General features: G+C 64.9%; 101 protein-coding genes and 3 pseudogenes. 57 read left to right on the plus strand and 47 right to left on the minus strand.

The annotated features are described in order from the left end of the window. Positions 1-187, minus strand: a 187-nt coding sequence (locus tag ABEA39_RS14595) for a hypothetical protein (protein WP_345376665.1), incomplete at its 3' end; no start/stop codon positions are given. Between the two features lie 283 nt (positions 188-470). On the opposite strand from ABEA39_RS14595, the gene ABEA39_RS14600 reads away from it, so the two are divergent. The 4 genes and pseudogenes from ABEA39_RS14600 to ABEA39_RS14615 all read left to right on the plus strand — a co-directional run. Next, positions 471-1049: a sigma-70 family RNA polymerase sigma factor gene (locus tag ABEA39_RS14600; protein WP_345376666.1), complete on the plus strand. Its 579-nt coding sequence runs from the start codon at positions 471-473 to the stop codon at positions 1047-1049. A gap of 763 nt (positions 1050-1812) precedes the next feature. Further along, on the plus strand, positions 1813-2190 hold the full coding sequence (locus tag ABEA39_RS14605) for a VOC family protein (protein ID WP_345376667.1): 378 nt from the start codon (positions 1813-1815) through the stop codon (positions 2188-2190). Between the two features lie 240 nt (positions 2191-2430). Continuing rightward, positions 2431-3719, plus strand: a protein-coding gene (locus ABEA39_RS14610) for an IS3 family transposase (protein ID WP_345376668.1) whose coding sequence is annotated in 2 segments (ribosomal slippage) — positions 2431-2701 and positions 2701-3719 — 1290 coding nt in all. Because the reading frame shifts where the segments join, the coding sequence is not laid out codon by codon here. A 25-nt stretch (positions 3720-3744) separates the two neighbouring features. Further along, positions 3745-4407: pseudogene (locus tag ABEA39_RS14615) on the plus strand (MFS transporter); the annotation flags it as partial. Positions 4408-4444: 37 nt separating this feature from the next. Here the strand turns inward: ABEA39_RS14615 and ABEA39_RS14620 are convergent. Beyond that, positions 4445-5473 carry a LacI family DNA-binding transcriptional regulator gene (locus ABEA39_RS14620; RefSeq protein ID WP_345376669.1) on the minus strand — a complete coding sequence of 343 codons (1029 nt, stop codon included), beginning with the start codon at positions 5471-5473 and terminating at the stop codon, positions 4445-4447. A 153-nt stretch (positions 5474-5626) separates the two neighbouring features. On the opposite strand from ABEA39_RS14620, the gene ABEA39_RS14625 reads away from it, so the two are divergent. The 6 genes from ABEA39_RS14625 to ABEA39_RS14650 all read left to right on the plus strand — a co-directional run bounded on the left by ABEA39_RS14625 (position 5627) and on the right by ABEA39_RS14650 (position 11185). Further along, complete coding sequence (locus tag ABEA39_RS14625) at positions 5627-6697, plus strand: Gfo/Idh/MocA family oxidoreductase (protein WP_345376671.1); 1071 nt, start codon at positions 5627-5629, stop codon at positions 6695-6697. Between the two features lie 47 nt (positions 6698-6744). After that, entirely contained in the window at positions 6745-7509 is a 765-nt protein-coding gene (locus ABEA39_RS14630; RefSeq protein ID WP_345376672.1) for a TIM barrel protein, read from the plus strand. A gap of 15 nt (positions 7510-7524) precedes the next feature. Further along, the gene (locus tag ABEA39_RS14635) at positions 7525-8136 is read left to right on the plus strand and encodes a GntR family transcriptional regulator (RefSeq protein WP_345376673.1); all 612 of its coding nucleotides are present in this window, start codon (positions 7525-7527) and stop codon (positions 8134-8136) included. 138 nt (positions 8137-8274) lie between these two features. After that, positions 8275-9264 (plus strand): substrate-binding domain-containing protein, encoded by a 990-nt coding sequence (locus ABEA39_RS14640; RefSeq protein ID WP_425556983.1) that lies wholly within the window; start codon positions 8275-8277, stop codon positions 9262-9264. After that, positions 9264-10304 (plus strand): ABC transporter permease, encoded by a 1041-nt coding sequence (locus tag ABEA39_RS14645; protein ID WP_345376674.1) that lies wholly within the window; start codon positions 9264-9266, stop codon positions 10302-10304. The genes ABEA39_RS14640 and ABEA39_RS14645 overlap by 1 nt, the downstream gene beginning before the upstream one ends. Next, complete coding sequence (locus ABEA39_RS14650; RefSeq protein WP_345376675.1) at positions 10301-11185, plus strand: ATP-binding cassette domain-containing protein; 885 nt, start codon at positions 10301-10303, stop codon at positions 11183-11185. Before ABEA39_RS14645 ends, ABEA39_RS14650 begins: the two co-directional genes overlap by 4 nt. 216 nt (positions 11186-11401) lie before the next feature. Here ABEA39_RS14650 and ABEA39_RS14655 read toward each other — a convergent pair whose 3' ends face one another. The 5 genes from ABEA39_RS14655 to ABEA39_RS14675 form a co-directional block, all read right to left on the minus strand. Then, the gene (locus ABEA39_RS14655; protein WP_345376676.1) at positions 11402-12682 is read right to left on the minus strand and encodes an alpha/beta hydrolase; all 1281 of its coding nucleotides are present in this window, start codon (positions 12680-12682) and stop codon (positions 11402-11404) included. Between the two features lie 479 nt (positions 12683-13161). After that, complete coding sequence (locus ABEA39_RS14660) at positions 13162-14247, minus strand: hypothetical protein (RefSeq protein WP_345376677.1); 1086 nt, start codon at positions 14245-14247, stop codon at positions 13162-13164. A gap of 11 nt (positions 14248-14258) precedes the next feature. Beyond that, positions 14259-15563 carry a tyrosine-type recombinase/integrase gene (locus ABEA39_RS14665; protein ID WP_345376678.1) on the minus strand — a complete coding sequence of 435 codons (1305 nt, stop codon included), beginning with the start codon at positions 15561-15563 and terminating at the stop codon, positions 14259-14261. Positions 15564-15582: 19 nt separating this feature from the next. Further along, complete coding sequence (locus tag ABEA39_RS14670) at positions 15583-16389, minus strand: TIGR02391 family protein (RefSeq protein ID WP_345376679.1); 807 nt, start codon at positions 16387-16389, stop codon at positions 15583-15585. Positions 16390-18175: 1786 nt separating this feature from the next. Then, positions 18176-19189 (minus strand): replication protein RepA, encoded by a 1014-nt coding sequence (locus tag ABEA39_RS14675; RefSeq protein ID WP_345376681.1) that lies wholly within the window; start codon positions 19187-19189, stop codon positions 18176-18178. An 80-nt stretch (positions 19190-19269) separates the two neighbouring features. On the opposite strand from ABEA39_RS14675, the gene ABEA39_RS14680 reads away from it, so the two are divergent. Beyond that, complete coding sequence (locus ABEA39_RS14680; protein WP_345376682.1) at positions 19270-19551, plus strand: hypothetical protein; 282 nt, start codon at positions 19270-19272, stop codon at positions 19549-19551. A gap of 292 nt (positions 19552-19843) precedes the next feature. Here the strand turns inward: ABEA39_RS14680 and ABEA39_RS14685 are convergent, their stop codons facing one another. Next, on the minus strand, positions 19844-20797 hold the full coding sequence (locus tag ABEA39_RS14685) for a ParA family protein (protein WP_345376683.1): 954 nt from the start codon (positions 20795-20797) through the stop codon (positions 19844-19846). A 495-nt stretch (positions 20798-21292) separates the two neighbouring features. Between ABEA39_RS14685 and ABEA39_RS14690 the strand changes: the two genes are divergently transcribed. Next, complete coding sequence (locus ABEA39_RS14690; RefSeq protein WP_345376684.1) at positions 21293-21448, plus strand: hypothetical protein; 156 nt, start codon at positions 21293-21295, stop codon at positions 21446-21448. A gap of 1181 nt (positions 21449-22629) precedes the next feature. On the opposite strand, the gene ABEA39_RS14695 is transcribed toward ABEA39_RS14690, so the two are convergent. Both ABEA39_RS14695 and ABEA39_RS14700 read right to left on the minus strand, forming a co-directional pair. Next, positions 22630-23850 carry a hypothetical protein gene (locus ABEA39_RS14695; RefSeq protein WP_345376685.1) on the minus strand — a complete coding sequence of 407 codons (1221 nt, stop codon included), beginning with the start codon at positions 23848-23850 and terminating at the stop codon, positions 22630-22632. Between the two features lie 914 nt (positions 23851-24764). Further along, positions 24765-25004: a hypothetical protein gene (locus ABEA39_RS14700; RefSeq protein ID WP_148061261.1), complete on the minus strand. Its 240-nt coding sequence runs from the start codon at positions 25002-25004 to the stop codon at positions 24765-24767. 218 nt (positions 25005-25222) lie between these two features. Between ABEA39_RS14700 and ABEA39_RS14705 the strand changes: the two genes are divergently transcribed. From ABEA39_RS14705 to ABEA39_RS14770, 14 genes are all read left to right on the plus strand, one after another. Further along, complete coding sequence (locus tag ABEA39_RS14705) at positions 25223-25888, plus strand: XRE family transcriptional regulator (protein ID WP_345376776.1); 666 nt, start codon at positions 25223-25225, stop codon at positions 25886-25888. Positions 25889-25923: 35 nt separating this feature from the next. Further along, the gene (locus ABEA39_RS14710; RefSeq protein WP_345376686.1) at positions 25924-26436 is read left to right on the plus strand and encodes a hypothetical protein; all 513 of its coding nucleotides are present in this window, start codon (positions 25924-25926) and stop codon (positions 26434-26436) included. After that, positions 26433-27350: a hypothetical protein gene (locus ABEA39_RS14715; RefSeq protein WP_345376687.1), complete on the plus strand. Its 918-nt coding sequence runs from the start codon at positions 26433-26435 to the stop codon at positions 27348-27350. The genes ABEA39_RS14710 and ABEA39_RS14715 overlap by 4 nt, the downstream gene beginning before the upstream one ends. Further along, entirely contained in the window at positions 27347-28471 is a 1125-nt protein-coding gene (locus ABEA39_RS14720; RefSeq protein WP_345376688.1) for an alpha/beta hydrolase, read from the plus strand. Before ABEA39_RS14715 ends, ABEA39_RS14720 begins: the two co-directional genes overlap by 4 nt. Positions 28472-29126: 655 nt before the next feature. Further along, positions 29127-30038, plus strand: a complete 912-nt coding sequence (locus ABEA39_RS14725; RefSeq protein WP_345376689.1) for a hypothetical protein — start codon at positions 29127-29129, stop codon at positions 30036-30038. 13 nt (positions 30039-30051) lie between these two features. Then, positions 30052-30393 (plus strand): hypothetical protein, encoded by a 342-nt coding sequence (locus ABEA39_RS14730; protein ID WP_345376690.1) that lies wholly within the window; start codon positions 30052-30054, stop codon positions 30391-30393. A gap of 42 nt (positions 30394-30435) precedes the next feature. Next, on the plus strand, positions 30436-31155 hold the full coding sequence (locus ABEA39_RS14735; RefSeq protein WP_345376691.1) for a hypothetical protein: 720 nt from the start codon (positions 30436-30438) through the stop codon (positions 31153-31155). Further along, positions 31077-32594 (plus strand): hypothetical protein, encoded by a 1518-nt coding sequence (locus tag ABEA39_RS14740; protein WP_345376692.1) that lies wholly within the window; start codon positions 31077-31079, stop codon positions 32592-32594. The genes ABEA39_RS14735 and ABEA39_RS14740 overlap by 79 nt, the downstream gene beginning before the upstream one ends. After that, positions 32587-34332 carry a hypothetical protein gene (locus ABEA39_RS14745; protein ID WP_345376693.1) on the plus strand — a complete coding sequence of 582 codons (1746 nt, stop codon included), beginning with the start codon at positions 32587-32589 and terminating at the stop codon, positions 34330-34332. The genes ABEA39_RS14740 and ABEA39_RS14745 overlap by 8 nt, the downstream gene beginning before the upstream one ends. Beyond that, the gene (locus tag ABEA39_RS14750) at positions 34329-35900 is read left to right on the plus strand and encodes an ATP/GTP-binding protein (protein ID WP_345376694.1); all 1572 of its coding nucleotides are present in this window, start codon (positions 34329-34331) and stop codon (positions 35898-35900) included. The genes ABEA39_RS14745 and ABEA39_RS14750 overlap by 4 nt, the downstream gene beginning before the upstream one ends. A gap of 39 nt (positions 35901-35939) precedes the next feature. Then, positions 35940-37043, plus strand: a complete 1104-nt coding sequence (locus ABEA39_RS14755) for a hypothetical protein (RefSeq protein ID WP_345376695.1) — start codon at positions 35940-35942, stop codon at positions 37041-37043. After that, positions 37040-37510: a hypothetical protein gene (locus ABEA39_RS14760; RefSeq protein WP_345376696.1), complete on the plus strand. Its 471-nt coding sequence runs from the start codon at positions 37040-37042 to the stop codon at positions 37508-37510. Before ABEA39_RS14755 ends, ABEA39_RS14760 begins: the two co-directional genes overlap by 4 nt. Further along, entirely contained in the window at positions 37507-39207 is a 1701-nt protein-coding gene (locus ABEA39_RS14765; RefSeq protein ID WP_345376697.1) for a type IV secretory system conjugative DNA transfer family protein, read from the plus strand. Before ABEA39_RS14760 ends, ABEA39_RS14765 begins: the two co-directional genes overlap by 4 nt. Next, positions 39204-39722 (plus strand): DUF4913 domain-containing protein, encoded by a 519-nt coding sequence (locus ABEA39_RS14770; protein WP_345376698.1) that lies wholly within the window; start codon positions 39204-39206, stop codon positions 39720-39722. Before ABEA39_RS14765 ends, ABEA39_RS14770 begins: the two co-directional genes overlap by 4 nt. A gap of 613 nt (positions 39723-40335) precedes the next feature. Here ABEA39_RS14770 and ABEA39_RS14775 read toward each other — a convergent pair. After that, the gene (locus ABEA39_RS14775) at positions 40336-41133 is read right to left on the minus strand and encodes an NAD-dependent epimerase/dehydratase family protein (protein ID WP_345376699.1); all 798 of its coding nucleotides are present in this window, start codon (positions 41131-41133) and stop codon (positions 40336-40338) included. Between the two features lie 80 nt (positions 41134-41213). Here ABEA39_RS14775 and ABEA39_RS14780 point away from each other — a divergent pair, with 80 nt between their 5' ends. After that, the gene (locus tag ABEA39_RS14780) at positions 41214-42281 is read left to right on the plus strand and encodes a hypothetical protein (RefSeq protein ID WP_345376700.1); all 1068 of its coding nucleotides are present in this window, start codon (positions 41214-41216) and stop codon (positions 42279-42281) included. 44 nt (positions 42282-42325) lie between these two features. Here the strand turns inward: ABEA39_RS14780 and ABEA39_RS14785 are convergent, their stop codons facing one another. Further along, entirely contained in the window at positions 42326-43267 is a 942-nt protein-coding gene (locus tag ABEA39_RS14785) for a carbohydrate ABC transporter permease (protein ID WP_345376701.1), read from the minus strand. Beyond that, complete coding sequence (locus tag ABEA39_RS14790; RefSeq protein WP_345376702.1) at positions 43257-44207, minus strand: carbohydrate ABC transporter permease; 951 nt, start codon at positions 44205-44207, stop codon at positions 43257-43259. Before ABEA39_RS14790 ends, ABEA39_RS14785 begins: the two co-directional genes overlap by 11 nt. Positions 44208-44490: 283 nt before the next feature. Here ABEA39_RS14790 and ABEA39_RS14795 point away from each other — a divergent pair, with 283 nt between their 5' ends. Both ABEA39_RS14795 and ABEA39_RS14800 read left to right on the plus strand, forming a co-directional pair. Beyond that, complete coding sequence (locus ABEA39_RS14795) at positions 44491-45795, plus strand: ABC transporter substrate-binding protein (RefSeq protein ID WP_345376703.1); 1305 nt, start codon at positions 44491-44493, stop codon at positions 45793-45795. 29 nt (positions 45796-45824) lie between these two features. Further along, positions 45825-47060, plus strand: coding sequence for a Gfo/Idh/MocA family protein (locus ABEA39_RS14800; protein WP_345376704.1), 1236 nt, complete (start codon positions 45825-45827; stop codon positions 47058-47060). Between the two features lie 110 nt (positions 47061-47170). Here the strand turns inward: ABEA39_RS14800 and ABEA39_RS14805 are convergent, their stop codons facing one another. Both ABEA39_RS14805 and ABEA39_RS14810 read right to left on the minus strand, forming a co-directional pair. Then, entirely contained in the window at positions 47171-48496 is a 1326-nt protein-coding gene (locus ABEA39_RS14805) for an enolase C-terminal domain-like protein (RefSeq protein WP_345376705.1), read from the minus strand. A 1-nt stretch (position 48497) separates the two neighbouring features. Next, the gene (locus tag ABEA39_RS14810) at positions 48498-49562 is read right to left on the minus strand and encodes a M24 family metallopeptidase (RefSeq protein WP_345376706.1); all 1065 of its coding nucleotides are present in this window, start codon (positions 49560-49562) and stop codon (positions 48498-48500) included. A gap of 138 nt (positions 49563-49700) precedes the next feature. Here ABEA39_RS14810 and ABEA39_RS14815 point away from each other — a divergent pair, with 138 nt between their 5' ends. After that, positions 49701-51215 carry a glycoside hydrolase family 43 protein gene (locus ABEA39_RS14815; protein WP_345376707.1) on the plus strand — a complete coding sequence of 505 codons (1515 nt, stop codon included), beginning with the start codon at positions 49701-49703 and terminating at the stop codon, positions 51213-51215. Positions 51216-51237: 22 nt separating this feature from the next. Here ABEA39_RS14815 and ABEA39_RS14820 read toward each other — a convergent pair whose 3' ends face one another. Then, positions 51238-52251, minus strand: coding sequence for a LacI family DNA-binding transcriptional regulator (locus ABEA39_RS14820; RefSeq protein ID WP_345376708.1), 1014 nt, complete (start codon positions 52249-52251; stop codon positions 51238-51240). A 199-nt stretch (positions 52252-52450) separates the two neighbouring features. Between ABEA39_RS14820 and ABEA39_RS14825 the strand changes: the two genes are divergently transcribed. The 7 genes from ABEA39_RS14825 (at position 52451) to ABEA39_RS14855 (ending at position 60699) form a co-directional block, all read left to right on the plus strand. After that, positions 52451-53797, plus strand: a complete 1347-nt coding sequence (locus ABEA39_RS14825) for a Gfo/Idh/MocA family oxidoreductase (RefSeq protein WP_345376709.1) — start codon at positions 52451-52453, stop codon at positions 53795-53797. Then, positions 53794-54729, plus strand: coding sequence for an NAD-dependent epimerase/dehydratase family protein (locus tag ABEA39_RS14830; RefSeq protein WP_345376711.1), 936 nt, complete (start codon positions 53794-53796; stop codon positions 54727-54729). The genes ABEA39_RS14825 and ABEA39_RS14830 overlap by 4 nt, the downstream gene beginning before the upstream one ends. A 2-nt stretch (positions 54730-54731) precedes the next feature. Then, positions 54732-55682 carry a 5-dehydro-4-deoxyglucarate dehydratase gene (locus ABEA39_RS14835; RefSeq protein ID WP_345376777.1) on the plus strand — a complete coding sequence of 317 codons (951 nt, stop codon included), beginning with the start codon at positions 54732-54734 and terminating at the stop codon, positions 55680-55682. Then, on the plus strand, positions 55679-56818 hold the full coding sequence (locus ABEA39_RS14840) for a mandelate racemase/muconate lactonizing enzyme family protein (RefSeq protein WP_345376712.1): 1140 nt from the start codon (positions 55679-55681) through the stop codon (positions 56816-56818). The genes ABEA39_RS14835 and ABEA39_RS14840 overlap by 4 nt, the downstream gene beginning before the upstream one ends. Continuing rightward, complete coding sequence (locus ABEA39_RS14845; RefSeq protein WP_345376713.1) at positions 56815-58278, plus strand: aldehyde dehydrogenase (NADP(+)); 1464 nt, start codon at positions 56815-56817, stop codon at positions 58276-58278. The genes ABEA39_RS14840 and ABEA39_RS14845 overlap by 4 nt, the downstream gene beginning before the upstream one ends. Further along, entirely contained in the window at positions 58278-60410 is a 2133-nt protein-coding gene (locus ABEA39_RS14850; protein ID WP_345376714.1) for a glycoside hydrolase family 36 protein, read from the plus strand. The genes ABEA39_RS14845 and ABEA39_RS14850 overlap by 1 nt, the downstream gene beginning before the upstream one ends. A gap of 70 nt (positions 60411-60480) precedes the next feature. Next, positions 60481-60699 (plus strand): LacI family DNA-binding transcriptional regulator, encoded by a 219-nt coding sequence (locus ABEA39_RS14855; protein WP_345376778.1) that lies wholly within the window; start codon positions 60481-60483, stop codon positions 60697-60699. A gap of 297 nt (positions 60700-60996) precedes the next feature. Here the strand turns inward: ABEA39_RS14855 and mobF are convergent, their stop codons facing one another. Continuing rightward, a complete protein-coding gene (gene mobF, locus ABEA39_RS14860) occupies positions 60997-64998 on the minus strand; it encodes a MobF family relaxase (protein ID WP_345376779.1) in 4002 nt (1333 codons plus the stop codon). Positions 64999-65306: 308 nt separating this feature from the next. Between mobF and ABEA39_RS14865 the strand changes: the two genes are divergently transcribed. The 3 genes from ABEA39_RS14865 to ABEA39_RS14875 all read left to right on the plus strand — a co-directional run bounded on the left by ABEA39_RS14865 (position 65307) and on the right by ABEA39_RS14875 (position 67031). Then, positions 65307-65732 carry a hypothetical protein gene (locus tag ABEA39_RS14865; protein WP_345376715.1) on the plus strand — a complete coding sequence of 142 codons (426 nt, stop codon included), beginning with the start codon at positions 65307-65309 and terminating at the stop codon, positions 65730-65732. A gap of 276 nt (positions 65733-66008) precedes the next feature. After that, the gene (locus ABEA39_RS14870) at positions 66009-66461 is read left to right on the plus strand and encodes a hypothetical protein (RefSeq protein ID WP_345376716.1); all 453 of its coding nucleotides are present in this window, start codon (positions 66009-66011) and stop codon (positions 66459-66461) included. 18 nt (positions 66462-66479) lie between these two features. Beyond that, the gene (locus ABEA39_RS14875) at positions 66480-67031 is read left to right on the plus strand and encodes a hypothetical protein (RefSeq protein ID WP_345376717.1); all 552 of its coding nucleotides are present in this window, start codon (positions 66480-66482) and stop codon (positions 67029-67031) included. A gap of 476 nt (positions 67032-67507) precedes the next feature. On the opposite strand, the gene ABEA39_RS14880 is transcribed toward ABEA39_RS14875, so the two are convergent. Both ABEA39_RS14880 and ABEA39_RS14885 read right to left on the minus strand, forming a co-directional pair. Beyond that, positions 67508-68005: a hypothetical protein gene (locus tag ABEA39_RS14880; protein WP_345376718.1), complete on the minus strand. Its 498-nt coding sequence runs from the start codon at positions 68003-68005 to the stop codon at positions 67508-67510. Next, positions 68006-68731: an RES family NAD+ phosphorylase gene (locus ABEA39_RS14885; RefSeq protein WP_345376719.1), complete on the minus strand. Its 726-nt coding sequence runs from the start codon at positions 68729-68731 to the stop codon at positions 68006-68008. Between the two features lie 2021 nt (positions 68732-70752). On the opposite strand from ABEA39_RS14885, the gene ABEA39_RS14890 reads away from it, so the two are divergent. Continuing rightward, positions 70753-70968 (plus strand): hypothetical protein, encoded by a 216-nt coding sequence (locus ABEA39_RS14890; protein ID WP_345376721.1) that lies wholly within the window; start codon positions 70753-70755, stop codon positions 70966-70968. A 221-nt stretch (positions 70969-71189) separates the two neighbouring features. Here ABEA39_RS14890 and ABEA39_RS14895 read toward each other — a convergent pair whose 3' ends face one another. Further along, the gene (locus ABEA39_RS14895; RefSeq protein WP_345376722.1) at positions 71190-72266 is read right to left on the minus strand and encodes a DUF4232 domain-containing protein; all 1077 of its coding nucleotides are present in this window, start codon (positions 72264-72266) and stop codon (positions 71190-71192) included. Positions 72267-72882: 616 nt separating this feature from the next. Beyond that, entirely contained in the window at positions 72883-73626 is a 744-nt protein-coding gene (locus ABEA39_RS14900; RefSeq protein ID WP_345376723.1) for a LysM peptidoglycan-binding domain-containing protein, read from the minus strand. A 735-nt stretch (positions 73627-74361) separates the two neighbouring features. Here ABEA39_RS14900 and ABEA39_RS14905 point away from each other — a divergent pair. Continuing rightward, the gene (locus ABEA39_RS14905; protein WP_345376724.1) at positions 74362-74676 is read left to right on the plus strand and encodes a hypothetical protein; all 315 of its coding nucleotides are present in this window, start codon (positions 74362-74364) and stop codon (positions 74674-74676) included. Positions 74677-74894: 218 nt separating this feature from the next. Continuing rightward, complete coding sequence (locus tag ABEA39_RS14910; protein WP_345376725.1) at positions 74895-75314, plus strand: hypothetical protein; 420 nt, start codon at positions 74895-74897, stop codon at positions 75312-75314. 457 nt (positions 75315-75771) lie between these two features. Here ABEA39_RS14910 and ABEA39_RS14915 read toward each other — a convergent pair whose 3' ends face one another. Beyond that, entirely contained in the window at positions 75772-76488 is a 717-nt protein-coding gene (locus ABEA39_RS14915; protein WP_345376726.1) for a GAF and ANTAR domain-containing protein, read from the minus strand. Beyond that, positions 76485-77216: a GAF and ANTAR domain-containing protein gene (locus tag ABEA39_RS14920; protein ID WP_345376727.1), complete on the minus strand. Its 732-nt coding sequence runs from the start codon at positions 77214-77216 to the stop codon at positions 76485-76487. Before ABEA39_RS14920 ends, ABEA39_RS14915 begins: the two co-directional genes overlap by 4 nt. A 383-nt stretch (positions 77217-77599) precedes the next feature. Here ABEA39_RS14920 and ABEA39_RS14925 point away from each other — a divergent pair, with 383 nt between their 5' ends. Then, positions 77600-77854, plus strand: a complete 255-nt coding sequence (locus ABEA39_RS14925; protein WP_345376729.1) for a hypothetical protein — start codon at positions 77600-77602, stop codon at positions 77852-77854. A gap of 958 nt (positions 77855-78812) precedes the next feature. On the opposite strand, the gene ABEA39_RS14930 is transcribed toward ABEA39_RS14925, so the two are convergent. The 5 genes from ABEA39_RS14930 to ABEA39_RS14950 form a co-directional block, all read right to left on the minus strand. Then, positions 78813-79085 (minus strand): hypothetical protein, encoded by a 273-nt coding sequence (locus ABEA39_RS14930; RefSeq protein ID WP_345376730.1) that lies wholly within the window; start codon positions 79083-79085, stop codon positions 78813-78815. Positions 79086-79460: 375 nt separating this feature from the next. Then, on the minus strand, positions 79461-79976 hold the full coding sequence (locus tag ABEA39_RS14935) for a GNAT family N-acetyltransferase (protein WP_345376731.1): 516 nt from the start codon (positions 79974-79976) through the stop codon (positions 79461-79463). Positions 79977-79998: 22 nt separating this feature from the next. Beyond that, the gene (locus ABEA39_RS14940; protein ID WP_345376732.1) at positions 79999-80277 is read right to left on the minus strand and encodes a type II toxin-antitoxin system TacA family antitoxin; all 279 of its coding nucleotides are present in this window, start codon (positions 80275-80277) and stop codon (positions 79999-80001) included. A gap of 370 nt (positions 80278-80647) precedes the next feature. Further along, positions 80648-80857 (minus strand): antitoxin VbhA family protein, encoded by a 210-nt coding sequence (locus ABEA39_RS14945; RefSeq protein ID WP_345376733.1) that lies wholly within the window; start codon positions 80855-80857, stop codon positions 80648-80650. 193 nt (positions 80858-81050) lie between these two features. Further along, positions 81051-82148 carry an ADP-ribosylglycohydrolase family protein gene (locus ABEA39_RS14950; RefSeq protein ID WP_345376734.1) on the minus strand — a complete coding sequence of 366 codons (1098 nt, stop codon included), beginning with the start codon at positions 82146-82148 and terminating at the stop codon, positions 81051-81053. 899 nt (positions 82149-83047) lie between these two features. On the opposite strand from ABEA39_RS14950, the gene ABEA39_RS14955 reads away from it, so the two are divergent. Together ABEA39_RS14955 and ABEA39_RS14960 are read left to right on the plus strand one after the other, a co-directional pair. Further along, a complete protein-coding gene (locus ABEA39_RS14955; RefSeq protein ID WP_345376736.1) occupies positions 83048-83590 on the plus strand; it encodes a helix-turn-helix domain-containing protein in 543 nt (180 codons plus the stop codon). Positions 83591-83673: 83 nt separating this feature from the next. Then, entirely contained in the window at positions 83674-84183 is a 510-nt protein-coding gene (locus tag ABEA39_RS14960) for an MFS transporter (RefSeq protein WP_345376780.1), read from the plus strand. 197 nt (positions 84184-84380) lie between these two features. Here the strand turns inward: ABEA39_RS14960 and ABEA39_RS14965 are convergent, their stop codons facing one another. Then, complete coding sequence (locus ABEA39_RS14965) at positions 84381-85175, minus strand: SDR family NAD(P)-dependent oxidoreductase (RefSeq protein ID WP_345376737.1); 795 nt, start codon at positions 85173-85175, stop codon at positions 84381-84383. Between the two features lie 25 nt (positions 85176-85200). Between ABEA39_RS14965 and ABEA39_RS14970 the strand changes: the two genes are divergently transcribed. Both ABEA39_RS14970 and ABEA39_RS14975 read left to right on the plus strand, forming a co-directional pair. Beyond that, positions 85201-85641 (plus strand): MarR family winged helix-turn-helix transcriptional regulator, encoded by a 441-nt coding sequence (locus ABEA39_RS14970; protein ID WP_345376738.1) that lies wholly within the window; start codon positions 85201-85203, stop codon positions 85639-85641. Between the two features lie 173 nt (positions 85642-85814). Then, a pseudogene (locus tag ABEA39_RS14975) lies at positions 85815-86402 on the plus strand (recombinase family protein). Between the two features lie 116 nt (positions 86403-86518). On the opposite strand, the gene ABEA39_RS14980 reads toward ABEA39_RS14975, so the two are convergent. After that, the gene (locus ABEA39_RS14980; protein ID WP_345376739.1) at positions 86519-86929 is read right to left on the minus strand and encodes a MerR family transcriptional regulator; all 411 of its coding nucleotides are present in this window, start codon (positions 86927-86929) and stop codon (positions 86519-86521) included. A gap of 89 nt (positions 86930-87018) precedes the next feature. Here ABEA39_RS14980 and ABEA39_RS14985 point away from each other — a divergent pair, with 89 nt between their 5' ends. Then, positions 87019-88002, plus strand: a complete 984-nt coding sequence (locus ABEA39_RS14985; protein ID WP_345376740.1) for an aldo/keto reductase — start codon at positions 87019-87021, stop codon at positions 88000-88002. Positions 88003-88401: 399 nt separating this feature from the next. Here the strand turns inward: ABEA39_RS14985 and ABEA39_RS14990 are convergent, their stop codons facing one another. Together ABEA39_RS14990 and ABEA39_RS14995 are read right to left on the minus strand one after the other, a co-directional pair. Further along, positions 88402-89139 (minus strand): SDR family oxidoreductase, encoded by a 738-nt coding sequence (locus tag ABEA39_RS14990; protein WP_345376741.1) that lies wholly within the window; start codon positions 89137-89139, stop codon positions 88402-88404. Between the two features lie 10 nt (positions 89140-89149). Then, complete coding sequence (locus tag ABEA39_RS14995; RefSeq protein ID WP_345376742.1) at positions 89150-89923, minus strand: SDR family oxidoreductase; 774 nt, start codon at positions 89921-89923, stop codon at positions 89150-89152. Positions 89924-90011: 88 nt separating this feature from the next. On the opposite strand from ABEA39_RS14995, the gene ABEA39_RS15000 reads away from it, so the two are divergent. Then, positions 90012-90641: a TetR/AcrR family transcriptional regulator gene (locus ABEA39_RS15000; RefSeq protein ID WP_345376743.1), complete on the plus strand. Its 630-nt coding sequence runs from the start codon at positions 90012-90014 to the stop codon at positions 90639-90641. A 33-nt stretch (positions 90642-90674) separates the two neighbouring features. Here ABEA39_RS15000 and ABEA39_RS15005 read toward each other — a convergent pair whose 3' ends face one another. Further along, positions 90675-91217 (minus strand): TetR/AcrR family transcriptional regulator, encoded by a 543-nt coding sequence (locus ABEA39_RS15005; protein WP_345376744.1) that lies wholly within the window; start codon positions 91215-91217, stop codon positions 90675-90677. A gap of 101 nt (positions 91218-91318) precedes the next feature. On the opposite strand from ABEA39_RS15005, the gene ABEA39_RS15010 reads away from it, so the two are divergent. Further along, positions 91319-91822 carry an SRPBCC family protein gene (locus ABEA39_RS15010; protein WP_345376745.1) on the plus strand — a complete coding sequence of 168 codons (504 nt, stop codon included), beginning with the start codon at positions 91319-91321 and terminating at the stop codon, positions 91820-91822. 49 nt (positions 91823-91871) lie between these two features. Here the strand turns inward: ABEA39_RS15010 and ABEA39_RS15015 are convergent, their stop codons facing one another. The 4 genes from ABEA39_RS15015 to ABEA39_RS15030 form a co-directional block, all read right to left on the minus strand. Beyond that, positions 91872-92423 carry a GNAT family N-acetyltransferase gene (locus ABEA39_RS15015; RefSeq protein WP_345376746.1) on the minus strand — a complete coding sequence of 184 codons (552 nt, stop codon included), beginning with the start codon at positions 92421-92423 and terminating at the stop codon, positions 91872-91874. 236 nt (positions 92424-92659) lie between these two features. Further along, a complete protein-coding gene (locus tag ABEA39_RS15020; protein ID WP_345376747.1) occupies positions 92660-93424 on the minus strand; it encodes a glucose 1-dehydrogenase in 765 nt (254 codons plus the stop codon). Positions 93425-93466: 42 nt separating this feature from the next. Then, complete coding sequence (locus ABEA39_RS15025; RefSeq protein ID WP_345376748.1) at positions 93467-94117, minus strand: alpha/beta hydrolase; 651 nt, start codon at positions 94115-94117, stop codon at positions 93467-93469. Positions 94118-94120: 3 nt separating this feature from the next. Next, positions 94121-95098 (minus strand): ring-cleaving dioxygenase, encoded by a 978-nt coding sequence (locus ABEA39_RS15030; protein WP_345376749.1) that lies wholly within the window; start codon positions 95096-95098, stop codon positions 94121-94123. A gap of 287 nt (positions 95099-95385) precedes the next feature. Between ABEA39_RS15030 and ABEA39_RS15035 the strand changes: the two genes are divergently transcribed. Next, complete coding sequence (locus tag ABEA39_RS15035) at positions 95386-95952, plus strand: NAD(P)H-dependent oxidoreductase (RefSeq protein WP_345376750.1); 567 nt, start codon at positions 95386-95388, stop codon at positions 95950-95952. 66 nt (positions 95953-96018) lie between these two features. Here ABEA39_RS15035 and ABEA39_RS15040 read toward each other — a convergent pair whose 3' ends face one another. Next, positions 96019-96918, minus strand: a complete 900-nt coding sequence (locus tag ABEA39_RS15040; protein WP_345376751.1) for a LysR family transcriptional regulator — start codon at positions 96916-96918, stop codon at positions 96019-96021. A gap of 68 nt (positions 96919-96986) precedes the next feature. Between ABEA39_RS15040 and ABEA39_RS15045 the strand changes: the two genes are divergently transcribed. Beyond that, entirely contained in the window at positions 96987-97184 is a 198-nt protein-coding gene (locus ABEA39_RS15045) for a DUF1427 family protein (protein WP_345376752.1), read from the plus strand. Further along, positions 97181-97387, plus strand: coding sequence for a DUF1427 family protein (locus ABEA39_RS15050; RefSeq protein WP_345376754.1), 207 nt, complete (start codon positions 97181-97183; stop codon positions 97385-97387). The genes ABEA39_RS15045 and ABEA39_RS15050 overlap by 4 nt, the downstream gene beginning before the upstream one ends. A gap of 1776 nt (positions 97388-99163) precedes the next feature. On the opposite strand, the gene ABEA39_RS15055 is transcribed toward ABEA39_RS15050, so the two are convergent. Next, a complete protein-coding gene (locus ABEA39_RS15055) occupies positions 99164-99646 on the minus strand; it encodes a hypothetical protein (RefSeq protein ID WP_345376755.1) in 483 nt (160 codons plus the stop codon). A 467-nt stretch (positions 99647-100113) separates the two neighbouring features. Here ABEA39_RS15055 and ABEA39_RS15060 point away from each other — a divergent pair, with 467 nt between their 5' ends. After that, a complete protein-coding gene (locus ABEA39_RS15060) occupies positions 100114-100779 on the plus strand; it encodes an SGNH/GDSL hydrolase family protein (RefSeq protein WP_345376756.1) in 666 nt (221 codons plus the stop codon). A 162-nt stretch (positions 100780-100941) separates the two neighbouring features. Here ABEA39_RS15060 and ABEA39_RS15065 read toward each other — a convergent pair whose 3' ends face one another. The 3 genes from ABEA39_RS15065 to ABEA39_RS15075 all read right to left on the minus strand — a co-directional run bounded on the left by ABEA39_RS15065 (position 100942) and on the right by ABEA39_RS15075 (position 103732). Next, positions 100942-102399, minus strand: coding sequence for a ParB/RepB/Spo0J family partition protein (locus ABEA39_RS15065; protein WP_345376757.1), 1458 nt, complete (start codon positions 102397-102399; stop codon positions 100942-100944). A 90-nt stretch (positions 102400-102489) separates the two neighbouring features. After that, positions 102490-102882 (minus strand): DUF3846 domain-containing protein, encoded by a 393-nt coding sequence (locus ABEA39_RS15070; RefSeq protein WP_345376758.1) that lies wholly within the window; start codon positions 102880-102882, stop codon positions 102490-102492. Positions 102883-103396: 514 nt separating this feature from the next. Continuing rightward, a complete protein-coding gene (locus ABEA39_RS15075; protein ID WP_345376759.1) occupies positions 103397-103732 on the minus strand; it encodes a hypothetical protein in 336 nt (111 codons plus the stop codon). Between the two features lie 117 nt (positions 103733-103849). On the opposite strand from ABEA39_RS15075, the gene ABEA39_RS15080 reads away from it, so the two are divergent. Then, the gene (locus tag ABEA39_RS15080; RefSeq protein WP_345376760.1) at positions 103850-104407 is read left to right on the plus strand and encodes a hypothetical protein; all 558 of its coding nucleotides are present in this window, start codon (positions 103850-103852) and stop codon (positions 104405-104407) included. Between the two features lie 511 nt (positions 104408-104918). On the opposite strand, the gene ABEA39_RS15085 is transcribed toward ABEA39_RS15080, so the two are convergent. The 4 genes and pseudogenes from ABEA39_RS15085 to ABEA39_RS15100 all read right to left on the minus strand — a co-directional run bounded on the left by ABEA39_RS15085 (position 104919) and on the right by ABEA39_RS15100 (position 108404). Beyond that, positions 104919-106049, minus strand: a complete 1131-nt coding sequence (locus ABEA39_RS15085) for an EcsC family protein (protein WP_345376781.1) — start codon at positions 106047-106049, stop codon at positions 104919-104921. Positions 106050-106103: 54 nt separating this feature from the next. Continuing rightward, positions 106104-106233, minus strand: a pseudogene (locus ABEA39_RS15090) (IS3-like element IS987 family transposase); the annotation flags it as partial. A gap of 82 nt (positions 106234-106315) precedes the next feature. After that, entirely contained in the window at positions 106316-107461 is a 1146-nt protein-coding gene (locus tag ABEA39_RS15095; protein ID WP_345376761.1) for a serine/threonine-protein kinase, read from the minus strand. Positions 107462-107495: 34 nt separating this feature from the next. Then, entirely contained in the window at positions 107496-108404 is a 909-nt protein-coding gene (locus ABEA39_RS15100) for a hypothetical protein (protein WP_345376762.1), read from the minus strand. A gap of 709 nt (positions 108405-109113) precedes the next feature. On the opposite strand from ABEA39_RS15100, the gene ABEA39_RS15105 reads away from it, so the two are divergent. Continuing rightward, positions 109114-113184: an AAA domain-containing protein gene (locus tag ABEA39_RS15105; protein WP_345376763.1), complete on the plus strand. Its 4071-nt coding sequence runs from the start codon at positions 109114-109116 to the stop codon at positions 113182-113184. 242 nt (positions 113185-113426) lie between these two features. Here the strand turns inward: ABEA39_RS15105 and ABEA39_RS15110 are convergent, their stop codons facing one another. Then, entirely contained in the window at positions 113427-114740 is a 1314-nt protein-coding gene (locus tag ABEA39_RS15110; protein WP_345376764.1) for a glycosyltransferase family 2 protein, read from the minus strand. Positions 114741-114865: the final 125 nt, after the last annotated feature.

Below are 114865 nucleotides of genomic sequence, written 5' to 3' on the forward strand. Positions count from 1 at the left end.
CGAGGGCGACGGAGGTGTTGCCGCCGAAGAGGGCGGGGACGGCTGCCACGGGGGCGGGGATCTTCGACGAGGCGGCGAGGTGCACGTTCGGGGTGGCGTTGGCGGCGGTGACGCCGACTCCGGCGACTCCGGCGATGAGGAGACCGGCTGCGGCGAAGGAGACTCCGGCTTTGGACATCTTGAACATTTGGTGATCCTTTGGTGGAAGGTTTGTGGGCGTCTGCCCGATGACAGGTGTTCGACGCCCTGCCCCCAGGGGTTGGGTCCGATCCGGCCTTTTTCGCCGTCGTTACTGACTCGTGACCAATAGACGCACTCTCATTCCCCGGGCGGCATGCGGGCAGGAGGTACCCCGAAATACCGACTGCGGTGCCCCCGCTCAAACACGATAATTGGTGTGTCGCGGACGTACGTCGGCGATCCCCCTTCAAGCGGCCCAGTGCTTGCCGCCTCCCCCACCGGGAACAACGATGACTGAGGTTGACCCTCCAGACCACGCCGGCAACACTGACAAGAACACTCTCTTGACACGGATCGCGCGAGGCGATGCTGCCGCCTTTGATGCGCTGTACCGGCGGACGCACCAGGCCACGTTTCACGTCATCCGTCGCGTTCTCATCGACGCATCCCAAGCGGAGGAAGTAACCCAGGAGGTCTACCTCGACATCTGGCAAAGCGCCGCCCGATTCGACCCGGCCCTAGGCCACGCCCGCAGCTGGATCCACCTACTCGCCCGCCGACGCGCCATCGACCGAGTACGAACCTCCCAGACTGACAGGAACAGGAACCACCTGATCGGGATCCGCGACCATCCGATCCCTTTTGATCATGTCAGCGAAACAGTCGAGATCCTTCTCGAGCACGAACGCGTGCAATCAGCCATGAAACAGCTCACCCCCAAACAACGACAAGCCATCGAACTCGTCCACGACGCCGGGCTTTCCAGCACCGCCATCGCCAACCAGCTCGGCGTGAACGCGGGGGCGATCAAAACCCGACTCAGGGACGGCCTTATCAATCTCCGGCACGAGCTCAACACTGTCTCCTAACCGCGCCGTGTCGTCCACCGGTAGAAATGCGCGAACCCAGGCGACGCTTGAACGGCAGGAACACAGCTCATTCTGGCCAGAGCAGCCCCCTACGTACGTGTCCTGCAAGCCAGTCTGGATAAGGGAATCCGGACGACGGTTACGTGCCACAGAGACGCGACATCCACTCGCCGGACATGAGCACCCGTCGGACGGTTCACCACCCGAATAATGTAAGGCGGCAAGCCGTGAACGTATCGAACGAGATTATCTCGGACTGCGTCAGCCAGGTCTAGCGCAGTGCGGTGCCGGGACTCATGCCGCGGCACCTGGATCGCCTGGCCGACACCCGGCGCCAGCTCCTGAGTGACTCAGACCCGGTCGCTCGACGAAGACCTGGTGCGATCTGATTCCGCCTCGGTCTCGCCTTTGTGGGCCTGGTGCTCATCAGGAGCGGACACCGCCTGCCGGGTAACAGCAGGGGCGTCCGCTTTACCGGCCCTCTCCGCTAGTACCTCCGGGCCCGCACTCAAAAGTGGTTCCGGTTCCGCAGATCCTGATTCATACGTTGACACGTGCGACCTCGCATGGTGAGGGCGGGTCGACGGGGTCTGGGCCGGTCTCAGAATCGCTACCCAGATGCTGACGCAGGGTCAACAAGCCGCCACCGGGACTTCCGTCGGTCCTTCCAGAAGCTGCTCTGTTCGCAGACTCGTGGCGGGACTAGCCTTCGCGCAGGCGCGAACAACAGCCCGCGCCCTGGAACCTAGAGGAAGAGACTGCCGTGATCGAGAGCATCGCCAGTGTTGTCATCCCCGTGAACGACCACGAATCGGCCGTCGCCTTCTACCGGGACGTCCTCGGTTTCACAGTCCAGTCGGACTTTACGCCGGCGCCCGGCATGCGATGGGTTGAGCTGACGCTGCCTGGCACGGCGACCGTGATTGCTCTGGCGACGCCTCGTGGCGGGATGTGGCGGGGTGTCGGCGGGGATACGAACATCAGCCTGGCCTGTTCCGGGATCGTCGACGAACACCAGCGGCTACTTGATGCGGGGGCCGATGTTGATGAGCAGGTGCTCGTTCTAGGTGAGTACGTCCCGCGAATGTTCCGGCTTCGAGACCCCGACGGGAACATCCTGCAGCTCGTCGAAGCCAAATAGACCTCGCAGCTGCAGGTCCTTCATAGCTCAACGAATCAGACCCTCACGACTACCGCATTCTCGAGAGTCAACCCGCCAGATCCGCTGCTCGCCAGAGGTGTTGCTGCACTTGCTGGGCGAGGGTGCGAAGTAGCGAAGCGTCCTCGGGCGTGAATGTGCGGGGTTTGGTGTCCATGACGCAGAGAGCTCTCAACCGTCCCGGGTTTCGTGCCGCTTTCTTTCTGGTGAAAGGATGCGCTCATGCCCAAGAAACACCCCTCCGAGGTCCGTGACCGATCTGTCCGGATGGTCCTTGACCGCCTCGAGAACTACTCCTCCCTTTCGGCTGCGTGCCGTGACCTCGCCCCGAAGCTGAACGTCGGAGTTGAAACGCTTCGGAAGTGGGTGATGCAGGCCCAAGCCGACTCCGGCGCGATGCCCGGCGCGACGACGGAGCAGCTGGTCGAGATGGCAAAACTTAAGCGAGAGAACGCAGAGCTGCGGGAAACCAACGACATCCTTAAAGCGGCAGCGTCTTTCTTCGCGAGGGAACTCGCCCCTCGCCACCGCTAATCGTCCGCTTCATCGATCAGATGAGATCCAAGGGCCACCGGATCGAGTCGACATGCGCCGTCCTGCGTCAGCAGGGCGTCCGCGTCGCCGGTCGCTCTTATCGGGTCTGGAGGCGCCGCCCAGCGTCCGCTCGCACCATCGATGATGCCGTGCTCGTGGAGAAGTTCCGCTCCCTGCACCATCGTGATCATCGAGGCCGCCAACGGCCCGAGGTGCTCTATGGGCGGCGGAAGATGACGGCATGGCTTGCCCGCTCCGGGTTCCCTGACGTGTCAAAACACACCGTCGACCGGGTCATGCGCGCCGAGGGCATGAACGGCCTCGTTCGCGGACGGAAGACCACGACGACCATTACGGCGAAGAACGGCAAACGGGCCGGCGACCTCCTGAACAGGGAGTTCACGGCCCCACGCTCGAACCACACCTGGGTGACCGATTTCACGTATGTTCCGACGTGGTCTGGGTTTGTTTACGTGGCGTTCGCGATCGACTTGTTCTCCCGGGCGATCGTCGGCTGGCAGGCGTCGACGGTGAAAGACACGGCGTTCGTGGAGTCGTGCCTGCGGATGGCGCTCTGGCAGCGGGACCAAACGGACCGGAAAGTCGAGACCGGAATGATTCATCACAGCGATGCCGGCAGCCAATACACCTCGATCCGCTTCACCGAGACCGTCGCCCTCGAGGGCCTCGTCGCATCGATCGGATCTGTCGGCGACGCCTACGACAACGCCGCCGCCGAGACCGTTATGGGGCTGTTCAAAAACGAAGCGATCCGCAACGGCTCACCGTTCCGGACTGGCGCTCTCAAGGGCCTCGCGGACGTCGAAGAAGTCACCTTCGACTGGGTCTCCTGGTACAACAACGATCGCCTGCACTCGTTCCTCGGCGACGTTCCGCCCGAGGAATTCGAGGCCAACTATTACGCTGGTAAAACCGGCCCGTCAGCCGACGAAGCCGCCAACAAAACGGCGGCATGAGAACCGGGACGGTTCATCCATTCGTTCTTTTAAGGACCCCTGGCTCTTGCGCATTCTGATCGTCGGAATCGGCATCAGCATCGGTCAGCAACTCACCGGCATCAACTCGATCATGTACTACGCCCAAGCCGTCCTCACCGAGTCCGGATTCACTCACAACGGCGCCCTGATCGCCAACATCGCCCCGGGCGTGATCGCCGTCATCGGCGGCATCATCGGGCTGCGCCTGATGCAAAAAATCAACCGGCGCACGACCCTGCTGCTTGGCTTTTCATTGACGACGACGATGCATTTCCTTGTCGCCGTCGCCTCCATGCTGTTGCCCGCAGGGAACCCCGCCCGCCCGTTCGTGATCCTTGCCCTGGTCGTCCTCTTTGTGGGGTCCATACAGACCTTCTTGAACATCGCCATCTGGGTCATGCTTGCCGAGATCTTCCCACTGTTCATCAGGGGCTTAGCGATCGGAATCTCGGTGTTCTTTGGCTGGATTGTCAATGCCCTTCTGGGACTGTTCTTCCCGAGTCTCATCGCAGCTCTTGGTATCTCCGGAACATTTTTCCTGTTCGGCGGGATCGGCGTCTTGGCCCTGGTCTTCATCGCCACGATGGTGCCGGAAACGCGAGGCCGGACGCTTGAGAGCATCGAAGAAGGGGTCACGACGGGCGCGATTTACACCGTCAAAAATTAGGACGGCCGAGATACCTGCGGGTGAATGCCGCGAATGCTTACAACGTCGGGCGTCGTGGTCCGCTGCTTTGCCGGACGATGAGTTCCGGGGCGTCTTGATACGTCACGACAGGGGCGTCAGGATCTTCAATTCGTCGAATGAGCGCCGTAAGTGCTTCGGCGGCCAGGGAGGCGGGGTCATGTCGGACCGTGGTGAGTTGGACAAAGGGCAGGCGTGCCACCGAGCTGTCGTCGAACCCTACGATTGACATGTCCCTTGGTACTTCGACCCCACGGCGCGCGAGGGTCATGAGAACCCCCACCGCGCAGCGGTCGTTGGCTGCAATCAACGCCGTGGGAAGCTGCGGCCGAGCCAACAGGGTCTCAGCCGTGCGAAATCCCGCCTCTTCGGTATAAGCACTCTCGATCACGTCGGGCTGCAACCCGTGCTGTTTGATGGCTACGAGGTACTGGTCTCGGCGCGCATCGGCGTTGGGACCCGCGCCGCCAGTGGCGTGAGCTATCTGGTCATGCCCCAGCTCGACCAGATGATCCACCAGCAAGCCGATCCCAACGGCGCCGTCGACCCGGACATCATCTACCGGTTCATCAGTACGTGGGCCACCCAACTGAACGACAGGGATGCGGGCCGGGAGACCCGACAGGGTCGCAACGCCTCCGTCTGCCGCCAGCACCACCAATCCCTCGATCCGTTGGCCAAGCAACTGTGCGATGACGTCAGCCTGCCGCCGCCCTGCCGACAAAGGACCAAGGACCAGGCTGTAGCCACGACTCGACGCATCCGCCAGCAGCGCTTCGACAAGGTCCACCTCAAACGGCTCACGCATGGTGAAAACGACGCCGAGCTGAAAGCTTCGTCTTCCCCGCAGCATGCGAGCGGACGCATCAGGGTGATAACCCAACTCCTCCGCCGCTTCCCGCACTCGCCGCCGCGTGGCATCGCTCGCGCCGGGAAGATCCCGGAGGACCAACGACACCAGTTGCCGGGAGACCCCAACCCGATCCGCGAGATCTTTCATCGTCGGCCGGCCCGGCCGCACCTCGTTCGGTCTTACGAGTTCAGGCATGCTCCATCGTCGCACGAAGCCTCTCCCTGACGCCGAGACACCGCTAATCTGAGTCAAACTGGCACGTGAACTGGCACGTGCGCGTAGCACGTGTTAGCGTCGTGTCGGTCGTCGCGGGTCACGCGACAACACAACGACGTGCAGGAGGCACCCATGTCCACTCCCACCTCACTCTCCGCGCCTGCAGACGCTGCGATTTCGACCGGCCGGCCCGTCCGATTGGGCCTGGTCGGTTCGGGCTGGATCGGCGCGTTCCACGCGCAGAGCGTAGCCCTGCGCATCCCTGGCGCCGTCCTTGCCGCGGTCGCAGATCCGGTGCCCGGTGCCGCAGAGAAAGTTGCCGCGCCTCTCGGAGTCGACACCATCTACCTGCATGCGGCCGACCTTTTCGCTTCGCCGGACGTCGATGGCGTCATCATCTCCTCCCCCGCGTTCACCCACACAGACCTGGTCGTTGCCGCGGCTGAGGCGGGCAAGGCAGTGTTCGTCGAGAAGCCAATGGCACTGACCCTCGAGGACGCCGATCGCGCCATCGCTGCCGCCCAGAACGCCGGCGTCCCCCTGCAGGTGGGCTTCAACCGCCGCTACGCCACCGACTTCGCCGCCGCAGGCCGGCTAGTGCACAGCGGTAAAGTCGGCACCCCACAGCTTCTGCGATCTCTGACCCGCGACCCGGGACTGGCGAACCCCGGCGCAATCAAACCGTGGACCATCTTCAACGAGACACTTATTCACGACTTCGACACCCTCAACTGGTTCAACGCCGGTGCCACTCCTGTTGAGGTCGTCGCTCTCGCCGACGCGCTCGTTGCCCCCGACTACAAAGACAAGGGACTGCTCGACACGGCCGTCGTCACCATCCGCTACGACAACGGCGCCATCGCCACCGCCGAAGCCAATTTCTCCGCCTCCTACGGCTACGACGTCCGCGGCGAGATCTTTGGCTCCAAAGGCATGATCACGGCCGGCGACGTCCGCTCGACCAGCATGCGGTTCTATGGCGCCGACGGCGAAGCGGCCGAGACGACACGGCTGAACATCGACCTCTTCCACCAGGCCTACACGGATGAGCTGGTCGCCTTCGTCGACGCGATCCGTACCGGGGAAGTCGCTGGAGCTGCAGGTGAAGACGCCCGCGCAGCGCTCGTTGTCGCATTGGCGGCCCGCGCCTCCATTGAACGGGGCGCCGTCGTACGGATCAACCAGGACGGTTCACTCGCGTGAGTGTCCACACCGCCCCGCAGGGGATCACTCTTGCCGCTAGTGCGGAGATGCTGTTCCTTGAACTTCCCTTCGTCGAGCGCGTAGAACGCCTCGACCAACTCGGCTTCCAGGTTGAGATCTGGGACTGGACCACCCGCGACCTCGACGCCCTGGCACGCACCGGCGCGACGTTCTCATCCATGACCGGTTATATTCGCGGCAGCCTGACCGACGAGGCTGGCGCGGATGAACTCCTCGCGACCGCCGAACGATCCCTCCTAGCCGCGGACGTGATCGACTCCCCCAGACTGAATCTGCACGGCACAGGTCTTGACCCGACAGGACTGCCGGTCATTCCGCACCCCCACCCATCAGGCGCGGACTGGGTCTTCGCCGTCCGCACCCTCGAGCGCCTGGCGATGCTGGGCGAACGCCACGGCCGCGTCTTCACTCTGGAGAACCTCAATACAGCCGTCGACCACCCTGGAACACCATTCGCCCGAGCCGCCGACACCCTCGCCCTCGTCCAAGCCGTCGACAGCCCCTACTTGCGGCTGAACCTCGACCTTTACCACGCGCAAATCGGCGAGGGAAACCTCATCGAACTGATCACCCAGGCGCAGCCCTACATCGGTGAAATCCAGGTCGCTGACGTACCCGGACGATTCGAACCCGGAACGGGCGAAATTAACCACCCCGCGATCAACCGCACCCTGACCGACATCGATTACACAGGCATCGTCGGCCTCGAAGGCTGGGCAAGAGACTCCAGCATCGAAGCACTCGACGCTTTCCGGACCGCCTTCACCTCCACGTCACCCGCTCGCTCCTGACAGGGAGACCCGCACGTGAAGGCCGGCCCTCCCGACAACCCGCACTGGCGGGCCATCGCCCGAATCGTGGAACACTCCATCACGTCCGGCGAGCTGCCCGTCGGGGCCCGGTTGCCGACCAATCCCGAGCTTGCCGAACGACACGGTGTCAGCAAAGCAACCATCATCCAAGCAAAACGCTACTTGATCACGCGTGGCCTCATCCGAGCAGAACAGGGCGTAGGAACCACTGTGGTCTCGACCGTGGCGACAATCGACAGCCCAACCCTGACCGTGAGTGGCCCCCGCGACTGTCAGTTCGTCCAGCATCCCGCGTCATCCTCGGAAGCTCATATCAGAGTCACCGTCGATTCACGTCTCGTCGGGGAGATCCGCAGCAACGTTCCGTGGAAAGCCTGGAAAATCAAGGACACTGATGTCACCTGGGAGTCCCTTCTCAGCGCTTCGGGAGGCCACGGGTGTCGGCGCAACGTGACGATCGGTCTTTTGCCACGGGATGAATCGGACTCTGCGAATCTCCTTGTCACGATCGACGTGCAGGACGACATGGCCAACCATAGCCAGCGCCTGACCCTGGTCCTTGACGCAGCTGCATTCGAAGTCGAACTCGCCACCTCAGCAACCTAGGAAGTTCCAATTCGAGAAATTCTTGACAGGGCATAGCACGTGACACTTGCACGTGCTACTGTCCCGACATACCTCGAAGCTTCTCTCGATGTCACCGGACACTGACGTCCACCTCACGAAACACAAAGGAGTATTTCCGTGAAGAAAATCCCCGCTGTCCTTGCGCTGACGGCAAGTGCCGCCGCCGTGGCAATGATCCTGGCCGGTTGCTCCAGCCAAGGCGGCCGAGTCGCGAACAACGACTCCGGAACGACGTCCGGTGGCAAGAATTCCGGCCTCACGATCGCATTGGTCACCCACGCCGCCCCCGGCGACACGTTCTGGGACATCGTGCGAAAAGGGGCGGAAGACGCAGCCAAGAAAGACGGCGTCAAGCTGCTCTACGCATCGGACCCCGACGGCTCCAAGCAGGCCCAGCTCGTCCAGCAATACACCGACCAGAAAGTCGACGGCATCGCCGTTTCCCTCGCCAAACCCGATGCCCTGGCCAGTTCGGTGAAAGCCGCTGAGGCGGCGGGTATCCCTGTCGTCTCCCTCAACGCCGGCAGCGCGGCCTACAAGGGCATGGGGATCCTCGAGCACTTCGGTCAGGACGAAGACGTCGCTGGAGCTGCGGTCGGGGACAAGCTGAAAGAAGAAGGACTCAGCCACCCGATCTGTGTCGAGCAAGAGCAGGGGAATGTGGCTCTCGACGCCCGTTGCGCCGGCATCAAAAAGGTCCTGCCCGATACCGAGACGCTTTACGTCGACGGAACCGACAACAGTGCCGTCCAATCAACCGTGACCGCGAAGCTGCAGGCCGACTCAGCCGCCGACTCCATCGTCGGCCTCGGCGCCCCGTACACGGTAATCATCGAGCAGGCCGTCGCCGCCGCGAACAGCAAGGTCAAGATTGCCTCGTTCGATTTGAACTCGGCTCTCGCCACCGACATCCAGAGCGGCAAGATCATCTTCACCGTCGACCAGCAACCCTTCCTCCAAGGCTACGAAGCCATCGATTCGCTCGTCCTCTACAAGCAGGGCGGATTCGTCCTCGGAGGCGGCCAGCCGACCCTCACGGGGCCCGCGATCGTTGATAAAGACAATGTCGCTGACGTTCTCAAATTCGCTAAGCAGGGCATCCGCTGATGGCCACCCTCACCGCCGTCAACGTCTCCGACGAGCGCGTCGTCGCACGAGGTCGTGTCCGCAAACTCCTCGGACGCCCCGAGATCGGTGCGATCGTCGGCGCCGTAGCGATTTTCGCCTTCTTCGCCATCATCGCCCCCGTCTTCACCCACGCCGATGCCGTGGCCACGATTCTCTACGGGTCCTCCACGATCGGCATCATGGCCGTCGGCGTTTCCCTCCTGATGATTGGCGGCGAGTTCGATCTTTCGGCCGGAGTCGGCGTCATCTCCTCGTCCCTGACCGCGAGCCTGTTCGCCTGGTACTTCTCCACCAACATCTGGGTCGGAGTAGGTCTGGCCCTGGTGTTCTCCCTCGGAGTCGGCTTCATCAACGGCTGGATCCTGATCAAAACCAAGCTGCCCAGCTTCATCGTCACCCTGGCCTCGTTCTTGATGCTGACCGGATTGAACCTGGCCGTGACACGGCTCGTCTCAGGCGGCGTGTCATCGCAAGATGTCTCGCAGCTCGCGGGATTCAAACTGGCCCAGACCATCTTCGCCGCGCAGATACCCATCTTCGGAACCCCGGTGTACATCACGGTGTTCATTTGGATCGGCCTGGTCGCCGTGGCTTCACTCATCCTCCTCCGCACCCGTGTCGGCAACTGGATCTTTGCCTCAGGAGGAGATGAGAACGCCGCCCGCGCCGTCGGCGTCCCGGTCGTGAAGACAAAGATCGGCCTGTTCATGGGCGTCGGCTTCTGCGCCTGGATCGCCGGCATGCACAACCTGTTCGCCTTCAACGTCGTCCAATCGGGCGAAGGAGTCGGCAACGAGTTCCTCTACATCATCGCCGCAGTCATCGGCGGGTGCCTGCTTACTGGTGGGTACGGATCTGCCATCGGTGGGGCAATCGGCGCCCTGATCTTCGGCATGGCGAACAAGGGCATCGTGTACGCGCAGTGGAACCCTGACTGGTTCAAGTTCTTCCTCGGCCTGATGCTGCTTTTGGCCACCATCATCAACCTCATCGTCAAGCGCCGAGCGGAGCAGAAATGACCGAGATCCAAGCGAACCAGCCCGTCACCGATTCCACAGAAGCCATCACCGGAGGCCCGCACCTCATCGCCCTCCGCGACGTCGGAAAGCACTACGGCAACGTCATCGCCCTCTCGGATGTCACGATGGACGTCGACTCGGGCCGTGTCACCTGCGTCCTCGGCGACAACGGTGCCGGCAAATCCACGCTCATCAAGATCATCGCCGGGCTCCACAAACACGACGCCGGCACGTTCTCGATCATGGGTCAGGATCGCCACCTCACCTCCCCCCGGGAGGCCTTGGATTCGGGCATCGCCGCTGTCTATCAGGACCTCGCCGTCGTGTCGCTGATGCCCATCTGGCGAAACTTCTTCCTCGGATCCGAACTACGCGGCAAGTTCGGCCTTCTCGATGTAAAAAAAATGAAGGAGGTCACCAAGAAAGAACTGCTGGAGATGGGCATCGACCTCCGCGACGTCGAGCAGCCCATCGGAACCCTCTCCGGCGGCGAACGACAGTGCGTCGCGATCGCAAGGGCTGTGTACTTCGGGGCAAAGGCCCTGATCCTGGACGAGCCAACAGCCGCTCTGGGTGTCAAGCAGTCCGGAGTCGTCCTGAAATACATCCTTCGAGCGCGGGATCGCGGACTCGGCGTCATCTTCATCACCCACAACCCGCACCACGCGTTCCCCGTCGGTGACAGGTTCCTTCTCCTTCGCCGCGGAAAGAGCATCGGCTACTTCGAAAAAGACGACATAACCCTGCCCGAACTGACGGCCATGATGGCCGGTGGGGCGGAGCTGGAGGAACTCGCACACGAACTCGAAGAAGTCGGCGGCCAAGGGGCCCGAATTCAAGAGATCCGAGCCGCCGAGGTCGAGGCACCCATCGTCCACTGACGCGGCAGTCGTCGGCCCACATCTCCTTTTGGCTGGGTTCCCACACAACCGCTGCGGGCCCCCACATTGTGGGGACCCGCAGCATTCGCGAACCCAAGCCCCGAGACCCGGTGGGGGCTGTTGAGGATTTGACTGCCCCTCAGGGGCCTACTCTGGGCGGACCCGGCAGGCGCCACGCCACGTCAGTGCTCGAGGCTGCGCAATGTCGAAGTTCGATTACGCCTCTGGTGTCGGATTCGCAAGACCGACCCTGGGCATTATCCAGGTGATTCCTGCTTGCAGGCCAATTCCCGCCGTCGCCCAGTCATGGCCACTGTCAGGCACGATGAGTGTGGTGACATCCATGCCGGCTTCTCTAGCGGCTTGGGACACGACGGGCATGTCCGGGCCGTACCTGGAGTCGTCTTGACCGACGGCGAAAAACGCGTTCGAGTGCTTGTAGGGCCTGTTCCGGTCGAGGATGTTCAAGGGCTGTGCTCGCTCGTAAGCAGCCTTGTCGCCGGCGAAACCAAGCTTGACGGTGTCCTGACCGGAGTCGAGCACTGGACCCAACTGACCGGAGACGTCGATCAGGGATCCGAACTTCTGCGGGAATTCCGCCCCGAGTTGGATGGCGCACGTGCCGCCCTGGGAGAACCCGCTGATAGCGAGGGCCTGCCGTCCCGTCTGGGCGTTCAGCTTTTTGTGGATCCAGTTGACGACATCGACGCTGAGGTAGGTGGAACTGTTCCCGAGCCTGCCGTTGACGCACATGGGGTTGTTCGTGGGTCTGCTGAGCTGGTCCGGGATCACAACAATCGGGGTCAGACCGCGATTGGCCTTCGCGATCGTGTTCAGGCGAGACACCAGCCGACCGGCCTCGATGACGTTCGCGGGGGCGGCGCCGGGGCCTTGACCGGACAAGGCGATCAAGACGGGCAGCTTCGGCGGGTTCTTGATGAGAGCGGCCGGGGGCAGGTACACGATCGCCCGGCGGGCCGCGAACTTGGACACCAGACCCGGGATCTTGATCGACCCGTATCTGCCCTTCTCGGGCAGATCAGACGGAGCCTGCCACGAGCTGGCCAAATCGGGTCGGAATGCGGTGGACCCCGACGTGACCGCGGGAAGGGCGATCGGTTTCACGTGCGACAATCCGATCGCATCGGCCACCGTCGGATAAAAGCCCGCGTCACGATTGATGGCAAGCCCACCCGCCAGCGCAAACACGATGACGCTTATACCGGCGACGAGTCGGACGAGCCAGCGACCACGAATCGCGGCGGCAATGGCGACGCCAAAGCCCGCCAGGACAGCGCTGACCCAGAACCGGTCGACCCACGACGGTGAGACATCGACGAGGTTCAAGACGTCACCGACCCACCAACTCAGCAGCGCCCCAACGGCCGCCCCAAGCACAGCGCCACCGAGGAGCCACCAGAGCCGGCGCCTGGCCAAAACGGTGACTGCGATCAGCCCAATGCCGGCGACGGTATAGACGGGGGCGAGGGTCCGCACGGACAGCAGCGAGACCTCTAGCAAAATGGAATCCCGATCGCGATGAGGGCGATGTCGGTGGTCATCTGAAACTCCGAATGAGTCGAGACTTGTGTCGTGCGGTGAGGTCGGGTAGGGAGGTTCCGGCTGGGGGCCGCGCTAACTGCTCGGAAGTTCGCTGGCCTGAACTGAGGTGACCAGCCCCTGCTGAGTCAAACCAGGTGAACATCCCCTTGGTGGAGGGCTCAAGAAATCGAACTTGACAAGGCTCCCCGATAGGAACGCCCCCCTTACCTCACCAAATTACCGCCGGAACATTCCGGGAACAAATCCCCCATCCGGGGCCCTGTCCTCATCAAATCCATGCGGGTCGCGCCGTCTACAGGATCGCGTCCACACCGTCGGTTGCTCCAAAATCCGCCGATTCCTGAGATGGAGTTTGTCTACCTCGCCGACAACATCGTCCTGCCTGGCCGCGATCTCCCTTCCGCAGAGGTCCCTTAAACAGCCACCGAGCTTGCTGTGGGTGAGGTCCTTCCCGTTTTCGGTCGTAACTCGAAGTGGGACGACGACCCTGGTGAGCGCTCGAGTGAACTCCCTCGGTTCGGACAACACCCGTTCACCCCCACTGGTCGAGCGAGGCCGGCGGCGAGGCTGGCGTCACCGGGGCCCTCGTTGTCGTCTTCCTCATCGGGAACGGGCACGAGCAGGCCGTCGATATCCAGGCCGAGTCGTCGCGCTTGCGCTACGGCCTCGGCGGCTCGGGCAGCGGCGGCCGCGACCTTCTCTTCGAGCTCGCCGGCGGCTTTGTAGGTCTCTGCCACGGTGAGTTTGTTGAAGCGAGTGGCACGACGCGTTCTCGGGCCGACCATCTCGACGAAGCCGGAGGCGCGGCGCCGAGCGGGCAGGACGCGGGTGATCGCGCCCTTCGAGAGCGGGACTCCTGGTCGAGCCCATCCGTGCGCGTCAAGGGGCAGCAGAAGCTGGTCGGCGACGCGCCAGTCCTCCTCGACCTCAACGTGGCAGTCGTGGTCCTCCAGGTCGGCGCGGGTGGGGTCCAGCAATTGGTAGGTCTCGCGGCGGTGCCCGCGGTACGAGTTACCGACCACGCGAAGCCACCGGGTCACGGCGCACGCCATACACGTCACCGGCTTGTTGCCGATCGGGATCACACGGCCGCGGATCTTCAGGATGCTGGTGAGCTCGATGTCGTCGACACTGACGCTGCGGGCCTGGCTCCTGCTGAGGCGGAGGTAGCCGGTGAGTACGATGAGGAACGCGTCTCGGCGCCCGCGTAGCCCAACTGGGTGCCGGTACTTCGGGATCTCCGCGAGGGCACGCTCGACGTCAGCCAGCTTCGGGTCCTCATGCCAGACGGTGGGCGTGGCGGCCGGCGTGACCGGCGAAGACTCCCCCGCTGCTGCGTGCGCTCGCGCGATGGCCTGGCGGCGGAGCCGCTGCTGAGACCGGGAGCCCGGGAAGAGCTCGAGGAACTCGTCGATCGTCTCTGGGGACGCAGGTAGGGCGCTCCTCCCCCATGCTGAGCACCAGGCCTCGAACCGTGACCAGTGAGCGTCGAGGAGCATCTCGCGAGACGTCACAGCTTGATCCTCGTCGACGCGTTCCGCCGCAGCGGCGTGTACTCACGGTCGTAGATGCGCAGTGTTGCGCTCGAGCGATGGTCGGTTTGGTCCATGATCTCCTGGTCGGTGGCGCCGGCGTTCAACGCTTCGGTGATGAAGCCGGCGCGCATCGAGTGTCCACTGAACCCGTCGATGTCTTCGAGTCCGGCCCGGCGGACGCGCGTCTGGAGCACTTTGCCGACGGCGGTCGGTGTCAGCCGGCTCGCGCGGAACAGGCCCCACTTGCTGAGCGCGCGAAAGAACGGTGCCGCGGGGTCGAGGCGGTCACAAATCGGTGGCATGCCGGTGTCGCAAATGTGTACGTCGTTCGTGGCGTCCTTCAGCTCAGCGAAGAGGCCCTTCTGCCCGTGCTGTTCCTGGGCTGCCTGGAGGCGGTAGAGACGGAGGAAAGCGCAGGGCCCGCAGGTGAGGGGGTTCGAGCCGTACCGGATGACCTTGGGACGGCCACCGCCCTCCTGTCGAGTCTTGGAGCGGCGCATCTGGACCCGGACACCCTCATCGGGCACGAGCCGCAGGTCGCCGACATCAAGGGCGACGAGTTCGCTCTCCCGAAACGCGCCAACAAAGCCGAAGAGGAGGAGCGCGAAGTCACGGGTGTTGATAGCACCCCGCTCCATGTCTGAAAGTTCAATGGCGCGCAGCGTCTTCTGGAGCGGCTTCAGTGTCAGCGGTGCAGCACGCGCGATCGGTGGCGGGTCGTCGCGGCGGATGCCTTTGAGGGTGTCGCGGACGCGGGGGTGGTTCCCCGGCGGATCGTAGTGCAGGCGGGTGTGCTCCCAGTTGATCGCCGCGAGGTATCGGGTGACGGTCGCCGGCGAGTAGCGGCGCATACCGGGCGAGATCTCGGACTGCGACTTCGCGGCCAGGAAGTCGGCCACCTCCTTCGCTGTTCGAGGCGCGGTCTCGACACCGGCGATGTCGTCCGGGTCGTGCGGCTCATGGTCCTCGAACCCGGCGAGCCATCGCGCGAACTGCCTGAGGTCGCTCCGGTACGCACGGACCGTGCTCTCCGACAGCGACTCACGGGCGAGCTGCTCGGCGGTCTTCTTCGGCGCCGGCGGCCGGACGCCCCGTCCAGCTGCACGCTGGAGGGCAGCGCCTGTTCGACTACGCTCGGCCGCCTCACGCTGCTTCGCGTCCATCGCCTTGCCGGAGACCTTCCGCGCTGGCCGCAATCGCAGGCGTTCGTCCTCCTCAAGCTCGGCGACGAGTGCTGCCAGCTCCCCCGCTGCTGCCTTGGAGCTAACGCTGCTCACCACGACATCAGCTCCTGGCCCGTCAGACATCGGACGTATCTGCAGCGCGACGGGCCTTCGCGCGGTCGACAATCCGGAGCAGCATGTCGGCGAGGTGGATGATGCTCGCGGCCTCGATCGGGCTGTCGAACTCTACGGCGCGGTGGCTGGTCGGGTTCTTGAACGCGCCGATCGCGCCGGTGAAAAGGTCCCGGACGGCGTCCTGCTCAGGCACAACCTCGTTGGCGTCTGCCAACGGGCCACCCACCTTGAAGGCGTCTCGCATCATCTGGACGCCGAGCTGCCGCTTCTCGAAGCCGGCTGCCTCGCGCACCGCGATCTCGACCTTCTGTGTGGCGGAGAACACCGCGGTGGCGTAGTCGCCGCGCTCGAAGTTCGGCCGTGCAGACGAGTTCAGGACCGGGTGGAGGTCGGCGTGCAGCCGGAGTGACGCCTCGATGTGCGTGGTGGAACCTCGCTTCGCGGCCTCGAGTCCGTCGGATGTCAACATCCATGACGAACCTCCCACGGTCTCCATAGACGGCCCGAGGAGCCCTCGAGCGAGCAACCAGCCGATGCCGTCTGCGACGTACTGCTCAACGATGCGCATATTCGTCCTGTTCAGACCTCTGCGGGAATGGCCGCCCGGGAGCACAGCCATCTGCGAAGCGATATTGACGATCGCCGAAGACGTCCAGTCGCTCTTCGATGCCCAGGCGAAGGCATTTAGCAGGAATGTCCCGGCCCTGGCCGAACTCGCGTCGCTGATCTCGCCGAGGCTGACCTCTTGCTCGAGTACCGGGACAACGATCTCCCGCTCCTCCGTTGCGACGACGGTCTTCGCGAACATGGCTCTCCAGACGCCTTCGGGCGTCCTCGGCGGCGAAATCCGTCGTGATCTGGGTCCTGTGACCCCCACCCGTTTCAGTTCCGATAATACGCATTCTCGGAACGTATTGGCAGGGGGTGACGTGACAGGAGGCTTGTGTTCTAGAGGGTTCCGTGAAACGAGCAGCCTCTCTGATCTGTGGATTCTCACGTTCAATTGCCATGCGCGCGCTAACAGGTGACCTGCCGCACAACGGGCGCGGGATAGTCCTGCAGGTCGTACTAGCTCCATGAAACCCCCGCAGCCCATGAAGAAGACGTCCAGGACGCTGAACCAGAAAATGGCAAGATTCGAATGAGAAATCGACTGACAACCACCGTGAGAATTCCCATGGTTACGGGACTGCGAGTGGCAAGCCAAGATGAGAATCGACACTGGTTTCAATCCGATGCACTTCGAGCGTGCTCGATCTTCCGAGTGGATGGCCTACACTCTCGCCGGATTTGCCACGTGACCAAACGTCTCCGTCCACGAGTAATCAGTTCGCCGGGGCGCCGCAGGCGTTACGTGCCGAACTCTCCGAAACCTGACGTGTCGGGGGAGCACTTCTCAGAGCTGCCATGGCTACGTGGGAGAGAACGCCCGGGACTGACCTCTGAGCCTTCTGGCCGTGCTGATTTCACGACATGGCGCCTTCAATTGGGCATGAGAGCTGCAGTTGCGCAGTTCGCCAAAAGGGGCCGTCGACTGAAATGTCCACGCTCGTGGCGCTTCACTGCTGCGACCGGCATCGGCGCCGGCTACAGCGATCCCTCGGATTGAGGCTCTCAAATGCCACACGGCTCAAGCGAGTGAACGAATTCACGACCTGCGAGTGCGCGAATAAAGTACCGATCTGCCATCCACGCGAAGGGGTTATCCACAGGAGACCACCTGCCTACGAGGCGCGAACAGAGTACCAATGCCTCAGGCGTGTACTTTGGTCGCGAATCGGAACTCTGTTCGCGCTGATTCGGTACTTTGCTCGCGGTTTTCGGTACTCTGCTCGCACCTCGGTCCACAACCTCCGTCCCCGATCCCCGAGATTGCACGGATTCACGGTGCTGTGGATAAGTCCCCTAGTAGTTCTCCTGTACGACCACCTGTAATAAACCGGGTTCTTAAGGTGACTACAGAGCGGGCATCTCGCGCCACAGAAACGGTGAAAAGCAGCAGGGATGACGAGCGCGCCCTCCACGAATTTGAGGCCCGTCTCGAACCACAGTGAGCCCTGAGAGCCTCAGAAACACCTCCTCCGGCGACGAAGTAGGTCAGGAACGGATCGTCACTCGGTCGGATGGTCTCTGAAGGCCCTGGTAGCTCCCTGGCGATCGAGATCCCTGCCGCTGGGCTAGGTACTCTGTTCGCGCCGGCCGTCGCAGGTACTTTATTCGCGATCCGCCAAGCTCTTCTCGTCCGTTGGTACTCTGTTCGCGCCTTCGCGGCTACGCCGGAGTATGGCGTCGTCATGAGGCTTTACTGGAGCCATTGATCCGGCTCGGCAACACCGGTACTTTGTTCGCGCGTGGGGCCGTTGTCTCAGCACTGGAGGCCGCGCGAACAGAATCCCCCACCCCATGCCTCCAACGTGAAGCGCGTAGGTACTCTGTTCGCGACCCTGTAGGTACTCTGTTCGCGCTACCTAGATAGCTGATGCCGACGGCCATGTAACCAGATCTAATGGTTAGGAAACTCAGCGGCGCGAACAGAGTACCTACCGCGAACACCGTGAGACGGCTGTGGATGGGTACTTTGTTCGCAGCTCGGATCAGCTTCTGAGGGCCCGCTTGGTGGTTGTCGTGGGAACGGGGGTCGGCCCGGGAAATAGGACAAAGAAGTTCTGGTCGTACTCGTAGCGAAGGGCAGGGAAAACGATCTTGATTTCGATGAGGGCCTTCAAGAATTGGATCTTGAAATCGCGCTCGCGCTTGGTCTGCGATCCGAACTGCACATAGAGGTCAGACCACTTGATTCGGGTCGCTCGGTCGAGGGACCACAGTCGATAGCCGAGCCAGATGTAGATGTCGATGCGCAGGGGCGCCGATCCGAGAACGCGAAGGGCGTCGAGGTCGACAGGAATGGGATGCGCCTTGATCGAATCGTAGAACGGTGTCGACAACCTCACCTTTGACGACCACAGCCCCTCCATGGTCAGGTCCTCTCGTTCACTGAACCAGAGCTGCACCTCGTCGGCGATTTGGAAGTACTTCTGGGCTACTCCGTAACCGGCTCCCGCCTCGCCGAACGCGATGCCCTCCACCGACAGTTGCGAGCCAAACACGCGCTGCATCTGATCGCGAAGGCGGGCACGGTTCTTCCCTCCCGTAGTGACACCAAGCTTTTCCATGAAGGCGTTCATCGACGCACCCAGCTCGAGCTCCGGTGAATTCGTTCGGTACGCCTCAGACGCCATCCACGTCATGATGTGCCGGGGCAGGATTCCGAATGGGTAGGCGTTGATGTCGCGGCCGTCTGGCGTGGACATGGCTGCAGGACGGACACGGAGCGTGATCGGCCCGTTGCGGCGGACCCAGAAGCTCTGATCCCCCGGATCGTTGTAGGGAAGAGTCACTTGCGCCCAGACACGAGCGGAGAAACCCACGTTGTAGTCGACTTTCTCTGCCATCTCTCGGTTGCCGGCGAAGTTCAACCGGTCGACCTTTGATCGGGACATCTGCGGCATAGCCTCAGAACCGACGGCCCCGAAGCCGGCCGGCTCGATAGGAATGTCTTCGTACCGGCTGGCTAGTTCCGTGCTGGGGGTGGTGTCATCGTCGCTCATCGGGGTTCCCCTCCAGGATGTCGTCTCGGTCCGCGCTCCACTCCCCCGCGGTAACCACGGGGCGCCTAGGCACAGTCAGAATGACTCAGTTCGCACCAAACTCCGCGCAATCATGCGGCGTGTTTCATGCTCTTCGCGCCAAAGCTGGTTCGGTGTTACGAATTCGCGAGACCGGATTGATCCCCTCGCGCCAGACCTTTCCGGCCTCCATCGAATCGTTGCCCGTTGTTGTATTCGTCCTCGAGGCGGCGAGTTTCGTTGATAATCAGCTGCATTCCAAGTTCCCTGAGGGACGAGACGCCCTCGAATGCTCGGGCAGCGCCGAACGCGGCTCGGAATGCGTCACGGTCTTCCCGGCGTAGATCGAATGTGAACTTGACCAAGTCGTCCGGTGCTTCCCCTGGAAGGAGTGCAGTGGCGGACCGTCGCTTAGGCGAAGGGGCACCTCGGCGGGCGGCAGGCTCCGACGGGGCGTCGACAGCCAACAGGCCGGGTTGGTCTTCGGGTAGGCCAGGGTCCGCCGTCTGTTGCTCCACGGCTGGCACTGTCGTCGACGCGGTTCTGTTAGATCGGAGCAGGGTGCTTGTGGCGCCGGCTGCGGGAGGCGTCGCGCGCCGCGGCGGCGGCCCGCCTACGCTCCGGTTCACGGTTCCGTCAGACATGGGCCTCCTCCGTCGCCGATTCGGCTTCCTTGGCCATGAGCCGTGCGATCATCTCGCTCGTCACAGCTTGCAGACTGTCCGCTACGGACTGGGCCGATTGGGGTCCTGGTGATTCGATTGACTCGCCCTTCTTGAGGCGCTCGTACCACTTGGGGCTGTTGCGCACCTTGTCGTCCAGCTCATGGACCAGGAGTCCCTTATCTCGTGCGGACGCAGCGGTGGCTTCGGCGTGTCGGACGTAGTTCTCGAAGACGACGTCGCGCGCTACCTCTCCCCCAAGGTCTGCGACGACCTTCGCTGCGAAGTCGGAGCGGACTCGACTCGCGGACACCCCAGAAGCAAAGAGAACGACTCCAAGGAGATCCAGATCCGGATTGAGGTCGATGACCTGGTCAAGCCGCTCGGCGGTGAGCTTTAGGCCTTTGCGTGAAGCATCCTCAGTCTTCGCAGGGATGAGGATATAGCGGGCCGCGGCGACCGCGGCGGACTGGATGATGTCATTGCCGGGCGGGCAGTCAAGGAGGACCACGTCGTACTCCTCCGCAATTCGGTCGAGGACACGCGCCAGGCTCAACCGAGCCTGCTGCAGCGAATCGCCTCCTCTCGTCGACTGGCTGACGAGCGTCGCGGCGGCATTCTCGATGAAACGCCCGCCAACGAGGACGTCGAGGTTGGGTCGAACGTTGCTGGCCGGGTGGGCGAGGTCGTCGGGGTAGGTGAGTGCTTTGGACAACGCCTGGCCGTCGTCGTCGATGGCGGTGCCTGAGTAGCCGAGGTCGAGTCCGAGGTTGCCCTGGTGGTCGAGGTCGACCACCAGCGTGCGCCAGCCGCTCGCGGCGAGGAGTCCCCCGATGTTGGCGGTGAGTGTTGTCTTCCCGACTCCCCCTTTGCCATTGATTACGGCTATGACCCGCTGGAGGTTGATGCGGTCAAAGGGTTCAGCCATGTGTCTCTCCAAGATCGGGTGCCTGTCGTGATCCAAGCTAACCGGGCATCACGGAATGCCTGGGGAACCCGGACAGCGTGCCGTAGATGAGATTATTGCTGGATCATCGCTAACCGGGAATGCCGGGTCGCCTGGCATTACAGCTATGCCTGGTGGTGCCCGGAAACCGGGAAAACCCAGAATACCCGGACAGCGCACAAAAGGCGCTAGCCAGCAACCCGGGCAGACCCGGACAGCGCCGTTCAATAGATCATGCTCCGTTTTGACGATGCTGGGAAGCCCGGCTATCCCGGGACTCCGGGGAAGCCCGGACAGCGTAACTTCGCGCAGAATGGACGAATTCAGCGTCCAGAACCATCTGGGTCATCCCAGGGGGTCGTCGCCTTAGAAGCCAACACAGGGCTCTTGGGGAGGTGGAGTAATTTCCGGACCTGGGAGATGGGCCGAGCGCCTGTCGGGTGCAGCGGACCACCCAAGCGGTTGGATCATCAAGGCATGGCCTGGAAAGTCGCGTACAAACCCTTATCGAAATCACCAGCTGAGGAGATTCTCATCGAGTCGCCGACGCCATGGGAGGCCGTGGAGACAGTGCGGTCGCAAAAAGCCGGTGATCTTGAAGGAAAAGTCATCTTCATCAAAGCGGGGGAGTGACCCAGAAACTGCACCGCAGTGACCACTATTCGCCGGCAAGCTCCCGGGCCCTGTCGCGGGCCGCCAGGTTCTGCTCGTGTGGAAGACGACCAGGTGCTCGATGTTTCGATGGGCAACGGTGCTCGAAGCCAACCGCGAAGAACCGATCGCGCTTAGGGCATGAGTCCACCTCGGCCCGCCGCTTTCCCTTGCCGAGGGCGTTGTAGGCCTTGCCCGGGTCACGCGATGCGCGCACGTGATTGAACACTTGCTCTGGGACCTTGTAGCCGTAGGACCGGACACCGACACGAACGACCACCGTCCCGGACGGCCGGTGAAAGTGACACCGGCGATGAACGAAGACTGGGGGTGCGGTCGAATTTGATGCCGCCCGCCGCGAACCGGGCGCGCCGACGTTCCAAGAGATCACCCGTCGCTTTAAATCCAAGGGATGGACGGCGGGCCTCAAGAACCGTGCTCACAGTTTCTGTGACGTAGGCGGCCTGCTCCGGAGTAAGGCCGTTTCCGGAGACCGACCAAAGGCCCCAACCGTTGTCGGTGACCCTTACCGTTTCCGTCACCTGGCCTCCGGGATAGGTAGCCGACCTGGCAACGTCGAACGTGCCGGGCGTCTCGTATGCGAAACGCTTCATTGCCGACGCGGAGGGCATGCGGAGGGCAACGCCGGCACCCTCGTAGAGGATCCGATGCGTCCGACGATGACCCGAGATTGAACGACCCACTTTGAACTTAGGCGTGTAGTCGTCCGGCATCTGTGGGTATTCGGCACCGTCCGGCTGGTACTCGGCGGCTTGAAATTTCGTGTCCCACCAACGGTCCACGCCTGTTGGCCGTCGGGGTTCGGTCTGATCGGTAGAAGGAGATGCGGAACGGTAGCCCGCATGCAAGCGCGCTTCGCGACGTCTGGCTCTTAACTCGGAACCAGCCATCCCTGCGGGGATCGGACAGGCTGACGAATTACCGCTAGAGACGCATGGGTTACGGCTGTTGCTTTGGAGAAGCGTGGAGTGGTTGCGTTCGTGGTTCCAGTAGTTGGGGAACTCGCTGAGGGTCATGGTGCGTTCGTCTGCACAGATGTACCTCGTAACGTGCAGCGACTCACTCCGAGGACCCTCCTGCTCCTGGATGGCGGGCCTGTTGCTGTCAAGGCCAAGCGTTAGCAACTTGGTGACACCCAATATCTACGCTGCTCCCAAATACTGAAACCGGCTCTCGGGATTGAGGGCGCCCTCAAGGACGAGTTGCCGTGCGCTCTTGTGGTCTGCGCGGGCATCGACTCGACGCGGATACCGCGGCCAGATTCTTTCCCCTGGTAGGTCTGTGAAGAGTGGTCGGCTGGTGACGTGTGGGCGTCGGGGTCTGGCCATGGGGGAGGAGTTCATGGTTTCGAGTTCGGCTTGCCACCATGCCCACGTTTGCCGTTCTGCCTCGTATCGTTCGGCTCGAGCTTGCAGGTAACCGGAAACCCCGGTGGATCGAGCTGCGTGGTCGCGGAGGTCCCGTTTGCTTCGCGCCCACCCTTTTCCATTTCGGATGATCAATCGGTGGTGGCGGAGGCGGCTCAGGATGGTCGCTGCGTAGCGCGGAGTTACACCTAAGAGCCCTGCCGCGGAGTCAACGGTCACAGAGACTTTCTCGCCGAGACGCGCAAAGAGGGCGCCGGCCCGGTGCCCGAGGCCGGCGCGCGTAAAGAGATCGTGACGAGACTCGAGGAGGCTTCGCTCGAGCCGACTGACGAGTTCGGCTCGTTTGTCGAACAGTCCGGCAGGGGGGCGGGGGTTATTAAGTAGTTGTGACCGGACAGTGACTGAACCTGTGGAAAGAGCCGGGGTCAGCTGCCATTCGGCAGCGTTGCCCTGGCCGGCTGCGCTGATCCGTTGAATGAAACGGTCGCGCTCGAGCGAGTGCAATGCCGTGGCTGCTGTAGTTCGTCCGAGGCCCGTCGCGAGGGCAAGATCACGGATGGATGCGGCGACGACCTGTTTTCCGGTTTGGAGGGTGAGGAAGGCGAGGGCTTGGAGGATGCTCTGGCGAGATTGGCCGGCTTCAGAGCTCCACCGTCCAGGGGTGACCTGCAGCCGGTGCAAGAGGTCATTCACGCTGTCGACGACGCTGATCAGCTCGGTGTAGTCCTGCGGTTCGCGTACCTGGGGGAGTGAGCGGTACAGGGCCGCGTACTGGTGGGCCTTCTCCCATTGCCGTTCGAGGCGTGCCTGGCCCTCATGCAGGTCGCGTTTCCGGCGGGAGCCGCGGCCGGTGTTCTTGGTGCGGTAGTGCTCCATCCCGGGAGCTGTCCGGGCGGCGTGCTGGACGTCGCGGAGGGACCATCCGGCGACGGCGGCGGAGAGCAGGCACATGAACCCGGTCCAGCTAGGGTTGCTGCCGCCCTCGATCGTGCTCATGTGCGCCTCGCCGGCGCGACTCAACCGTCGGTGCGGGCGGTGGCGTTCATCGGTCGGGCCGGACGGTGCGCTGTCATGCGGGCGAAGCGCAGGCCGAGTTGCCTCCAGGGCCTCCGTCACCTCCACCAGGCCGGCAACGGATGCGTCACGCGCGGTAAGGGTCTCGGCGATACCTCGGAGAAGGAGCGAGGTGGACCCGTCTCGATGCGGCGACAGTGGCGGGCGGGCTGCTCCTTCAGTGGGGTTACAGAGCATCCCGTGGTCGAGGGTCTGGAAGCGGGCTCGCGCCGCTCGCGCGAGGGCAGCGACCAGGGGTGCGGGGGCGCCGTCTTGTGGGGCGATCCAGATGTGCCGACCGCCCGTGCCGGACGACTGACAGACGACGTGGCTCACACCATGCTCCGTGAGCAGGGCAGAGAGCTCGTCGCAGTCATCGACGGCTCGTTCCATGAGCTCGCATGAGACCGCGCCAGCTTCTTTGCCATCGAAGTCGAAACAGAGCAGCCGGTAAATTCCGGATTCGTCCGCCAACCGGATCGCCCACGGCGTGGATGGGGGAGTGGGCCCTACCTGGTGGAAGAGCGGGTAGGAGTTCTCGTCAAGGCGCCCGTAGGCGTCTCGCTTCATGACCCGTACCCGGTCGCGGGGCGAGAGGAGGCGCGTCAGTTCCCAAGCGGCAGCAAGGGTCGGCGACTCGCCGACGATCGCGTTATCGCGGGGTGATGGCGCTTTTGCGCGCGGAAGAGTTACGATGGGCTCATCTCCTCAGGTGGATGCCTGGAGGGTAGGCAAAAGGCCCGGCTGATAACCGGTCCCGGAACTGGATTAGCTCGAACCTCGGTGCCTGCCAGCGATGAGGGTTCTGAGCTACGACTCTTGAAGGGCCCGACGCGAAAGCGTCGGGCCCTCACTCGTTAGGCGACGTCTGCGATCGGCAGCTCCATGTCCTGAGGGCGGGGACGCGCGACAGTGGGCAATGCTCCGTTGTCGCGGATGAGTTGGGAGACGAGGGCCTCGAGGTAGTAGGCGATCGAGACGCCACTTTCGGCTGCCGCCGCTTGGACTTCAGCTCGAGTCTCGGGGGAGACGCGCCCTTGGAGAAGCACCGTGGCGGCGCCCTCGGGGCGACGCTGTCGCGTCCTAGTTCCACTCATAAGATCAACCTGGCTTAACGTATGCATTCCGGAGGGTTCTGCTGCGGCGTGTCGTCCGCAATCGAGCAAATTGGGCAACGAAGGCGGCGCAGAAGGCTCGATCGTGTTTTCTACGAATGCATCCACTCCGTCGGTGTTTGCACATTAGCAACAGTTTGGCGATCCTGCTACGGCAGGGCAAATTGACGATGACCTGCTAGCGTTTTGGTGTGGATCAGATGAGCGAGACGCCCACGCAGGCGCTCCACGAAGCGCTGGCGGCCGAGTTACGTGCGGCTCAGGCGATTGCCAACGTCAACGTCCGCACCTGGGCTCAAGAGGCTGCGATCACGCATGACTCCATCTACCGCGTACTGCGCGGCGTCCGCCCTGTCTCGGTCGTGGAACTGGTGATGCTGTGCCGGGCTCTGGAGGAGGATCCGCTGGAACTTATTTCCCGTGCGGCGCAGCGTGCCGGCCAGCCCCTGGGGGGTTCTCGAAAGAATGAGATGACTCGGGTGAACCGTGCCCGGCTTGCGCTGGAAGCGGCTGGTCTCTATGAAGACCTCGATGCGGCTTTCCTCGCGGCAAGAGCTGCTGCGTCGAAGGACGGCTACCTGCTATCCGTGGGGGAGTGGGACGCTTTCCTCGCGGGCACGTCGACCGCGGCTACGACGTCGGCGCTGGGAATATTCCTCGAGGTGCCGGGGGAGTACCTGACCGGCCGCGAGGATGCAGCGTCATCCCAGATCGAAACGCAACTGCGGTTCGCGCGAAGCATGCACGACGTCGGCGTGACACGGTTGGCGGCCCGATCGCTGGAGGAGCTGCAGCCCGAAGAGATCCAGGCCGTCGAGGCAGCCATTCGTGAGTTCATCGACGAGGAGGAAGGCCCCGAGAAGTAGTGCGCAGTTTGACGCTCTCTCGTGACCAGAAATCCATGGCAAAGACATCTCGGCGTGACCGTTCTCCCCTCGTCGGCGAAAGCCCTGTCGATGCGCTCGTGCGCAGGCTTGCACTGCCACCGTCGGCAGACTTTGGCGACCTGAGCCACGCCGTCGAGACCCTCTATGGGCGCAAGCTTCGATTCAAGGAAATCCGCGGGGCGGCCCTTCATTCCACGACCGGCATTGTCTTCGACGCACCCACATTCACCGGCGTCATGGTCGCGGCAGAAGACAGCAAGTACTACAGCCTCCTGAGCCGAATCCATGAGCTCAGTCACCTCATCATCCGAAGTGCGCCCGATGACTGGTTCTCGGCCGAGCTACCACGGCCGAAACAACCACAGCAGCAATCTCGGCTGTTTCTGCGCCTGTGCCCGCGGAACAGCAACGAGACGACCGACGAGGACGCCGTCAGAGAAGAAGCTCTCGTCGAGGAACTAGCCCGCGCTCTCGTGCGGCGCCTGCGCGCTTTCGAAAGTTCCTCCGAAGAGGACCATTTCGCATGATTCACACCATCTGCCTGATTGCTTTCGTTCTCGTCGTCGCCGTTCGAGCGCACTCCTCCTGGCGAAAGCCAGCCTGGTGGGCGACCGCTTTCGGCGCCGTCTCGATAGCGACCTACGGAGTCTTCTTAGCTACTCCCGCGGTGATGGACGGCTTTTTAGGCAGCCGGAATCTGCTTACCTTGGTTCGAGATTCCTCGGCTGTCGCGGCGATGTGGTTCTTCCATAACGCCGTCGCCGCTCAACAACACCGCCCGGATCGAAAGCTGCCCCTGTGGGCCCTGCTGCTCGCCTGGGCCGCTTTCGCCGTACCGTTCTTGCTCATTCCGCACCCTGGTCTCACGTCAGCGGACTTTGTTCTCGACCGGCTGCGTTATCTTCCGACCTGGCTGTTCTCGACCATCTACATCTCGATCATGGGCGTCTTGGCCGCCTCTGTTCTCGCCCTCCTAGGGTTCGAGAGGTCGATCATGACCAGGCTCTACAAGCTCGGCATTTTCCTGATGCTCGTTGGCAGTGGCTTGGAGGCTGCGTACTTGTTCGTGGCGCATTTCGTGCCCGGTACCGGGAGCTTCGCCCGCGATTTCTACAACGTCGCGGAAGGGCCGTTCTTCGGCGGGATCCTCATCGGCGTCCTCGGAATTGCATGGGTACTCAGTGTCCGGACCTTCTGGAAGTACCTCGCCCGGTGGACCCTTCGACTTGACGCCCGCGCGCACGACGCCGACTACCGAGAGCGGACTCTTCTCATGGCCCGGGTGAACGGTTGGTCAAACCGGCAGCTGGCGATGGACTCGGCCGTGAACATCAGGGACCGCCTCAAGGTCGGCGCCCAAAGGCTGTCCAAAACGGACGACCTCGTTTTCACCGGTATCGAACGGATGCTGTCCTCACAACTCCAAGAAGCCAACCGTTGATCCGCTTGCTCGCTGTCGTCACGATCGTTCTGGCGGCGGTCTACGCCGCGCTCATCCGAACGCTGGCCAATGCTGTGATCTACCCACGGCGTGCCCGCCCCACGAAGATCCTTGGCACCCTCGAACCGTCCGAGGTAGTCCTCTCGTCTACGCCTCTGACCCGCTTTAAGGGCACCATTGGGCTCCTGTACGACGACGAGACAAAGCTCGCCGTCATGAAGCCGGGGGCCCGCCTTCACGAAGGTGGCGCCGGGGTTGTCCGCACCCTCGACACTCCGACAGTCCTTCACGGGAACACGCTCGCTCGCGCCACAGGCAACATTTTCGAACCCACTGACGTCACCGAGCATCCTCCGGAATCGGTCGACATCAACACCGACTCGGCAGTACAACCGGCCTGGCTATACACCGGCACAGGCGATCAGGCTTCCACCTGGGTCATCCACGTTCATGGGATGCTCGCCGGCCGCGACTCGGCCCTCCGAAGCGCCCATGCCCTGAGAAACTCCGGATGGACCTCCCTCGTGATCTCCTACCGCGGCGACGGGGAAGCGCAGGGGGAACGTCGGCAGGCATCCACCCTCGGACAGGCCGAGTGGCAGGACCTCGATGCTGCCGTCACCTTTGCCCGCGCCCACGGAGCCAAGACAGTCTTCCTCGTCGGCTGGTCATTGGGTGCGACGCTTGCCCTCTATGAGTCCGAGAAAGGGGCCAACCGGAATTTCATCAACGGCCTCGTTCTTGTTTCACCGGTGATCAATTGGGCGAGGAGCATCCGCTTCGGCATGACTCAGAACCGCATCCCCGCATGGCTTGCCACGTCCACTCTTGCCGCCCTCTCCTTCACCGTCACCAGCCGCCTCCTCGGCCTCAAGCGACCCCTACTCCTCCCTCCGGAGCTTCCCCGCGTGAGTGTCCCGACGCTCATCATTCATTCCAACGGCGACCGCACCGCACCATTCGACGTGTCCGCCGCCTTCGCGGACTCGTCAGATCTCGTGACTCTCGAGACGTTCCCGCCGAGTCCCCACGCCATGGAATGGAACGCGGATCCTGATCGATTCGCGACCACAATCTACGAGTGGCTCTCGCCGCTCGTAGAAGGACCAAGCGCAAACTAGCTGTCGCTTGCTTACCTAGGTGTGACGATTCTGCATCTTCGTGGCATATCTGCAACACTGGTCGGATGGTTGTGTTAGCGGTGCTGTGTGACGCATTTGCCGTCCCGCGAGGGTCCCGGGCAAGCGCTGGCTCGGACGTCTCGAGGGTCCTCTTGCGGCACCTGGGGCTCAACGCCATGTTCTCGTGCCGGGCTGCCGCCCGCGCCCGCCTCGTGGTGACCTCTGAGCACGGCGGCACGTGGTCCATGGCGGTTCCGGGAGTTGAGCCAGCCATATCTGCCGGGGTGCGAGGAGCAAGTCGGTCACGCCCCCTTGCTCGCAAGTCGCACGCCACACATCAATGAGGGAGAACAAAGTGACGGACAAGATCAGTGACGTATTCGGCGCAGCGGCTCGCGCCGAGGACTACCTCGAGGAAGACACGACGTCCGTCGCGCCTCATCTGGTGCCGCGCACCAGGAACGAGACCCCAGCGGAGGTCTTGCCGGCACTTCCGCCCATGCCAAAGAGTCCCGTACGGCCCGAGGGCGCACCAGTTCAGCCCGAGCCTGTCCTAGCTGCGGTTCCGCCGGCTCCGAAGACACCCGCAGAGGCTCCTGTGGAGCGTTCGCGTGACAAGAGTCTTTCCGTGCTTTTCGGGGGAGCGGCGTCCGGCATGACGCCGACATCGACTGCCCCCACGAAGTCGACCAAGGGTCTGCGAGGCCTCCTGCGGCTCGCCCCAAGCCCGGCCGAGCTGGCCGAGCACGAGCACCGGGCCCGCGGCCTAGCCAACGAGACGATCATTCGTCAGGCCACGTGGACGCGTCACGTCCGCATTCTCCTGGCCAACAAGAAGGGTGGCACGGGCAAGACGCCGCTGTCGATCCTTCTCGGCGGGGTCATCGCCGCGATCAAGGGCGGCTCGGTCGCGATCTGGGAAGTCTCCGACGACCCCGGAGCCCTGAACTTCCGCGCGGAGGGCAACCCGACTCTGGGTCTGGGGGAGTTGGTGCGCGACGTCGACACAATTACAAGTGCCGGACAGCTCGCCGGCTATGGCGTCCCGCAAACCTCGTTCGCGACCGTCTTCGGCACGGTCGGCCCCCGTGCAGCCCTCGCGGGTGAGGACGTCGTGAAGGTCTCCGACAAGATCGGAGAGTTCTACGGCATCGAAGTCATGGACTCCGGCAACGTCCCAACGTCGCCCGCTTTCCAGGGCGCCGTGTCGGTCGCTGACATCTTGGTCATCCCCGTCATGAACTCCGGCGACTCGGTGCTGCAAGCGATCGAGGTCCTCGAAGAGCTCCGAAACGGGAACGACCACGCGAAAGCCCTCGCCGCCAACGCGATTGCTGTCCGTCTGAAAGACGGCCGCCCGGAGAGCCCCGCCGTGGCCGAAGAGGTCGCGCGTCTCCTTCACGACGCCGGAGTGACACAGCTCCACGACGTCCCTTACGACGCGCATATCGCCGAGCGCGGCCAGCTCACCGTGGGCAAGCTCACGCCGGCCACGCGGGACGCTCTGGCTGCTGCGGCCGCGGGTGTCGTCCGTTCCCTGCAAACCATCGTCTCCACCAAGCGCTGAAAGGCGACCACTCATGCTTGATCTGCTCGCAACAACCGCCCTCCACACCCACCAGCTCGTCGCCGCGGTGGACAACCCTCTGGACGGTCTCGTGCCGGACTTTTCGTTCGGCGGGGCCAAGTTCACTCAGCTTTGGCAGAAGGCCATCACGGCGATCTGGGGTATCGGCATCCTCATTTCGATCATCTACCTGGTGATCGGAATCGTAGGCATGGCAGGCGCTTCGGGCGAGGTGAACCCGAACCCTCAGGCGCACGCCGTGGGCCGGAAGAAGGCCCTCTGGGCCGGTGTCTCGCTCGGGGTCCTCGCAGCTCTCGCGCTCGTCGTCGGCGCGATCCTCACGTTCGCCAGCTAACCCACCGAACACCGACCTTCTCATGGGAGAAGCACCATGCGCATGTACTCAGCATCCGGCCGTTCCCGGTGGCCCATCGTCATCGGGGCCGCCGTGGTCGTCGTCGCCGTAGGCGGCGTGGTCGTGTACGCGAACACCCGCGGCGACACGACACCGACCGCCACTCGTACGACCAGCTCGGCGTCAACGGCCCCGACGTCGATTCCGACAGGCGGGACCTCCGGGGGCGGTGACAACGAGGGCGATGCGGCCCCGACAGGCTGTCTTGGCGGGCAGGACCGGACGGCGGCAATGGTGCTTGCGGCGCAGAAGAGCGCCGGCCACAGCAGCTACGGGGCGGTCGAGGTTGCCACCTCGTTCTACCGGTGGCTCTGGCAGTACCCGTACCCGAGCGCCGCCGAGGCTCAGACCGTCAGTGACGCCATTGTTTCCCCCGACGCGTCGGAGGCGCTGAAAAACATTGAGGCGCAGTACCAAGCAGCCGGCAACAACCCCACCCAAGGAGTCGTCCCTCCTGACGGGAAGTTCTTTATGTCGACCACCAATGGCGTCTGGAGCGTATTGGAGGGCGGCACGCCTAATCGAGTGACCGTGCAGCTCGCTGCCGGGTATGTCATCGACGGTGCTCTGAGCCCCACGAAGACGGGCGTCAGCGGGTACGTGATGGTCTGGCAAAACGGGGCGTGGCGAATCTCCACAGGTACGCCCGTGGATCAGACCAAGCTCGCAAATGCCGGTACCCGATTCACAGGAGGGTGCTGATGTCTGCGATCGAGAACGGCGTGTGTGCGGTCAGCTTCATCGGCTGCGCTGCGGTGAAGGGCGGCGAGGCGATCGGAAAGACTGCAACCGGCGTCGCGAACGGGGTCGGTGACGCCGTGAACACGGCTCAGGGAATCGCGGATTTCTGGTCGGACCCTGCGGGGAACACCTTCAACATGTTGCAGGCCGGGGCGAAGAGTCTCTCCGACACGGTGATGCCAGCCATCACGAAAGCGACCCTGCCGGACCTCACCGCCACCTGGTTCATCAACGCCTACAAGGTGTCGTTCGCCCTGGCGATCTTCGTGATGGTGGCGCTCATCATTCCTCAGGTCGTGCGAACGGCCCGGGGCCAGCAGTCCGGCCGCGACTTGGGCGAATCTCTCGGGCTCTACGCGCCGCTGTTCCTCATCGGTGCCGTGTTCGGACCGCTGCTCGGATCGTTCCTGGTGAAGTTCTTCGGGGCACTGTCGGACTCCCTCATTTCGTGGGGGATCAACTCGTCGTCGCAGACGATCGTGGACAAGTTCTCGAAGATGCTCGACGCGAAAGACAACGGCGCGGGTTTGGCCGGGGGAGCGATCGTCGGGGCGCTGCTGATGTTCTTCATGATCATCGGCCTCCTGATCGTGGTCCTGATCCTGATCGTGCAGCTGATTACCCTCTACTTCTCGGGCATCCTCTTCCCGCTCGGGTTCGTGTGGATCATCGACAAGTCCAAGCGGAAGTTCGGCTCGAAGATTGCCTACCTGTGGTTCGGGATATTGGCGTCTCATCCGCTGCTGTTTTTCATGCTCGCGATCGCGTACAGCATGGTCTCGTCCAGCGTCGACGTCTTCTCCAAGACCCCAACCCTGGAACGGACCGTCACCCTCGTGGTGTCGATCCTGTCGCTGATCCTCGCCGGCCTCTCGCCGGTCATCCTGACGAAGTTCGCCCCGGTCATCCCCATGGGTGGCGGCGGCGGTGCTCCGGCTGGTCCTCAGATTGGGTCGAACTCCATGCAGGAGGCGGACGTGAAGCTGGGCGACTCTGGTTCCAGCGGGGGAGGCGGCGGCGGTTCCACGAACATGCCGACGTCGAAGACGTCCGCTCCCAGTACGGCGTCTGAGGACGGCGGATCGACCGCCGACACGGCGTCGGCAGGTAGCAAGGCTGCATCAGCGTCTAACGGCGCTGAGACGGCCGCTGAGGGCGCGAAGGTCGGGGCGGGCGCGAGTGGCGGTGCTGCGGCGGCAGAGGGCGGTGCCATGGCCGCGGGGGCGGCCGAGAGCGCCACGGGCGGCGGTGCGGCGGTCGGCATTCCGACGATGCTCGCCGCGGGCGCGAAGAAGGGCATGGACGTGTCGTCCCGGCTTGCCGAATCGGTGGGCTCGGCGGCTGCGGAGCCGGTCGAGGACCACGAGGAGCAGTACGGAAAGGACCACACCCATGAGTGACACCGAGACCAAGGAACCTCCGTACGTCCGATACCTCGGCGGGGAGTCGGGTCACCGGTCGTTCTTCGGTGGCACCGCATCACGGCCGCGGATCATTGCCCTGACGGTCTTCATCGGCGGCGGCATGATCGGCGTCGCCTTCGGCGGCGGCCTGCCTGTGCTGTTCATCGCGGCAGCGGGAGTGGGCGTGACGATGCTCGTTACGGCGACGACGCACCGCGGGACGATCTTGCAGCGTCGCACGAAACGGGCCAGGTGGCGGTCGAGGCAGCGCCTCGGGACCGACACGTTCGTGCCGTTCGATGACGCGGAGTGGGACCGCCTGCAGAAGCAGGCGGCCACCGCCACGAAGAAGGACCAGTCAGAGACGGCCAAGCTCATCGGTCAGATGCGGGCGAACCCGGACGGGTCGGACGGCATGGGCTGGTTGCAGTACAGCTCCAACCAGCCCGGCATCGCCTGGCACGCCCCTGTCGGTCAACGGCCCTATCTCTCGGTCGCGTTCGCGGTGTCAGGTCAGATTCGCGGGATGGAAACGGCCGGGGCTCTCACCCGGGCCGCGGCCGGCTGGGGCCGATTCCTGGCACGGCGGGCGTCGCCTGCGTCGCTGATCAGCGACGTGCAGACCCTCACCCGCGTTCTCCCACCCGATACCGCGATGCAGGACCGGTGGGTGCTGGAACGCATGGAGTCCGCACCTGTCCTCGGTGAGAACCCGAGCGATGAGGAGCGTGCACTGCACCAGGTCCACCTGGCCTCCTATGAGGCGCAGAAGCGGTCCTACAGCGAGGTCATTCAGCTCACAAGTGAAGACGCCATGGTGCAGCGGCACTACGTCATCGTCTCGTGGCCGCTGACGCAGAAGTTCACCGACGCGGCGGCGAAGTTCGGTGCCGGCCGGGACGCCTGGCGTGCCCTCATGGCCGACCAGATCGCGGCGACGGTTCGCGGTCTGGTCGACGCCCGGATGGGCACAGTCCGACCCTTGACCGCGAAGCAGACGGTGGCGGTGATCCGTCATCAGCAGAACCCGAACATGCCGATCGACCTCGCCGGCCCCGTGAATCCCCTTCGCGACGTCGGGTTGGCGTCGCACGACGAGTTCTCGGCGCACATCGTGGACTCGTACGACCCGACGATCCTCCGCCGCGGCGACCCGATCAACAACGCTCCTGGCGTCACGTGGTGGCACCGCACCGCGGCGATCCACGGCGAGAACCTCGCGGTCGCCGGACGTTCCCCGCTGTGGTGCCTTGACCTTCTCGTGGGGCGGGAGCTGACGTTCGTCCGCTCGGTCTCGTTCCACATGCACCTCATCCCAGCCGGGCAGGCGAAAGCCGCCGCCCGAGCCGACGTCGTGCGCGACATGGCCGGCGTCGTGGCCGACCGGCAGAAGGGCCGCCTCGTCTCCGACGACTCCACCACCCGCATGTCCGCCGCCCAGCGCCGCGCGAAGGACCTCGAAGCGGGCTCCCACCACCACGGCGCGTCCTGGGTCGGGTACATCACCATTTCGGCGCCCACGCGAGAAGACCTCGCGCAAGCGTCGCGTCAGCTCGAAGAGTCCTGCGCGACGGGGCTTGGGATCGACTTTCTCGACTGGCAAGACTCCTTCCAGGCCGCCGCCTCCGGCACGACCTGGCCTATCGGTCGAGGGCTGCGCCCCGACACCCCGTCTTTGGCCACCCGCGCGATTGGTCGCCTCGCCGGCCGTAGCGAGAAGGAAGCACTTTCATGAGCAAGCACAGCCCCGTTATCCCCGCCGAGCAGGACGACACTCCTGAATCGACGGCGGCCGAGAGCACGCGCCGCGGTGCCCGCACCATAGTGGAGCCCAAGCGCCGCCCTCGGCTGGCGAGCGTGCCGCTGCTGAAGATTTTCGTGTCGCCGGACGCTCTGGGCCCGGCGATCACGGGCGAGGAAGACCTTCCCCTCACGGCCGCGCCCGTGACGGCTCGCCCGCGGGCCGTCGACGCTTCACCGTTCGAGCTGCCTGGGGCGCGCCTGCGTTCCTCGGCCGGGTCCGCGTCACGCGGCTGGTACGCCCCCACGATTTCGGGTGCCCCGACCACCACACGTCAGGCCGAGATTCTGAACACCGGGATCATCGGCGCCCCGACGTCGTTCCGCGGGGTGGTCAACGGCCGAGACAACCTCTCCTCGACGTCGATCAGCCATGACGCCCCGACCGCCTACAACATGCAGCCGCGGGAGCTGACGAGCCCCAACGTCCTGATTCTCGGCACGGTCGGTGCGGGAAAGTCGTCCTTCACGAAGACGGTCATGGTGATTCGGCCGCTGCTTTTGAACAGGCACCGTGCGGTGGTGTTCGACAAGAAGGACCAGGGCGGCGTCGGTGAGTACACCGGCGTCGTCCACCGCATGGGCGGAACGCATCTGCTTTTCAACCCGGACGGGTCAGGCACCCGCCTGAACCTTCTCGACCCGGAGATTGTCCGCGGGACCGGGCTCCGCGGGCAGGGGGCCCTCGTGAACGCGGTGGCGCGCATCGTCCGGGATGACACCCCGTCGAGCGTCTGGGAGCGGAAGGCAACCAGGTACGCGCTGCAACTGGCGTTTGCGTCGTTCGAAGACGGCCGTGTACCGACGCCGTCTGACCTGCTGCCGTTTCTCGGCCGTGTGCCGACTGATAAGGAGCTGTCGAAGAAGGCGGCCGACCGGTTCCACCAGGCCGGGCTGACGATCCAGTACGCGCTGGATGACCTTCTCGAGGACTTCGCTGGCACGTTCGACGGGGAGACCTCGAAAAACGTCGACCTGAGTCAGAAGCTGACAACGTTCGACGTCTCCCAGCTCCCCGACGACGGCCCGGCCGTTCCGACCGTGATGGCGATCGGCAACATGTGGCTGATGGGCCGCCTCCGGCAGGAGCGCGGTTTCATCACCAACGTGGTCTACGAGGAGGGCTGGCACATGATCGGCGGCCCCTCGTCCCGCCTCGTGAAGTCCAACCAGAAACTCTCCCGGTCGCTTGGTATCTCGAACGTGTTCGTGATGCACAAAGGCACCGATATCCCCCCGGACTCGCCCGGTTACACGGTGGTGCAGGAGGCGCAGACGATCTACGCCTACCGGCAGGACCGAGACGAAGACGCCCGCTGGGTCACCCAAACGTTCAACTTCGCCCCCGACACCCAAGAGGTCCTAATGAACCTCCGCCCCGGGAACTGCATCTTCAAATTCGGCTCCAACCCCGAAACGCACATGCAGCACATTCGCTCCCCGTGGGAAGCAGAAGTGACCGACACAGACGAGGCCATGGAAGCCGGCGCCGCACGCGCCTAACGGTCAGGGGATCAGGCCCAAGGAAGGAGGCACTGGACGATGAATAAGTGGATTGGCGGCACCCTCGTGGTGCTGCTTCTCGTATTCCTGTTCGCAGGCGCAGCGCTGATCGGCGGCGGCGGCCCCCAAACCTCATCGGCGTGCGCGGCCACGGCCGTGAACGTCCAGACTGCCTCCGCGCATACGTCGATCGACGGGTACTCCGGCGACCAGCTCGTGAACGCTACGGCGATCATGAACGCCGGGGCCGCCCTCGGCGTGAACACGCAAGGGCAAGAGATTGGCGTCATGACGGCCATGGGCGAATCGACGCTGGAAAACATCACCTACGGCGATGCGGCCGGCCCCGACTCGCGGGGCCTCTTCCAGCAGCGGGACACCTGGGGAACCCTCGCCCAGCGCATGGACCCGACCCAAGCTGCGACGTTCTTCTTCCAGCGGCTCCTAAAGGTGCCCAACTGGCAGAGCATGGCCCCGTCGCTCGCCGCCCACGCCGTGCAGATCAACGCTGACCCGAATCACTACACGAAGTACTTCGCGGCGGCTCAGGCCGTCGTGACGGCGCTGACGGGCGGGCAGGCGGCGTGCGCGTCGACGGTCTCGGTGTCAGGCGACGCGCAGGACCTCGCTCAGAACCTCGTCAAGGGCATCGACAACGGCACGATCACGGGCCTGGCACCGGATCACCTGAAAGAGATTCGATGGATTGCCGAAGGACAGACCGTCCCGAACTGCGGCATTGACACCCGCATCTTGCAGGTCATCACCGTGGCGTATCAGACGTTCGGGAAGATCGGGATCTCCGATATTAACCGGAAGTGCACCGGGCAGATTGCCGGTGCCGGCACCGCGTCCGCGCACTATGTGAACGGCGGCGGTCACGCGGTCGACTTCTACAGCCTCGGGGGTGTCGTCACGAACGGGTGGGATGCCAACGCGATCAAGCTGCTCAGGACCCTCGATCCGATCATGGCCGCCGACTCCGGCACCGGGCAGGCCGACTGCAGGGCCACCCACGGGGACCCGGTGCGGCTGACCAACATCAGCCGCCAGTTCGCGGATACCTGCAACCACGTCCACATCGAGGTTGACCCGATGGGTAATGAGCCGATGAAATTCAACGTCACGGCGGCAAGCTCGTGAGCGCGGCCGGTTCTGAACAACTGCCGTCGATCGCGAACTTCGTCGGTCACGAGTGGGTTATCGCGTCGACGGACTTCCCCGACATCGCGACCTGTGGGTTATGGCTTGGGGAAACCCTCACCGCCCACCGTGAAGAGCTGCGTCGACACAGCGCCGTCGACGTGTGCGTGAAGTACCGCATCGAGGGCCGAGACATCGACGGCAGCGTGCAGCACGTCCGCGAAGCCATGAAGTGGCTGCACGAGGCCTACCGGTTGGCGAAAACCTACGACGTCACCACACGGCCGGAACGCTACGCGCTCCTCAAACAGCTGTCGGCCACGGGCGTCATGCCATCTGAGATGACCCTGATGCTCGGCGTTGATCTCCAGATCGCCGAACGCTTGGCGGGAGACGATCAAGAGGCCCGCGTCGCGCGCCGGCTCCTGCACCAGATAAGCATCACCAACGAACGGACCACCGTATGAACAGCGCCAGAACCAACGTCCTCGTCGGCTTCCTCTTCGCGCTACTACTCGGTGCCGTCTACCTCGCGATCCACGCGGGAGCGGTCTTCTCCCACTCCACGGGCGACTACCCATGGAACCCCGTGCAGCTGCTCGGTGACATGCTGCTGCGCGGAACACCCCTGCCAAAATCGGCGCCGGCGTTCATGATCGTCTTCCTCATCATCGCCGTGGCGCTCTTCACGGTCCTGCTCTCCTGGCAGGCAAGGCGTGCCGCGAACAAGCGCGGCAACGTCGCCCTAGCCCACATGGCCACGAAAGCCCAGACCAAAATTCTGCGGGCCAAACAGCGCACGGCAGAGACAGCCCGCCTGCATCCGAACGCCGTCATGTCGTGCGGGCAAAGCATCGGACGGACGATCGGGAGCCGAACTCAATGGGTCTATCAGGGGTGGCGTGAAACGGGCGTCTACGTTTTCGGCACCGGCCGGGGTAAGACGAGCGCGTTCGTCATCCGGCACTGCCTAGAAGCCCCCGGGGCGTGCATCATGACCTCGAACAAAGTCGACGGGGTGCGGGAAGTCATCGCCGGGAGGAAAGACCGCGGCACGGTGTACCTGTTCGACCCCAACCGCATCTACCGCGACGAGCTGACACCCGATTTCGTCTATAACCCACTCTCGGACATCGAGACGTTAGAAGATGCCGCGGAGCTGGCCATGATCTTCGAGGCATCCACCCGCGGCGAGGCCGACAAGGGTGGAGACGCGCAATTCGACACGGATGGCCGCGACCTTCTGTCAGCATTCCTGCTGGCCGCCGCGGTCAAGAACCTCGGGCTAGCGATCGTCTATCGCTGGCTGGCCGGAAACTACGGCAAAGACGCTCAGGTGATCCTCGACGAACACGGCCTGGAAGGTGTGGCTCTGACAGTTGCCGGTGTTCTGAACGCGGCCGAGAAAACGAAGCAGTCGACATTCAGCACCGCCCGCCGTATGGCCTCCGCACTGAAAAACGACCGCCTCGTGGCATGGACTGACACGAGCGTGAACGAGAAGGAACCGGGCGTGCGCCCATTCGACGCCGCCAAGTTCGTGCAGGGGAAAGACACCCTCGTGCTGCTCTCGAAGGACGGTGCCGGATCGGGCGGTGCGATCCTCACGGCGCTCGTGCGCGCGATCGGCAAGAAAGCCGAGCGTGCAGCCCAACGCAACGGCGGCCGCCTCACGGTGCCGCTTGTGATGGAGCTGGACGAGTGCGCCAACATTGTGCGGTGGCCCGAGCTGCCGTCGCTGTATTCGTTCTACGGCTCCATGGGGATCATCTTGAACGCCTACTTCCAGTCCAAAGCCCAAGGTGTCGAGGCCTTCGGCCGCAGCGGCTGGCAGGCCCTCTGGGACGCGGCCGCGAACCGCGTCTACGGCGGCGGCGTCGCCGACCCCGACTTCCTCGGGGATCTGACACAGCTCATTGGAAAGTACGACGAGACCACCTACGGCACCTCCACCGGCCGCGACGGCCAAATGTCGTCGTCGACGTCGACACGCCAGGTAAACACCCTCGACGTCGACAAGCTCGCTAACCTCCCGGAATGGCGCGTAGTCATGTTCAACTCCAAGTGCCGGCCCGTGATGCTGACCTCTCAGCCCTGGTTCCGTGATCGAGTACTCATCGCGCAAGTCAAAAATGGACCCATGACCGCGGGGGCGCGGCCATGAGCGACGAACCTACCCAAAAAGACCCCAAAATCGATGTTACCGACACCGAGAGCGCCGACCGAGAGCTCGATCCGGGGGCTGACCTCGACCTTCTCGAACCCCGCCCCAGCGCTCACAGCTCACACGAGGAGCCCAGCTACGAGCCAGCATCTCCTATCGACATCCGGGGGCCCTTTCTAGACTGGTTCGACCAGCACTTCAACACCGTCGAGGTCTCAGGGGATCGGGAACGCGCCCCATGGTGCCCCAAGTGGTGGCTGCACCCAGAGGCGACCGCCCGCCTATTGGCGCTCTACTTCGCTTGGCAGGATGTCGAAGTGAGCCTCTCGCTGGAAGCCCGTTCAAACTGGTGGCTGAACCACTGGGACCGACACCGTGCCGTCCTTTTCGACGGACAAACCGGGCCCTTCCGCGAGTGCGACATGACCCGCGGCCACCTGGCTCATCGGATGCGCGACCACGACCCCAAGATGGCTACTCTCCCACCAGATGACTGGCAACCACCAACCTTCTGACACATGCTTCGACGACGAGATGTATACCAACCACGGTGTGCCCGCGCGCCGGTGAAGGAGCCACGTGCTTAGCGGGAGGGCTGTGTTACGCCCGCCCATTGGCCCGACGGGCGGGAAGAAAATCCTGTCAGTCTTCGAGCGATCCGTGAACGCAAGAACGAACTCTCGACCGTTGAATGCGAAGAGGCCCACCCACGTCTCACCTGCTGGAGGACAAGCGTTGCAGTCTGACCCAGACATTGATGAGCGGTCGAAGAGCGGCACCTGCCGCAGTTGTCCGACCCAATCGCGACGTGGTGATCGGATGCCGGGTAGTGGATTCGGCGACGGCCGGCTTGTCCCGTAAAGCCATGAAGGATCCGCTAGCGCGGAGCTAGCGCAGGCGCAGTTGCTTAGACCCACTGCGACAACTACGACGTGGCCCAAAAAAAGGGCCCCCGGTGACGAAACGCCTCACACGGCTGCGGTCGCTGCCACGCGGCGGGCGTTGGTGTCGGTGTCGGTGTCGGTATCGGTGACGAATCGATTACAGCCGGAAGGGATTGGCGCTGTGGCTGCAAGGCCCGGCATGCCGTCGCAGCAGGGCGGCGCATTCGTCATCCACCACGAGGCCCTAGTCTCGGTTCGGGTCGAGTCCAAGCCGCGCTTCGGGCCGAGTGAAGCTGCCGCCGAGGAAGGTGCCCAGGGAGTCGTCGTCGGGCAGGCTGCTCGCGAAGTACTCGGCGTTGTCGCGCGGCACGAAACCGATCTCGAGGCCAGCCGAGGAGTCGATCATTGAGCGGGTGTTCGCGGAGACGCCCCAGACGACGTGGAATCCCGTGGCCTCGGTGGTTGCAGTGGCCAGAGCAAGGCGAGCGAGGTCGTCAGGGGAGCACCAGAACGAGAGGCCGCGCCGGTCGGTCGGCTCGGGTGCGAAGTTCGCGATGCGGGCCGCGACGATGAGCATCGGGTAGCGGTCGGCGTAGACCCTGCCGAGACCCTCGACGGCGACCTTGCTGACCCCGTAGTAGGAGTCGGGCCGGGGGTCCAGGACGGGGGAGGACCGGGCCTCCGACAGGGGCGTGAAGCCCACCGCGTGAATCGAGCTGGCGAGGAGGACACGAGGAACCCCGATCGACGCGGCCGCGGAGAGGAGGCTCTCGGTCCCGTCGATGTTGGCCTGCAGGACCGTCGACCAGGGTCGCTCGGAGGGGACGCCACCGAGATGGACTACGACGTCGACGTCCTTCACGGCTTCTGCAGTGAGGGCGCGGTCGGTGAGGTCTCCGTGGATGAACTCTTCGTTTTTCGCCGGGGGCTCGGCAGGCTCCACGAGATCCAGGAGGCGGAGCTGGTTACCCGCTTCGAGCAGCCGGGGGCGCAGCTCCGAGCCCAGTCGGCCGGCGGCGCCGGTGATGAGAAAACGTTTCATGAGAAGAGGCTACGGTAGGGCTCGTGGTCAGGACCAGCCTCTGCGCATACCCTTGGGACCTCCTCGGAGACCCTGATTCCGTGCGACGTCTCGCCGACTCCGGGGCCGACTCGGTGACTCTGGCGGCTGCGTACCACTCCGTCCGAGCCGCGACCCCTCGTCATCCCGGTCACCGCGTGGTCGACGCCCACGAGGCCGCGCTCTACACGATGGTTCGCCCCGCCGCCTGGGCGGGGAGGGCTCTCCGACCCGAGCCGCCCGGTGCCTGGGCCGCGCCGGACTCGTTCGCTCGCGCGAGCGACACCGTCACCGAGGCCGGTCTCGCCGTCGAGGCCTGGATCGTCCTCACGCACTCGTCCGTCGCCGGAGGACGTGTGCCCGACGCGTGCGTCACGAACGCCTTCGGCGACGTGTACTCCTACGCGCTCTGCCCGTCCGACGATCGCGTCGTCGAGTACGCGACGACCCTGGTCTCCGAGATCGCGCTCGACGGTGCCGAGGGTCTCGTCCTGGAGGCCTGCGGACCCCTCGGCTTCGAGCACGCCGGGCGACACGAGAAAACCGAGGGCGGGGGATGGGGGAGAGGTGCGATCGCTCTCCTCTCCCTCTGTTTCTGCCGATCCTGTCGTCGTGCCCTCGAGGCGTCGGGCCTCGATCCCGAGGAGGTCGCCGCCCACGTCCGCGCCTCGGTCGATCGGAATGCCGACGTCGACGCGCTCGGCGGAGTCGCCGACGTCCTCCTGCAGGTCCGCCGCCGCTCGACGGCGCGGCTCGCCGAGTCCGTCGTGTCGGCCGCCCGAGACGGAGGAGTGCGGCGCATCGCCGTCCACGCTCAGCCGGACCCGTGGGGTGTCGGGCCGGCGTCGGCGGTGCTCGGCCGGGTCGAGGGGGTCGACTCGTACATCGTGCCGACATCGGCACTCGAGGAGGGGCGAGCAGCCGCCGATCTCCGCGATCGGTGCGGTGGTGCATCCCTCGCCGCCTACGTCTCGGGCATGCCGCCGAGAGCACCCGACGCACCGGAAAAGAGCTGGCCCGCCCTGGTGGACGCGGGCGTCGACGAGCTGTACGTCTATCACGCAGGCCTTCTCGACGACGAACGTCTCACCGGAGTGGAACGCGGGCTGGCCGCGGTCCGCTCTCGGTGAGACGCGGTCGTTCGGGTGTGACGGGTGGTGTCACGCGCGGGGCGTCACTTGAGCCCCGTGGTCGCGATGCCTTTCACGAGGTACTTCTGACCGATGAGGAACGCCAGGAACACTGGCACGAGCGACACGATCGACATGGCGAACATCGGTCCGTAGGCGGAACTGCCGGTGGAGTCGATGAACGAGCGCAGAGCGATCGGCGCCGTCAGCTTGTCGGGTGACGTCAAGTAGATCAACGGCCCGAAGAAGTCGTTCCAACTGTTGATGAACGTGAACACGGTCGTCGCGGCGAGGGCGGGCGTCATCAGGGGCAGGATCACCTGGAAGAAGATCCGGGCGTGGCCGGCGCCGTCGATTCTCGCGGCCTCGTCGATGTCCTTCGGGATGGCGCGGATGAACTGGACCATCAGGAAGATGAAGAAGGCGTCCGCGGCCAGGAACTTCGGCAGGAGCAGCGGCACGAATGTGTTGATGAGGCCGAGCTTCGAGAAGATGATGTACTGCGGCACGATGATGACGTGCACCGGGATCATGATGGTGATCAGCATCAGGGCGAAGAGCGGTCTCTTGAACCGGAAGTTCAGTCGGGCGAACGCGTAGGCCGTGATCGAGCAGGAGAACAGGTTGCCGATCACCGAGCCGAGCACGAGGATCGCCGAGTTCATTAGGTATTTGCCGAAGGGGAACGTCAGCGCCGTCCACCCGTTGGTGTAGTTGCTCGTCTCGAAGCTCTTCAGGATGATCCCGGGCTGGGAGAAGATCACGTCGTTCGGTCGGAGCGACGACGCGATCATCCACAGGAGCGGATAGAGCATGATCAGGCCGGCGGCGATCATGATCACGTGCTTGAGGACGCTCGTCCAGCGCTTGCGCGTCGAGCGACCCCGGGCGCGGTCGCGCGGCGGCTTCGCCGGCTTCGTGGTCAGGGAAACGGAGGGCACGAAGTCGTTCGGGCCGGAGGACAGTCGTTCGGTCTCAATCGTCATAGAACACCCAGAATCGCGAAACGATGAAGTTCAACGCAGTGAACGCACCGATGATGAGGACGAGTACCCAGGCCATTGCAGAGGCGTAGCCCATCTGCAATTGCGTGAAGCCCTTTTGATAGAGGTACATCGTGTAGAAGTTCGTGGAGTCGGCCGGCCCGCCCGTCCCGCCCGAGACGATGAATGCCTGGGTGAACGACTGGAACGAACCGATGATCTGCAGCACGAGGTTGAAGAAGATGATGGGGCTGAGCAGCGGGAGCGTGATCTTGAAGAAGCGCTGACGGGCCGAGGCGCCGTCCATCTCGGCGGCCTCGTAGTACATCGTCGGCACCTGTCGGAGGCCGGCCAGGAAGATCAGCATGGGGGCGCCGAAGGTCCAGACGTGCAGGAGGATGATCGTCGACAACGCGGTCTTGGGGTTTGACACCCAGCCGGGCCCCTGGATCCCGAACCAGGCGAGCACCTGGTTCACGAGCCCGCTCGTGCCGAAGATCTGACGCCACAGGATGGCGATGGCCACGGAGGATCCGAGGAGCGACGGCAGGTAGAACACCGAACGGTAGATCGACAGGCCGCGCATGCCCCGGTCGAGCACCATGGCAATGAAGAGCGCGAAGATCAGCTGGAGCGGCACCGAGACGACCACGTAGGTGAAGGTGACTCGGAGCGAATTCGCGAGCCGTGCATCCCCGAGCATGGTCTCGAAGTTGCCGAGACCGATCCACTTGGGCGCCTGGAGCAGGTTGTAGCTCGTGAAGGACAGGTAGAGCGACGCGATCATCGGACCGATCGTGACGACCACGAGACCGATCAGCCACGGCAGGAGGAAGACGAATGCCGCCTTGTTCTCGTGCCGGCCTTCGGTGTGAACGGCTCTCGACTCGCCTTCGGCGCCTTTCTTGCGGCGGGACCGGCTGAGCTCGGTGATCGCGCTCATGGGCGCGACCCGCTCGGCTGTGGCTCCGGGAGCCTCGATGCCCTCGACGCCGTGCGTCGCGGGTAGGGTTCGACCGTCATGTGACCTCCTCGTCAGGTGTTGGCCAATTCTGCCGCCTCCTCTGGGGAAGCGTTTCCTGGCCGTCCTCATTAGAACAGCAATCTCGGAGGCCGTCAACGCGGAAGCGCCGCTGATTATCAGTTCGTTGACACGAGAAAGCGATTTCTGTACTGTCGGCATCGCCCGGTTCACCGGGTCACCCGTTAGATCAAAGGAGATCCCAGTGAACCGATCCATCCGGCGCTCGGCCGTCGCGGTCGTGGCCGTCGGCGTCGCCGCGGTCCTCGGACTGTCGGCCTGCTCGTCGTCCAGCAGTACGGCCAGCGCGCCCGACACCACCAAGAAGGTCACCCTCAGCATGGTCTGGTGGGGCGACGCCACCCGGACTGCCGTCACTCAGAAGGCGGTTCAGGGCTTCGAGAAGCTGCACCCGAACATCACCGTCGACATGCAGGCCCTGCCGTTCGACGGCTACTACGACAAGCTGTCGACGCAGATCGCGGCGAACACGGCCCCCGACGTCCAGCAGATGACCTCCGACTTCCTCGTCCAGTACGGAAACGGTGGCGCTCTGCTCGATCTCGACAAGGTGTCCAAATCGCAGCTCGACTCGGCGACCACGAAGCAGGGAGCGATCGACGGCAAGCAGTACGGCGTGCCGACCGGCATCTCGACCCAGGCGATCGTCGCGAACCCGGTCCTGTTCAAGGCCGCGGGCGTGGCCCTGCCGGACGACAAGACCTGGACGTGGGACGACTACGAGAAGATCGCCAAGAAGATCAGCGACAGCGGCCAGCCCGGCGTCACGGGCTCGACGGCGCTCGGCACGGACATCAGCCAGATCGGCACCTGGTTCCGCCAGGACGGCAAGTCGCTCTTCACCAAGGACGGCAAGATCGGCTTCACGCAGGCCGAGCTGACCGACTTCTTCACCTTCGCGAAGAAGATGGTGACCACGGGCGCCGCGCAGACGGCGGACGAGGCCAGCCAGGAGCCGAGCCTGCCGATCGAGCAGTCCAGCACGGCCACGAACAAGGTCGCCATGGGCTTCTGGCAGACCTCGCAGTTGACCAGCCTCGAAGCCGTTTCGAAGGACGGCCTCAAGCTGCTCCGCATCCCCAGCAAGAGTGGCAAGGCCGGCGGGGCCAAGATGGCCTTCGGGGCGTCGCAGTACTGGGCCGCCTCGTCGCGGACGAAGAACCCCACCGAGGCCCAGGAACTGATCGACTACCTGGCCAACTCGACCACCGCGGGCAAGGACCTCGGCGTGACGCGAGGGTCTCCGGCGAACAGTGCGGTGCGCACCGCCGTTCTGCCGCTGCTGAGCCCGACGGACAAGCAGATCACGGACTTCGTCAGCGCGATCACGCCCGAAGTCGTCAACATCCCGCTCAACCCGAACGGTTCGTCGACGATGCAGTCCAACCTCACGCGTTACACGGCGGAGGTCCTGTTCAACCGGCAGACTCCGGCTGAGGCCGCAAAGAACTTCATCGGCGAGACCCAGACGAGCATCAGCTCGCAGTAGTCGGCTCCCCTCTTCAGAAAGGTCGTTCCATGACGTTCTCCATCGCCGTCATCGGCGCCGGTCAGTTCGCCGGTCAGTTCTCCAAGTTGTTCCACCTCCATCCCGACGTCGGCGACGTGTTCGTCACGGATCTCCTTCCCGAGCGGGCGGAGAGCCTGGCAGCCGAACAGGGCCTGGCCGGAACCTTCGCCTCCTTCGAGGACGCTCTGGCCTCGGACGTCGACGCCGTGGCGATCTTCACTCAGCGGTGGACCCACGGGCCGCTCGTGATCAAGGCGCTCGAGGCCGGCAAGCACGTCTATTCGGCGGTGCCGATGGCGGTCGAGGTCACCGATGTCGAGCGGATCATCGGCCTCGTTCGCGAGACCGGGCTCACGTACATGATGGGCGAGACCAGCTATTACAACCCGGCCGTCGTCTACGCCCGCAAGAAGTACGCGGCCGGTGCGTTCGGCAAGGTCTTCTACACCGAGGGCGACTACGTCCACGACATGGACCAGGGCTTCTACGACGCCTACGCCTTCAGCGGCGGCGACGGCTGGAAGGCGACGGCGAGCTACCCGCCGATGCTCTACCCGACTCATTCGATCGGCGGGGCGCTGGGGGCGCTGTCGACGCACGTGACGAGCGTGAGTTGCCTCGGAGTGCACGACACCCGGAACGACGGAGTGTTCGATCGTTCGGTGAGCATGTTCGACAATGATTTCTCCAACGCGAGCGCCCTCTTCGAGCTGGCCGACGGAGGAGTCATGCGGACGAACGAGTTCCGTCGCGTCGGCTACCCGGCGCGCATCCGCGAGTCGCGATTCCGCTGGTTCGGCGAAGAAGCGTCGATGGAGCAGGTCGCGACGGTCACCCTGTGGCAGAACGCGACCGAGGTGACCGACGTGTCCGACCGCGTCCGCACCAAGCCGAGCGTCTCCGAGGACGACCCGTCTCTCGCCGACGTGTCGCCGGAACTCCGCGCGGCGTTCGTCTCGGGCGGGGCGCCCGTGCACGACACGGAGAGACTGCCCGCGAGCTTCAAGGGGCAGCGGAACGGTCACGAGGGCAGTCACCACTTCCTGGTCGACGACTTCGTGCGAGCGGTCGACGGCGGCCTCGTGCCGCCGGTCAACGCCTGGACGGCCGCCCGGTTCACCGTGCCCGGGATCGTCGCGCACGAGTCCGCTCGGCGCGGGGGCGAACGCCTTCCCGTGCCGGACTTCGGCGACAGCCCGGTGCCGGCCGTCCGCTTCGGCGAAGAGGTCGCCGCCGGCGTCTGAGTCGCAGCACCGCACCGGCCGCTCCGATCGGATGGGCCGGGTCGACAGAGAAAGGGCCGCTCGAACGAGCGGCCCTTTCGCGTGCCCGCTATCAGCGGGGAGCACACGGGCTACCAGCGGGGGAGCACGAGCTTCGCGTCGGGGCTGAACGAGCGGAGGTAGTCGCCGTCGCGGCGGTGCTCGCGGCCGAGACCGAGGTAGGTCTCGTGTGCCGCGCGCAGACGGGCCTGGTCGAGGGTCACGCCCAGCCCCGGCCCTTCGGGAATCGCGAGGGCTCCGTCGACGAACGAGAGGGGTCCCTCCTGAACGACGTCCGACGAGCGGTTCCAGGGGTAGTGCGTGTCGCAGGCGTACGACAGCAGCGGTGTCGCCGCGGCCGCGTGGGTCATGGCGGCGAGGCTGATGCCGAGGTGCGAGTTCGAGTGCATCGACAGGCCGAATCCTGCAGCGAGGCAGACGTCGCCGAGGGTGGTCGTTCCGCGCATCCCGCCCCAGTAGTGGTGATCGCCGAGGACGATGGCGACGGATCCGCGCAGGATCGCGGGTCGGACGTCTTCGAGCTTGACGACGCACATGTTCGTGGCGAGCGGGATCGACGTCTCGGCCGCGAGGCGCCCCATGTCGTCGAGACCCTTGACCGGGTCCTCGAGGTATTCGAGGACCCCTGTCAGCTCGTCCGCGACGCGGCGGGAGGTCTCGAGGGTCCAAGCGGTGTTCGGGTCCAGGCGCAGGGGCGCGTCGGGGAACTCGCGGCGGAGGGCCCGGATCGCCTCGATCTCCTCGTCGGGTGGCATGACGCCGCCCTTGAGCTTCAAGGAGCCGAATCCGTGTCGGTCGACGAGCAGCCTCGCCTGACGCACGATGCCCTCCGGGTCGAGGGCCTCGCCGAACTCGTCGTCGGCAGCGCCCGGATGACCGGCCCATTTGTAGAAGAGGTAGCCGCTGTAGGGCACCGTCTCGCGCACGCGACCTCCGAGCAACTCGACGACGGGGAGTCCGAGGAGCCTGCCCTGGGCGTCGAGGAACGCGACTTCGAGGGCCGAGTACACCCGGCGTCGATCGAAGGCCGACGCAGGCAGTGGCGCGGTGCCGAACGACTCGGGTGCCTCGGTCCGATCGGACCAGACCCGCCAGGAGGCCTCCGGCGAGTCGTCGACCTCGGCCGCGCCTCCCAGGAGGGCGTCGACGAGAAGGCGCAGGGCCGAGGTGTCGAAGACGCTGCGGCCGTGCAGGTGCTGCCCCACGAGCGTCAGCCAGTCGAGCTGGAACGCGTGCCCGGTGCATTCCCCGAGCCCGGTGACGGTGCCGCCTCGACCGTCGTCCACGACGAGCTCGAGCACCGCTCGCAGGACGTGAGGCTGATGCAGACCGTCGGCGTTGAGGAGGGGCGGGTCGGCGAAGGCGATGGGGGTGACGCGGAGTTCGAGGATCCTCACGTCACTGCTCCCTGATCGCCGGGCGAGTGAGCCCGTGGACTTCGGCGCTCGGCCAGCCGGGGTCGACCGACAGTACGTCGACGGCGCCGTCCGCTCGGACGATCACGGTGTCCTCGAGCTTCACGCCGGGCGCGTTCGGGTTCCACGCGAAGGCCTGATCGGCGCGGACGATATTGGAGGTCGTCGCCGTCGCGCGGGGGTCGCGGCCGTTGTAGCCGGTGGGGCCGCCCTGGTGGTGGCGCTCCCAGGTGTCGGGCGCGAGGCCGTGGGCGGCGTACGCGGCCGTGCTCGCCGCGAACACGTCGGAGAGGAGGGCGCCCGGCTTCGTGGCGGCGAAGAAGTCGGCTTCGACGGCGAGGAGTCGGGCCTGGGCATCCCCCTCTTCGTTCGTTGCCGGTCGGAACCGGATCCAGCGGGTCACGTTCGCGATGAGTCCACCCCGTCGCGCGCAGACGACCGCCATCGCGAGGTCGCCGAGGGGCGACTCCGTCGGCAGCGGGTGCGGGAATCCGAGCCGCTCGCGTCCGGCGACGAGGACCACCAGCGGATCCGCCCCGAGGGCGACGATGCCCCCGGCCAGGCGAGCCGCCAGCGAACGCTCCGTGTGGTCGGGGCGAGCCGACTCGAGGGCCGCCCCGAGCATCGCCGTCACCTCCTGGCAGAGCAGCCGGTAGCGGTCGATCTCGACGTCGAGCAACGACGCTCGCAGATCCTGCAGCTCGAAAGCGACGTCCGCTTCGCGGAGGGCGGCCGGGGATGCACGGGTCGGCTCGGCGAGGAGGGGCTGGTCCCAGCGGGGCGAGGTCACGGTGAGCCCGTGCGGCAGCTCTTCGGCCTCGATGCGCGCCCGTTCGTTGCCGAACACGCGGATCTCGTCGTCGCCGCCTCGACGCAGCACGGCCGCGACCACCGGATCGCCGACGAGCGAGACCTGCACACGGGCGCCGGCCAGGAGCCAGGAGAGGGCGCCCGGCGAGGTGAGGGTGAGGGAATCCGCCCCTCTCTCGGTCAGGAGCCCCTCGACCCGGTCTCTTTTCAGGCGGTGTTCGTCGAATGAGGTCGTCATCGTCGTCTCCCTGTTCCGTCCCGGACGTCTGTGGCCCAGGAAACGTTTTCTTCGCCTAAGCTACCGATGACGGCGAGGGGCTGTCAAAGACGACCGGCTGCCGACGAGGGCGGCCGCTACGAGCGACGAGGGGCGACGATGCCGACCGAGACCTACACGAACCCGATCCTCGACTCGGATTGGCCCGACCTCGACGTCCTGCGCGTCGGCGAGACCTACTGGCTCGTGGCCTCCAGCAGCAACCGGGTGCCCGGGCTTCCGCTGCTGACGTCGCCTGACCTCGTCAACTGGACCTCGGCGGGGCATGCCCTGCCGCGACTCGAGCCCGAGGAGTGGTTCTCGCAGCCGCGCCTCGGTGGGGGGATCTGGGCGCCCTCTCTGCGATTCCACGACGGCGAGTTCCTCCTGTTCGTGCCGGATCCCGACCAGGGCCTGTTCGTCCTCCGCGCCACCGACCCGGCGGGGGAGTGGTCGCGGCCCGAGCTCCTGTACCCGGGGCTCGGGCTCATCGACCCTTGTCCGCTCTGGACCGACGACGGCCGTGCCTGGCTCGTGTTCGCCTGGGCGCGGAGCCGGAGCGGCCGCGTCAACCGCCTCGACGTCGTCGAGATGTCGCCCGATTCCCGGCGGGTGATCGGGACGCCCGTGACGGTCGTCGAGGGCGCGGACATCGAAGGCTGTTCGGTGTTGGAGGGCCCGAAGTTGTACGAGCGGGACGGCTGGTACTGGATCTTCGCCCCGGCCGGCGGGGTTCGCGAGGGCTGGCAGTACGCGTTCCGGTCGCGCTCGGTAGCGGGACCGTACGAGCACCGCGTGGTGCTGGCGACGAACGACACCGACGTCAACGGACCGCACCAGGGGGCGTGGGTGACCTCCCCCGAGGGCGAGGACTGGTTCCTGCACTTCCAAGACCGCGGTGTCTTCGGCCGGGTCGCCCATCTGCAGCCGATGACCTGGTCGGACGACGGCTGGCCGGTGATCGGCGACGAGGGCTCGCCGGTCCGGGAGCACGAGGTCCCGGTCCGCGCCCGGGGGCGGGCGCGATTCGCACCGGAGCGCGGCGACGACTTCACGAGCGGGCGACTCGGCGACCAGTGGCACTGGCAGGCGAACCCGGGCTCCGAATGGTCGGCCTTCGACGGGGCGGGGACCCTGCGTCTCGGCGCGGTCGCCTCGGATACCGGGCGTCTCGCCTCCCTCGGTCAGGTCCTCGGTCAGTCCCTGCCCGGGACGGCGACCACGTTCGAGACGACTCTCGCCTGGCGGGGGAGCGAACCGGGCTCCCGCGCGGGCACCGTCGTGCTCGGCGGATCGTCGGCCTGGATCGGCGTCCTCGTCGGCGACGATGGGCGCGCCCGGCTGACCGTCGGCAGCGACGATCAGGGAGCGCCCGAGCGGCGGGTCGACCTGGGTCCGGTCGGTGAGGGCGAGGTGCTAGGGCTCCGGCTCGATTCCGACGACGACGGTCGCGTCGACCTCGCCTTCCGGCGGCCGGGCGACGACGAGTGGACGACCGGCCTCGGGGGCTTCCGGGCCTCCGAGGGCCAGTGGATCTCGGCTCAGCTCGGACTCTTCGCGGCGTCGCCGGCGGGATCGGCGGGGGGCGGGCACGGGCTCTTCGGGCCGGTCGCCGTCACCGGTCGATCGGTGTGAAGACCCGTTGCGGTGCGCGCGCTCAGCGCCGGGAGGCGACCGGGCCGGTACTGCCGCGCACCTCGAGGCGGGGTCGGTAGTTGACGTCGAACGCCGGCGTCTCCTCGCGGAGAAGAGCGTGGAGTCGAAGCCAGGCCTGCTCGCCCAATTCGACGACGGGAACCGACGCGGTCGTGAGCGGCGGTGTCGTGTAGCGGGCGAGGGGGATGTCGTCGAAACCGGTCACGGAGATGTCCTCCGGCACGCGCACGCCGAGCTCGGCGAGTCCGCTCAGGAGCCCCATCGCGACGAGGTCGTTGAAGGCCAGGATCCCGGTGTAGCCCGACCCTGCGATCTCGGCAGCCGCCTCGTGGCCGCTCTCGAAGGCGGTGCCGCACTCGATGGTCGTCAACTCCGTGTCCGGGTGCGTGGCCGAGAATTGGGCCAGGCCGCGAAGGCGGGCCGCGTTGGAGGCGCTCTCCGGGTTGCCCTGCAGGAAGGCCATCCGGCGGTGGCCCAGGCCGTAGAGGTGCTCGGCGAGCGGTCGGACTCCGGCCTCGTAGTCCGCCGTCAGGACCGGGGTCCGGGTGCCGGCGTTGTCGCGGTTGATGAGGACGGCCGGGGCGAGTGCGGGGAGGAGATCGGCGAGGAGGTCCTCGGCCATGCGAGGGGCGCACAAGACGATGGCGTCGCACCGTCGCCGCATCTCGATTGCGAGGATGCTCTCTTCGCTGGCGATCTCACCCGAATCGGCCACGAGGATGCGGTAGCCGTCCTTGGCGGCGGCCCGGCTGACTCCTCGCATCATGCTCTGGAATGTCGGGTTGGCCAGATCCGGCACGAGGATCGCGACAGTGGTGGTCTTTCCGAGGACCAGTGACCGGGCGAGCGGGTTGGGCGCGTAGTTGAGTGTGACGGCCGCCTTCCGGACTCGCGACGCGATCTCCGGGTCGACCGTGGCGTTACGGTTCATCACCCGCGACACGGTCGAAACCGAGACCCCGGCGAGTTCGGCGACGGCGCTGATGGGGGCGGGCTTGCGGGGTGTCCGTGCCATGCGGTCTCTTCCTCGTTCTCTGTTGCCGACTTCATCGTCGCAATAGTCAGGAAACCCTTTCACATCAGAGCCCGTGCCGTCCACTCGATCTGTTTGACGTGCCGCAGAAGACCTGATCTAATGGCTCGGGACGGCTCAGGAAACGCTTTCTCAGTTTCTCCGTCCGGAACATTTCACGCGGAGACCAACGGAGGACTCGATGACCACCATCCGATACGGCCTGATCGGAAGCGGGATGCGAGCCCGGATGTACACCGGGGCGATCGCCGGCGACCACTCGTCCGACGCCGAACTGGTGGCCCTCTTCGACGTCAACGAGGGGCGGATGGAGTACCACGCCTCGGCGCTCGAGGCCCAGGGTGCTGCCCGGCCCGTTCTCGCGTCGCCGGACGACCTGGAGCGCGTGATCCAGGAGCAGGGCATCCAACGGATCATCGTCACCTCGCCCGATTTCACCCACGCCGAGATGATCGTGCGGGCACAGCGGGCCGGTGCCGACGTCGTCGTCGAGAAACCGCTCACCATCGATGCCGAGGGATGCCGGGCGATCGTCCGGTCGTCCGCCGAGACCGGTCGAGACGTCGTCGTCACGTTCAACTACCGGTACTCGCCCCGCAACACGGCCCTCAAGGAGGTCATCGCCTCCGGTCGTATCGGTGAGGTCACGAGCGTCCACTTCGAATGGGTCCTCGACACCAATCACGGAGCCGACTACTTCCGGCGGTGGCACCGCGACAAGGCCAACTCCGGCGGCCTCCTCATCCATAAGGCCTCGCACCACTTCGACCTTGTCAACTGGTGGATCGACGACGTGCCCGTCCGGGTCTTCGCCAGCGGCGGCCTGCGGTTCTACGGGGCAGAGCAGGCCGAGCACCGGGACCTCGGACCCCGCCCGGAACGCGGAACCGTGGACGGCGCTGCCGAGGACCCGTTCCTCCTGGACCTCCGTACCGACGAGACGCTCGAAGCGCTCTACCTCGAGAACGAGAAGTTCGACGGCTACCGCCGCGACCAGGACGTCTTCGGCGAGGGGATCACGATCGAGGACAACCTCTCGTTGGTCGTCGACTACGAGAAGGGTCCGAGCATGTCGTATTCGCTCAACGCGCACTCTCCGTGGGAGGGCTACACCGTCTCCATCAACGGGACGAAGGGGCGTGCGGAACTCATCGTCGTCGAGCGCGGGGCCGTCGTCGAGCTCGACACCATCGACCCGAGCGCATCGCCCGACAACGGGCAGGCCGAGAGCATCCGTCCGCCCCGCGAACGCCTCGTGGTGCAGGAGCACTGGCGTCGTGCCGAGGAGATTCCGATCCCGGACGACGGCGGAGCCCACGGCGGCGGCGACGTCCGTCTGCTCCGCGACGTCTTCGAGGGGCCGCAGGACGACCCGCTGGGCCGTCCCGCCGGCTGGCTCGACGGCATCCGGTCCGTCGCCGTGGGCATCGCCGGCAACGCGTCGCTCCGAAGCGGCCAGGCAGTCCTCGTGAAAGACCTCGACCTCGGTGTCGACCTCACGAAGCGGTCCGAGAAGGTGCGCGCATGACCCGGATCCTGGTCACGGGCGGAGCGGGGCGGCTGGGGCGCAGCGTCGTCGCGACGCTCGTCGAAGCCGGGCACGAGGTCGTGTCGGTCGACCGCATACGGACAGGCGCTGCTGGAGCCCGCGAGATCGAGCTGGACCTGACCGACCGCACGGCGACCCTCGCCGTCTTCCGGGACGAGCGTCCTGAGGCCGTGATCCACCTCGCGGCGATCGCCGTCCCGTTCAGCGCTCCCGAGGACGTCATCTTCAGGACCAACACGACGATCGCCTGGAACGTCGTCGAGGCCGCCGGTGTCGGGGGAGCGACGAAGGTGCTCGCTGCCAGCTCGCCGACGGTGATCGGCTACGGAGCGCCGCACGGGTGGACGCCCGAGCGCCTGCCTCTCGACGAGACGACGCCCCTGGCCCCGTGGAACGCCTACTCCCTCTCGAAGCGCGTCATCGAGGAGATCGTCGCGATGGCCGCGACCCGTGACGGGGACGCAGTCCGCTACGGGATCTTCCGGCCCTGCTTCGTCATCTCGCCCGAGGAGTGGGACGGCGCTCCGACCCAGCAGGGGCACACCCTCCTCGAACGTCTCGACAACCCCGACCACGCTGCGGTCTCGCTGTTCAACTACGTCGACGCCCGCGACGCCGGCGACTTCGTCCTCGCGTGGCTCGCCCGAGCCGACGAAGTGCCCAACGGGTCGGTGTTCTTCGTGGGTGCCGCGGATGCACTGGCCCGTGAATCACTCGACGAGCTCGTGCCTCGGTACCTTCCTGCGGCCGAACGTCAGGCCGGAGTCCTCCGAGACGGTGCCCCGGCCTTCTCCGTCGCCAAAGCCGCCCGGCTCCTGCAATGGGCCCCCACGCGTTCCTGGCGAGAGCAACTCCACGAGCCGGTCGCCGTCCCCACCCCGAACGCAGCCACAGAGACGAGCCTTTCATGACCATTCGATTCGAGGGGATCCTCTTCTTCCCCGTCACACCCTTCACCCCTGCCGGAGGAGTCGACCTCGACCTCCTGGCGGAGCACGTCTCGTCGCGCCTGCCGTTCTCGCCCGGCGGGGTCTTCCCCGCCTGCGGAACGGGTGAGATCCACGCCCTGAGCGTGAACGAGGCGGCGGACGTCGTCCGGACGACCGTGGAGGTCGTGCGTCGCGAGTCGGCCGACTCGAGCCTGCCCGTGGTCGCCGGTGCCGGGGGCCCGCTGGGTGTCGCTCTCGAACTGGCGCGCGCCGCGGCGGATGCCGGCGCCGACGCCCTCCTCGTCCTCCCGCCCTACCTCGTGACCGGACCCATCGCGGGGACGGTGGCCTACGTGGAGGCGATCGCGGCCGCCACCGATCTCCCCGTCATCGTGTACCACCGCGGGTCGGCGGTCTTCACTCCCGCGGCGATGGCCCACCTGGCCCGGAACCCCAAGGTGATCGGCTTCAAGGACGGCATGGGCGACATCGGCGCCGCCCAGGAGATCGCCCTCTCCGTTCGCGAGACGGGACGCGAGGACTTCCAGTTCTTTAACGGGCTGCTGACGGCGGAACTGACGCAGGGCGCCTACCGAGCTCTGGGGATGCCGCTCTACTCGTCGGCCGCGTTCGCGATGGCTCCCGAGATCGCCGTCGCCCATTACGACGCGTACACCGCGGGAGACGAGGAACGACGGCTGGCTCTGCTGGACGTGTTCTACCGCCCTCTCGTCCGCCTTCGCGACCAGACGCCGGGCTTCGGCGTCTCCCTGATCAAGGCGGGCCTGCGGCTCGGAGGTCTGGCGGTCGGATCGGTGCGTCCGCCCCTCGTGGACCCGACGCCGACCCAGACCGACGAGCTCGCCGCGATCCTGGCCGCAGGGACCGCGTTCGTCAGCGCCGGGTCCGCGGTCCTGGAGACGGCACGGTCGTGACGACCATCACGGGCCTGAGCGCCGTTCTCCACCGTGCGCCGCTGGTCCGCCCATGGGGCACGGACGTACGGTCCACGCACGTGATCGAGGTCGTCGTCGACTGCGACGACGGCACGAGCGGAACAGGGCTCTCCTGGACTCCGACGATCGGGGCCCGAGCCCTGCTCGCGCTGATCGAGGACGACGTCCGCGCCTTCGTCGTCGGACGCGAGTCGGATGCGCGGAGTCTGTGGCCGGCCCTCTGGGCGCACCTTCACGAGGCCGGCTCCGGCGGGCTCACGACCATGGCCATGGCGGGAGTGGATCTCGCCCTCTGGGACCGCGCCGCCCGCCTGCGCTCGCTCCCTCTCGCCGACCACCTCGGGCGGACGCGCGACTCGGCTCCGGTCTACGGCAGCGGCGTCAACCTCCACTACCCGATCGACGAACTGGTCGAGCAGGTCGGCCGCTGGGTCGCCGCCGGTCATCAGGCCGTGAAGGTCAAGGTCGGACGCCCGGACCTCCGCGAGGACGTCGAGCGCATCGCTGCCGTCCGCGACATGCTCGGTCCCGACCGACGCCTCATGATCGACGCGAACCAGCGCTGGGACCTGCCGACGGCTCGTCGGGCCGTTGCGGCCCTCGCCCCATTCGATCTCGACTGGATCGAAGAGCCTCTCCGCGCCGAGGACACCTGGGCGTACGCCCAATTGCGGTCCGCGATCGACGTCCCGATCGCCCTGGGCGAGAACTGCCACACGATCTACCGCTTCCGCGATCTGATCGATGCCGGGGCCGTCGACGTCGTGCAACCCAACGTGGTCCGAGTCGGCGGGATCACGCCCTTCCTCGCCGTCGCGGAGCTGGCACGGGCCCATTCGCTGACCGTCGCACCACACCTCCTGCCCGAACTCTCCGGGCATCTGGCCCTCGCGCTCCCCGAGGAGACCTGGGTCGAAGACGTCGAGGACGCCGGATTCACCCGTCTCGGCATCCTGTCCGGGCCGGCCGGCGTCGTCATGGCCGACGGGCGACTGCGCCTCACGGGCGCGCCCGGGCTGGGGCTGGACTTCGCCGAGTCGGTCACCCCGGGCATCCCCGCGCAATCCGAGGGCCGGACGGCCCGTGACCACGACCTCATGAAGGAATCCGCATGACCAGCACGCTCCCAGAGACCTCCGCCAGCCGGTTGGACGCCCTCGTCTCGGCATCCGTCGGGGCCGCACGCCCCGCCGCCGACGCGTCCGACGAAGACCGCGCCCGCTGGCTCGAGTCGGTGGCGGCCCGACTCGACCTCCACGCAGACGAGCTGGTGCCGCTCGCCGATGCGGAAACCCACCTCGGAACACCGCGTCTCACCGGAGAACTCGCGCGGACCACAGCTCAGCTGCGTCTGTTCGCGGCGGTCCTCCGAGAGGGAAGCTTCCTCGAGGCGACGATCGACCACGCGAACCCCGACGCGATTCCGGCCCACGGCGACCTGCGTCGTCTCCTCGTCCCGCTCGGCCCGGTCGCCGTCTTCGCGGCCTCGAACTTCCCCTTCGCCTTCTCGGTGGCCGGCGGGGACACCGCCTCGGCGTTCGCCGTCGGCTGTCCCGTCGTCGTGAAAGCCCACCCCGGGCATCCCCGCCTCTCGCAGCGGGTCGCGGCACTCGTAACGGAATCGCTCGCGGACGCCGGGGCGCCAGAGGGTCTCTTCGGCCTGATCGAAGGCGTGGATGCCGGGATCGCGTTGGTCGAGCATCCCGCGATCCGAGCCGCCGGCTTCACCGGCTCGGTCGCCGGAGGGCGGGCCCTGTTCGACCGTGCCGCCGGCCGCCCGAGCCCGATCCCCTTCTACGGCGAACTCGGCAGCGTCAACCCGGTCGTGGTCACCGCCGCCGCCGCAGAAGCGCGTGGAACCGAACTGGCCCAGGGCCTCGCCGCGTCGTTCACACAGGGGGCCGGGCAGTTCTGCACGAAGCCGGGCGTGGTGTTCGTCCCGAGCGGCGTCGGATTCGAAGACGCCGTCGTGGCGGCCGTGCCCGACCTCGCGGCCACGCTCCTGACACCGGCCATCCGAGCCGGGTTCGGCCGCGGCCTCGCAGCCCTCGCCGCGGAATCGGGCGTCACCGTGCTGGCCGGCGACGCCGCTCAGGACACGGACGTCGTCGAGGCCGGCCCCGTCGTGCTCGCGACCGACGTCGCCGCCGCGGTCGCGCATCCCGCGGCCCTACTCGAGGAGTGCTTCGGGCCGGTCACGCTCCTCGTCCGCTACGACACCCCGGAGGAACTGCTGCGCGGCGTCCGAGCCGTGCCGGGAAGCCTCACCGCCACCCTCCACGCGCAGCCGGACGAGGACCTCGCCGATCTCGTCGCCGCCCTCCGCGACCGGGCGGGGCGCCTGCTCTTCGCCGGCTGGCCGACCGGAGTGGCCGTCACCTGGTCGCAGCACCACGGCGGTCCGTACCCCTCGACGACCTCGATCCACACCTCCGTCGGGTCGACCGCCGCGCGCCGCTTCCAGCGTCCGGTCGCCTATCAGGACGCCCCGGCGGCTCTGCTCCCCGCGGCGCTCCGGGACGACAACCCCCTCGGCATTGTCCGCCGGGTCGACGGCGTCCTGGGGCTGGCCTGATGGGCGCCAAGAGCACGACCGCACCCGTCACCGACGAGGCCGTGGAGGTCGTCCTCGGCGCACTCGTCGTCCGCCTGGTGATCTCCGACGACGCTCCCGTCCGGCTGCTGTCGATCGTCCCCGCCGGCCGTCCGATCGCGGCCGACGACGTTGCCGCACCCCGGCCACGCGTCACCCCCCTCGTCGAGCTGTCCCTCGCCGGCGAGAGCCACGTCCGCCACAGCCACGACGTCCGGCACCGCAACTACGCGGCCAGCCATCGTCTCCGGTACGTCGACCACCGCGTCGACGCGAGCGAGCTCGTCGTCCGTCAACGCGACCCCGAGACGGGTGCCCTCGTCACGAGCAGGCTTCGATCGATCACGCCCGACTCCGTCTCGGCGACGACCAGGATCGAGAACGGGGGAGGCACGGACCTCACGGTCGAGTACCTCAGCTCCCTCGTCCTCAGCGGGTTCGCGGAGGTCGTCGCCGCCGACATCTTCGAGCGTCTGCGCGTGCACGACGCCCGCATGTCCTGGACCGGCGAATACCGCTGGAGCGACCGGTCGCTGACCGACGTCGGAATCGTCGACGTGGGGATCCCCCACGCCACCAGCTCGTCGCGCACCTCGCACTCGGTCGGCGCCTCGGGCAGCTGGTCGACGTCGACCCACCTGCCCCAGGGGGCTCTCGAGGACCGGGAGACCGGGCTGATCTGGGCCTGGCAGATCGAGCACAACGGCCCCTGGTACGCCGAGCTCGACGACGTCGGCCGCGATGCCGCGATTGCGCTCAGCGGTCCGACGTACCGCCAACACCACTGGGCCGAGACCCTCGCGCCCGGCGAGGTCTTCGAGAGCGTCCCGGCCTCGGTGGCCGTGGTGCACGGGACGCTCGACACCGCCCTCGCCGCGGTCACGCGGCACCGTCGGTCGATACGACGTTCGACGTCGGTCGGCCTTCCGATCATCGCGAACGACTACATGAATTGCCTCATGGGCGACCCATCGACCGAGAAGCTGCTCCCGATCATCGAGGCCGCGGCGGCGGTCGGTGCGCAGTACTTCGTGATCGACGCGGGCTGGTACGCCGACGACAACGGATGGTGGTCGACCGTCGGCGCGTGGACCGAGTCGCAGGTCCGCTTCCCCGGCGGACTCTCGGAGGTTCTGGATCGCATCCGTTCTCTCGGAATGACACCCGGGCTCTGGCTCGAGCCCGAGGTGATGGGTGTCGACTCGGACGCCCTCGCCGAGCTGCCCGACGAGGCCTTCTTTCACCGGTCGGGTCGTCGGGTGGCCGAGCAGGGGCGCTACCACCTCGACTTCCGGCACCCGGCCGTGCGGCGTCGGATGGACGACCTCGTCGACCGCCTGGTTTCCGATTACGGCGTGGGCTACCTCAAGCTGGACTACAACATTAACGTCGGCGAGGGAACGGACGTCGGCCCGTCCGGCATCGGCACCGGGTCGCTCGGAGCCGGTCTCCTCGGCCACGACCGGGCCTACGTCGCCTGGCTCGACGGCATCCGCGAGCGGCACCCGCGGCTGCTCCTGGAGAACTGCGCGTCGGGCGGCATGAGGGCCGACCCCGCGCAGCTCGCGGCTACGCACCTCCAGTCGACGAGCGACCAGGAGGACCCCGTGCTCAACGCGGCGATCGCTGTCGCGGCACCGAGTGCGATGCCACCCGAGCAGGCCGGCGTCTGGTCGTACCCCCAGCCGCACTACTCCGACGACCTCAACGATTTCACGATGGCCCAGTCGACGCTGAGCCGCGTCCACCTCGGCGGCCGGGTCGACCTCCTCGACCCCCGTCAGCGTGATCGGGTGCGATCCGCTCTCGCCGTCCATGCCGGTCTGGCCGAGTTCATGCCCGTAGCAGAGCCCTTCTGGCCCCTGGGCCTCCCCGGCTGGAGCGACGAACACCTCGCCCTCGGGCTCCGTTCGGAGTCGCGCCAGGTCGTGGCGGTTTTCCGCCGCGGGGGGAGCGAGACGATCGAGCTGCCGCTCGAGGGCAGAGCGCGGGATGCCCGAGTGCTGTTCCCGACCGACCGCGCAGTTCAACTGGAGCCCACGCCTTCGGGCGTGCGGGTCACGATTCCGGCAGACCCGGGGTCGTGCATCTTCGAAGTCGTCTCGCGTGACTGACAGCGCAGTATCGTCGGGAGCCGACGAGGTTGAAGCGGGGCGGGGGGCCCGCGCTCCCACGGTCGTGGAGGTGGCCCGTGCCGCTGGGGTCTCGACGCAGACGGTCTCGCGCGTCGTGAACGGTCGTCCGCATGTTCGGAGCGAAAAACGAGACAGGGTGAACGAAGCGATCGCCTGTCTCGGCTACCGGCCGAACGACGCCGCACGGGCCCTCGCGTCCCTCCGGCAACGCTCTCAGCGACACAGCAAGACCAAGATTGGTGAGGGGTTAGCGGACTCGTTGTCATAGGCGATATGACCTGTGGGTCGATTGATGCTTCGCGGCGAACGGGGAACGGCTTACCCCGAAGGCTCAGCTACCGTTGCCGCTAAACGGCTACCCCTAGACGAGTTCTTCTCCGCGAACAACAAGACGCAGTTTGCGACCTTAGTGGCCTCCCTGCTTGAAGACGTGGCCGGCTGATCGGGCCTCAGTACCGATCCGTGTAGCCACCATCTGTCCTGGAAATAAGCGCACCTCCGAGGATGTGGCGACGAAGTGCTGTGCAACCATTCCTTGCCCTAGGACATGGCGGCAGTTGAAGTTCTAGCGTTCGAGGTCCGGGTCACGGGGCCGGCCCTGCTCCGGCCGGAAGGGCTGATTCCTGCGGTCGGACTCCTTCTGCGCCTTGACGTTGAACCCCTGTCTCGTAAGCTCTCCCGCGCGCTGGGCGGCGCGGAGCTTCTGAGCTTCGATGAGAGCCTGTGCAGCCGTGTTCTCCACCGGCCTGGCCCTCCTGTCTGAGGGAGACGCCTGGCGTGCCTTCTGTGCCTCGGCGGCCTTTTGCCGCTGCGCCTCCACGAGAACCTGAGCGGTCGACTGCGGCTGTGCGACTTGGACCCCGCCTTGTCGAGGCGTCACGGCCTCACGGGCGCGCTGAGCGACCCTGGTCGCCGCTGCGGCCGCGCCCTGCATCTCAGCGTCCGTTGCGGCCTGCTGGCTGCTCGACTGAGACGACTTGTGCACGGCGGTGACGCGGGCTGCGAGATCCGCGCCCACGGCGCGCTCTCGATAACCGGCCGGTACCGCCTCAGGACTGGCCTCGTCGACCCGGTACTTCTCCCGGAACACGGACACCTCCGCGGCCAGGACGGTCCATTGTTGACGCTTGCCGAGGTCGGCAGGGATGTCGCCGAGCTCGACCGACCATTCGGGCCTGTCGGCGGCGATCGTCGCGCCCCTCTCCTCGAGGCGGGTTTGGAGGTAGTCGTACCGCTCTTGCAGATGTTCGCGCCAGTCGGGGGCGGTGCGCTCAGAGTCGAGCGCGCGGCGATCGGCAATCCATGCCGGCACGGCCGGGGCCGGCTGCGCCCGGTCGTGGGGCAGCGCGGCGACGTACTCGGCCGTGTTCGCCGTGATCCGGGCCGAGAGGACGGCCGGCTGGTCTTCGGCCCCGTCCATGTCGCGCTCGGTCCAGGATCGGTGGAGGGCGTCGGCCGGGTCGAGGCCCTGCGCCTCCGCGTGCCGGAGGGCTGCTTCGACGGCTCCCCAGCTCTCGTGCCCGCGAAGGGTCACGGCTGTGTCGTGGCCAAGGGCCTGATCGGCCACCCTCGCAAACCTAAGTACGTCGGCGCGTTCGGTGACGTCGCTGTACTGGTCGATGAGCGTCACGAGGTTGTCAACGCGGGCGTGCTCGTTCCGGATTGTCTCGGTGGCCGACACTGTGGCGTCGGACGTGCGGGCGATCGATGCGAGGACCTCGGAGACCGGTTGCGCTTCTTCGGTCTCGACGTACAGGTGGTTCTCGTGCCGCCCACGGGTGAGCCCCACGTAGGCCAGCTCGCGCGACGTCGACGCGTCGGCCAGGACGTGGGCGGTGTCGGCGGTCATGCCCTGCGTGCGGTGAAGGGTCGACGCGTAGCCGAGCTCGACGGACTTCTCCACGTACGCGCGGGGCAGGGTGATCTTCGCCCCACTCCTGAGGTTGACAACCGACAGGGAACCATCTTGGTGCGCTTTCTCGACGGTCCAGACGTCGTTGTTCTTCACCCGGTCCCGGCCCCCGCTCGTCTTCAATTGGGAGTCGTTCATGCGGGTGACGATGGTGTCGCCGCGGTAGGCCGACAGGCCATCGTGCAGCGGCGCGGACTCCCTGCCACGGACGAGGCCCTGGCCCATGCGGAGTGCCTGGGCGCGGCCGTTGAGCTCTGACACGGTGGCGTTGGTCTTCGCGACCATGACCGACTGCAAGCCAGCGTCGGTGTCGTGCTGCCAGCCCGAGAACACGTCGGCCGTCATCCGGTCCACGTCGCCCCCGGTGACGCGGCCGTTGTCCACGTACCAAGCGAACGGGTCGCCGGTCCCGGTTGGGTCGCGGAGAAGCTTGGTGGCTTCGGCTTCTTCCCGGTTGGAGAACCGGTGAAGCACTTCAAGCTTCACCGATCCAACCTCGTGCTCGAGCAGCCGCAACGCCCCGCCGGCTTCGACGGCGGAGAGCTGCTTGTCGTCACCGATGAGGCGGACGTGTGCGCCGTGGCGTTCCGCGATCCGAGTCACTTTGGCGAGGTTGGTCGTGCCGGCCATGCCGGCCTCATCCACCACGATCACATCGCCCGCTTTCAGATCGACGCCCTCAACAGGTCCTTCTCCATGGAGGAGTTCGGTGAGGCTGCCTTTGCCGTGGGTGAAGGAGTGGATGGTGTGGGCGTCGACGCCGATAGCGTCGGCCATGACGTCTGCTGCGGCCGCGGAGGGGGCGAGGCCGACCATGCGGCCCCCCTCGGCTGCAATCGCTCTGGCGGCGACTTGCAAGGCGGTGGTCTTACCGGTGCCGGCCGGGCCGGTCCCCACCACGAGCCGTGTGCTGGACGTCGCGAACTCGCCGGCCAAAGCGCGCTGCCCGGCATCAAGGTGCTTGCCTTCGGCCTCAGCAATCCGGTCGAACGTCTCCCGGCTGACGGGACGAAGGGTGCGATCACGGGCGGCCTCGAGGAGGGTGTCTTCCGCGGCGAGAACGGTCCTGGAGGAAAGGAGCTGGGAGCCCTTGTGCTCGTAGATACTCACCCCGTCTTTCCGGGTGAGCGGTTGGAACGCTCCGTGCGGGGCGGGCGGGGTGACGGTGATCGAGTCGGTGGTGAGAGCGTGCTTAGTGATCTGCTCCACAGTGCCCTCGACCACGTTGCCTTTGGTCCGTTCGGCCTGCACGAAACGGCGCGTTTCGGCTTCGATCATGTGCGGCCCCCACACCGCGTGATGCTCCGACACGATTTCGACCACCCGGGCGGACGCCTGCTCGATCGTGATCTGCTCAACCGTGCCGCCCCCAGCGTTGCCGCCCCGAGCGGCTGCCCTGGCGTCACGGAGAACACTGTCGACCACGCGGGCACCGACCGTTTCGATGGCGCGTGCACGCCAGGCGGTGCGGAGGTCTGCCAGGGAGCGTCCGGTCTCTTTCTGGGGGCGGGTGTCGAGGGTCGCTTGCTGTGCCAGGGCGATCCGGGCTTTCAGGTCGGGGGCGCGGCCATGGTCGCGGCGGTAGTCCTGTTCGAGCTTTTTCATGGCGTCTTTGATGCCCGCCGACCGGGTGGAGAACCCCGTGGTCAGACGGTCATCGATCCCGGCGATTTCGACCACGGGACGCTTCCCGCGGGTTACCTCACGAAGCTCCGTGGTGACGCCAAGGCCTTCGGTGACCCGGTCCATGACGCGGCTGTTGTAGAACTCGGAAGCGGCGACTCCTTGCCGGTGCAGGAGCTTGGAGTCGATGGTGCGCCACTTCCCGTCGACGCCTTTGACCTTGTTCGCGACAACGAGGTGGTCGTGGAGCTGCGGGTCACCGGTGCGGGAGTCGTAGTGCCGGAACCGCGTCGCGATCAGCCCGCCCTCGACGTCGATCTGCGCGACGCCATTCGTCCCGGCGCGGGTCGCAATGGCCTCGTCCTCGAGGTACTTCACCGTGTCGGCGATAGCTGCCTCGTGTGCGTCCTCGATCACCTTCCGGGTGTCGTTGTCCCCGAGACCCCAGAGCGTCGACACGCTCTTGGCGGGAGAGAACACCAGGTCAAAACCAGCCACGGCCTGCGCTGTCGGGCGGGAAGCTGCGGTGATGTACCGGCCCAGCTCCTCCTTGTCCGCGGGAGGCCGGCCCTTTGCCTCCCGGAACGCCTGTGCACCTTCACGGATGCGGATAGCGCGCCGTTCTTCCGTGTTCGGTTCACGGTGTTCAATGCGTTCGAATCGGGCGTACCCCTCGTCGATGGCGGCACGCAAACCGGTGCCGCCCTGGTCGTAGGAGTAGTAGTTGCGGCCCAGTTTCGCCAGGGCCTGCGCCTGGTCTGCGGTCTTGCCGGACGCCTGCGCGTCGGCAATGATCCGGTCAGCGTCCGGGTGAAGACCCTCACCGAAGAGGGCCTTCATCTGCTCCTCGGAGACCGTGCCTTTGACGCCGAGCGCGTCAAGCCCGGACCCGACCCACACGCCGGGTGGGTTGCCGTCGGCGGTGTAGTAATCGCCTAGCTCGCGGCCCGGTTCGCGCTTCATGTCGGCCGTGGCGGTCTCGCTGGTGTAGTACGCATACCCGTCTCCCGCGGAGAGGATATGCACGGTCATCACGGGGTCAGGTTACCTCACTGATTCGTAATGCCAGAGGTGTGACGACTTAGTGACTGAGGAACGAGGGACCGATCGGCCGTGATCCGTCCTGAGGAACGAGGGACCGATCGGCCGTGATCCGTGATGGATCACGCGGTCACGGGACGGAGACTGCAGGGGTCGAGGAGACGTAGGGAGGCACGACCGGAGTCGACGATGTGCAGTCGGAGTTCCGGGACCGAAGGCGCTCAGGTTCTGCATGCCCCGGGGGAGTGGCCACACCCTTCACCGTGGATCGTGATTGGGGCGGGCGGTGGGCATACTGAATGAAGCAAATCGATCAGGGGAGTACCACCATGGCTGAATTCCGAAAGTCCGCCACCCAAGCCGCCGCCCGCAAACGCGCCCGCGAAAAAGCAGCCGCGTTCCGGGAGAAGCAGGACAAGCTCGAGCAACTCGCCGTGGACTACTTCGTTGCCACCGATGGTCTCGAGTCCATCGAGCGTGAGATCGAACAGGAGCTCGCTGCCGTGCGAAGCCGTGGCGCGGAGCGGCTGGCGCAATCGAGGTCCGAGGCCGACCGTGTGATCGTGGCGATGCTTGCTCAGGGCGTCACTCGCAGCGAGGTTGCCGATCGCCTCGGCATCCCCACAAAGAACGTCAAAAAACCCGCCCCCGCGATGGCGTCTGCCGCGGACACGGCCCACGCCGGGTCGGACCATTCCGCCTCGGTCGACAGCTCCGCCGCTTGACCACAGCCCTCAGGTCACTCGAGCGCCCCCAAATAGCTCGGCACGCCCAGAAGGTCCTGAACGGCGCCCCGCGGTACGGCATTGCACCAGGGAACTACCAGCTCTCATAGCGGCCCAAAAGTTGAACGGGCATCCTCTGTCATTCGTGCTGCGATCAGGAGTCGGCCTCTTTTGAGGGCGACACAGGCGGGGAAGATTCGGGCTTGCGCTCGTGGTCACGTTTCTGCCAGGGTTCTGAAAACCGGTCGAGGGGACCGGTGTTACTCGGGGGTGGCAATGAAGATTCAGCGCGCGCACAAGCCCCTGATGATGGCCGTGCTCGGGGTCATTGGCGTCACAGCCCTTGGGGGGTGTTCGGCCTCTCAGACCGACAGGCCCACCCCGTCAGTGTCTGCGGCGGTGGACCCCCTGGTCCAAATCAAAGACCCGTCCAACGACCTCTACACCGACGCCGCAAACCATCCGGTGCTCCATGTTCAGGGCACGGGCAGCCGCAGCTACACATTGAAGTCTCTTCCGGCCGGCACGACGCGGGTGACGTTCTACGTCTCCTGCAGCCCGAGCAGCCGTTTCGTCGTCGCGATGGGGAAGAACTTCTCCGGCCCCTGCGGTCACGTCGTCGCCAACAGTGGCGGCATCCCTGTCGACGCCGCGACGGCCCCTACAGTCACCATCACGCTTCCGAAGACCACATCGTTCTGGCTCGTCGGAATTCCTAGCACCACCTGACAATCCCTTGGGGGGACCATGAAAAAGATCATCGCAACCGTTGTTTTGACCGCAGCACTGCTCGCGGGAGGGGGAGTCGCCGCGAACGCAGACACACCGACCGCTGCAGCACCGGCGGCCGTCACCCCGCAGGGAGCCTGCCCCGGGGGAGTGGTCCGGTACAAGGCATCTGACTCGTCCAAGACCTTCACGCAGGCGAGCGGGGCCAACAGCGCCGTCACGGGCCAGGGAGGCGTCACGTTGAGTATCAGCCGGTCGACGACGTTCACCGTCTCGGGAACCTTTACCTCGACCACGGGAGTCACCGTGAGCGCGGGGCTTGCCGCGATCAAGGAAGACATCGGAGTATCCGTGGGGGTTTCTCACTCCGGAACCAGCACCAGCAGTGGCAGCTGGACTGTTCCCTCGAATTGGAGCTACGGACGTCTCGAGATCGGGTCGCTCAAGCACCGCGGCACCGTGCAGAAGTACATCGAGAACACCCAGTGTGCCCTGAACGCCAGCGGCAGCGCCGCCATTTACAACGTCCCTGAAACCGGATGGACCTTCGTCCACGTCAACGCATCCTGACCCACGACGGGTGCAAGGTCGAGGGGCCGCGTCTTCGGACGCGGCCCCTTTCCCCGTGAACAGCAGCCATGCCATCCCGCCACCGAACTCGATCACCTCGTGGGCGGCGAACCGCAACGATCCGATGGCGGATAGCACGACAGAAGCCGCCGGCCGGTTCCGTGGCCTGGAGCTATCACCGTGCCGGGAGCCGCTCGCTGAAGAGCGAGAATTCCACAGCGTTATCAACAGGTTGAACGGGCGATCAGCGCGATGCTTGCTGCCGGTGAAGGGCTGGTGCGAACCCGCTATTCAACGTTTTCAGTTATCGGACCACGGACCAGAAAATTGCTCGGAATGTTCTGCACAGCGCAGGACTTTTCGCGGTCACGGTTACCGTGCGATGCTGGCGTTCATCCGTGTAGGCCGCGTCTCGTGTCGGACGAGGCCGAGAATCAGTTTCGGTGTGACCGTTAGGTGCATGTCGGGGCGGCGGTTTAGAACAGTCGCGGGTGAGTGATCTCCACGCCAAGCAGTGCCGCGCTGATCAGTTCCGGCTTCCAGCCGTGGTCGAGGATCACGCTACGGAGGTCCAAGGAGCGTTGGACGCGCACCTGGCGGGGGAGGTCCCCGAGGCGGAGGGTGTGCCGGTTCCGGTAACGGCCCCGTTGAGCGCGATCGAGCATGTTGTCCCGGTGCGAACCAGGCGCGACATGGGACCCGTTCAGATCCGCCGAGGCGTGCACACAGATCGGGATGTCACAGGAATGCAGAAGCAGAGTCGACGCCGGCAATGCTTCGCCGGTTGCGAGCTCGTACGCATACCGCTGCGGTCGGACCGCTCGCTGGCCGGATTCCCGTCGGATCCAGAAGCGGCCGTAACCGTCGTCTGAGATCGCGCCCGTCCACAACCAGCAATCATCGGGTTCGGGTCCCTTGACGACATGCGACCAGAACCGGTCTTCCTCAGAGAGACGTGTCACGGCCATGCCCATTTAGTCGACGGTCAGGCCGTGAAGCGCTAGGGCTGCCTTCACGTCTGGGTCACTCGGCAGGACAGGGGCTGAGTGCAGATCGGTAAGGAGGGCGGAGGGGTCATGGCCCGTGGAGCGCTCGAAGAGCGTCCATAGTTCGAGATCTGCTCCGTGCCGGGACAGGAACCGGATGCCATCGAAGTCGGCCGTTCCATCGGGGTCGGTTTTCTCGTAGAGGTGCTTACCGACGAGTTGCGTCAGTTCCCGGTAGCCGCTGTCTTGCAATGTGGAGATGTCAAAATCGGCCGCCCTGTAGCGATCACGAGCCAGAGGCAGACACACGGGGCGAAGCGCTGCCACCGTCGACGCGGCCGCCACATCAGCAAATGAACCAGAAAGGGTCGCTCTGGCTTTCAGGCGAACATCGAACCAGCCCGGATCGACGACGCCGGCAGGGACCGTCGGGTAAAGGGCGGCATCGACTTCATCGACGATGATCGTGCCCATGTCGGCGTCGGTCAGGGGGTCGCGGCGGAACCTCGCCAGGACCTCCACCAGCGATGCCATGAGAGTGGAGCCGGCATAGATGGTGCGGTAGTTGGCGTCGGGGGAGTCCCACCTGCCCGTGAAGGGTTTCCCGTTCGCGTGACGCCAATCCACCCACCGCCACGGCTCTGGGGCGTAGCCGATCCGCCACACCTCGCCCGGATTCCTGCGCGAGGCGATCGCCGGCTGGAGTGCGGTCAACCGACTGCGGCGAAGGCTCGAGCGGCCGCCAGAACCTGAGGTCCTGCGGTCTCGAGGTCTCCTGTGCGAAGAAGGCGCGCGGGGGAGACGTCATCTAATTGCGGGTTCATTCCCTGGAACCAGGCCTGCACCACCCGGGCGTTGTCGCGCTCCGCGAGAAGCCCCGCGACTTGATAAGCGACCCGGAGTCGCTGCGTTGTCGACGCGGCCGGCTCTCGTTCACCCTCAGCCCACTGGCGCACCGCCCGCGTCTCCGCCACATGGCCCACATAGGCGACGAGCTGGGCGCCGAGAAGCTCTCGCAACGCGGACACCAACTGGGGGACGTCAGCTCGAACGGACCGCTCATACGCCCCAAGTCCCGGAGTAACAATCGACATGATCCCAGTCTAAACACAACCCGAATCACAGGCCAGAATACTCACTAACAACACCTCAAATCGACCCTCGTCAGTCGTCTTGGCCGGCGCCCCGCTGGAGACGTTCAATGCCCGCGGAGGGTGCTAGACGCGCGGTCAGGATCGTTCGGTCGAGACTTCGTCTCGCTGATGCGGCTCGCGGCTGTGCGCTGGCGCGAGCGGAGGAAGACAATGAACGGCACGGATGCTAGAGCGAAAAAGCAGGGAGCACAGAGGCCAATCCGCCGCAGGAAGGTGGGACTCCGAGCCAATCTTTAGAGGCCGGAAGACCGCATACAGAGACCACAGCGTGCTCAAGATGATGGACGATGCCAGGCTGTGGCCCGTCAGCCACCAGTGATGGTGCCGGATATTCGTAGGGCCAGCAAGTAGCTCGGTTCGTCTCGTGCGATTGTGACGTTTGCGCCTCTCCTTCCCACCGCGTCCGAGATCGGAAATACAGCTCTTGGGCTGATGGACAGAGCGGTCTCTCGCGGGTAGCTACGCCCCGTGGGGAGTTTCTCTCCTGGTCGACGGAACCCGGGTTCTCGTGCCTGGTCGGTTTCGGCGCAGCGATCGTTCTCGACGTCATTAACGCGATCCTGCTGCACACCCTCAATGCCGTGCGTCGTCACAGGTCTACACGCTCAGGAGCGCCTAGCCGGCCGTGATCTGCGGTTGGTGCTCCATGGGGAGGGAACGCAAGAGCAGATCACAGCCGGTGAAGACGCACAAAGCGTTCCCGCAAACCAAGTTCCACAGGCGCGCTCCGCGATACGAGTCCCCAGACCCGGCCCGGCGGTCCGGGTCTGCGGAGAATCGACTCTCACTGTTTCGCAGCGTAAGCGCCGAATTCGAGGAAGGAGGGCAGAGAGTCGCGGACGAAAAAGCAGTGCCCGTGGGTGTCCACGGCTGCGCCGCACGTGCACCCTTTTGCGTCGCGCTCGCGTGCCAAGACGCGTATGCCGCTGGGCAAGGAACCAGGCGAACCTGATTTATCTTGGTCGGCCTCTTACTGCCTGAGGGCCCTAAGAAAGACGTCACGCGCGGATGGGGTACTGGGCGTACAGTTCTCGTCACCTCTGCATCGAATCAGGGTGCAGGGTCAGGCACTCACCATGCCGGGCGGTCCGGGGCGCATCCCCCAGCGCTGCAGGACCGCCATCCCGCCCCGTCCCGGCCCTCCCGCACGACTTATGGGTTCGTCATAGGCGAATGATCGTGAAGGTCGTAGCCTCAGGCATGAGCGGCTTGGACCTCGTCAGTGCAGACGGGCCCGTCAGGCAACTTGGCGGGTCCGTCGTCTCCTGATTCAGCGTCGGACCTGCCCGCACCACCACCGTTTCATTGCACGAAACACGGCTCGCCAACCGCAGAGGGAAACATCACCCACGTGCAAAGGCCCCGCCCGCAGGATCAACCCTGACTGCTTTAGACACGTGGGCAGGGAACGGCATTGAGGGGCTCGGCCGAAACCACCGGGGCAAATGTTTGAACCTCGGGACGTTCCACTCGGAAACATTTTCCAATCTCGTCAGAGAGCGGTCGAACTGGCTGGCGAAATATCCTCTCGGCCCCAACAGGAGCAGGCAAACGATGGCGTTTGATCAAACAGTCGCAGCAGTGATTCAGAGCCGCCTCGACGTCGTGAAAACAATCGACGAGTCGGCTGCGCTCTCCTTCATGGACAGCGCCAACTTCCGCCTCGAACTCCTGAGCATCCTCAATCGATTCGACGCCCGCCAAACTACCTCCAACGAAACCCTCGCTGCCATGGAAAGACTCCACCGACGTGTCGACGACGTCGTGCTCGCCGGGACAGACAACGAGGTCGGCTAACTCGCATCAAAAGGAGGGTGCGCGTCCGGGACTCAGACAGATCGATGAACTGAGCTGGAACGGCAAGATCGGCCGCCGTTTTCTGCGTTCCCACCAGCGTGCGGGAAGAAGGTGACGGCGACCCATAGCCGAACCCTCATCGTTCGGCTCGACTGTTCGTTGAACGTCGGGAACCCCTTTTCGGCACGATGCAACGCGAAAAACGGTGGGTGCTGGGTTAGTTAGTTGTCGTTCGGGGTTGGTGTTGCCCATGCGGTCACGTCGACGGTGTTCTGGTCAGTGATGCCGGTGGTCACATTCAGCGGGGAGCGGACCGCGCCTGCATAGGGGGCAACGAGGACGGTGACTGCGGTGGCGCCTGGGGCTCCCGCGCCCCAACCCAAGACCGAGTCGGCCGTTGAGCCAGGCGCGATCGTGATGGGCTTTGCTCCCGGATCGTGGGCGACGTAAGAGCTGCCATCGGTAATAGTCGCTGCGACCGCGCCGCTGTCGGTTCCAGCGAATGCGACATCCGGGTACCCGTCGACGACGCACGGCTTCGCGCCTCGATTGGTCAGTACCAGCGTCATCGCACGATTCCCGAGGGCGCCCTGCACGCCGGACGCGGTGATACTGACGTCGGCGTCGGCGCACCAGTCAGCGCCGGGCATGACCGGGTGCGGCGCAATCCGAGGAGGCGGTGTCGGGGTGGGGGTAGGTATCGGTGTGGAATTTGGTAACCCGTTGAGGGTGCCGCCGGCGGCGATGCGGTCCTGCCTGGTGGACGCGGAAAGGCCGTTCACCAGGCCCGCGCTGGCCAGGACCGCGACGACCAGCGACACGGCGACGGTGACGACCGTCGCCGGTCGGCCGGCACGTGCCGCCGGCCACCCATGGACCAGTGCGGGCAACCATCCCCACACGACGCCGAAGAGGCCAGCGGCGAGCGTTGCCGGAAGATCCTCTCGGAACGCCCACTGCAGTCCCGTCGGCTCACGGTCGGCCAGAGATGCCGCAAGCAGCCATACTGCCGCTGTCAGCGCTCCGGCCAGGACTCCGATCAGCCAGCCGACAGCGGCTCGAAGCAGCCGACCGGCCACGTCCCATCGCGTGTTCCGGGCTGCGATGGCATACCCGCAGGCGAGCAATGTCCCGAACAGCACCGCGGCGAGGGCTGGCAGGATCAGGTTCCATGGTCCGTGGCGCAGCCATGTGTTCACCGGGACCGTGGGGATCAGGAGGAGGTCGGTGATTGGAGCGAGCCTTTCCGATCGGGCGGACACCCCGAGAGCGGCAAGACCCGCGAGGAACCATGCCACAGCTCCCACGCTCGCACCGACGATGACATTTGATCCCCCGAGACGATGCACGCAGCCGACCCTATCCGACCGGCCAAAAGCTCTTGGGTGAATACCCAGTCACAAAGGAACGCTTGTCTCTCGCAGGAGAGGCCCGACTATTTCGGTCTCTTGGCCGTCGTCCCATTTGCCGATCAGTGTTCCACTCATCGGCAAGGAGGAGTGCTATGGCTGGTTGCTGTGGATGTCGGCCTTGGTTGGCGACGAGGAGGCTGACGGCGAGAAGCAGGACCGCCCTGGCCCCTGCCACGCTGACGATGGCTGCCGCGTCGAGGAAATGTCGTGATGGCGCAGTCTGTCCCGGGCCTATTTGATCGCGGAAAAGGGTGACGGCGGCAAGGAACGTGCTCAGCACGCACCAGGCGACGCCCACGACGCAGACCAACAACCATGTGGACCACAGGGCAATCCTCAGAACCGTGCTGACCCTGCCCCGCAGAGGGCAAATCTAGTCACGCCGGCAAGAGACGGTCGGCGTGCGTCACAATCGCTTAGGGGGCGCCAAACCGATCGACGCTTCCAGGCAATTGCCTTGCCCGACGCGGTAGGTCGCCCCGGGGTGTTCCGAGGCGAGTGTTTATCGGGCTAGGGGGTCGAGATTGAGTTGCTGTCCCGCGTACAGGGTGAAGGGGCTTCCCGGTTTTGATGCTGCGTTGAGGTACTGCAGGTCGCGAAGCGTGATCCCGAACCGTTTCTCGAGTCCGGCTTCCGTGTCGCCCGCTGCCGTCGTGTACGTCCGGAGGGTTCCGTTGGTGGCGGTCACGGTCCCGGTCGCTCCGGGGCGGTTTCCTGTGTCGTGTGGGTCAAGGCCTGGGTGTCGGTTCGGGGTGTGCCAGGTGAGCGGTGTGACGGCGACGACCTGCCACAGGCAGGAAGTCAGTGTGGCTGGGGAGGTGGTGATGACGACGTTCTTCAGAAAGCTGGGGTCGTCTCCGGCCTGGGTCAGGTCCACCTGTGGGGGCACGGCCTGGGCGGTGCTGTTTGGTCCACCCCAGCTGGCGTAGCCGAAACTGACACCGTCGGTGATGCACGACCCGACGGACTCGTCGTACTGGCGGAAAAACATTTCGTAAGCGGCCCCGGGCGGGTTGGAGTGGAAGTCGGTGGTTCTGATCGCGTAGGTGTCCTCGCCGGTCGCAGTGACGTCGACGTGGAAGCCCACTTTCCCGGTGGGGGTGGCGACGTCGGCGGAGGCAACGATCAGCCCCCGCTTGGGGACGTCCGTTTCCGCCCAGGTGTCCGAGGTCGAGTGCTTCGGAGCCGTAGGCGAAACCGCGGTCGGCGTGGGGGACGAAGGCATGTGAGACGGCGCTGTGGTCATGGAGGCTGCTGTTGTGCATCCTGCAGTCACAACAGCGGTCATGAGCAAGCCCAATGCGGCAGCGGCAACTCGAAATGTTGGCCGGCCAGGCCTAGCGATTCTCCCCATGGTCTCGACCATACGAGAAATGCCGCTGTCAGCAAACTGATGCGGCCCGGAGTTCTGGTCGGGTCCAGGCGGGAGTTCGTGACCTGCGTCACCTGTTGTTCGCCAGGATGAAGCTTTGGGAATCTGCGAGGTTCCACGTTTTCTGAGACCGGGACGGTGACGGCGGAGGCACAATGGCCGGCGCGGAGCCAAGAGGAACATTCCACACCCACAGCGAGTCGGGGGCGCCAAGAACCCCCTTGCCTGTCGGGCTGTCACCATTATGGTTTTCTCTGCCGTCCTCTACCCGGGGTCTGCAGCGTTGTTGGGCGTCACCACCGCGAGGACCTGCGAGCGGAGGCAATGGAGCAGACCAGCCAGGACGTCGCTTCACAGCGTCAGACTCCTGATCTGTCGTGGCTCCCGCCGCACCCGACTCCCGTACGCGGAAACGGTGACAATGGGAGGGCAAGCCGAGCAGAACCAGTGGCTCAGGCCTTCAACTAAAGCCCGAAACGGAGGCGCGGAGTGAACTGATGTGACCGGCCGGACCGACGAAAAATGGTTCCAGTCAGACCGCATCGCGGTTCCGCAACTTGTTGATATCTGCTGGCAACGCGATGGGTGCGGAGCTTGAGGGGGACAGCCATGGCGAATGTAAATTTAGGAACGACGGCGACTGTTGTTTTTCAGATAGTTGACGTAGAGACCGACGGTCGCTGGCACCACGACCCCAACGCCGACGCCGACGCCGTGATCAAGTACGCCGCCAGAAACGGTGTGGTTCTGGCCGGAGAGAAGGCAGACGCGGGCGTTCCCTACTCGTTCGGCCTGGCGGTGGACCAAGCCAATGCAACCCTGAAGCCTTATGAACTGCAGGTTCGCGTCTGCGACGACGACGAAATCGATAAGCGGCACGAGCAGAGCTACAGGGTCGAAGCCATCTGGGCCACCTCACATTAGTACTGCCAGAGGCTCTCGGGGCTCCCCGTTCCGTCGTCGACAAGCTGACGAGCCGATTGGTGGTCCGCTCGACGATCCGGGTTCCAGGTCGAGAAAGGTTTGCCCCTTCGCTTCGATGTCGTTCGCAGTCGTGCAGGTGCCGAGCCAGACCCGTGGATGCCGATTTGGCACCCCGTCTGGGGCTGCTGGGGGCAGAAGGGTTCCGGGAGGCTGGTCGTGTGCGAGACATCGAACGCTCTACGTACGACGACGACGGCCAAGTCACCTCTTGGGTGACTGGCTTGGACACGGACATGGAGGGGGTCGGGGTCTACTACCGCCACCCGGTGTGGACGTGGCCGAATGGCGTGGACGCCGGCTACCACCGGAATAACCGGAAGTGGCGCTGGAGCGTGGGGGGGGCCGCGACGGAGGGGGCCCGCGACGGCGTCGTCCAGCCTGCCCTGAACGCTGCCGTTGAGGCAGCGATTCTTTCTTTCCCCGGCGTCAAGCACGGTAATCACGAGGACCGCGAGGTGTGGCTGATCTCGGGCCGATTCGACGCCGAGAAGATGGTGCGCGCGGTCTCGGCCGCAGAAGTGCTGTTCGTGCCCGCCATTAAGGCGCTCTACGACGATGATGGCAAGGCGCTCTGGTAAACCCGTAGGTCCCGGATTCGACGGCCACGCCAGCCGCCACGAACATCCTGGAGGCCCTTCGCCGCTAACCGCATTCCTGCCCATTGATGGGCCCGCGCCGGTCACTCAGCTGCGCCGATAAGCTATCTTGTGTCATGTAGTGAATGAAATATTCTTGTTGACTGGCGTAGGCTGGTTCGGGGGTCTTTTCCTTGCCTCCAGGCCTGGCGACGTTGTCTCAGTCCCTCTGAGGCGCCATCGGCTACAGCGATTCCAATGGACGTCCGTGCAATGCGGCAGCCGCGAGCGACCCGAAATCCAGGCTGCTTGAAATCCGTAAGCGTCTCCCGAGGTTTCGCTTCGTAGATTGAGACGTCATTCCAGGAGGGGAGCGTTGTCGAGCGACCCGACAACACGTGTGCAGCTCTGCGTGGTGTGGGTTATTTGGCGTGAGTGTGGCCTTGCCGCGAGACGCCAGTCAGCTGAGGGTGATCGTGTGTTCGATGAGTCTTGTGGCGACCTCGGACAGCCGAATTTTGTGCGACCGAGCGAAGGCAAGAATGAGTTGAAAGGCCTGGTCCGGACTTACGCCATTCTGGTAGGCGATGAACCCCTTGGCCTGCTCGATAGCGATACGAGAATCAAGAGCGCTCTGAAGTTGACGTCGAACCACGGCACTGTCCTGATGGGATCGCTCGTGAAGGATCCCAATGGTGGCGACATCACCCAATGCTCGCGCGGCTCTGATGTCGCGTTCGGACATGTCGCCGGTCTGGACTCTCAGGAGGTTCAACGTCCCGATGATGTCGTCTCGGAGTCGAAGGGGAATGGCGAAGACCCCTCGGAAGCCTCGTGCGTGGGCTTCATCGCGGAACCGCTGCCACCGCTCCGGCTCCGCATCCAGATCGGGGAGGCGAACAATCTCGCCAGTAGTAAAGGCCTCCCAGCAGGGGCCGGCTTGCGCATCGACCTGCAGGATCTCGACGAGGTTGCTGGCCTCGCTTGTTGACGCCACGACCTCGAGCCGGCCCGTCGCATCGGCGAGGAGGATGCCAGCCGCTTCGACATCAAGGATGTCACGGCAGTCTTCGACCAGGGATTGCAAAAGATCGACGACGTCATACCCGACAACCAGAGTGTCCGCGAGGGTCGTGAAAGCGTCGACGAGTTGCTTTTCACGCGTGGGAGTGTTCATGATGCGTCCTCAATTCCGTTCTGGTTCGTAGTGAACTCCACACGACCGTGAATGACGTCGTCCGACAGATCACTCATGGATCTCTCATCGGCAAACGCCCTGCCTTGAAGGACGAGATAGGCGTCGGCGGCGGACAGACCCAGTTGGGAGATGATGAAACCGGTCGCTTGATGGACGGCGCGCCGGGAATGGCGTCGTCCGTCATCGGATTCAGATTCATCGGCTGCCTGACCGACAGCGAACCGCAAAACCGAGCGCGCTTGGGCCTCTGCCACCCTCATCATTAGCGTCACTTGCTCGGAGGATAAGGTCGCTCGTGTGAGCGTGAAGACGCTGATCGCGCCGAGTGAAAACGGGCCGATCAGGAGTGGGAACACGAAAAGACCCTTCACGTGATCGTGCTCGGCAGAGGAAACGAAGGCCGGCCATAACAGCATCATGGGATCGTCCACTGCCCTCACAAGGATCGGCGTGCGCGTGCGGAGGGCGTCCCAAGCAGGGCCCTCGCCGAGATCGAACTGCGCCTCGTCCAGACGCGCCGCCACGGGGCCGCTGGACCACAGCGTCTCACTTCCGAGGATGTCCCCGAAGGTCGCAACCGAAGCGCCGTCCGCTGCTAACAATCCGATGAAAGGAGACGTCCAGGTCGCCGACGGCGTGTCCGTGATAGAGCCGACGGCTTTCGCCCATCGATCCAACGCATCGTTCGACTCGGGAACGAGGGACATGACGCAACCGTACAGCTACCACCCGCGGTCGTCCTCACCCCTGGGCTTGCTGATCATCCTCAACCGAGCGGGACCTGCCTTCCTGGGTGACCACCAGGGAGCCGTAGCCGATGAACTTACTCAAGGCCAGATACATGCTCGCGGAACGGGGCGGCGAGGCGTAAGGTCAGCGGCATCGGCGCAGACCCCGCTGATGTCAGGAACGGCCGACAGCCTCTAGGTCGCCCTCGAACCCTTCAGCCGTTCAACGGATGACGGGAAGCGAGCCGTGTCGAACTCCGACCGGCCAGCAGCAGCAGATGAGCACCCGTAATTCAACAGTTTGTTAGGCGCTCGTTGCATGTCCTCAACGGTCGGCTGGATCGGACGAGACGTGCCCAACCATGACCGTTGACCCAATCTTTGCTGCGCTCGCCTCTACCCGACTCCAGATCCTTATGGATCTCGACAACACAGCACCGGTCTCGCGTTTACGGAGCGCGGACCTGCGGGTGCGCGTCTTGGCTGTGGTCGCTGGACTCGAAGACGGCTCCACCATGCCCATCGCGGCGTGGCAACAGTTGTCCGCTATCCAGCAGGATCTCGCCGGGCTGATCTTCGCCTCATCCGTCGCTCTGAATCTGGCCGTGGGAAAATGATGTTCCAATGGACCAGGGAACGCGGATGAGTTCCGTGTTCAGGCGGCGCCGCGCGCTCAGACGGGCCGCCCGAACGCGACCCTTCAACTTCGTGAAGACCTCGGCATCTTCTCGCGTAGCGGTAGCAACTCGGAAGCCGCAACGCCAGCCTAGCCAGCACCGACACTCCAGCAGCCCGTTGGGCTGACGCTACCGATGAGCGCCCGCAAGATGGTGACGTTGTCGGGACCTCCTGCCGGCCTGCCTGCTCCGATGGCACGGCCACGTTTGTCCGCATCGAGGGCATCATCAAAGCCTTCAGTGGGAACACCTGTCCCTAGCAACCGTGGCAGGCAGAGGCGCTCGCTCCGCTGACTCCCAAAGAGGAACCCCTAGTGCACGATGTCGGGGAAAACGGACGCACCCAACCCAAAAAGGACGCCCGTCCGGCGGGCTGTGATCCCGAGCCCAGTGATTGTATTCAGCTGCGAGGCGATGGCTCCGTTGTGGAGGACGACGAGCTCGTCGGTGAGCTTTCGGGTACGAGCCTAGAGAGCGGGATCAGAATCATTGTGCAACAGATGTTGTTCTTTCGCCCCGCCAGGACGCCATCTGTGCCACGCTTGCAATTCGGGACGAACCACCGAGGGAAGCGTCCACCATGGACGGCTACGCCATCTGCATGGATCGCAGCAACAACTACGCCAAGATCAGCCAGCACTCGGGAACGCACGCCGGTCTCGTACGGCTCCTCGAGGAGTGCGTACCCCACGGGTCAATACTGGTTGGCCTGGTGATCAGCTACGGCTCACAGATCCAGCCACGACGACCACTCGAACTTGTCGCGTAACTACCTCACATTCGCCAATTTCGGCCCCGGCGTGGACCTCGAGGAACGCCGCCGTTTTAGAGACATCGAGGGGCTCTTCGACGTGGAAACTGTTGGTTTCCGCCTGTGACTTCGGGGGCTGGCCCCCAGTCAGACTTCGAAGTCGTCGAGGTTGTAGTTCTCGAAGGGTGGGTGTTTCTCCCACTCGGCGACCTGTTCATCCGTGTGCTCTTCGAGTTCGAAACGCACCGGCGTCGTCGGCGTCATCAAGACCGAGATCTGACCGAAGCCGACGGGGCTGAAGTCGATGAACTCCGCCACTCCACGAGCGGACGCGAGGATCTGCTCCTTCAGTTGGGCGACGTTTTGAGACGGTTCGAGGTAGAGCAGGTGGCCGTCGATCCGAAGCTTGTTGATCTGCATGGCAGCACCCTTAATGACCGCCGGTTCACGGAACCCTGAGCATGCCACCGGGGGCTGGGGTGGAATCTCACATGGTCACTGAGCGATCGATGTCACCGTAACCACCCTGGATGTCCGCATTCACGGGCGCCGACCGCTACGCCGTGCTCTGTCCCGTTCCCGGTCGCAACGACGTCCAGATTCTCTGGACGGAGAGTTGTTGCCGCTGCGGACGCAAGCACGCTCCCGAGCAGAGGCCAAAGTGATGGCGCGTGAAGTCGTCGCGGTGCGGTTGGACGTCCCCACGGGCGCCGTCCATATCGGCCAGGTCCTCTACCGGTGCCGGCCGCTTCGCTGACGCTCGAGAGTCAGAACTGGCAGTGGTGCGGGGTGGGTTTAGTGGCTGGCTTCGGTGATGGATGCGCGCAGAGCATCCAGGGTGAGGAACAGGGTTTGCTCATCCAACGGCGACGCGGTGAACCCGTGGTGCAGGTAGAACCGGGTCGCACTCTCATCGATCGCATGCACCAGCAGCGCCCGAACCCCGATGACATCCGCTGCACTCGCCACCCTCAGAAACGCGTCCTGCAGAAGCGAGCCGCCAAGGCCCTGGCCTTGGTGGTCGGCGTGAGCGGCAAGACGTCCCAACAGGATCACCGGGATCGGGGCGGGCATGTTCCGCCGCACCTTCCCCGGTGCCGTTTCGAGCTCCACGGCGGACGCGGCAAGGGAGTAGTAGCCGGCGACGGTGGGTGTTCCGGTCAGGGTCGTGACGTAAGTGCGGGACGCACCCGTGGCATCGTTTTTCTGAGCCCGGTTCTGCAACCACGAATCCAACGAACTCTGGCCCGAAATGAAACCGGTGACGTCGTGCTCGGTGGTGAGGGGGGTGGGGGAGGTGTAGCCGCTCACGCAGCAACACCCCGGAAAAGGGTCACTGGTCGAAGACGGTGGGACGGCGAAGCAACGCCACCACCTCCGGGACCGCCTGCACCGGCGCATCCAACCGCGCCATAAACGCCCCCCACGCTTCCTCTGACACAGCGAACAGCTTCCGATCCGTCAACACCTCTTCCGCACGCTCCGTCAAAGCCTGCACCGAGAACTCCGTCACGTTCCGCCCCAACAACGCAGCCGCACGCTCAATCGTGTCCTTCTGCCGCGCCGTCACCCGCACCGCCAACCTGCCACTCTTCACCACCACATCACTCATGCGCCGATTGTACGCCCATAAGGCGTACATCATGGGAATGGATGTTGTCGGCGCTTCTCCCAATTAGGGAGACAGTGGCGTGACGGCCTGGAAGAGCTTCTCCCGTGAAACCCCCATCGCCTACGAAGGTCTTCGCGTTACCAAGGACTGCAGGTGTTCACGGTAGAATTCGTCCTCGATTGGGTTGACCTTGAGTTCGAGCGCGCGGAGCTTCACACGTGAGTCTTCGAACTCGCGCAACCCGCTGGCTGTGCGGATCGGTTGCGCTGGCAGGGTGCGGAGCATTCCATCTCAGGATCGAGTTCCCCGTCCCAGCGCTCAGACTCGGTCGTGCCGGCCACCCATGGTCGGTCATCGGAGGCCCTACCTCTTACAGGCCGACAGTTGACGGGTGAGTGCGGCGAATAGCGTCGCCCATCTGCTCGAACGTGAACTCGCCACGAACCCAGGAATCCTGCGCTGCGTGCGTCACATTGGACGCATGGCCACCCTCGAGCGCGCCCGAAGTGCGGACCTCGTCGACCATCTGCTGCCAGCGGGCGCGCTCGCTTTCAGAGAGCTGCGCAGTCTTGATCGTCATGGCCACCTGTCCTTGCCGTTATCCGTTCAGTCAACCGGACACACGGCAAAAAACGGTAGTTGCGAAATTTTCACGCTTCAGGTCTTGGCGATGAGTTTCGACGTATCGGCAGGCCGGGAAAATCGGGCCTCTCCGCCAGGCCGCTTGGCCCCGGCGTTTCCGCCTACACGCCTCGGGTTCTATCTCTCAAGGGTCACCAACCCGGGTAACGCTTCGTCCACCGCGTATACGGGCCGTAGTCGCCGTGGAGGCGCCTGCCGGCGGTGAACTCATACACGAAGTCGTCGGCCATGGTCAGGATCGTGCCGCGTCCCTCGACCTCGAAGGCAAGCTCGGGCGGCAGCGCCGCCTCGCCGTGCAGAGCACCGAGGATGTTGCCGCAGATCGCCCCAGTCGAGTCGCTGTCGCCCGAGTGGGTCACCGCGAACGACAAGGCGTCCAGCATCCGTCCCGGCTCGGGGTGGACTAGGGCGGCGTAGACAGCCATCGCAAGCGCCTCCTCGGCAACCCAGCCGGCTCCGAGCGCTTCCATCGTCACCACGCTCGGCGGCTCGGATTGCTGCGCTGCCTCCACCGCCCGCTCGAGTGCTCGTAGCGTCTCCTCGTGACCCGGGTGCTGGGCGAGTACCCTCAGCGTCGTGCCCACCGCCTCGCCCAGCTGCTGACCTCCCACGAGCGCGCCGATGAGCATGGCGAGTGCCCCCGAGGCGAGCCGGCCGGTGATGTGGCCGTGCGTGTATGCGGCGGCCTCGGCCGCGGCGTCGAACTTCCACTCCGGAGCCACCGACGTCCACGGCGGCAGCAGCCCGAACGGGGCGCTCCGCATGACCCCACCGCATCCCTTGGACTGGTTCACGGCCGCGTCGCCGAAATGCTCAAGTTTCCGGTGACCGGCCCGCGCCGCCTCCAACGCCGACAGGCATGTGTTCCCCGGTGCACGGCGCGAGTACAGCCAGCGCTCGTCGATGAGCCATCCGTCCTGCTCGCCGTCCGGCCCAGCGAGGTACTGGGTATCGAGCCACCGGTCGTAGGCGTGGTGGACGACGGCGACCGTGAAGCCGAGCCCACGATCGGTGCGCACCGACGCCCGGATCATGCCCTCGACTGTAAACAGCGTCATCTGCGTGTCGTCCGTGATGCGGCCGTAGACGGGCCTGCCGTCGACCGTCTCCGGCAGAAATGACCGGACCCCGTCATCCCCGCATTCCTGCCGGATGAGCGCAGCGTCCCAGAACTCGACGGGGCCACCGAGCGCATCGCCGATCGCACCGCCGAGCAGGGCGCCGCGCACACGCGACCTGTAACTCTCGAGAGCGATCCGGTCGGGCGCTGGTGAGTTCACAACAACAGGCTAATAACTCTGAGGCGCGCCTCAGCTCAGACACAAGTACCCAGAAGAGACGCATGCTCGGTCGTCGGTGCCAGAGACGATCGGCTCTGCCGAGGCCGCACGCCCCAGCCCCGACCTGTGGACTTGATCTCTGAATGGTGGCCTTCGGTGATGGCTACGCGACGGCGGCAGGGCGCACCATGACGGACCCCTACCGTTCGCTTGCGGCCAGGAGTTCCTTAGAGAGTCGACGAAGATCTTTGGCGCCCTGGCCGTAGTCGAGAACAATCGTAGCGACGGTCGGTCTCCAACTCGCTTCAACCTGTGTCCCCCTCCCTTGTCCGGGTGTGAAGCTGAGCTCGATTACGCCAGCCCACACTCGCCAGGTGAACCCCACGGTAAGAGTGGCCCCGGCGGCGGTCGCGGCCTTGAGCTTGAAGCGCCTCGATGTGCGGACCACCTCGGAGATCAATGCGGGCAGTGACTCGCGAGGAGTCTCAACAGGGAAGGTGGCCGAGCTTCGCGCCCGCGAACTCGACACCATCAAATCGTGTTCCATGCCATCACTCTCCTCCGGAATCGCCACGATCAGATGATCCCCGAGATCTCCTTTGGATAGGAGCGAAAGCCGAACCCTAATCGTTCGGCCAGGACGGCCTCGGGGCGAGGGGGGAAGACCGAATCAAGCATGGGTGTTCGCCTACCCGTGTTCATTTGCACATTTGAGCCGTATGTAAATTCCGTCGAGGCGGATAAGCCTTCGGACGGCCGGCGCGAGGGACTGTCTCGCGGATGGAAGGCTTTAGCAACACCCAAAGATCTATTTGGTGGTCCTGCTCTTCTGCTCGTACATTGGGGCCATGCCTGGTCAAAACGCCGCCACGGAGCTAGCCGGCCTTCGGGTGATCGCGCATCCACTGCGCCTAAGACTCCTCTCCCTTCTCACGGGGGAGACCCTGAGTGCGGCGGAAGCGGCTCGCCGACTCGGGGAGTCTCAAGCCAATGTCAGTTATCACTTGCGTCGTCTTGCCCATGCCGGCTTGGTCGATCTCGTCGAGACGACGGCGGTCCGGGGTGGTATCGCTAAGCGATACCGTCATGATCCCGACAGTGGCGCCGTTCTAGCCACGGGAGACCGTGAGGGCCACCACGCGTTGACAGGTGCGATGGCAGCAGAACTGGTCAGCCGCAGCGCCCGCTTCGTCCCTGACACTCCAATCGTCTTCACGGATGCCGAAGTCACTGTTCCGCAAGACGTGTGGTCGCGCGTTGCTGATCTCGTTCGGCAGGCGGGCCAGCTTTTGTCGGACAATGCTCTGCCCAGCCAGGATCAGGAGGGTGTTCGAGTTGCTGCCACGTTGATGTTGTTCCAGGTGGGAGCGGCAGAGCCGGTGGCGTCGTGAGTGGCGGCTACACAGATGTGCTCCGCGTCCCCGGGGCTCTTCGAGTCTTCCTCCCAGCTCTTGCCGGCCGGATGTCGTTCGCCATGGTCACCCTGTCGCTTCTGTACTCCGTCGAGGGCGCCACGCACGGATTCGCTGCCGCTGGTGCGGCGACCGGGGCCTTCGGCTTGGCCAATGTCGTGGCTTCGCCGTATCGAGCGCGTTATGTTGACCGTTTTGGGCAACGGCGAGCCTTGAACACGCTCGCTGCGACATACGCGGTGGGGCTCGTGGTCCTCGCCCTTCTCACGGGGACCCGAGGCACGCCAGCGTGGACCCTCATCGGCATGTCGGCCCTGGTCGGGATCGTTCCGCCGCCGCTGGGAGCAGCCATGCGCGTGCTGTGGAGTTCGCTGACGCAAGCCGGCCCCCTCCGTGCTCGCGCCTACAGCGTCGACGCCGTGAGCGAGGAACTCCTTTTCACGACCGGCCCTCTGCTCACCGCGCTGCTCATCGCTGTGGCCTCGCCGCCCATAGGTCTTCTCGCGACTGCCGCTTTGGCTCTTGTTGGGACGCTGGGAACTGCTGTCGGTTTCGTGGACCAGGACCGCTAGGCGGACCGCCACAGTGCGTCTTAGTCTGCGCCCGCGCGGGAACCCTCTCCGCGCCTGTGCAGCGTTGTAACGGCGACGCATGATCCGCCCGTCTCGTAATCACGCCTTGTTCGAGGGGCCTTGATTCGTCTGTGACGATTACCGAAGCCCTCGAGTTTCCCGTCGCCTTCTTCGTGAAGGCGTCGCCTCGCCAGTCGTCAGTGGCGCAACACGTCGGACTGTGCACTCGTGGCGAGGAACCGGTCGTGGTCCGCTGCGAGGCGGGATCGGAAGTCCGGCGCGGCAGTCGGGCCGTAGCCCACGTACTCCGACCGGAGCTCGAGTTGAGGGAAGACCTCGTCTATGAAGGCGTCGAGGTCAGCCCCGTGTCCTGGGCCGGTGTCGCCCAGGCCCGTCGCCACGGCTGGCGGGATCAGCTCCGTGACCGCCACGGCCGTGTTCGCAAAGGCGAATCGCAGGTTCTCGGTGTAGCTGTGCAACGCGGCTTTCGCAGCGCTGTAGGCCGGGGCGAACACCTGTGGGAAGAAAGCGCCGCCTGAGGTGACGTTCACGATCTGTTTCGCCTGGTTTGGCTTGTCCGATGTCAGGAGGAGCGGCGTCAACAGATGCACGAGGTGGATGGGTGCCGCCAGCAGGAGATCGAGTTCTTGCTGTCGTTCCTGCCACTGCCCCTTGTCGGCGGCGATGGAGACCCGCCTCTGAATGCCGGCGTTGTTGACCAGAACGTCCAGGGCCCCGGGGCCGGATCGGATGACCTCCGCGAGATGTTCTCGGTCCTCTGGGCGGGACAGGTCGCCCGGGATGGCCTTGGATCCCTGAACGCTTGCTTGTGCATTGTCGAAGCGCGCTCCGGGGCGGCCCGTGATGAACACGTCTGCCTCGCTGTCCGCGTATCGGCGTGCGAGTTCCAAGCCGATTCCGGACGTGGCGCCTGTGATGAGAACTGTTTTTCGTGTTGACATGGCAACAGTATGAGCCGAGTGTGTTTCCATGTCAACAAGCAGCTAGGATCCTTTCATGGCTGAACTTCTTTCGGACGCCGAGATGAGCAAGTGGGTGACGTGGAAGCGCGCGACTGAGATGGTCCTGGCTGACATCGAGTCGATCATCTCGTCGGCAACGGGTTTGTCAGCTGGCGACTTCGCCGTCCTGACGCGTGTCGTCGAGGAGCCCGGGCAGCGCATTCGGCAGCAACGCTTATCGGATCAGCTGGGCTGGGAACGCAGCCGCCTCTCGAAGCACCTCGACAGGATGGCGAACCGTGGCCTCATCAGTCGCGATGGGAATCTGACGGAACGGACGATCACTCCGACCAGCCATGGGACGGTGCTCGCGCACCAGGCACGAGTCATCCATGCGGACGCGGTCCGATCCCGGCTGCTCACGCATGTTCCAGAACTCGCCACGGACGACTTCTGGCTCGTACTCAAGGCATTGTCCCGACCTGCCGCTTCTTGACCGCTGTCGAAGCGGGTCGCCGCCCAATCCGCTCGGGGCCTGTTGACTGTCGGCGTAAGCGTTTCGAATGTGCGACGCGTTCCGCAATTTCCTCAATGACAGCGGTCAGCGGACCCCCACCGTTCGTAAAGACCGGTCTTGTGGGTGCCAGGCGTCAGTCGTATCCCGGTGGCATGAATGAGCTACTAGTCGGATACGCACGCGTGTCCACAGAAGAGCAAGACCTCACCGCCCAACGAAACGCCCTCGCCGCTCTTGGCGTCAGCGCTGACCGGATCTACGCCGACCCAGGCCTCACCGGCACCAACCGCGACCGTCCTGGACTCCGTGAAGCGATGGCCTCCTGCCGAGCCGGCGACACGTTCGTCGTCACCAAACTCGACCGCCTCGCCCGGTCACTTCCGGACGCGCGCGACATCCTCGAGGAGCTAACCAAACGCGACGTCAAGCTCAGCATGAACGGTTCCGTTCACGACCCCAACGACGCCGTTGGCGGGCTGCTGTTCAACGTGCTCGCGATGGTGGCCGAGTTCGAGGCCGACCTGATCCGCATGCGGACCCGCGAGGGAATGAAAGTCGCCAAGGCGAAGGGCCGGTTGCGCGGCAAGCGAACGAAGCTGAAGCCGAACCAGATCAAGCACCTGCTACTGCTGTACAACGAAGGCACCTAAAACCAGACCGAACTCGCCGACCTGTTCAGCATCTCAAGAACAACGGTCTACCGGACCATCGAACACGCCAAGTCCGCGTCCACTCACTGATCCCCACTCGGGCGACGTCATGACAGTGGCGCCGCCCTACCCCTCGCCCTCCAAGGAGGAACGGCTACCGAGCGCAACAGCTGGTGTTCTCATGCGGTGGTCGACCGGGCAGAAGGTCATAGCGTCTGTCGTGCGACGCCGGTCGCGGCGATGGTCTCGCGGTACGCCTCGATCTTCCGTTCCAGCGCCGCGAGGTGCCGCTGCACCTCCGCCTGCCGAGCGAGGACGGTCGCATGGTGCTGCTCGAGGAGCGCGAGCCGTGCGGCATCGTCAGCGCCTTCTCTGTACGCGGCCGCGTACTCGCGCATCTCCTGCACGCTCATCCCGGTCCCGCGGAGCATCACCGTCCCGGCGAGCCAGCTGAGCGACGCCGTGTCATACCGGCGCCTCCCATCCTGACCACGCTCAGGAGCTGGCGCGATCCCTTCCTTCTCGTAGTAGCGGATCGTGTCGACGGTGATGCCGAGCAGCTCCGCCGCGGCGCTGATCGTGATCGGCTCGCCGACGTGGACCTCGGGAAGCAGCATGAGCCGAGTCTCCCACTTGACATGGTGCGCACACCAGGGTGGAGGGTCGTCATCGTCCGGGTCATCCCGGCGACGAACGGAGAACACACATGCAGCAGATTCCTCTTGGCTCCCAGGGCCTCGTCACGTCCGCCCTCGGGCTCGGATGCATGGGCATGAGCGCCTTCTACGGCGGTGCAACCGAAGCCGGCTCCGTCGCGACCATCCGTCGCGGGCTCGACCTTGGGATCACCCTGTTCGACACCGCGGAGGCGTATGGGCCGTTCGAGAACGAGAAGCTCCTCGGCCACGTGCTGGGCTCCGATCGAGACAGCGTCGTCGTCGCGTCGAAGTTCGCCACGGACTTCACCAACGACGGCCAGCCGATCGGTCTCGACGGCTCCCCAGAGCACGCACGCCGGGCCATCGACCGGTCCCTCAGGCACCTCGGCACCGACCACGTCGACCTCTGGTACCTGCACCGTGCGGACCCGCACGTCCCGATCGAGGACACCGTCGGCGCGATGGCTGAAGCCGTGACCGCCGGCAAGGCCCGCTACATCGGCGTCTCCGAGACGTCAGCCGATACCCTGCGCCGGGCGCACGCGACGTTCCCGATCACGGCGATCCAGTCCGAGTACAGCCTCTTCGAGCGCGATGCCGAGCACAACGGTGTCCTCGACACCGCTTCAGAGCTCGGGATCGGGTTCGTGCCCTTCTCGCCGCTCGGCCGCGGGTTCCTCTCCGGCACCGTCACCCGCAAGGACGACCTTCCCGCAGGAGACGCCCGGCGGAACCTGCCCCGATTCTCCGACGAGGCGATCGATGCGAACCTCCGCGTCGTCGACGCCCTTAAGGTCATCGCCGACGAGAAAGGCGTCACGACTGCGCAGCTAGCTCTCGCGTGGTTGGTTCAGGCCGGCACCGTCCCGATCCCCGGGACCACGAAGCCGTCCCGGGTCGAGGAGAACGCCGCCGCTGTCGATGTCGTCCTCACGATTGGCGATCTCGAGCGCATCGCAGCGGCCTCTCCCCATGGCGTGGCCGCCGGAACCCGCAACACCGAGGCAGGAATGGCCCGCGACCGCGGCTGACCCGAACGGGACGCCCCGCAGCAGCAGGCGCGGCCGAGAGTTCCTTACGTCCGACAGCCGATCGCCTATCGAGACACCGCCATAGGCTCTGGTCATGACTCTGCGCGGCGTCCTCGACTACGTCGGCATCACGCGACCGAAGGGCGAGCGCAACTGGTTGCAGAAGCTGCTTGACCGACGCCGCGCCCGCTGACGGAACCTCAAGCGTTCGCTCGGTCCTGCGAATGGGTGATTTCAGAGGCGGGATCCTTTTGTACTGGCAGTGCCGCCCAACAGATCGCTCTCGTGGGTCGGTTATGAGCCTGATAGGTCGGGTCGCCGTTTCCCTCCTGAAGGTGGAGCCTGCCGGTGAAGCCCAGGCCAGTCGAGACGTCCACGGCGGGGTGGCGTCGGCGTGGGTCAGGCGAGGAGGCTGCCGCCGTCGACGACGACCGAGGTGCCGGTGGCGTACGCCTGGTGCATGAGGTAGAGGTTCGCGGCGGCGATGTCCTCGCCCTCGCCGACTCGTCCGGCGGGGATGCGCGCAGCGGTGCTCGCGAAGATCGCCTCGCGTGTCTGTTCCGGGAACGGGTCCCAGAGTGGGGTGCGGATGAGGCCGGCGATGACGAGGTTCACCCGCACGGGTGCGAGCTCGAGGGCCAGAGCCCGCGTGAGCCCCTCCATCGCAGTGCTGACGCTGGCGCCGAGTGCGCTCCCCGCGGAAGGACGCCGGCCGGCCGTTCCGGCTGTGAGGACGATGGAGCCGCCGGGGCGAATGTGCGGGCTGCCGTATTTGGCACTGGCGTAGGCGCCCCAGAACCGGACATCGAAGAACGCTTTCGCGTCGTCGAGGGAAGTCTCGACGAGGGGCATGGGGCGGAGGGCGTCGCCTGCGGTGAAGACGAGGTGATCGAAATCGCCCACGGTGTCGAACGCCGTGCGGAGGGCGGCCTCGTCTCGGACATCGACGGCGAGACCGGTCGCCGTAGCGGGAAGCTGCTCGAGCGCGCGGTCGACCGAGGTGTGAGTTCGGGAGATGACGACGACGGCGGCCCCGTCGCGGGCTGCGGCCTGCGCGGTGGCGAGGCCGAAGCCGGAGGTCCCGCCGATGATGACGACCTTCTCGCCGTCGAAGGGTGCTGGATTCGTGGAAGCCATGGAGTCTTTCCTATTCGGGGATCGTGTAAGCGCCGGGGATCCCGCCGTTGACCGGGAAGTTCGCAGCTGTGATGTAGCCGGCGTCGGAGCTGGCGAGGAAGACGGCCGCGCCGGCGATCTCGGCCGGGGTCGCGAACCGGCCGGTCGGGACATGGATCAGGCGGGCCTTGACGCCGTCCGGGCCGAGCTGCTCAAACATCGCGCGTGACTCGGGCGAGTCGACGGGGCCGAGACTCAGGGAGTTCACCCGGACACCGGCGCGAGCCAGGTGGACGCCGAGATCCTGCGTGATCTGGGTCACGGCGGCCTTCGCGGCATTGAACGCGGTCTGCGCCGTCATCGACCCCTGCCCGACGAGGAACGACCCGGTGTTGATGATCGAACCGCCGTCCGGGTTGCTGCGCATGACGGGCACGACGTGTTTGCAGGTCAACACAACCGGCATCACGAGATCGCTGAAGGCGGCGTCCCAGGTCTCGACGGTGTTCGTCTCCAAGGCACGATCCTCACGGCTGAGGGGTCCGACGTTGTTGTAGAGCACATCGATTTTGCCGAATTTCTCGATGATTGTGCGGATCGTCTCGACGACGGCGTCTTCGTGCCGCATATCGGCTTCGAACAGTGTCGCCTCGGTGTCGATGCCGCCCTGCCTGTCGATGCCGACAACGGTGGCGCCTTCGGCCTGGAACCGGGCGATGACCGCCCGGGCGATCTCACCGCCGGCGCCGACAATCACCGCGACTTTGCCCTCAAGTCGCCGACCGAGCTGTACTTGCGCTTCCATGGTGCTTCCTTCCGCGTCGGTTCCATCGGGATATGAAAAGAGACTGATTGGTTTCGAAACCGACAGGTCTCGATGTTACACTCGCCGGGTGGACGCGCAAGTGCAGGATCCCGGAGCCAGTCGGATCGCCGAACCGCCCGGGCGGCCGGGGCGGCGGCGAGACCCGTCGGTCGACGACCGCGTGATCGAGGCGACCCTCGAGCTTCTCGTCGCCGGTGGGTTCGAGGCGATGACGATGGAAGCCGTCGCGACCCGTGCTGGGACCGGCAAGGCCGGCATCTACCGGCGCTGGGGCACCAAGCAGGTCCTCGTCGTGGACGCGGTCCTGCGGTCGGGTCTGGGTGCCTCCGACTCGGTGGTTCCCGACTCGGGCACTCTTCGGGGTGATCTCACGGCGATTGTCGGGTCCGAGACGGCGAAGGCGACGCGCCAGAAGACTCGGCTCCTCGAAGGGCTGCTCGTGGTGATCCGCGAAGACCCGCAGCTACGAGCCGTCGTCACCAACGCTCTCATCGAGCCGAGGGTCGCCGCCATCCGAACGGCCCTCGACCGAGCCCACGACCGGGGTGAGATGTCCTCGTCCGTCGACAGGGAGACTCTTGCCGCTGTGCTCCCGTCGATGCTCTTCTACCGACTGTTGGTCAGTCGTGAACCCGTGACACGCGTGTGGCAGCACGAAATCGTCGACGGAATCATCGCGTGGGCCCAGAGGCGCTGACGAAACCCTCGTTTGCCTTTGCCCCTTCCGGCTTCAGGTGCCTCTGGGCATGGCGAGCACCGCCAGGGCGAGTTCGCGCAGCAACGCATCGATGTCGTCGAGGCCTTTCTCTTTCGTGCCGTGCCCGGCGAGGCTTAGCGTGAGCGCTCCATGGGTGGCGGCCCAGAGCTTCGACGCCGCAGACCTGGACGCGTCCCGGTCGTGGAGGAGCTCATCGACGAGGTCGACGAACGTGTTGTAGGCGTCGAGGCCCGCGCTGACAAGTTCGGGATGGTGGTCCGTGGCAAGATCGGCGCTGAAGATCAACGTGTAAACGACGGGCTCAGCGCGGGCGGTCGCCACGTAGGCCGAGAGCGCCGCTGAAAGCCGCTGGCCGGGGTCCAGCGACGGGTCGGAGTTGAGGATCGCGCGACGGATCCGGGCGAGGCCTTGCTCGGCGATCGCAGCCAGGAGATCGGACTTGTCACGGAAGTGTCGGTAGGGGGCGCCGCGACTGAGGCCGGCGGCCGATCCGACAGCGCGAAGTGTGACAGCCGAGAGACCGTCCGATTCGGCAAGGTCGGTGGCGACCCGCACGATGCGATCTCGAGTAGGTTCCTCACCCATACGACTCCTTGGTTGACGTTGTCAACACTACGCGCTACGGTCTGTTGACAGTGTCAACAAGGGAGAAGAATATGCTCATCACCGCCACCGACCGCACCGTTCCGGTCATTGTCCAGCGCCGCATCGGGATGTCGCCGGCCGACGCGTTCGCGATCATCGCCCCGATCGACCTCGCGCTCGTGTTCCACAAGTGGGGCCCTCTTCCTGGCGTCGGAGGCGTGAAGAATCAGACCGGCTCGTGGGACGAGGTCGGCCGCAGCCGCAACCCGCAGTTGACCGATGGCAGCACGGCGACCGAGACCCTCACCGAGTACACCGCGCCACACAGCTTCGGGTACGAGCTCACCCAATTCACGAACAGCCTCCTGTCGAGGCTTGCGATCGGAGTGCGCGGCGAGTGGACGTTCACACCCGACGGGACCGAGACTCTCATCCGATGGACCTACGAGTTCCTGCCTCGCCCCTTCCGGTACGTCGCCGTCCGGCGTCTGCTGGCACCGCTCTGGCACGGCTACATGGAAGCGGCCCTCGCCTCCACGGTGTCGGCCGCGCTGCGCCTGGCCGCCGTTCGGTGAAGAGTCCTCCCGAGGGCGATCGAATGGGTCCGCGGACGTGGCATCGCTATCAATGGGCCGACGACGGTGGGAGGGTCGCAAGCTCGAGTTTCATGAGGGTGTCCGCCCTGGCGTAGTAGTCCTCCAGCCCCAGCTCGGCGATGCTCGTCCGCTGAAAGCCCGCGGCCTCGTACAGGCGGATAGCCGCGCTCAGTTTCGTGTTCGTGCCGAGGAACACCAGGTCGCCGCCGTTTTCGCGTGCCCAAGTGATGGCTGCCTGGATCAGCTGGCCACCCAGGCCGCGACCGCGGGCAGTCTCATCGACCGTCATCTTCGCCAGCTCGTAGGATCCGGGCCCGGTAGCCATGACCGCGACGACGCCGACGACGGCCCCGTCTGCGGCGGTGGCGATGAGCACTTCGCCTCCTCGGGCGATGATCGATTCACGAGGCCGCCCGAGGATCTCCTCGTCTGCCGGCGTAAGCGTGAAGTACTCCGTGATCCACCGCCGATTCAACCGGTCGAACGCGGCCGCATCCTGGTCGCTGTGGAGAGGGCGAATGAGAGTCCGTTCGTGCATGCGGCCAGTCTTCCTTTTCCTTTCTCCACCGGCGAGAGCCAATCTGTGGACACTGGACCTAAGTCTGGGTGAGCTGAATGCAGGCCCACGACCCTGAGGTTCGGACCTCGCCCCGGCGACCCGGCTGACGAGACCTTGCGGTTCGTGTTAGGGGCTGTCTCGTCCGGGACGGAAAAGAACCCCCGGCATGCGATTGCGTGCGTGCCGCGGACGCGGTTGCCGGAGAATGCGGCTCGCGTGGCGAGTCGGGCAGGACACGTGTGCGTGACCGATAAGCGTCAATGGGCGGTCTGACCGCCGTCGACGAGCATCGTTGCGCCGGTGGTGAACGAGGCGGCGTCCGAGAGGAGGTGCAGGACGGTGCCGGCGATCTCTTCGGGTTCCGCGGGGCGTCCGATGGGGCTGTTGGCCAGGAGGGCGGCGTGCTTCTCGGGGTCGTCGAGCCACCGCTTGGTCATCGGGGTGGCGACCAGGCCGGGCGCGATGGCGTTGATGCGGATGCCCTGGGTGGCATAGTCGAGGGCGGCAGCCTGGGTCAGGCCGATGACACCGTGCTTCGCGGCGGCGTACGGGGACATGCCGGGGTCGGCGACGACGCCGGCGACCGAGGCGGTGTTGACGATGGATCCGCCGCCGGTCTTGAGCATCGCGGTGATCTCGTACTTGAGGGAGAGGAAGACTCCGCGGAGGTCGACGGCGATGGTCTTGTCGAACTCTTCGACGGTCTGGTCGGCGAGGGCTGCGGTCTGCGGGAGGAGACCGGCGTTGTTGAAGGCGCCGTCGAGTCGTCCGTATGTGGTGACTGCGGCGTCGACGAGGGCGGCGACGGAGTCGGCGTCGGCGACGTTGGTTTTGACGAAGATAGCCGTCCCGCCCGCGGTGTTGATCTCGTCTGCGGTGTGCCCCGCGGCGTCGCTGAGGTCGCCGAGGACCACTTTGGCGCCCTGCTTGCCGAGCGCGAGAGCCGTGGCGCGGCCCATCCCGGTGCTGGCGCCGGTGATCAGGATGACTTTGTCCTGGAAGGTGAGAGGTGAGTCGGACATGGTTGTAGTTGCCTTTCGTGGGTTCGACGGAAGTCGGACCGGTTATGAGTGGTGGTTCTGGTCGTAGGTCGCGTGAAGCCATTCGCGTGCGGTGTCGGTTTCGTCGGGCTCAATGCCGTGCCCTCCGGGGCGGGTTCGACGTGTGACGTTCGCGCCTCCTTCACGCAGCCGTTCTTCGAGTCGGGTGACGCTGTCGTTCGGGGCCATCGGATCCTGGTCGCCGTTGAGGAGCAATACTGGGAAGTGTGTCAGGCGGGCGTCGATCACGCGATCGGCGAAGGGATACATGCCTGAGAACGCGATCACGCCGTCGAGCAGGTCGGGATGCAGGATCGCGAGAGCGAGGCCCATGTTGGCTCCATTGGAGAACCCGATCGCGATGATCCTGCGGCCCTGCAGGTCGTAGGCGTCTCTGGCGGCGGTGACGAAGGCGGCGAGTTCGTGGGCGCGATCCTGCACGTCGTCGACGTCGAAGACGCCTTCGCTGAGGCGGCGGAACCACCTCTGGTGCGGCCCCTCCGTCACGAGGCCGCGGGGAGCGAGAACGGCGGCATCGGGGTCGAGGGCCTGGGCAAAGGCTGCCATGTCGGTTTCGGAACCGCCCGTCCCGTGCAGCGCCACGAGCGCGGCTGAGCCGCTGTCGCTGCCCGGAAGGAAGACATGGGGTTGATCGGCGAGGGTCGAGGAAGGCATGAGCTACGCCTCGAGTGGGTCGGACGCGGGGTTGTTCTCTCTCGGGAGAGCGATCGTGGCGACGGCGCCTTCGATGTCGGCGCGAGTCGGTTCGAGCCACGGCGGCAGCTTCAGGCTGCGGCCGAGTTCGAGAAGGGGTTCGTCGATGTCGAAGCCAGGGGTGTCGGTCGCGATCTCGAAGAGCACGCCGCCGGGTTCGCGGAAGTAGATGGAGGTGAAGTACTGGCGGTCGAGCACCTGCGTGACGTCGTAGCCACGGTCGACGAGCTGGTCGCGCCACTCGAGCTGCGTCGCGGCGTCCGGGGCTCGGAAGGCGATGTGGTGGACCGTGCCTCCAGCGGTCAGCCCTGCCGGCGCTCTCGGGTCGGCCACGACGTCCACGATGGCTCCCGCGCCGCCCGCACCGGCGATCAACCGGAAGCGGTCGCCGCTGTCGGAGTCGAGCTGGAGCCCGAGGTCGCCGGTGAGAACTTCGAGAGTCGCTGCAGGATCCGCCACGGTCAACACGGAAGAGTGCTGACCCCGGATCGCGTACTGCGCGGGCACGGACGCCGAGTCCCAGGGCTCTCGCGGGTCTTCGACGGAGGAGGCGACGAGGTCGAGTTGAAGGCCGTCGGGATCACGGAGCGACAGGCGCTCTTCGACGGAGTCCATCGTGGTGATGCTCGAGTCGACGCCGATCTCGGCGAAGTGGCTGCGCCACCAGCCCAGGCTGCCCTGCGGGACGGAGAAGGCCGTCGTGGTCGACTGGCCGCTTCCGATTCGTCCCTTGGGCACGCTGTTCCACGGAAAGAACGTCATCAGGCTTCCCGGACGACCGGCGGTGTCACCGTAGTACAGGTGGTACGTCTTCGAGTCGTCGAAGTTGACTGTCCTTTTGACCAGTCGGAGCCCGAGGCCCTTGATATAGAAGTCGACGTTCCGCTGCGGATTGCTGCCGATAGCGGTGACGTGGTGCAGGCCTGACGTGATCGTGGTCACGATCGTTCCCTTCTCACATTCATGCGTTTGCATGAACAATGCCTCATCGTACGCCCACGGCGCGCCGCCGAAGGTGACCGTCGACCGGCGGTCAGACGGCAAGGAGATGACTGTCATAAGGCGGGCAGATCGTTCATCGGGCAGACGTGCGGATCCCCTGTCGCGGCGACAATCTCGGGTTCGCGGGACCGAGAGGGTGTCCTAGAAAGATGCGTTTGCATGTTTTATGCTCGGGGAGTCGACCGCGTCAGATCGACACTCGTCGTTTATCGCAACTAGGAGACATCATGACCGATTCATCCGTTCTCGTTCTCGTCGGCAGCCTTCGCGCTGCCAGCACCAATCGGCAGCTCGCCGAAGCGGCCGCGCTCGTCGCGCCGGAGGGCGTCACCCTGACCATCCATGAGGGGCTCGGTCACATCCCGCTCTACAACGAGGATGTCGATGTCGAGGGTTCCGTGCCCGAGGGGGCTGCAGCCCTGCGCACAGCGCTCGCCGCCGCCGATGCCCTCCTCGTCGTCACGCCGGAACACAACGGCACCATCCCCGCGAGCCTGAAGAACGCCATCGACTGGGCTTCGCGTCCTCACGGCGAGTCGGCAATCGTCGGTAAGCCGGTCGCTGTCATCGGTTCCGCTTTCGGCCAGTTCGGTGGCGTCTGGGCGCAGGATGAAGCCCGCAAGGCGCTCGGCATCGCCGGCGCGAAGGTTCTCGAAGGCGTCAAGCTCTCGATCCCGGGATCCGTCGTCCGCTTCGCTGAGACGCAGCCGAAGGATGACGCCGAGGTCGTCGAGAAGCTCCGCGACGTCGTCGCGAAGCTCTCCGCCGCCATCTCGGAGACCGTCGCCGCCTGATCCGCGCCGGGTCACGTCGCACGCGTCCGCCGGCAGGATGGGGCGGGCGCGTTGCCCTTTCCGGGTTCAGCAGTGCTTGGTCATGAGTTCCAGGAACGCGCGGGTTGAGGGCGACGGGTGAACCGGGTCGAACACCACGCTGACGGGATGGACGGCCAGATCGTCGCGAAGGGAGAGTACCTTCACCTGACTTGCCGACGAGGCGTGCTCACCCTTGTTCATGGATGACCGAGGCACGATGGCGACTCCGACGCCGAGGCCGGCCAGGCGGATCATGTCGCCGATCTGACCCACTTCGAAATCGGACTGCCGCGGGACTCCGGCACGATCGAATGCCGCGTCCACGTGTCGGCGAAGGCCGGTTCCGGACGCGAAGTGGATGAACTGCCCGAGGTCGACGAGCGCTGCGACATCGATCGGCCGTGCCTCGTCGACGTCGTGTCCACGCGAGACGACTCCGACCAGGGGATCGCTTGCTAGGAGGCGGCGTCCCACCCCGTCCGGCAGTTCGCTCGCGTCCAGCCCGATGACGGCGAGATCGAGTTCGCCGCGCACGACTGCATTCACCATGGCGGACGACGTCTGATAAGTCACGGCCAATCCGATGCCCGGGTACAACTGATGGAATTCGCCCATCACCTGGACAGTGTCGATCGAGGTCGCCTCCGATTGGATGAGCCCTAAGCGGAGGCGACCATGTCGAAGACCGTCCAGCGCATCGATCTCGTCGCGGGCTACCTGGACATCGAGCAGGATGCGACGGGCGAGGGGGACCAGGACCTCCCCGGCGGGGGTCAGGCGTACCGACCGGCTCGTCCGCGTGAACAGCGGGGTCTCGAGTTCTGCCTCCAGTCGCGCTATCTGCTGGCTCAAAGCAGATTGGGCGACGAAGGACGCTTCGGCGGCTCGCGTGAAACTGCCGGTGTCGGCGACGGCGAGGAAGTATCGCAAGTGGCGGAGTTCCATAAGGCAAACAGATTAGTCCCAGTCGTTCCACATGGTGGAGTAATCCGACCAAAAACCATACGGTCGGGATGAGGAAGGGCGCCGCGCCCATCTCAGCAAAGTTGGATGGAACGAACCAGATGGAATATCTACAAATCTTCGGCGCCGGCATCGTGGTAGGCGCCCTCTATGGCCTCATCCGGGTGAAGTCGCCCGCACCACCGCCCATGGCGCTGGTAGGACTGCTCGGCATCGTGGTCGGCCAAGCGGCGATGAACACGCTGTGAAGACGTTCCTGCGGAAGAGTCGAGCCGTGCTCGTGACGTTCGCCATCGGTCTCGGGATGGGCGTCGTCTACTGGGCGCTTCACACATCGAGCCCGGCTCCTGCCCTGATTGGGCTGGCCGGTTTGGCGGGCATCGTCGCGGGTGAGAAAGCAGTCCTCGTCATCCGAACGCGGTTAAAGGAGGGGCGGGGGAGTAACACGTAGGGCTGGGCGCCGAAAGCGTCGCGTGAACCGATGCCCCTCGTCATCGCCGACGGCCACCCTGCGGGTCGCCGGTTCCGGATGCGCTCTTGGCGCTCCCGTCGCCGTCCAAGCGCCGTCCAAGACGGTGCGCGAGCCGTCTGCCGAATCGTTTACCTGCGGCAAGGCCTTCGGTATGGCCGGGGTGATGAGCCTCTCGTGGACGCGACCATGAGAGGGGTCCGACCGGTCTAGCCCTAACGTTCAGTTTTGGGCAAGTCCCGACAACGTGACTTCTAGGAGCTCTTGGTTTTCCTGATACGTCGGAGTGAGCTTGCCAACGCTCAGTCTCCCACCATCGGGGGGTGCAGACGGCGACGTTGTCGTAGAAACCGGTGACCATCGCGCGTCTCACCTAGAGGGCCGGACTAAGCGATCGTCCGGTCGCCAATTTGAGTGCGACGATGCCGGCCAGCCTCACGGCTACGAACCGAAGACTGACTCGATTGAATCCGGGCCGCTCCGCCCTCCCCAGCTGTTTTAGCCATGGGAAATCTCGACGCCCAGACTCTAGAAGAGCGGGCCGCCAGGACTTAGGCCGATACCCACTCCCACAAAGACCAGAGCAATCACGCCACCTCCCGCCACTATCAGCATCCACGGGATGCGTGCGTCTGTACAGCTGGCCCGTGCGGCGGTAGTCAAGTAGGAAGTGGGCAACGCCTGCCGCAAATGGAACCGCGCCGACCACCATGGCGTTCATGCCCACATCTTGGCCCTAGGAATTTTGTTGCCCGTCGACAGATCTGGCATCACTCTGATTTTTGCGTGCAGGCCCTGGGATGTTGCGCAAATCTGGTCGGCGCTAAGCCAGCTTGGGATACCGATTGCGTCCACCACCTGTCCTAGCGTCTTCCAGAGAAGAACGGTCATCCGCCTTCGGCCCACAGGAGCTCGAGAAGGAGAGGCGGAAGCTCCATTCTAATGGCCGATAATCTCTATTATGTCAAGTAACAGATATCAGTGCCTCTTTAGGCCAAGCCTGGCCCCGTAACGAGGTCAAGGAACTGCTGCCACTCCTGGTCGGTCTCGCCCGCGGTGTGACATGTGGCGAGCCAAGCCCGCTGCATCGGTAGGCCTTCGAGCTTTAGGTCGACGGCAAGCGTGAAAACGACACCAATCTCTTCGCCACTACGGGTGACGATGGGAGCGACGGACGTGATGTGTTCCGGGTTAATCCAGAGCCGGGCATCACCTGGCTGGCCATCTCGGTCCGGAAGCGGAATCAAACGCACCATGATCTGACCGTAGGGCACGGATCGGCTGCTCCTGCCGTGGCGCGGTCCCGGCGCCGAGAACGAGAATCTGGGCTCTCTCGACGGCGGGCGGGTAGGTCCGTGGGCGTCGCGGTCGGGTATCCGCGACGCCACACGGGCTGTCGACGTGCACCATTGCCAAGTCGGTCGCGAGTCACGAAACACGCTGGTCAACGGTTGATTCGGGCAACCGGGCCGGCCTTATTTCTCGGGGCGTAACTCGTACAAGAAGGACACTACGGGTCCGCATAAAGGAGGACAAGCATGTCGTCTCCCCCACTCCGGGGGGTCATGCCGTTTGCCGGGGATCCGCGTCGGGACCTGACGCGCCGGCCACGCATTCCCATAGCCTTTTTGCCTACCATTCACCGGGGGTCTTGGCGCATGAGACTGTGGCAGCACCGTCTCTTTACGCATGGCTGCCCCGTCCAGGACGTTGCGTTTTCCACGACCGTTAGGCGCGGTGGGGATTGGGATACGCGTGCTAGAAGAGTCGGGGATGGGTGAGCTCGACGCCGAGGAGGGCGGCGCTGATCAATTCCGGTTCCCACCCATGCTCCACGATCACCGTCCGGAGATCGAGGGAGCGTTGCACCCGCACCTGTCTGGGCAGATCGCCCAAGCGCAGGGTGGCGCGGTTGCGGTAGCGGCCACGTTGGGCTCGGTCGAGCATGTTCTCCCGGTGTGTCCCCGGCGCCACATGCGACACCTCCAAGTCCGCTGAGGCGTGCACGCAAATAGGGATGTCGCAGGAATGCAGCAGCAGGGTCGACGACGGGAGCGGCTCCCCGGTGGCGAGCTCGTACGCATACCGTTGCGGCCGAACGGCGAGTTGCCCGGTGCCCCGTTTAACCCAGAAGCGGCCGTACCCGTCATCGGAAATGGCGCCCGTCCAAAACCAGCAATCATCCGGGTCTGGTCCTTTGACAACGAACGACCAGAACCGTTCCTGTTCCGAACGGGTCACGGCGTGCTCCCAGGGACGGCCATCGCGCTCGTCCACACCACCAGCCCCCACCGCTCATCGACGTCGAGCCAGCTGGGCCCGGGAACGCGGTGCAGGGCCATGTGGTCGCACCAGTCCCCAGGATGGGCATCGAGCGCGCACTGATACGCGACCTCGTCAAAGAGGCGAAAGGAGCCACACCGGGTCACGCAGCAACGGTACGACGGATGAACGCCAGCCCGAAAGGGCCAAACCGGGCCGCGGTGCAGCACCGTCAGGAGCGAAGCGACGTCGCCCGCCCCTCGAGCCCGGCCGGCAGCCATGACATCTCGCGGCGCCGCGGTTCCTCCCGGCTGGACGCCGAAGGCGTACGGTGCGAGTTCCGTCGAGCGCGGCCGGGCGTCAAAGCCCCGTTTGCAGGCTCTATGCCGGAGGACGGGGCGTGGCAGGCTTAGCGAGCGTTCGCGAGAGGACGTAGGGGTGGAGCAATGGTGACAAGCAGCAACGACGTGCCGCACGAGTACCCGACGGACACCGACCGGGGTGTTCTTGACGGACCGCAGCAGGAGCACATCCTCGTCCTCGGCGACCGCAGCGTCATCAACCAGGGTGTGACCTCAAACGAACTGAGCGTCGCCGCGCATCTAGCTCGGGAACACCAACGGAGCACTCGCAAAGGCGCCTGCTGGCTGGTCCTCCCCGTTCCGCAGAACGTCGCCGCCAACGCGCCCCAGACACTCGAACAAAACCAGGACCTCATCACCGGCACCGACTTGTTCGTGGTCATGATCGGACACACGGACGCACTCGCCCTGACCCCCGCCGGCGAATGGGAACGGCACCTCACGGCAACGTTGAGCGCAGCGCGCGAGATGCTACCTCGGGATGCCCGAGTGGTCCTGGCCGAGATCCCGCGCCTGGAAGCACCGACTTGGTGGGGACGGTTGGGGCGACATGAACGGCACCGCCGTCGCCTGAACAGGATTATCCAACGGCACACGGGAACGGGCTCGGCCACCAGGACAATGGCTCGCCTGGCGGCTCTGCCTGCCGCCGCGTCGATTGGATCACCGGCCAGGGAACGGTTCGCGGCCCGGTATGCCCAGTGGGCGCAAGCCATAACCGCAGCCCTGGCCACGCCCGACCACACGTAGCCGCTCTCGGGTTGCTCGTGTGCTGCGAGCTCCGTCGAGCGGCACCGGGGTGGACGAGGGGGAACCCTTCGTGTCGCGGCGAGGCCGTGACGCCGGCCGCCCACAACCGGAGGCGGGAGAAGGAGCGGGGCCGGTTGCCCCGGCCCCGCTCCCCCGGCCCGGTTAGACCGTTTCGGTGTCCTCCCGGTCACCCTCGGTGATGGTCTGGCCGGTGGCGATCTTCTCCACGTCGGTCAGCCGGTACCCCCACGCCTCCAACTGGACCAGGTACGCCTTGCCCTCGGCGGTCGGGTACCGCCACCAGGTGCGGTCGGCGGCGTTCTCGAACGCCGACACCGCATGAGCGAGCACCACGTGCCCCGCCTTGGCCGGGTTAGTTTCGACCCACTCGGCCACGCCCTGCGCGCCGCCCCGACTGTCGGGGTCGAGGCCTAGAAGGTCGCGGGCCCCGTAGGAGACATCGTTTCGGATGGTGAACGAGAACCGGGTCGTCGTGACGGCTGTGAACAGGGTCCAGTCCTTCGGGAGGGCCTTCCGCTGGAACAGGGACCGCACGAACTCGCGGCGCAGGGCGTCGGCGGCGTCCCATGCTTTGTTGTTGGCGATCAGTTCCCGCCGTGCGGCCTTGTCGGCCTCCTTCTGCTCGGCTTCCTCCTCGGGAGTCGCAGGCACAGTGCTCGCAGTGGAGCGAACGGAGGGGTAGCGGCGGTGATGTGCCTCTGGGGTGGTGCACACCTCGACGGCGACGGGCTCACCCCAGGCACGGAACGTGACCGCCCGGCCTGCGCAGGCCGCGTGCGATTCGGCGTCGAGAGCCGGTCGGGCCGACATGTCGGCCTCGTCGTCGGGAGCGTCGGTGAGGTTCGACAGGCTCTCGCAGTCGGTGTCATCGCCGACGACGGGGACGCCCTTGGCTTCCCACTCGGCGGTGACCGTCGCGACAGCGTCACGGCGGGCGCGGTCCTGGCGGATGCGCTCGGCGTAGTAGGCCAAGTCGTCGGTGTCGCCGTCCTCGATCACCTGACGCAGGCTCGCGACAGCTTCGGCATCGCCGTCGAATTCGGCCAGGATCAGCGCGTCATCGAGAGTCAGCGCGGAGTCGGTGACCGCCTGGGTGGCGGCTTCGGACTTCGCCACCGCCAGAGTCGCTTTCACGGTCTCCCGCTTGGTGCCTGTCTCCCGGGAGATCGCGGCCTCGGACAGGCCCGCCAGTTCCAACTGCCGGTAGGCCGCGATCCGGTCGCCCGCGGTGAGGGCGGTGCGCTGCTCATTGGCGACCAGCTGCTCGGTCACCCGCTTCGCGTCCGTAGTGTCCCGGTCCGTGACGAGAACAGGGACGGTGATCCCTGCTTCGAGGGCGGCAAGGACGCGCATTTGCCCGTCTCGGACGATGATCCGGCCCGACTCGTCGCGGTACCCGATCACGGGCAGGAGCACCCCGTGGCGCTTGATCGATGCCAGGAACCCCTTGTCGAGGTCTGCGACCGTCCGCACGTTGCTCTCGAGGGCGACGTTGGCGGCGGGAACGTTCACCAACTCCCCCGCGACCACCTGGGCGGCGGAGTCTTCGGTGGGCTTGTCGGTGAGGTGGGTGACGCTGATTTTTTCGGTGATGCTCATGAGTTGATACGCTTTCCGGTAGTGACCGGGTGCGGGTCCTGGCAAGTTCGAATTGTCGGGAATTCCGCACCCGGTCTTTTCATGGGGTGGTTACAGGAACGCCAGTGGGGACGCGGCGAACCAGGCGGCGGCGATGGTCGCCCGCTGGGATGGGGTGAGTGCGAGGGTGTCGCCCTCGTCGTTCATCCCGAGGAACAGGCCCGTTCCGTGAAGTCGGTACCCGATGGGTGCGTCGAGCTTCCCGCGGACGATTTCGGACAGCACCGGGTTGGGTTCTTGCCGGTAGAGGCCCTCGTCGTCCACGAACACGTCGATGTCCTCCGGGAGTGCCACCCTGTCGAACAAGTCGCACCCGATGGCCTGAGTAATGCCGGACAACTCCGGCACCCCGTCGGTGGTCGGGATTCTGACGTCCTGAATGGACCCGTCGACGCTGACCCTGATGCCGAGCAGGAACCCGGTCGTGGTGTTGGTGGTGGTCATGTGTTTCTCCTTCTCTTCCTCGTTGTTTTTGCCGTGAAGGCACGAAGTGTCGAGCAGGACGGGCGTGAGCTGTGCAACCCGAAGGGCGGTGAAGGAGAGAAGTTCGGCCGAAATAAGGGAGCCTGCGACCGCGGCCGCACTTGTCGGAGGAAACCGGTGGCGAAGCCACTAGCGCAGCTCACGCCAGGACGTACGATGCCGCAGGCTTCACGGCAACAACAACAAGCCCACAGGGCGTGGATCAGGGCCGCGCAGCGGCGCCGTCTCGGGGCGCGCAGCGACCTGCCGGCAGAGTCGGCTCGATCTGGCCGGCAGCCTCGAGCTGGCCGCCGACGGCAACTACGGCGGGCGTGGAGAAGCCCCCGGGTTGGTCAGGAACTGGGGGGAGCCCTGACGCCCGAGGGCTGTACGACTGATGGGGGGATCAGTCACTAACAACGGTACGCGGCACCGCCGACGTCCGGTGAGGGGCCAGGCCAATTCATGGGGCCACTCTCTCGGAAGACGGGAGTGTCTATGCCGGCCACTCCTCTGGCTCCGGGTCGTGCCGGTCGTTGAAGGCGCGGAGCTGGGCCTCGTGCTGAACCATCCACGCCACGGCCGAGTTCAACGTGTCGAAGGTGCGCAGCCATGGGCGGCCGCCTTTGGCGTCTCGGCAGTGGGCGTAGGCGTCGAAGACGTGCCGGCCATCGACGGAGCGCATGTTCACGTACCCGATCGGGACAGCCCGGTGGCGACGGACCTGCCAGCTGCCGAACGAGCCTGGAATCGGCGGGACAGCGAGCGGGTGGGAGGGGATCGGGCGGCGCAGGATCCTCGCGATCGCCTCACCCGAACCCTGCACACCCATGGTCGGAGCGTACGAGCGACCGCCGACACGGAGGTTCAGCGCTCTCGACGTTCGCGCCGTCGCCCGTCGGGCAGAGTCGTTCGTGAGGTTGTGGTGGAGCGCCCTAGAGTGACGCCCATGAACGCCGCCGTCATCGCCACATCAAGTGCCGCCACCCTCGCCGCTCTTGTCGCGATAACCCTTTTCATCACCGGCGAGATCCGGCGCAGCCGGACGGCCAAGAAAGAAGCGCGGCGCCAGCTTGTTGTCCGTGTCCTTGACGTCGTCGACGACGTCATCACCCTGCAGCTCAAGCCGCCCCTGCTTCGTGGCTTTCGGTCACCCGACGTCGACGTGGCCCTGATGCTCCAACGAATACTGCTCGATCTGGACAAGAGCGAACTCTCGATCAGCACGTGGGTCTGGGCTCAGACACAACGCCTCACCCTGACCGAGACCAAGCATGACTACGTGTTGCGCGCGTCCCGCATGCAAGGGCAATTAGTCAGCTGGCACCGGGGAGACATCGACGTCTCATGGTTTGACGAGGACCTCGCGCGCGAACCAGTCATCGACAAGTTTTCAATTCCAAAGACGACGGCGTGGAAGCGAGCTGCGCGGAACATCCCGGAGACCACCGTCCTCATGGCCGGCATCGCCCTCGCCGGCTTGGGGCTGCGCCGACTTCTTCGGTAGCGGCGGGCAAGGAAGCGCCCCCGCCAGCATTGCTGGCGGGGGCGCCCCTTGTTTCCTGCTAGCCCTTCCGCCACAGGTCAAGCAGCAACCGGGCCACGGTCACGAGCAAGCTCGCGATCCCCAGCCATGGCATTGCTTTCCTGGGCGGACGGTCACCGGTGTCATCAGACATCGGGCCACCTCCTGGTGTACGCGCCGGCGAACACGAGAAGCGGGGCCAGAGGTGCGCAATCGAGCGGACCCGATTACACTCAGTCCCGAGCGATGAACTCAGGGATCTCATGCATCCCCTGGCTTTCCACTCGGAAGCCAAACCAAAGCCCACGACCCTGCAAGGTCGTGGGCTTTACTTTTGACCTGGAGCCGCAACCCGGCGGTGTGACGGCTCCGTCAACTAGCGTATCGACACGTCGGGGACGGGTACTCCACGGTGGCCGGACGCATTCCACCCTCCGCACGAGCGAGCGCGTGTAGAGCCGAATGGCCAGCCGCGCGTCGCTCTGAGCCTGGGTCAGTTCAGATCCGGTCCCCCGGCGTCTCTTAGCTCATCGAGAACACTGATGGTCTCGTCGGTATCAGTCGGCCCACCCAACCCCTCGGCGTCAGTAACCGTGACTTCGAAACTTGAACTCGCCTCGAGCTGCGGATACTTCTCGAGGAGGAACCGTCGCCGGTACGCGATGTTCGCAGCATCGACGACTCCCTCGAGGGTCGCCCAGTTGAAAGCCCCTCCAAGGGCAATGCCGACCGCGGGTACCGCTTTGCCCAGCGATTTCTTCGTCAACCGTTTGCCCATCATTGACGCGAACTGCTTCGCTACCTTCGAGACAACCGATTTGTCCAGCACCTCCCATGTCTTGCCCCGAACGAGCGCCTGCGTGAGGCGCGAGATGTCGGAAAAGGCGGCAGTCTTGGCAGCCTGGGAAGCGGCGGTTCCGGCATCGATGACGGACATCACAAAGACCTTCTCGGCCGGATCCTCGGGGTCATACCCGTACTGCAGTGCTATCTGGCCAACACTCCGAGAGGACAGACCGAGAACAAGAGCCGCGTCGCCAGCGAATGCAGCAACGATGGCCGTCCCAGATGGTGCTGCAGCTGCACCGCCCGTCGCCGGAACGACAAGTTCACTGCCCGATATGACAAAGCCAGCTCCAGCACCAGACAAAGCAGCCATCGCCGGGTAATACCACGCGGCTGCCCGACCTCGGACGAGGTCAACCTGCTCCAGGTCAAGACGGCGGAGGTCCGAAAGCTTGGACACGTCGTGCCCTCGGCGACGGTGCTGCTTAATCACGCCTTTAGGTGACAAGCCCGCCCCGGCAACACGCGCCACTGCGTCTCTAATCGAGCCCGCCGCGGACGAACCCCAATCCGCGGCACCAGCGGGAAGTGCCTCGCCGACTTTTCGAGCTCCCGCTTTTACCGCGCCCGCACCCTTGGCGGCCGTTTTCTGCCCTCGTGAGACGGCGGCCCCAGCCTTCGGATGGCTCTCCAGATATTCCGTCGCACGCTTACCGAGCTCTGCAGCGCCTGCCACCATTTGTTGATTGACGTTGGTCAAAGCGCTTGAGAACGGACGAGTTTTGAAGCGCTGAACGCTGGCCCATGCGTCGAGCTCGTACTCCGAGGGATCTGCCATGTTCGCGAGCGTACCGGGCGACGGTGTTTCCATGAGACCGGCGACCGTCCCGATCCCAAGCTTCCCCGCGACGGACTGCACCGCGGCCCATTCCGAGGGATGCTCCCCGCGAGACTCCACGACCATCCTGACTGCACGCTCCCGCAACTCCCGGCGGATACCGCTTCGCTGATGCACCTGACATGACGCCATCCTCCTCAAAAGGATCAAGTCTCCGGACACACCGGGCGATTCAATGGGTTAACGAGACTCACTAGGAGCAGCAACTATTCAGTTGCGAGCTCTAGATCGGCAATGACTTCGGAAATGTCCTGGTACCGCTGGGTGGGGTCGTTATGCACGCACTTGTCAACAATGGGTTGGATCGCCGGTGGGCACCCGGCTATGGAACTGCGACCCGTGAACATAAAGGCGAGGATGTGCCCGACGGCGTGAATGTCGTTGACCTTGGCGAATTCTTTGAGACTCGCAAGGGTGGGATCCCGGATCGACCCTTTCATTTCCGTGTCGGACTTGGTGAACTCCGACCCCTCTGCCTTATGCAATCCGAAGTCGCTGAGCTTGACGAGGAAGGCCTCTTCGTACTCTTTGATCAACACGTTTCCAGTGCTGAGATCCCGGTGGAGGATGCCTCTTCGATGGAGGTAGCCCATGGCGTAGAGGAATTGGAGTGCCAGTCTCTTGCGCGTCGCAAACTGAAGCGTGCCGTTGTATTTGTGCATGAAGCTGCGGAGGTCGTAGTCGCAGAATTCCATCGTGAATGAAGTGTGGCTTTCGTCGAACTGGTACGCCTGCACGATGTAGGGGTAGTTCAACTCCTTCATCTTCTGAAACTCGGCCTTGAATCGGCTCAGCTCGCGCTCGTCGAGGTTCTTCTTCCCCACCTTCACGGCAACCGGAAAACCGTACGTCTCGTCCGTGTACTTGTAGACGATCGCGTAAGACCCTTCCCCCACCATGGTCTTCTTTGGTGGCGTGGAAGTCTTGGTCGGTGGCTGCCAAGCGCTCGAAACGAAAACAGGATCGAACCGGTCGATATCGATTTTGGCGAACGATTCCGGGATGGGGCTTCCTCCCGAAACTACGAGGAAGGCGCTGCATTCGTTAAGGACCCGTTGGTAGTCCTCACGCACGCGAATGTCTATTCCGATTTTGCCGAGACTGCCTCTGACCTCGCGGATTTCTTCGATGAGGTCGATTAGGTCACGGCTCTGCTCCGCATTGAAGTGCCGACCCCGGTCCATCTTCGAGTTCATGAAGAGGAACAGCGCATTTAGGCGCTCGTGGAGAGCGCCGAAAACGATGGGCAATGGGGGCTGCATCGCCGTGTACAAGCCCGAGTACGCCTCCGATGGTGGCAGCGCCGAATATTGGTCAGAGAGGTGTCGGAAGACGGCAGTCTGGTCGGGCATGCTCGAAGGCTAACGCGGGTCCTCCACGCTGTGGCTAGTTGTGGCCTCGTGCACGATCGTTCCAAAGCTGGTGGGCCTTGGATATGAGCTGGAGGGCCACTTTCAGATGACGGTGGATGCTGACGGCGCTGGGCTCGACGTGCGCCACGGGCCTGTCGCGGTGGTCGACGCCAATCAGTTTCATGTCCGAAAGGTCCCGCAAATTGCTGGGTTCACCGTGGGCGAGTGAGCTGGCCGTCGACCAGTACCAATAAGTCAAAGGTCCGCCTAGCTCCGGCACAAAGGCTCCACCCTCATTGGCTATTGCGCTCGGAGTCAGGCTCTTCTTGACCGTCGACCAAGGCACCTCGGCGTCTGCGGCGACGGTCTCTAGGTCGCTGATTTGAGCTTTCACAAACCGCTCTTGTGCCCGGTATTCCTCTCCACCCAGCGTGCCGGCGAAAGTCGCATAATTCTTGGCCAAATGCAGAGAGTGAGCCAATTCGTCGTGGCGAAGACGAAGGGCTCGGGCGACGCGGGTGTCACTGTCCTCTGGGCCGAGCAGCCAGAGCGCCGTGGTGGCTGCCTCGATGAGAGCACGGATCATGACAAACTCAGAGGTGAGGTGAAGCAGGAGCTCGTCCCGGGTGTCATTGACCATCATGGCGTCGAGGCCGTTCATGAGGTTGTGAAAAGCCAGGATCGCATGGTCTGCATGATCTGGCACCGTCAAAAATTCAAGGGGCTGGCCTTGAGTCTCGGCGCTGCGGCGGCTGTTGTTTAACTCGGGCGTTCGAAGCTCGTCACCGCGGAGGTCCGACCCGTCCTCTCTCGACATAACGCCTGATCGGTCAGCCATGGTCGTTCGCCAGTTTTCGAGTAGCCCGGCGATTTGACCCTGAGCCTTTTCCTCTGCGTCTGGGTCACCCTGTCGTTGAAAGTAGTCGCCCTTGGGTACAGTCACCGACCCTCCTCATGGTCGCTGTTGGGACTCTAATGGCGGTCCGGCAGCCGATCCCGAAGTGGAACACGAGACCGAACCACCAGAGCACTCCGACGAGTCGGAACAAAGTTGAAGGCTAGAACCAGCCACGGTCGCCGGGGCCTTGGCTCTGCGCGCGTTCTGCTAGTGGCTACTGGTAGCGATTCCAAGCCACGTACTGCACCTCGGAAACGGTGACCTCATAAGGAGGCACTGGCATTTTGAAGCGGGCGCTAAGTTCCCCATGCGGCCCGGTTGGAGCCGGCTCACTAATAAGTTCCGCGTCCTTATAAGTGGGCTCGTCTGTCGCGTCCTCGCCCTTCAGGCGGAGGTGCACGGGGCTTGCGCCGATTGAGGCGAAGCTTAGATACGGGAACGGCTCTGGTGTCTTCTTGGACATCTGCACACAGTACGACCCGCTCTACGGGTCTCGATAGGCAATCGGCTACCGGACGCGTCCACGAGAACTGGCGGGTCACGTCATCGTCGCGTCGTCGCTGTCGCGATCGGGTAGTCGAATTGGGTTTGGAAGGAGGTGCCGCAACTGAGACACACGTCTCAGCTGCTGAGTCAAAAGGCTCAGCACGGGGAAGACGCCGCCCTGGAGCCTGCATGTCTGCGTCGCAACTCGCGTGGTCAGTTATGGAAAACTCAACCGGGGGCGTCTGCTCCTTCTTCTGAGGAGTCCAGGGTGAGTAGTTCGATCGAGGCGGCATCGCAAGAGTGGCGTAACGGTCTCATCGATGTCGGGGGCAATAACCGCCTCCTCTACTACCGAGAAACCAGCTCGACTATCGATCTCGATGCCGCGTCGTCGACATCCGTGGCTCGCCTCCTCGCCGGCGATGTTGTGCGTCTTGCCGATCTTTTCACCACGCCGGAGACCCTGCAAAAGGCGCAGCGTGCGTGCGCTCTGTTAGCTAAGAAACAGCAAGAGGCAACCGAGGAGTACGGGGTCTCGATTGCATACTTGGCCGCCGGCATGTGCTCATGGGATCCGGAAGGGAGCCCTGAACGTGCAGAAGCTGTTGCCACTGAGCTGGCAGTCGATGATGCCGTGGACGGGCAGTCGAAACGGCCAAAATACACTCGGCCTCACGCCCCGGTACTGCTCCGGTCTCTGGAGTTGACGCACCGCCGCGGCGCCCAGGAGGCCTGGGACCTCCGGCTCATCGACGAGTTCCAGGTCAACGGAGTTCTGACCCATGTCTTGAACGCCGATCAGGAACGTGTCGACGACGACGACATTCTCGAGCACGATGCCGGGGACCTTCCAAGTATCGAGGCGATGCTTGAGCAGCTGGAAGAGGACTGCTGGGACGTCGCCGATTTCGAAGTTGAGAACACACTGATCCTTGGCACGTTCAGTTACACCAAGCAGCCCATGGTCGACGACGTCAGCGACATCGACGCCCTGGGTGTTTCAGATCTCGTGGCCGCTCTCGCCGGGGACCTGGACGCAGCGAACCGAGTCCGCTCGTCGACTGACGGGGTAACGGAGGAGATGCCGGACTACACGCCGGTCGACTCGGAGTACCTCGTTCTCGACGCAGACGCCAGTCAAAGCTTCGTCGTCAACGCAGCCCTCGCCGGCCGAAACCTGGTCGTCGAAGGTCCCCCCGGGACGGGCAAAAGTCAGACGATCGCGAACATCATCGCCACATCGGTCGCGGCCGGCCGCAGCGTCCTTTTCGTAGCTCAAAAGCGGGCAGCCGTGTCAGCCGTCCTTGACCGCCTCGCCGGCGTGGACCTCACACACCTCGTCCTCGACCTCTTTGCCGCCTCCAGCTCCCGTCGCTACGTGGCAGAGCAGTTACAGATGGCTCTGGATCGACAGGCAACGGCCGGCGAGGCCCGAGTCGGAGAACTGCACTACTCACTCACCCGCGCTCGTGACACCCTCGTCCGCCATAAAGACGCCCTGCACAAGCAGACGCGCGGCTGGGGCGTCAGCGCTGCTGACATGATCTCCCTCTCGATCAGCATTCCCCACGACGTGCAAAGCGACGAACGCATCCTCACGTCAGCGATGGAACGGTGGGACAACCTCGAATCATCACGCATCAAGGGAGATCTGGAGGAGCTCGCCCGAATTGGTGCCCTCGATTCCACGTGGTCAACAAAGCCAGGCTGGTCACCCCTCACCCTGACCAACGAGGCAACGCTCCGAAGCTTCAACGACCGACTTCAGCGCCTTAACGCGGACCTGTCCGAGATGGAGGCAGCCCTGGGTCACCTCACGTCGGGGATAGCCACGACCGTCCCCGATCAGTGGGCCGATGTTGAAGGCCTCCGTCCCCACTTTGACGAAGCTGATCGACTGCAACAACTGGCTCCGCTCACGCTCGACCCGCAGGTATCCACCGAGGATCTCCGGAAATCACTGCTGTCCACGAGTCGCCCGTTTCGGAAGACGTCGGGCGAGACCATCGGCGGTGGCGACAAACGCGACGCGAAGCGCCGCGTGAAAGCGCTTGTGGGGCACCTTCCTCGAGGAGAAAGAGCTGATGCGCTTTCTCGCGCGCTCACTCTCCGGCAGTCGTGGCCCGGCACTCCCCCCTACTCTGCACCCGCGCAGTGGACTGATGCTTTCGCTCTCCTTCTGGAGTATCAAGCCGAGCTCGCCCGTCTCGATCAAGGCCTGCAACACTTCCAACTGTCCGAATCCCCGCTCTCCGCTCTTCGGGAGAACTTCAGAGGACTTGCCGCCGACCGACACAGAGCAGTCATGCCCCGAGCGCACGAGCTCAAGGCACGGCTACGGCCGTTGGGGCTCAGCAGCTTCCTGAAGGACCTCGAGGATCGTTCCGACATCGGTGAAGGTAACCCGGCACGTGCCGGGCTTGTCTTCGATCGGGTGGTGTCGGCGTCTATCCTCGACGACGCTCTCCTCTTCGACCCTGACCTGGCTTCCGTGACTGGCACGGAGCTCGACGCCGCCGCCAGCTCCTACCAGCGAGACGACCTCAGCCACCTGGCCGCCAACGCCGTCAGAATCAGGCGCCTCGCCGCTGAACGTCTCAAGCAAGTCCTCGACGACAACCCCGACCAATACCTCAAGCTGAAAACGGAAGTCACCAGGAAAACCAAATTCACCCCGGTTCGGCGGCTCCTGCACGACATGCCGGAAGTGATGCTCGGCGCCAAACCGGTCTGGGCCATGAGTCCCCTCCAGGTATCCCGTCTCCTCCCACTCCAAGCCTCCTTCGACGTCGTCATCTTCGACGAAGCCAGTCAGGTCAAACCCGCTGACGCAATTCCAGCTATCCTCCGCGGCCGGCAATTGATCGTCGCGGGAGACAGCCGACAACTGCCCCCGACCGAGTTCTTCACGAAGACCCTCGACGATCCAGACGACGATGACGACGAAGACGCCGCCCTGGACTCGGCCACGCCAGTTGAAACGGCACCACGGCGCATGGGCTCGCTCACCCGAGACGCCGAAAGCATCCTCTTCGCCATGGACCGACTCCTCGCCGGGCAGTCACGGCGCTTGCTGTGGCACTACCGGTCACGAGACGAACGACTCATAGCCGTCTCGAACGCCAAGATCTACGACCGATCCCTCACCACGTTCCCGGCCGCCGACACCCCCGACGCCATCACCCACATCGAAGTACCCCAAAGCCCCGGAATCGACGGAGGAGCCAACAGCCCCGAAAAGGAAGTCGCCGCCGTCGTCGCTGCCGTCAAGGCTCACGCTCAGGCGCATCCGGATGAAACCCTCGGCGTCATCGCCTTCGGGGTCAAGCATCAGCATCGGCTGGAAATCGCCCTCGACGCCGCCTTCAAGGACGACCCAGCGCTCTACGCCACCCTGAACAAGAAAGCCGCCGAACCCTTTTTCGTCAAAGCCGTCGAGCGGGTCCAAGGCGACGAGCGAGACGCCATCGTGCTCAGCGTCGGATACGGCCGAGCCGCTGACGGCAGACTCCGCCTCTTCTGGGGCCCTCTCCTCCAACCCGGCGGTGAACGACGTCTCAACGTTGCGATCAGTCGAGCCCGTCTTCGCATGACACTCATCAGCAGCTTCGGACCCGATGACATGGCCGAAGACGCCCACGACAGCCGCGGCTACATCCTCATGTACCACTTCATGAAATTCATGGCCTCCGGCGGAGCCGACCTCGGCGACGGACCCAACCGATCAATCCCTCTCAACGCATTCGAGATCGATGTGCGCGACCGCCTCACCGCTGCCGGCCTTCACCTCGACGCGCAAGTTGGCGTCGGTTCCTACCGACTCGACTTCGCGGCACGGCACCCAACAAAACCGGGTCGCCACGTCCTCGCCATCGAGGCCGACGGGGCCGCATACCACTCAGGCCACACAGCTCGAGAACGCGACCGCCTCAGGCAACAACTCCTCGAACGACGCGGCTGGATCTTCCACCGCATCTGGAGCACAGACTGGTTCAACAACGCCGACCAAGAAGTAGCAGCCACCATTAAGGCATTCGAAGTGGCCCTACAACGCCCCGATCAACGCGGTCCTATCGCTGTTACGGAGGTACCTGTCGCGTGGGAACTTCCCGTCGGCACGCGAAGCACCCCCCGCCCACCCTTTAACCCTGGCTTCCCCATCGATGACTACCCGACGTCCATGCTCGTGGAAGTCATCCGCTGGATCAGAAGCGACAACGTGATCCGGAACGCCGACGACGAATTCGCCATGACCATGACGGAACTCGGATTCCAGAAACGTGGATCGAAAATCGTCCGCAGAATCCAGGAGGCGCAACTACAGGCGGATCTGGACTAGGTTCGTGAGTCTCGAAAAGCTATAGATTCACGAGACGTCTCACGCTCCGCCCGTGGCACTCGCGGCTTCCCGCCGGCCCGCGGGCTGCATCCTCGCATGTTGGACTGCCACGGCACCGATCAGCGTCAACTGGACACGATGACCAACGTTCGCAGGCTTCCAGTAATGCGGGCCGCTCCCCTCGGAAGGACGAGCGGCCCCTCCGAGGCAGGTGGACCTCGGCGATTGACTCGAGTTCACCTTTAGATCCGCATAACTCGTTGGAGATGCCTCACTGCGCGAAGGCTTCCCCACAGCGACCCAGAAATCTTTGATCGACCTAGGCGTTTCTTGAAGGGCAGGTCGACGCTTGCCACCGATGCCGGGCCCCACTTTCTCATGATCGTAAGGGCGAGGTCGAGAGACCACCCGCCGCCAGCATTAAGGGCAACCAATTCGTCATTCGTCAGGGCCGACGCGAGAAGCGCTTGTGCCGAACCAAGGTCTGCGATCGGCCAATCTTTGACTCGTCGTCGGACAAACCAGCGCTTGCATGCGATCAGAACTTCTCGCCGCCAGGTCAGGCCGCTTCCCGTGCGACGGCCTACAACGAATTGATGACTCCCCGCCCGGAGAGGCTCGACAAGGCGAATGAGATCCGCGGGGTCGACGGTGCCGTCGCAATCCATGAGCACGAGAATCGTCCCGGTACTTGCCAGAATCCCGCGGCGAGTGGCACTCCCGACCCCCTCCGTCACCGGCGACTCAATGACATGTGCGCCGCGTGCACGCGCGACTGTTGAGCTCAGATCCCGCGATCCGTCACTCGAGACGATGACCTGGACATTGCCTGGTACCTGAGACAGCACCCATGGCAGCGCCCTCTCTTCATTGAGGCAAGGCAGAATTAGGCTGATCGTTTCAGCCCCGCTGTAGATTTCGCGGTTTCGGTCGAGTAACCGTCCACTCGAAGTGGACCGAATCTTCAGCAGCTTAGGCACGAATTTAATGAAGAAGGCAATCGCGAAAACCGCGGAAGCGATTTTGGCGGCGATGTCAAACGATCCTTCATGGAGGAATGCCTTCGGAGCGCCGTCGAGGATGATCATGCCCGCCGAAAGCGATATGTAAAATGCGCCAAAGAACAGGAGTACGGCAGCCCAAGCGCCAAGCTCGTTCTTACCGTAGGTCGCGGCCAAATTTTCGTCGAAGATGGTGCTCTCCCACATCATTGAATGTGAGCGCATCGCCTCCGGAGATTCAAAAGTCACGTCGGGGTCTCTTAAAGCCAGTTCTCGTTCACGAATGAATTGACCGGCGCGTTCCATCCGCTCTACTTCACTAAGCCACAATAAAAATGCTGCAGTCGCGATCAGGGGAAGAATAAGGCCGTAACCAAAAACGGCTGCAATGGGCGGAGCTTTGAAAACAGCAATGACTCCGAAGACGGCAGCCATTGTGGCCAGGCTCCATTGAAAAATCGATTGCTGGTTTTGCTTGGCGCCGGCAGACTCTGCTCTTAGGTCGCTAATTTCTCCTACAAGAAGCTCGCCGTATGGAATCTCGTCGCGAAGCAATTGTGCCGCCTTTCAACATCGCGCGGATCGTCCGTCGCTACTCCACGAGCATGTCAGCCAGTGTCCGTGCCATCAACAAAATTACGGTCGAGGCCACACCCGATAAATGCCGTCGCAGCTGAGCC

The sequence above is a fragment of the Frondihabitans cladoniiphilus genome (assembly GCF_039544345.1).
GTDB lineage: Bacteria > Actinomycetota > Actinomycetes > Actinomycetales > Microbacteriaceae > Frondihabitans > Frondihabitans cladoniiphilus.

Coding starts and splice junctions, on each gene's coding strand:
- ABEA39_RS14600 (WP_345376666.1), top strand. CDS start 471: ATGACTGAGGTTGACCCTCCAGACCACGCCGGCAACACTGACAAGAAC.
- ABEA39_RS14620 (WP_345376669.1), bottom strand. CDS start 5,473: ATGCCTGAACTCGTAAGACCGAACGAGGTGCGGCCGGGCCGGCCGACG.
- ABEA39_RS14625 (WP_345376671.1), top strand. CDS start 5,627: ATGTCCACTCCCACCTCACTCTCCGCGCCTGCAGACGCTGCGATTTCG.
- ABEA39_RS14630 (WP_345376672.1), top strand. CDS start 6,745: ATGCTGTTCCTTGAACTTCCCTTCGTCGAGCGCGTAGAACGCCTCGAC.
- ABEA39_RS14645 (WP_345376674.1), top strand. CDS start 9,264: ATGGCCACCCTCACCGCCGTCAACGTCTCCGACGAGCGCGTCGTCGCA.
- ABEA39_RS14650 (WP_345376675.1), top strand. CDS start 10,301: ATGACCGAGATCCAAGCGAACCAGCCCGTCACCGATTCCACAGAAGCC.
- ABEA39_RS14660 (WP_345376677.1), bottom strand. CDS start 14,247: ATGCTCCTCGACGCTCACTGGTCACGGTTCGAGGCCTGGTGCTCAGCA.
- ABEA39_RS14670 (WP_345376679.1), bottom strand. CDS start 16,389: ATGTTCGCGAAGACCGTCGTCGCAACGGAGGAGCGGGAGATCGTTGTC.
- ABEA39_RS14675 (WP_345376681.1), bottom strand. CDS start 19,189: ATGAGCGACGATGACACCACCCCCAGCACGGAACTAGCCAGCCGGTAC.
- ABEA39_RS14680 (WP_345376682.1), top strand. CDS start 19,270: ATGACTCAGTTCGCACCAAACTCCGCGCAATCATGCGGCGTGTTTCAT.
- ABEA39_RS14685 (WP_345376683.1), bottom strand. CDS start 20,797: ATGGCTGAACCCTTTGACCGCATCAACCTCCAGCGGGTCATAGCCGTA.
- ABEA39_RS14690 (WP_345376684.1), top strand. CDS start 21,293: ATGGCCTGGAAAGTCGCGTACAAACCCTTATCGAAATCACCAGCTGAG.
- ABEA39_RS14695 (WP_345376685.1), bottom strand. CDS start 23,850: ATGAGCACGATCGAGGGCGGCAGCAACCCTAGCTGGACCGGGTTCATG.
- ABEA39_RS14700 (WP_148061261.1), bottom strand. CDS start 25,004: ATGAGTGGAACTAGGACGCGACAGCGTCGCCCCGAGGGCGCCGCCACG.
- ABEA39_RS14705 (WP_345376776.1), top strand. CDS start 25,223: ATGAGCGAGACGCCCACGCAGGCGCTCCACGAAGCGCTGGCGGCCGAG.
- ABEA39_RS14710 (WP_345376686.1), top strand. CDS start 25,924: ATGGCAAAGACATCTCGGCGTGACCGTTCTCCCCTCGTCGGCGAAAGC.
- ABEA39_RS14715 (WP_345376687.1), top strand. CDS start 26,433: ATGATTCACACCATCTGCCTGATTGCTTTCGTTCTCGTCGTCGCCGTT.
- ABEA39_RS14725 (WP_345376689.1), top strand. CDS start 29,127: ATGACGCCGACATCGACTGCCCCCACGAAGTCGACCAAGGGTCTGCGA.
- ABEA39_RS14730 (WP_345376690.1), top strand. CDS start 30,052: ATGCTTGATCTGCTCGCAACAACCGCCCTCCACACCCACCAGCTCGTC.
- ABEA39_RS14735 (WP_345376691.1), top strand. CDS start 30,436: ATGTACTCAGCATCCGGCCGTTCCCGGTGGCCCATCGTCATCGGGGCC.
- ABEA39_RS14745 (WP_345376693.1), top strand. CDS start 32,587: ATGAGTGACACCGAGACCAAGGAACCTCCGTACGTCCGATACCTCGGC.
- ABEA39_RS14750 (WP_345376694.1), top strand. CDS start 34,329: ATGAGCAAGCACAGCCCCGTTATCCCCGCCGAGCAGGACGACACTCCT.
- ABEA39_RS14755 (WP_345376695.1), top strand. CDS start 35,940: ATGAATAAGTGGATTGGCGGCACCCTCGTGGTGCTGCTTCTCGTATTC.
- ABEA39_RS14765 (WP_345376697.1), top strand. CDS start 37,507: ATGAACAGCGCCAGAACCAACGTCCTCGTCGGCTTCCTCTTCGCGCTA.
- ABEA39_RS14770 (WP_345376698.1), top strand. CDS start 39,204: ATGAGCGACGAACCTACCCAAAAAGACCCCAAAATCGATGTTACCGAC.
- ABEA39_RS14775 (WP_345376699.1), bottom strand. CDS start 41,133: ATGAAACGTTTTCTCATCACCGGCGCCGCCGGCCGACTGGGCTCGGAG.
- ABEA39_RS14785 (WP_345376701.1), bottom strand. CDS start 43,267: ATGACGATTGAGACCGAACGACTGTCCTCCGGCCCGAACGACTTCGTG.
- ABEA39_RS14790 (WP_345376702.1), bottom strand. CDS start 44,207: ATGAGCGCGATCACCGAGCTCAGCCGGTCCCGCCGCAAGAAAGGCGCC.
- ABEA39_RS14800 (WP_345376704.1), top strand. CDS start 45,825: ATGACGTTCTCCATCGCCGTCATCGGCGCCGGTCAGTTCGCCGGTCAG.
- ABEA39_RS14810 (WP_345376706.1), bottom strand. CDS start 49,562: ATGACGACCTCATTCGACGAACACCGCCTGAAAAGAGACCGGGTCGAG.
- ABEA39_RS14815 (WP_345376707.1), top strand. CDS start 49,701: ATGCCGACCGAGACCTACACGAACCCGATCCTCGACTCGGATTGGCCC.
- ABEA39_RS14820 (WP_345376708.1), bottom strand. CDS start 52,251: ATGGCACGGACACCCCGCAAGCCCGCCCCCATCAGCGCCGTCGCCGAA.
- ABEA39_RS14825 (WP_345376709.1), top strand. CDS start 52,451: ATGACCACCATCCGATACGGCCTGATCGGAAGCGGGATGCGAGCCCGG.
- ABEA39_RS14830 (WP_345376711.1), top strand. CDS start 53,794: ATGACCCGGATCCTGGTCACGGGCGGAGCGGGGCGGCTGGGGCGCAGC.
- ABEA39_RS14845 (WP_345376713.1), top strand. CDS start 56,815: ATGACCAGCACGCTCCCAGAGACCTCCGCCAGCCGGTTGGACGCCCTC.
- ABEA39_RS14850 (WP_345376714.1), top strand. CDS start 58,278: ATGGGCGCCAAGAGCACGACCGCACCCGTCACCGACGAGGCCGTGGAG.
- mobF (WP_345376779.1), bottom strand. CDS start 64,998: ATGACCGTGCATATCCTCTCCGCGGGAGACGGGTATGCGTACTACACC.
- ABEA39_RS14865 (WP_345376715.1), top strand. CDS start 65,307: ATGAAGCAAATCGATCAGGGGAGTACCACCATGGCTGAATTCCGAAAG.
- ABEA39_RS14870 (WP_345376716.1), top strand. CDS start 66,009: ATGAAGATTCAGCGCGCGCACAAGCCCCTGATGATGGCCGTGCTCGGG.
- ABEA39_RS14875 (WP_345376717.1), top strand. CDS start 66,480: ATGAAAAAGATCATCGCAACCGTTGTTTTGACCGCAGCACTGCTCGCG.
- ABEA39_RS14880 (WP_345376718.1), bottom strand. CDS start 68,005: ATGGGCATGGCCGTGACACGTCTCTCTGAGGAAGACCGGTTCTGGTCG.
- ABEA39_RS14900 (WP_345376723.1), bottom strand. CDS start 73,626: ATGACCACAGCGCCGTCTCACATGCCTTCGTCCCCCACGCCGACCGCG.
- ABEA39_RS14905 (WP_345376724.1), top strand. CDS start 74,362: ATGGCGAATGTAAATTTAGGAACGACGGCGACTGTTGTTTTTCAGATA.
- ABEA39_RS14915 (WP_345376726.1), bottom strand. CDS start 76,488: ATGAACACTCCCACGCGTGAAAAGCAACTCGTCGACGCTTTCACGACC.
- ABEA39_RS14920 (WP_345376727.1), bottom strand. CDS start 77,216: ATGTCCCTCGTTCCCGAGTCGAACGATGCGTTGGATCGATGGGCGAAA.
- ABEA39_RS14925 (WP_345376729.1), top strand. CDS start 77,600: ATGACCGTTGACCCAATCTTTGCTGCGCTCGCCTCTACCCGACTCCAG.
- ABEA39_RS14930 (WP_345376730.1), bottom strand. CDS start 79,085: ATGCAGATCAACAAGCTTCGGATCGACGGCCACCTGCTCTACCTCGAA.
- ABEA39_RS14940 (WP_345376732.1), bottom strand. CDS start 80,277: ATGAGTGATGTGGTGGTGAAGAGTGGCAGGTTGGCGGTGCGGGTGACG.
- ABEA39_RS14945 (WP_345376733.1), bottom strand. CDS start 80,857: ATGACGATCAAGACTGCGCAGCTCTCTGAAAGCGAGCGCGCCCGCTGG.
- ABEA39_RS14955 (WP_345376736.1), top strand. CDS start 83,048: ATGCCTGGTCAAAACGCCGCCACGGAGCTAGCCGGCCTTCGGGTGATC.
- ABEA39_RS14960 (WP_345376780.1), top strand. CDS start 83,674: ATGGTCACCCTGTCGCTTCTGTACTCCGTCGAGGGCGCCACGCACGGA.
- ABEA39_RS14965 (WP_345376737.1), bottom strand. CDS start 85,175: ATGGAAACACACTCGGCTCATACTGTTGCCATGTCAACACGAAAAACA.
- ABEA39_RS14970 (WP_345376738.1), top strand. CDS start 85,201: ATGGCTGAACTTCTTTCGGACGCCGAGATGAGCAAGTGGGTGACGTGG.
- ABEA39_RS14980 (WP_345376739.1), bottom strand. CDS start 86,929: ATGCTGCTTCCCGAGGTCCACGTCGGCGAGCCGATCACGATCAGCGCC.
- ABEA39_RS14985 (WP_345376740.1), top strand. CDS start 87,019: ATGCAGCAGATTCCTCTTGGCTCCCAGGGCCTCGTCACGTCCGCCCTC.
- ABEA39_RS14990 (WP_345376741.1), bottom strand. CDS start 89,139: ATGGCTTCCACGAATCCAGCACCCTTCGACGGCGAGAAGGTCGTCATC.
- ABEA39_RS14995 (WP_345376742.1), bottom strand. CDS start 89,923: ATGGAAGCGCAAGTACAGCTCGGTCGGCGACTTGAGGGCAAAGTCGCG.
- ABEA39_RS15010 (WP_345376745.1), top strand. CDS start 91,319: ATGCTCATCACCGCCACCGACCGCACCGTTCCGGTCATTGTCCAGCGC.
- ABEA39_RS15020 (WP_345376747.1), bottom strand. CDS start 93,424: ATGTCCGACTCACCTCTCACCTTCCAGGACAAAGTCATCCTGATCACC.
- ABEA39_RS15025 (WP_345376748.1), bottom strand. CDS start 94,117: ATGCCTTCCTCGACCCTCGCCGATCAACCCCATGTCTTCCTTCCGGGC.
- ABEA39_RS15035 (WP_345376750.1), top strand. CDS start 95,386: ATGACCGATTCATCCGTTCTCGTTCTCGTCGGCAGCCTTCGCGCTGCC.
- ABEA39_RS15040 (WP_345376751.1), bottom strand. CDS start 96,918: ATGGAACTCCGCCACTTGCGATACTTCCTCGCCGTCGCCGACACCGGC.
- ABEA39_RS15045 (WP_345376752.1), top strand. CDS start 96,987: ATGAGGAAGGGCGCCGCGCCCATCTCAGCAAAGTTGGATGGAACGAAC.
- ABEA39_RS15060 (WP_345376756.1), top strand. CDS start 100,114: ATGGTGACAAGCAGCAACGACGTGCCGCACGAGTACCCGACGGACACC.
- ABEA39_RS15065 (WP_345376757.1), bottom strand. CDS start 102,399: ATGAGCATCACCGAAAAAATCAGCGTCACCCACCTCACCGACAAGCCC.
- ABEA39_RS15070 (WP_345376758.1), bottom strand. CDS start 102,882: ATGACCACCACCAACACCACGACCGGGTTCCTGCTCGGCATCAGGGTC.
- ABEA39_RS15075 (WP_345376759.1), bottom strand. CDS start 103,732: ATGGGTGTGCAGGGTTCGGGTGAGGCGATCGCGAGGATCCTGCGCCGC.
- ABEA39_RS15080 (WP_345376760.1), top strand. CDS start 103,850: ATGAACGCCGCCGTCATCGCCACATCAAGTGCCGCCACCCTCGCCGCT.
- ABEA39_RS15085 (WP_345376781.1), bottom strand. CDS start 106,049: ATGGCAGATCCCTCGGAGTACGAGCTCGACGCATGGGCCAGCGTTCAG.
- ABEA39_RS15095 (WP_345376761.1), bottom strand. CDS start 107,461: ATGCCCGACCAGACTGCCGTCTTCCGACACCTCTCTGACCAATATTCG.